At 60.9% G+C, this 115343-nt stretch carries 101 protein-coding genes, 2 pseudogenes and 2 riboswitches (1 of these 105 running past the window's edge); of the genes and pseudogenes, 54 read left to right on the top strand and 49 right to left on the bottom strand.

What is annotated here, in order from left to right; all coding sequences use genetic code 11:
* Positions 1-935, top strand: the 3' portion of a protein-coding gene (locus GGQ66_RS15200; protein WP_183793576.1) for a GGDEF domain-containing protein. 235 nt of this gene lie to the left of the window's left edge; only the last 935 of its 1170 coding nucleotides appear in the window; its start codon lies off the left edge, out of view; it ends in the stop codon at positions 933-935.
* 187 nt (positions 936-1122) lie between these two features.
* On the opposite strand, the gene GGQ66_RS15195 is transcribed toward GGQ66_RS15200, so the two are convergent.
* Positions 1123-2436, bottom strand: coding sequence for a cobyrinic acid a,c-diamide synthase CobB (locus GGQ66_RS15195; RefSeq protein WP_183793575.1), 1314 nt, complete (start codon positions 2434-2436; stop codon positions 1123-1125).
* Positions 2433-3224 (bottom strand): uroporphyrinogen-III C-methyltransferase, encoded by a 792-nt coding sequence (gene cobA / locus GGQ66_RS15190; RefSeq protein ID WP_183793574.1) that lies wholly within the window; start codon positions 3222-3224, stop codon positions 2433-2435. The genes GGQ66_RS15195 and cobA overlap by 4 nt, the downstream gene beginning before the upstream one ends.
* A 53-nt stretch (positions 3225-3277) precedes the next feature.
* Here cobA and GGQ66_RS15185 point away from each other — a divergent pair, with 53 nt between their 5' ends.
* The gene (locus GGQ66_RS15185; RefSeq protein ID WP_183793573.1) at positions 3278-4387 is read left to right on the top strand and encodes a cobalt-precorrin-5B (C(1))-methyltransferase; all 1110 of its coding nucleotides are present in this window, start codon (positions 3278-3280) and stop codon (positions 4385-4387) included.
* On the opposite strand, the gene cobM is transcribed toward GGQ66_RS15185, so the two are convergent.
* Genes cobM through cbiE form a run of 3 tightly spaced genes read right to left on the bottom strand, consistent with a single transcriptional unit; the run spans position 4360 to position 6754 of the window.
* Complete coding sequence (cobM, locus tag GGQ66_RS15180; RefSeq protein WP_183793572.1) at positions 4360-5133, bottom strand: precorrin-4 C(11)-methyltransferase; 774 nt, start codon at positions 5131-5133, stop codon at positions 4360-4362. The two genes, GGQ66_RS15185 and cobM, sit on opposite strands and share 28 nt — an antisense overlap.
* Positions 5130-5531 carry a cobalamin biosynthesis protein gene (locus GGQ66_RS15175; RefSeq protein ID WP_183793571.1) on the bottom strand — a complete coding sequence of 134 codons (402 nt, stop codon included), beginning with the start codon at positions 5529-5531 and terminating at the stop codon, positions 5130-5132. The genes cobM and GGQ66_RS15175 overlap by 4 nt, the downstream gene beginning before the upstream one ends.
* On the bottom strand, positions 5510-6754 hold the full coding sequence (gene cbiE / locus GGQ66_RS15170; RefSeq protein WP_183793570.1) for a precorrin-6y C5,15-methyltransferase (decarboxylating) subunit CbiE: 1245 nt from the start codon (positions 6752-6754) through the stop codon (positions 5510-5512). The genes GGQ66_RS15175 and cbiE overlap by 22 nt, the downstream gene beginning before the upstream one ends.
* Between cbiE and GGQ66_RS15165 the strand changes: the two genes are divergently transcribed.
* A complete protein-coding gene (locus GGQ66_RS15165; RefSeq protein ID WP_183793569.1) occupies positions 6753-7514 on the top strand; it encodes a cobalt-precorrin-6A reductase in 762 nt (253 codons plus the stop codon). The two genes, cbiE and GGQ66_RS15165, sit on opposite strands and share 2 nt — an antisense overlap.
* Here GGQ66_RS15165 and GGQ66_RS15160 read toward each other — a convergent pair.
* The 7 genes from GGQ66_RS15160 to GGQ66_RS15130 are packed head-to-tail and all read right to left on the bottom strand — an operon-like array spanning position 7484 to position 15713.
* Positions 7484-8242 carry a precorrin-3B C(17)-methyltransferase gene (locus GGQ66_RS15160; protein WP_183793568.1) on the bottom strand — a complete coding sequence of 253 codons (759 nt, stop codon included), beginning with the start codon at positions 8240-8242 and terminating at the stop codon, positions 7484-7486. The genes GGQ66_RS15165 and GGQ66_RS15160 overlap by 31 nt on opposite strands.
* On the bottom strand, positions 8239-8997 hold the full coding sequence (locus GGQ66_RS15155) for a precorrin-2 C(20)-methyltransferase (RefSeq protein ID WP_183793567.1): 759 nt from the start codon (positions 8995-8997) through the stop codon (positions 8239-8241). Before GGQ66_RS15155 ends, GGQ66_RS15160 begins: the two co-directional genes overlap by 4 nt.
* A complete protein-coding gene (locus GGQ66_RS15150) occupies positions 8994-9626 on the bottom strand; it encodes a precorrin-8X methylmutase (protein WP_183793566.1) in 633 nt (210 codons plus the stop codon). Before GGQ66_RS15150 ends, GGQ66_RS15155 begins: the two co-directional genes overlap by 4 nt.
* A gap of 2 nt (positions 9627-9628) precedes the next feature.
* On the bottom strand, positions 9629-10909 hold the full coding sequence (gene cobG, locus GGQ66_RS15145) for a precorrin-3B synthase (RefSeq protein ID WP_183793565.1): 1281 nt from the start codon (positions 10907-10909) through the stop codon (positions 9629-9631).
* A complete protein-coding gene (gene cobN / locus GGQ66_RS15140; protein ID WP_183793564.1) occupies positions 10906-14220 on the bottom strand; it encodes a cobaltochelatase subunit CobN in 3315 nt (1104 codons plus the stop codon). Before cobN ends, cobG begins: the two co-directional genes overlap by 4 nt.
* Positions 14221-14232: 12 nt before the next feature.
* Entirely contained in the window at positions 14233-15279 is a 1047-nt protein-coding gene (gene cobW / locus GGQ66_RS15135; RefSeq protein WP_370686357.1) for a cobalamin biosynthesis protein CobW, read from the bottom strand.
* Complete coding sequence (locus tag GGQ66_RS15130; RefSeq protein WP_183793563.1) at positions 15276-15713, bottom strand: DUF1636 family protein; 438 nt, start codon at positions 15711-15713, stop codon at positions 15276-15278. Before GGQ66_RS15130 ends, cobW begins: the two co-directional genes overlap by 4 nt.
* A gap of 60 nt (positions 15714-15773) precedes the next feature.
* Positions 15774-15979, bottom strand: a riboswitch (cobalamin riboswitch).
* Positions 15980-16039: 60 nt separating this feature from the next.
* Positions 16040-16230, top strand: a riboswitch (cobalamin riboswitch).
* Positions 16231-16330: 100 nt separating this feature from the next.
* Between GGQ66_RS15130 and cobO the strand changes: the two genes are divergently transcribed.
* The 9 genes from cobO to GGQ66_RS15085 all read left to right on the top strand — a co-directional run bounded on the left by cobO (position 16331) and on the right by GGQ66_RS15085 (position 25903).
* A complete protein-coding gene (gene cobO / locus GGQ66_RS15125) occupies positions 16331-16954 on the top strand; it encodes a cob(I)yrinic acid a,c-diamide adenosyltransferase (RefSeq protein ID WP_183793562.1) in 624 nt (207 codons plus the stop codon).
* Positions 16955-16956: 2 nt separating this feature from the next.
* Positions 16957-18414, top strand: a complete 1458-nt coding sequence (locus tag GGQ66_RS15120) for a cobyric acid synthase (protein WP_183793561.1) — start codon at positions 16957-16959, stop codon at positions 18412-18414.
* A 206-nt stretch (positions 18415-18620) separates the two neighbouring features.
* Complete coding sequence (locus tag GGQ66_RS15115; RefSeq protein WP_183793560.1) at positions 18621-19175, top strand: TRAP transporter small permease; 555 nt, start codon at positions 18621-18623, stop codon at positions 19173-19175.
* Between the two features lies 1 nt (position 19176).
* Positions 19177-20502, top strand: coding sequence for a TRAP transporter large permease (locus GGQ66_RS15110; protein WP_183793559.1), 1326 nt, complete (start codon positions 19177-19179; stop codon positions 20500-20502).
* Positions 20503-20521: 19 nt separating this feature from the next.
* Positions 20522-21526 (top strand): TRAP transporter substrate-binding protein, encoded by a 1005-nt coding sequence (locus GGQ66_RS15105; protein ID WP_183793558.1) that lies wholly within the window; start codon positions 20522-20524, stop codon positions 21524-21526.
* A 98-nt stretch (positions 21527-21624) separates the two neighbouring features.
* Positions 21625-22605, top strand: coding sequence for a VOC family protein (locus tag GGQ66_RS15100; RefSeq protein WP_183793557.1), 981 nt, complete (start codon positions 21625-21627; stop codon positions 22603-22605).
* Between the two features lie 46 nt (positions 22606-22651).
* Positions 22652-24178: a bifunctional 3-(3-hydroxy-phenyl)propionate/3-hydroxycinnamic acid hydroxylase MhpA gene (gene mhpA, locus GGQ66_RS15095; RefSeq protein WP_183793556.1), complete on the top strand. Its 1527-nt coding sequence runs from the start codon at positions 22652-22654 to the stop codon at positions 24176-24178.
* Positions 24175-25020, top strand: coding sequence for a fumarylacetoacetate hydrolase family protein (locus tag GGQ66_RS15090; RefSeq protein WP_183793555.1), 846 nt, complete (start codon positions 24175-24177; stop codon positions 25018-25020). Before mhpA ends, GGQ66_RS15090 begins: the two co-directional genes overlap by 4 nt.
* A 73-nt stretch (positions 25021-25093) precedes the next feature.
* Positions 25094-25903 carry a DNA-binding transcriptional regulator gene (locus GGQ66_RS15085; protein ID WP_183793554.1) on the top strand — a complete coding sequence of 270 codons (810 nt, stop codon included), beginning with the start codon at positions 25094-25096 and terminating at the stop codon, positions 25901-25903.
* On the opposite strand, the gene GGQ66_RS15080 is transcribed toward GGQ66_RS15085, so the two are convergent.
* The 6 genes from GGQ66_RS15080 to GGQ66_RS15055 form a co-directional block, all read right to left on the bottom strand.
* Positions 25900-26460, bottom strand: a complete 561-nt coding sequence (locus GGQ66_RS15080) for a carboxymuconolactone decarboxylase family protein (protein WP_183793553.1) — start codon at positions 26458-26460, stop codon at positions 25900-25902. The genes GGQ66_RS15085 and GGQ66_RS15080 overlap by 4 nt on opposite strands.
* 209 nt (positions 26461-26669) lie before the next feature.
* Positions 26670-27806: a tricarballylate utilization 4Fe-4S protein TcuB gene (gene tcuB, locus GGQ66_RS15075; RefSeq protein ID WP_183793622.1), complete on the bottom strand. Its 1137-nt coding sequence runs from the start codon at positions 27804-27806 to the stop codon at positions 26670-26672.
* Positions 27807-27810: 4 nt separating this feature from the next.
* On the bottom strand, positions 27811-29217 hold the full coding sequence (tcuA, locus tag GGQ66_RS15070) for an FAD-dependent tricarballylate dehydrogenase TcuA (RefSeq protein WP_272872537.1): 1407 nt from the start codon (positions 29215-29217) through the stop codon (positions 27811-27813).
* Between the two features lies 1 nt (position 29218).
* Entirely contained in the window at positions 29219-30274 is a 1056-nt protein-coding gene (locus GGQ66_RS15065; RefSeq protein WP_183793552.1) for an ABC transporter ATP-binding protein, read from the bottom strand.
* Positions 30267-31940, bottom strand: a complete 1674-nt coding sequence (locus tag GGQ66_RS15060) for an ABC transporter permease (protein ID WP_183793551.1) — start codon at positions 31938-31940, stop codon at positions 30267-30269. Before GGQ66_RS15060 ends, GGQ66_RS15065 begins: the two co-directional genes overlap by 8 nt.
* 4 nt (positions 31941-31944) lie before the next feature.
* Positions 31945-33057: an ABC transporter substrate-binding protein gene (locus tag GGQ66_RS15055; RefSeq protein ID WP_183793550.1), complete on the bottom strand. Its 1113-nt coding sequence runs from the start codon at positions 33055-33057 to the stop codon at positions 31945-31947.
* 163 nt (positions 33058-33220) lie between these two features.
* Here GGQ66_RS15055 and GGQ66_RS15050 point away from each other — a divergent pair, with 163 nt between their 5' ends.
* Complete coding sequence (locus GGQ66_RS15050) at positions 33221-33919, top strand: GntR family transcriptional regulator (RefSeq protein ID WP_183793549.1); 699 nt, start codon at positions 33221-33223, stop codon at positions 33917-33919.
* A gap of 303 nt (positions 33920-34222) precedes the next feature.
* Here the strand turns inward: GGQ66_RS15050 and GGQ66_RS15045 are convergent, their stop codons facing one another.
* The 9 genes from GGQ66_RS15045 to GGQ66_RS15005 all read right to left on the bottom strand — a co-directional run bounded on the left by GGQ66_RS15045 (position 34223) and on the right by GGQ66_RS15005 (position 44000).
* Complete coding sequence (locus GGQ66_RS15045; RefSeq protein WP_183793548.1) at positions 34223-34597, bottom strand: Rid family detoxifying hydrolase; 375 nt, start codon at positions 34595-34597, stop codon at positions 34223-34225.
* Between the two features lie 51 nt (positions 34598-34648).
* Positions 34649-35779, bottom strand: a complete 1131-nt coding sequence (locus GGQ66_RS15040) for a PLP-dependent cysteine synthase family protein (protein WP_183793547.1) — start codon at positions 35777-35779, stop codon at positions 34649-34651.
* 51 nt (positions 35780-35830) lie between these two features.
* Positions 35831-36997: a M20 aminoacylase family protein gene (locus tag GGQ66_RS15035; protein ID WP_183793546.1), complete on the bottom strand. Its 1167-nt coding sequence runs from the start codon at positions 36995-36997 to the stop codon at positions 35831-35833.
* Between the two features lie 14 nt (positions 36998-37011).
* Positions 37012-37500 carry an L-2-amino-thiazoline-4-carboxylic acid hydrolase gene (locus tag GGQ66_RS15030; protein ID WP_183793545.1) on the bottom strand — a complete coding sequence of 163 codons (489 nt, stop codon included), beginning with the start codon at positions 37498-37500 and terminating at the stop codon, positions 37012-37014.
* Positions 37501-37516: 16 nt separating this feature from the next.
* Positions 37517-38830 carry an NAD(P)/FAD-dependent oxidoreductase gene (locus tag GGQ66_RS15025; protein WP_183793544.1) on the bottom strand — a complete coding sequence of 438 codons (1314 nt, stop codon included), beginning with the start codon at positions 38828-38830 and terminating at the stop codon, positions 37517-37519.
* A gap of 20 nt (positions 38831-38850) precedes the next feature.
* On the bottom strand, positions 38851-40491 hold the full coding sequence (locus GGQ66_RS15020) for an ABC transporter ATP-binding protein (protein ID WP_183793543.1): 1641 nt from the start codon (positions 40489-40491) through the stop codon (positions 38851-38853).
* A complete protein-coding gene (locus tag GGQ66_RS15015) occupies positions 40488-41363 on the bottom strand; it encodes an ABC transporter permease (RefSeq protein WP_183793542.1) in 876 nt (291 codons plus the stop codon). The genes GGQ66_RS15020 and GGQ66_RS15015 overlap by 4 nt, the downstream gene beginning before the upstream one ends.
* The gene (locus tag GGQ66_RS15010; protein ID WP_183793620.1) at positions 41360-42343 is read right to left on the bottom strand and encodes an ABC transporter permease; all 984 of its coding nucleotides are present in this window, start codon (positions 42341-42343) and stop codon (positions 41360-41362) included. The genes GGQ66_RS15015 and GGQ66_RS15010 overlap by 4 nt, the downstream gene beginning before the upstream one ends.
* A gap of 64 nt (positions 42344-42407) precedes the next feature.
* Positions 42408-44000, bottom strand: coding sequence for an ABC transporter substrate-binding protein (locus GGQ66_RS15005; RefSeq protein WP_183793541.1), 1593 nt, complete (start codon positions 43998-44000; stop codon positions 42408-42410).
* Positions 44001-44220: 220 nt separating this feature from the next.
* Between GGQ66_RS15005 and GGQ66_RS15000 the strand changes: the two genes are divergently transcribed.
* Both GGQ66_RS15000 and GGQ66_RS14995 read left to right on the top strand, forming a co-directional pair.
* Entirely contained in the window at positions 44221-45108 is an 888-nt protein-coding gene (locus tag GGQ66_RS15000) for a VOC family protein (RefSeq protein WP_183793540.1), read from the top strand.
* Positions 45105-45572: an Lrp/AsnC family transcriptional regulator gene (locus tag GGQ66_RS14995; RefSeq protein WP_174004756.1), complete on the top strand. Its 468-nt coding sequence runs from the start codon at positions 45105-45107 to the stop codon at positions 45570-45572. The genes GGQ66_RS15000 and GGQ66_RS14995 overlap by 4 nt, the downstream gene beginning before the upstream one ends.
* Before the next feature lie 78 nt (positions 45573-45650).
* On the opposite strand, the gene GGQ66_RS14990 is transcribed toward GGQ66_RS14995, so the two are convergent.
* Together GGQ66_RS14990 and GGQ66_RS23275 are read right to left on the bottom strand one after the other, a co-directional pair.
* Positions 45651-47954, bottom strand: coding sequence for a methyl-accepting chemotaxis protein (locus tag GGQ66_RS14990; protein WP_183793539.1), 2304 nt, complete (start codon positions 47952-47954; stop codon positions 45651-45653).
* A gap of 305 nt (positions 47955-48259) precedes the next feature.
* A pseudogene (locus GGQ66_RS23275) lies at positions 48260-48603 on the bottom strand (ATP-binding cassette domain-containing protein); the annotation flags it as partial.
* A 267-nt stretch (positions 48604-48870) separates the two neighbouring features.
* Here GGQ66_RS23275 and GGQ66_RS14980 point away from each other — a divergent pair.
* From GGQ66_RS14980 to GGQ66_RS14965, 4 genes are all read left to right on the top strand, one after another.
* Positions 48871-50949, top strand: a complete 2079-nt coding sequence (locus GGQ66_RS14980) for a c-type cytochrome (protein ID WP_183793537.1) — start codon at positions 48871-48873, stop codon at positions 50947-50949.
* Positions 50950-51042: 93 nt separating this feature from the next.
* Positions 51043-52809 (top strand): sensor histidine kinase, encoded by a 1767-nt coding sequence (locus GGQ66_RS14975; RefSeq protein WP_210287278.1) that lies wholly within the window; start codon positions 51043-51045, stop codon positions 52807-52809.
* Positions 52806-53441: a response regulator transcription factor gene (locus GGQ66_RS14970; RefSeq protein ID WP_183793536.1), complete on the top strand. Its 636-nt coding sequence runs from the start codon at positions 52806-52808 to the stop codon at positions 53439-53441. The genes GGQ66_RS14975 and GGQ66_RS14970 overlap by 4 nt, the downstream gene beginning before the upstream one ends.
* 139 nt (positions 53442-53580) lie before the next feature.
* Positions 53581-55362 (top strand): chloride channel protein, encoded by a 1782-nt coding sequence (locus tag GGQ66_RS14965; protein ID WP_183793535.1) that lies wholly within the window; start codon positions 53581-53583, stop codon positions 55360-55362.
* A 41-nt stretch (positions 55363-55403) separates the two neighbouring features.
* Here the strand turns inward: GGQ66_RS14965 and GGQ66_RS14960 are convergent, their stop codons facing one another.
* The 4 genes from GGQ66_RS14960 to GGQ66_RS14945 all read right to left on the bottom strand — a co-directional run bounded on the left by GGQ66_RS14960 (position 55404) and on the right by GGQ66_RS14945 (position 58440).
* Positions 55404-55640, bottom strand: a complete 237-nt coding sequence (locus tag GGQ66_RS14960; protein WP_183793534.1) for a cysteine rich repeat-containing protein — start codon at positions 55638-55640, stop codon at positions 55404-55406.
* 116 nt (positions 55641-55756) lie between these two features.
* The gene (locus GGQ66_RS14955) at positions 55757-56287 is read right to left on the bottom strand and encodes a hypothetical protein (RefSeq protein ID WP_183793533.1); all 531 of its coding nucleotides are present in this window, start codon (positions 56285-56287) and stop codon (positions 55757-55759) included.
* A 95-nt stretch (positions 56288-56382) separates the two neighbouring features.
* Positions 56383-57723 (bottom strand): sensor histidine kinase, encoded by a 1341-nt coding sequence (locus GGQ66_RS14950; protein WP_183793532.1) that lies wholly within the window; start codon positions 57721-57723, stop codon positions 56383-56385.
* Positions 57724-58440, bottom strand: a complete 717-nt coding sequence (locus GGQ66_RS14945) for a response regulator (protein WP_183793531.1) — start codon at positions 58438-58440, stop codon at positions 57724-57726.
* A 190-nt stretch (positions 58441-58630) separates the two neighbouring features.
* On the opposite strand from GGQ66_RS14945, the gene GGQ66_RS14940 reads away from it, so the two are divergent.
* The 15 genes from GGQ66_RS14940 to GGQ66_RS14870 all read left to right on the top strand — a co-directional run bounded on the left by GGQ66_RS14940 (position 58631) and on the right by GGQ66_RS14870 (position 76219).
* Positions 58631-58936, top strand: coding sequence for a hypothetical protein (locus GGQ66_RS14940; RefSeq protein WP_183793530.1), 306 nt, complete (start codon positions 58631-58633; stop codon positions 58934-58936).
* Positions 58937-58998: 62 nt separating this feature from the next.
* Positions 58999-60288 (top strand): efflux RND transporter periplasmic adaptor subunit, encoded by a 1290-nt coding sequence (locus tag GGQ66_RS14935; RefSeq protein WP_183793529.1) that lies wholly within the window; start codon positions 58999-59001, stop codon positions 60286-60288.
* Positions 60285-61448 carry an ABC transporter permease gene (locus GGQ66_RS14930; RefSeq protein WP_183793528.1) on the top strand — a complete coding sequence of 388 codons (1164 nt, stop codon included), beginning with the start codon at positions 60285-60287 and terminating at the stop codon, positions 61446-61448. Before GGQ66_RS14935 ends, GGQ66_RS14930 begins: the two co-directional genes overlap by 4 nt.
* Positions 61445-62200 carry an ABC transporter ATP-binding protein gene (locus GGQ66_RS14925; protein WP_183793527.1) on the top strand — a complete coding sequence of 252 codons (756 nt, stop codon included), beginning with the start codon at positions 61445-61447 and terminating at the stop codon, positions 62198-62200. The genes GGQ66_RS14930 and GGQ66_RS14925 overlap by 4 nt, the downstream gene beginning before the upstream one ends.
* A gap of 62 nt (positions 62201-62262) precedes the next feature.
* Positions 62263-62982, top strand: coding sequence for an SH3 domain-containing protein (locus tag GGQ66_RS14920; protein ID WP_183793526.1), 720 nt, complete (start codon positions 62263-62265; stop codon positions 62980-62982).
* 17 nt (positions 62983-62999) lie between these two features.
* The gene (locus GGQ66_RS14915; RefSeq protein WP_183793525.1) at positions 63000-63326 is read left to right on the top strand and encodes a hypothetical protein; all 327 of its coding nucleotides are present in this window, start codon (positions 63000-63002) and stop codon (positions 63324-63326) included.
* 441 nt (positions 63327-63767) lie between these two features.
* A complete protein-coding gene (locus GGQ66_RS14910) occupies positions 63768-65381 on the top strand; it encodes an ABC transporter substrate-binding protein (RefSeq protein ID WP_183793524.1) in 1614 nt (537 codons plus the stop codon).
* Positions 65382-65481: 100 nt separating this feature from the next.
* Positions 65482-66462: an ABC transporter permease gene (locus GGQ66_RS14905; RefSeq protein WP_183793523.1), complete on the top strand. Its 981-nt coding sequence runs from the start codon at positions 65482-65484 to the stop codon at positions 66460-66462.
* Positions 66462-67385 (top strand): ABC transporter permease, encoded by a 924-nt coding sequence (locus GGQ66_RS14900; RefSeq protein WP_183793522.1) that lies wholly within the window; start codon positions 66462-66464, stop codon positions 67383-67385. Before GGQ66_RS14905 ends, GGQ66_RS14900 begins: the two co-directional genes overlap by 1 nt.
* A 68-nt stretch (positions 67386-67453) precedes the next feature.
* Positions 67454-69262: an ABC transporter ATP-binding protein gene (locus tag GGQ66_RS14895; RefSeq protein ID WP_183793618.1), complete on the top strand. Its 1809-nt coding sequence runs from the start codon at positions 67454-67456 to the stop codon at positions 69260-69262.
* Positions 69263-69432: 170 nt separating this feature from the next.
* Positions 69433-70689: a cystathionine beta-lyase gene (gene metC / locus GGQ66_RS14890; RefSeq protein ID WP_237358939.1), complete on the top strand. Its 1257-nt coding sequence runs from the start codon at positions 69433-69435 to the stop codon at positions 70687-70689.
* Positions 70686-70907 carry a hypothetical protein gene (locus GGQ66_RS14885; RefSeq protein ID WP_183793521.1) on the top strand — a complete coding sequence of 74 codons (222 nt, stop codon included), beginning with the start codon at positions 70686-70688 and terminating at the stop codon, positions 70905-70907. Before metC ends, GGQ66_RS14885 begins: the two co-directional genes overlap by 4 nt.
* Positions 70908-71024: 117 nt before the next feature.
* Positions 71025-73121, top strand: a complete 2097-nt coding sequence (locus tag GGQ66_RS14880) for a hydantoinase/oxoprolinase family protein (protein ID WP_183793520.1) — start codon at positions 71025-71027, stop codon at positions 73119-73121.
* Complete coding sequence (locus tag GGQ66_RS14875; RefSeq protein WP_183793519.1) at positions 73118-74815, top strand: hydantoinase B/oxoprolinase family protein; 1698 nt, start codon at positions 73118-73120, stop codon at positions 74813-74815. The genes GGQ66_RS14880 and GGQ66_RS14875 overlap by 4 nt, the downstream gene beginning before the upstream one ends.
* 63 nt (positions 74816-74878) lie before the next feature.
* Positions 74879-76219, top strand: a complete 1341-nt coding sequence (locus tag GGQ66_RS14870; protein ID WP_183793518.1) for an MmgE/PrpD family protein — start codon at positions 74879-74881, stop codon at positions 76217-76219.
* 23 nt (positions 76220-76242) lie between these two features.
* Here the strand turns inward: GGQ66_RS14870 and GGQ66_RS14865 are convergent, their stop codons facing one another.
* Together GGQ66_RS14865 and GGQ66_RS14860 are read right to left on the bottom strand one after the other, a co-directional pair.
* On the bottom strand, positions 76243-76932 hold the full coding sequence (locus tag GGQ66_RS14865) for a GntR family transcriptional regulator (RefSeq protein WP_183793517.1): 690 nt from the start codon (positions 76930-76932) through the stop codon (positions 76243-76245).
* Positions 76933-77062: 130 nt separating this feature from the next.
* Positions 77063-77665, bottom strand: a complete 603-nt coding sequence (locus GGQ66_RS14860; RefSeq protein WP_183793516.1) for a glutathione S-transferase family protein — start codon at positions 77663-77665, stop codon at positions 77063-77065.
* A gap of 158 nt (positions 77666-77823) precedes the next feature.
* Here GGQ66_RS14860 and GGQ66_RS14855 point away from each other — a divergent pair, with 158 nt between their 5' ends.
* From GGQ66_RS14855 to GGQ66_RS14840, 4 genes are all read left to right on the top strand, one after another.
* Complete coding sequence (locus tag GGQ66_RS14855; protein ID WP_183793515.1) at positions 77824-78864, top strand: AbrB family transcriptional regulator; 1041 nt, start codon at positions 77824-77826, stop codon at positions 78862-78864.
* 384 nt (positions 78865-79248) lie between these two features.
* Positions 79249-79866 (top strand): TetR family transcriptional regulator, encoded by a 618-nt coding sequence (locus GGQ66_RS14850; protein ID WP_183793514.1) that lies wholly within the window; start codon positions 79249-79251, stop codon positions 79864-79866.
* Positions 79867-79975: 109 nt separating this feature from the next.
* Positions 79976-81124: an efflux RND transporter periplasmic adaptor subunit gene (locus GGQ66_RS14845; RefSeq protein ID WP_183793513.1), complete on the top strand. Its 1149-nt coding sequence runs from the start codon at positions 79976-79978 to the stop codon at positions 81122-81124.
* Between the two features lie 3 nt (positions 81125-81127).
* Entirely contained in the window at positions 81128-84265 is a 3138-nt protein-coding gene (locus GGQ66_RS14840) for an efflux RND transporter permease subunit (protein ID WP_183793512.1), read from the top strand.
* 72 nt (positions 84266-84337) lie between these two features.
* On the opposite strand, the gene GGQ66_RS14835 is transcribed toward GGQ66_RS14840, so the two are convergent.
* On the bottom strand, positions 84338-84712 hold the full coding sequence (locus tag GGQ66_RS14835) for a hypothetical protein (protein ID WP_183793511.1): 375 nt from the start codon (positions 84710-84712) through the stop codon (positions 84338-84340).
* 338 nt (positions 84713-85050) lie between these two features.
* Between GGQ66_RS14835 and GGQ66_RS14830 the strand changes: the two genes are divergently transcribed.
* Entirely contained in the window at positions 85051-85260 is a 210-nt protein-coding gene (locus tag GGQ66_RS14830) for a cold-shock protein (protein ID WP_183793510.1), read from the top strand.
* 151 nt (positions 85261-85411) lie between these two features.
* Positions 85412-85791, top strand: a pseudogene (locus tag GGQ66_RS14825) (DUF6481 family protein).
* 108 nt (positions 85792-85899) lie between these two features.
* On the opposite strand, the gene GGQ66_RS14820 reads toward GGQ66_RS14825, so the two are convergent.
* Positions 85900-87939, bottom strand: coding sequence for a methyl-accepting chemotaxis protein (locus GGQ66_RS14820; RefSeq protein ID WP_183793509.1), 2040 nt, complete (start codon positions 87937-87939; stop codon positions 85900-85902).
* Positions 87940-88166: 227 nt separating this feature from the next.
* Positions 88167-88943, bottom strand: coding sequence for an ABC transporter permease (locus tag GGQ66_RS14815; RefSeq protein ID WP_183793508.1), 777 nt, complete (start codon positions 88941-88943; stop codon positions 88167-88169).
* 111 nt (positions 88944-89054) lie between these two features.
* Between GGQ66_RS14815 and GGQ66_RS14810 the strand changes: the two genes are divergently transcribed.
* Positions 89055-91139 carry a 4Fe-4S binding protein gene (locus tag GGQ66_RS14810; protein ID WP_183793507.1) on the top strand — a complete coding sequence of 695 codons (2085 nt, stop codon included), beginning with the start codon at positions 89055-89057 and terminating at the stop codon, positions 91137-91139.
* Positions 91136-92014: an FAD:protein FMN transferase gene (locus GGQ66_RS14805; RefSeq protein ID WP_183793506.1), complete on the top strand. Its 879-nt coding sequence runs from the start codon at positions 91136-91138 to the stop codon at positions 92012-92014. The genes GGQ66_RS14810 and GGQ66_RS14805 overlap by 4 nt, the downstream gene beginning before the upstream one ends.
* 6 nt (positions 92015-92020) lie before the next feature.
* On the opposite strand, the gene GGQ66_RS14800 is transcribed toward GGQ66_RS14805, so the two are convergent.
* Together GGQ66_RS14800 and pedF are read right to left on the bottom strand one after the other, a co-directional pair.
* Positions 92021-92920 (bottom strand): substrate-binding periplasmic protein, encoded by a 900-nt coding sequence (locus GGQ66_RS14800; RefSeq protein ID WP_183793505.1) that lies wholly within the window; start codon positions 92918-92920, stop codon positions 92021-92023.
* Positions 92921-92924: 4 nt separating this feature from the next.
* A complete protein-coding gene (gene pedF / locus GGQ66_RS14795) occupies positions 92925-93611 on the bottom strand; it encodes a cytochrome c-550 PedF (protein ID WP_183793504.1) in 687 nt (228 codons plus the stop codon).
* 155 nt (positions 93612-93766) lie between these two features.
* Here pedF and GGQ66_RS14790 point away from each other — a divergent pair, with 155 nt between their 5' ends.
* Genes GGQ66_RS14790 through GGQ66_RS14765 form a run of 6 tightly spaced genes read left to right on the top strand, consistent with a single transcriptional unit; the run spans position 93767 to position 98575 of the window.
* On the top strand, positions 93767-94954 hold the full coding sequence (locus GGQ66_RS14790; protein ID WP_183793503.1) for a lanthanide ABC transporter ABC transporter substrate-binding protein PedA1: 1188 nt from the start codon (positions 93767-93769) through the stop codon (positions 94952-94954).
* Between the two features lie 2 nt (positions 94955-94956).
* Complete coding sequence (locus GGQ66_RS14785) at positions 94957-95916, top strand: YVTN family beta-propeller repeat protein (protein ID WP_183793502.1); 960 nt, start codon at positions 94957-94959, stop codon at positions 95914-95916.
* 39 nt (positions 95917-95955) lie between these two features.
* Entirely contained in the window at positions 95956-96417 is a 462-nt protein-coding gene (locus GGQ66_RS14780) for a cupredoxin domain-containing protein (protein WP_183793501.1), read from the top strand.
* Between the two features lie 7 nt (positions 96418-96424).
* A complete protein-coding gene (locus tag GGQ66_RS14775; RefSeq protein WP_183793500.1) occupies positions 96425-97138 on the top strand; it encodes a lanthanide ABC transporter ATP-binding protein PedB/LutE in 714 nt (237 codons plus the stop codon).
* On the top strand, positions 97135-97977 hold the full coding sequence (locus GGQ66_RS14770; RefSeq protein WP_183793499.1) for a lanthanide ABC transporter permease protein PedC: 843 nt from the start codon (positions 97135-97137) through the stop codon (positions 97975-97977). The genes GGQ66_RS14775 and GGQ66_RS14770 overlap by 4 nt, the downstream gene beginning before the upstream one ends.
* Before the next feature lie 37 nt (positions 97978-98014).
* Positions 98015-98575: a tetratricopeptide repeat protein gene (locus GGQ66_RS14765; RefSeq protein WP_183793498.1), complete on the top strand. Its 561-nt coding sequence runs from the start codon at positions 98015-98017 to the stop codon at positions 98573-98575.
* Here GGQ66_RS14765 and GGQ66_RS14760 read toward each other — a convergent pair.
* Together GGQ66_RS14760 and GGQ66_RS14755 are read right to left on the bottom strand one after the other, a co-directional pair.
* Positions 98551-99186, bottom strand: coding sequence for an ATP-binding cassette domain-containing protein (locus GGQ66_RS14760; RefSeq protein ID WP_306414076.1), 636 nt, complete (start codon positions 99184-99186; stop codon positions 98551-98553). The two genes, GGQ66_RS14765 and GGQ66_RS14760, sit on opposite strands and share 25 nt — an antisense overlap.
* Complete coding sequence (locus tag GGQ66_RS14755; RefSeq protein ID WP_183793497.1) at positions 99170-100153, bottom strand: ABC transporter substrate-binding protein; 984 nt, start codon at positions 100151-100153, stop codon at positions 99170-99172. Before GGQ66_RS14755 ends, GGQ66_RS14760 begins: the two co-directional genes overlap by 17 nt.
* 177 nt (positions 100154-100330) lie before the next feature.
* Here GGQ66_RS14755 and GGQ66_RS14750 point away from each other — a divergent pair, with 177 nt between their 5' ends.
* From GGQ66_RS14750 to GGQ66_RS14730, 5 genes are all read left to right on the top strand, one after another.
* On the top strand, positions 100331-102094 hold the full coding sequence (locus GGQ66_RS14750) for a PQQ-dependent methanol/ethanol family dehydrogenase (RefSeq protein ID WP_183793496.1): 1764 nt from the start codon (positions 100331-100333) through the stop codon (positions 102092-102094).
* Between the two features lie 89 nt (positions 102095-102183).
* Positions 102184-102906 (top strand): response regulator, encoded by a 723-nt coding sequence (locus GGQ66_RS14745; RefSeq protein ID WP_183793495.1) that lies wholly within the window; start codon positions 102184-102186, stop codon positions 102904-102906.
* 46 nt (positions 102907-102952) lie between these two features.
* The gene (locus GGQ66_RS14740) at positions 102953-104101 is read left to right on the top strand and encodes an FIST N-terminal domain-containing protein (RefSeq protein WP_183793615.1); all 1149 of its coding nucleotides are present in this window, start codon (positions 102953-102955) and stop codon (positions 104099-104101) included.
* A complete protein-coding gene (locus tag GGQ66_RS14735; protein ID WP_183793494.1) occupies positions 104098-106290 on the top strand; it encodes a hybrid sensor histidine kinase/response regulator in 2193 nt (730 codons plus the stop codon). The genes GGQ66_RS14740 and GGQ66_RS14735 overlap by 4 nt, the downstream gene beginning before the upstream one ends.
* An 87-nt stretch (positions 106291-106377) precedes the next feature.
* A complete protein-coding gene (locus GGQ66_RS14730) occupies positions 106378-106815 on the top strand; it encodes a pseudoazurin (protein ID WP_183793493.1) in 438 nt (145 codons plus the stop codon).
* A 57-nt stretch (positions 106816-106872) separates the two neighbouring features.
* On the opposite strand, the gene GGQ66_RS14725 is transcribed toward GGQ66_RS14730, so the two are convergent.
* Genes GGQ66_RS14725 through cyoA form a run of 6 tightly spaced genes read right to left on the bottom strand, consistent with a single transcriptional unit; the run spans position 106873 to position 112748 of the window.
* Positions 106873-107820, bottom strand: coding sequence for a heme o synthase (locus tag GGQ66_RS14725; protein WP_183793492.1), 948 nt, complete (start codon positions 107818-107820; stop codon positions 106873-106875).
* A gap of 23 nt (positions 107821-107843) precedes the next feature.
* Positions 107844-108593 (bottom strand): SURF1 family protein, encoded by a 750-nt coding sequence (locus tag GGQ66_RS14720; protein WP_183793491.1) that lies wholly within the window; start codon positions 108591-108593, stop codon positions 107844-107846.
* A 17-nt stretch (positions 108594-108610) separates the two neighbouring features.
* A complete protein-coding gene (cyoD, locus tag GGQ66_RS14715) occupies positions 108611-109009 on the bottom strand; it encodes a cytochrome o ubiquinol oxidase subunit IV (RefSeq protein WP_183793490.1) in 399 nt (132 codons plus the stop codon).
* The gene (cyoC, locus tag GGQ66_RS14710) at positions 109006-109587 is read right to left on the bottom strand and encodes a cytochrome o ubiquinol oxidase subunit III (RefSeq protein WP_370686361.1); all 582 of its coding nucleotides are present in this window, start codon (positions 109585-109587) and stop codon (positions 109006-109008) included. Before cyoC ends, cyoD begins: the two co-directional genes overlap by 4 nt.
* A gap of 56 nt (positions 109588-109643) precedes the next feature.
* Positions 109644-111650: a cytochrome o ubiquinol oxidase subunit I gene (cyoB, locus tag GGQ66_RS14705; RefSeq protein WP_183793488.1), complete on the bottom strand. Its 2007-nt coding sequence runs from the start codon at positions 111648-111650 to the stop codon at positions 109644-109646.
* A gap of 48 nt (positions 111651-111698) precedes the next feature.
* Complete coding sequence (cyoA, locus tag GGQ66_RS14700; RefSeq protein WP_183793487.1) at positions 111699-112748, bottom strand: ubiquinol oxidase subunit II; 1050 nt, start codon at positions 112746-112748, stop codon at positions 111699-111701.
* 349 nt (positions 112749-113097) lie between these two features.
* On the opposite strand from cyoA, the gene GGQ66_RS14695 reads away from it, so the two are divergent.
* The gene (locus tag GGQ66_RS14695; protein WP_183793486.1) at positions 113098-113763 is read left to right on the top strand and encodes a DUF2161 domain-containing phosphodiesterase; all 666 of its coding nucleotides are present in this window, start codon (positions 113098-113100) and stop codon (positions 113761-113763) included.
* Between the two features lie 12 nt (positions 113764-113775).
* Here the strand turns inward: GGQ66_RS14695 and GGQ66_RS14690 are convergent, their stop codons facing one another.
* The gene (locus tag GGQ66_RS14690; protein ID WP_183793485.1) at positions 113776-115179 is read right to left on the bottom strand and encodes a helix-turn-helix domain-containing protein; all 1404 of its coding nucleotides are present in this window, start codon (positions 115177-115179) and stop codon (positions 113776-113778) included.
* Between the last annotated feature and the right edge of the window lie 164 nt (positions 115180-115343).

Below are 115343 nucleotides of genomic sequence, written 5' to 3'. Positions count from 1 at the left end.
AGATGACGTCGGCGCTCCGGGACTCGGAAGCGCGTTTCCGTGGCATGGTCAGTCAGTCGCTCGTCGGCATCACGATTTTCGAGAGCGGTGTCGTTACTTACGCAAACGACACCTTTGCCGGTATCTTCGGCGTAACGCAGGCAGACCTCATCGGGCACAATCCCGTCAAGCTGTTCCATCCGGATGATCAGGAGACGGTTATCCATAACATTCGCCGCCGCCAGACGGGAGAGGTTGCGAGTGTCGACTACACGGTCCGGGGCCTTCGGTCGGATGGAAGCGTCGTCTACGTCGAGATCCACGGCAGCACCATGGAGATCGATGGCCAGCGGGCTCTCATCAGCATGTTTCTGGATGTGACTGCGCGGGTCACCGCAGAGCGGGAACTGGCGCTTCTTCAAGAGCAACTGAAAGAAATGACCGTGCGGGACGCGCTCACCGGGCTGCATAACCGGCGCTATTTTGAGGAGCGGTTGCAATATCACCTCGCGCGCGCCGCTTCACATCGCACGGCGTTCTCGCTCGTCATTGCCGATATCGATCATTTCAAGGCGATCAACGATACGTTCGGGCATCCGACCGGCGATCAGGTGCTACGTGACGTTGCGCGATTGCTGTCCACGCCTGATTTTGGCGGTGAGGTGTGCCGCTTTGGCGGTGAGGAGTTCGTGATCCTGTTGCCTGAAGCCGATCTTCAGCGCGCTGTTGCCTGTGCCGAAGCCTGCCGCATGGCCATTTTCTCAGCCCGCATGCAAATGGGCGGCAAGACTCGGGGAATCACGGCCTCATTCGGTGTCGCGACATTGACCGCTCCCTCGGTCTCGGGTGCCGAACTTGTCGCCGCGGCAGACAGCGCGCTCTATCTGGCGAAAGATCTGGGGCGCAACCGTGTTCAGGCCGCCGGTGGCGAGAACGATATGACTTCCTCCAGGTGATGGCCAAGCGGATCATTGCCCTCTCGACGCTTTATGTGAACGTCAAGTACACGCAGGCACTGGCGCTCTCGACCGCTTATCAGGGCGGCATCGTTCTCTGGGCCGCTCTTCAACGTGCGCCTGCATCAGCCTGCCTGATCGTTCAGCGTTGGCGATCAAAGCCCTCCCCGTCCTGCGGGGAGGGTGCTCAGGTCCGGGCTATGGCATGGAAAAATGTACCTGTGACCCGCCCGCGTTGCCCGCCCGCCGGGCCAATCTCACGGCCTTCGCCATCGGCAATCAGTGCGAACGGCGCATCCCTGCCGGGATCGGTGATCCTCGCATAATGGAATTCGTGGCCGCGAATGACGGTGCCTTTCCCGCCAAGAATGCCATCTTCAAGAAGCCTTGCCTGCCGATAACCGAGGTTCATCTTGCGGGTCGCGAAACTGGTTGCATGGGACAGGAGGCCTGTCATGCGGTGGGTCACGCCCGCCGCATCCGTCAGGCTCGAGCCTAGTACCATGAAGCCACCGCATTCGCCGTGGACGGCTCGTGTCGAGGCAAATCGCGCCAGCCCTTCACGGAAGTGATTGGCTGCCGCGAGGGCCCCGGCATGGAGTTCCGGGTAGCCGCCCGGTAACCAGCAGACATCGCAATCGGTGTGTGGCGCTTCATCCGCTAACGGCGAGAAAGGAACCAGTTCCGCGCCCTGGTCACGCCAGCCCTGTCGCAGATGTGGGTAGAGAAAAGTAAAGGCGCGATCTTCGGCAATGGCGATCCTCTGGCCGGGTGGCGGCATGATCTTATCCGCCGATGCGGTTGGAAGCACCAGCGGGGCGGCGACGTTGAAGATCGCATCGAGATCAAGGCCGGTCTCCGCCGCATCGGCCAGTCGTTCGATATGGGCCTCCATCTCCGGGTGTTCGCTAGCCTGAACAAGGCCCAGATGCCGCTCCGGGAGTACGAGTGCTGCGTCCCGCCGCACGGCGCCGACGAGCGGCACGCCAAGCGCCAGGATTGCATCGCCGGCAAGGCGCACATGACGGTCGCTTCCAGCCTTGTTCAGCGCTACAGCCGCAATGCGGACGCCGCGATCGTAATGCATGAAGCCACAGGCTATCGCACCCGCCGTCTGGGACTGGCCGGAGACATCAAGCGCCAGCAGAACGGGAATATCCAGTGTCCGGGCCAGATCAGCCGCCGCACCGGACCGGTTCGGCTTGCCCGGAATGCCGTCGAAAAGTCCCATCGCACTTTCGATGAGGAGAAGATCCGTATCCTGCGCCGCCCTTTTGAGAAGGTGCGATGCCATAGCCGGGTCCATGGCCCAGGTGTCGATGTTCAGCCCCTCCCGCCCGGTCGCCACCGCATGGAAGCCGGGGTCGATATAATCCGGCCCGGTCTTGACGCCGCGTACCCGGACCCCGCGGCGGGAAAAAGCGCGCAGCAGGCCTATGGTGAGACTGGTCTTGCCCGAACCAGAACGGGGCGCACCGATGATCAGGGCTTTTGCCGTCATGCGGCGGTCCCTCCGGAAAGGCGGGCGCGCATGGTGACGATGCTGCCGATCACGATCAGGGCCGGGGCGGCGAAGCCCTGTCTTCGGGCTTCCGCGGCCAGTTCGTGGAGTGGGGCGGTCATGATCCGCTCCTGTGCGGTCGTCGCGGCCATGATGATGGCAGCGGGCGTTTCGCCGGAAAGACCCGCTTGCATCAGTTTCGCGATGATCTTTTCCAGGTTCTTCATGCCCATGTAGACGATGATCGGCTCGCCGGTGCGCGCCAGCGCCGCCCAATCCAGATCATCCGGTTCATCGGCGGCATGCCCGGTCGCAAAGGTCACGGCTCGGCTCAATCCCCGCATGGTGACCGGAATGTGAGCGGTCGCCAGTGCTGCGAAAGCGGAGGTGAGGCCCGGCAACACCCGGAAGGGGATATGTTCCGCCGTGAGCGCCAAAGCTTCCTCGCCACCCCGCCCGAAGAGAAAAGGATCGCCGCCCTTGAGCCGCAGCACGCGCTTGCCTTTTCTTGCTTCGAGAATGAGGGTGGCGCAGATGTCCGCCTGCGCGGCGGAAGGCTTGCCGCCGCGCTTGCCTGCATAAATGTGTTCGGCGCGCGGGCACAGCAACAGCACCGCCTCGTTCACCAGCGCATCGAAAACGACGACATCGGCCTGCGCGAGCGCGCTCAGCACTTCGAGAGTGAGATGGCGGGGATCGCCCGGTCCGGCTCCTGCCAGCCAGACATGGCCCGGCTGGAATTCCGGCCAGCCGGTTTCGAGGGTGGAAAGCGTGTCGAAGAGGGTCATGCCTGCGCCTTTTGCCCGTGACGGCGCGTCACCGGCCCTTTATAGGATGGTCCATGATGGAAAGTGGTCGCGAGCTGAGACGGGGTTGGACAACCGGAGCCTGCGCGGCTGCGGCTGCGAAAGCCGCGGCCATTGCGCTTGATGGCGGCGATTTCCCCGCGCTCGTGGATGTGCTTCTGCCGGGTGGCCAGCGTCCTGCCTTTGCCCTTGCCGGGCAGGAACGGGGCGATGGTTTTGCCCGTGCCACGATCATCAAGGATGCCGGCGACGATCCCGATGTCACCCACGGGGCCGCCATTTCCGCAACCGTGCGTCGCCGCCCGCCGGGAAGCGGCATTGCGTTTCGCGCCGGTTCCGGCGTTGGCACGATTACCAGGCCCGGTTTGCCCTTGCCGCCCGGTGAACCGGCCATCAATCCCGTACCGCGAGCCATGATTGCCGAAGCCGTGCAAGAGGCGACCGGATCGCAGGATTATGAGGTGGAGATTTCCGTTGCCGATGGCGAACGGCTGGCGGAAAAAACGCTCAATCCCCGCCTTGGAATTCTCGGAGGCATTTCCATCCTGGGCACAACGGGCATCGTCATTCCGTTTTCCTGCTCTGCCTGGATTCATTCGATCTGGCGCGGCATCGACGTAGCCCGGGCCGAAGGCCTCACCCACGTTCTGGGAGCCACCGGCAATGCATCCGAAAAGGCGGGGCAGGCCCTTCATGATCTGCCGGAAGTCGCTCTCATTGACATGGGCGATTTTGTCGGCGGAATGCTGAAATACCTGCGCAAGCATCCGGTGGCAAAGGTGACGATTGCCGGAGGCGTCGCCAAGATGACCAAGCTGGCGCAGGGCATGCTGGACGTTCACTCGAAGCGCGGGCTGGCCGATCTTGAGGCTCTGGCCGGACTTGCCGTCGCGGACGGTGCCGATGACGGTTTGTGCAGGGCTATCGCTGGGGCAAATACGGTTGCACATGCGTTCGATCTGGCCGGTGCGCAGGGCTTCGACCTCGGCAGGCTGGTGGCGGCGCGTGCCTGGGCGACGGCGGCCGCCGCACTCGACACGGATGCAATTGCGCTCGAAATCCTTGTTTTCGATCGCGAAGGACTGTTGAGGGGCCGTCGCGATTTCGCGCCTGCGGTTCATTCACCCGCCCCTTCGAAGCCCTGACGGAAGCGGCGAACGTAATCCGTGCTGTAAAGCGCGCTTTCCCGGAAATCATTGGCGCCGAGACCGGGGCCAACCAGAATGAGCGCCGTGCGTTCCACCGGTTCGGCGGCAAGTTGTTCCACAATATCGCCAAGAGTGCCGCGAATGATCCGCTCATCCGGCCATGTCGCCCTGACAACGATCGCGACCGGGCATTCTGCGCCGTAAAACGGGAGGATTTCCGCAACAACACGCTCAAGGGCATGGATCGCCAGATGGATGGCGAGTGTCGCCCCTGTCGCCCCGAAGGCCGTGAGCGTTTCACCCGGCGGCATTTTCGAGGCTCGGCCGGAAACCCGGGTCAGGACAAGGCTCTGCGCCACTTCCGGAATGGTCAGTTCCCGCTTCAGCGCGCTGGCTGCGGCGGCAAAGGCGGGAACGCCCGGCGTCATCGTGTAGCCGATGCCGTGGCGCTCAAGACGGCGGATCTGCTCGGCGACGGCGCTCCAAACCGAAAGATCGCCGGAGTGGAGCCGCGCGACATCCTGTCCCGCCTTGTGAGCCGCCAGATATTCCGCCTCGATCTCATCCAGAGACAGGGCAGCCGTATCGACAATGCGGGCGTCGGGCGGGCAATAGGCCAGTAGTTCTTTCGGCACGATAGAGCCGGCGTAGAGGCAGACCGGCGATGCCGCGATGAGGCGCATGCCCCGCAGTGTGATGAGATCGGCGGCGCCCGGTCCGGCACCAATGAAATGAACGGTCATGGATGATCTCCGATGGCGAGGGCGATGGTGACGCCCGCGAGAATGAAACGGGGAAAGAGCAATCGGCTGTCGGCACCAGCGGCCACCAGTGCGGCCGCCTCGCAGAGCGAGCCGCTGCCGGTGACGGCAAGGCTCATGGGGGAGGTCGTGAGAAGACGGTCGTTCACGCTGGCCAGTTCCTGTTCGGTCATGTGAAAAAGTGGCATGCCAAGCCTTTCTGCGGCCTCGTTAAGGCCCGCTTCCTGCACCTTCAGGGCGCCTGTAGCCAGTTTGCCGATCTCTTGCCGTGTGAGGTCCGCCCGCAGCAGGGCTGTATCGAGTGCTGCGACGACCTCGTCAGCGCTGACGCCGCTTCGGCATCCGATGCCCGCGACGATCACGGCTTCACCCAGGCCCATTGTGTAACCGGCATGGCGGGTCGCCAGCCTGTCATCGCGCCGACCGGCGCTGCCCGCGCGACCTCGATCCGCGTCAGCGTCCCGCCATGTCTGGCCTGTGCCGCCAGAAGCACAGCGTCCATTTCAAGCGTCACAGCATTGGCCACCAGCCGTCCGCCGGACCGCAGGGCAGCCATCGTGGCTTCGACGACACCATCGCCCGACCCGCCGCCGCCGATGAATATGGCGTCCGGCTTGGGCAGAGCCGCCAGAGAGGCGGGGGCTTCCCCTTCGACGATGCGCAAGCCCGGCACACCGAAAGCCTCGGCGTTTCTCTTTATTCGCGCGATGCGTTCGGAGTTCTTTTCGATGGAGATCGCGGCGAGGGATCGGTGCGCCAGCATCCACTCTATGCCGATCGAGCCGGCCCCCGCGCCGATGTCCCACAGAAGTTCGCCATGGCGTGGTGAAAGAGCACTCAGTGTCAGGGCCCGGATCTCGCGTTTCGTGATCTGCCCGTCATGCTCGAACAGATCGTCGGCAAGGCCGAAGCCGAAGGGCAGGATGCGTGCCGCTTCGTCTGCCGCCACCTCCATGGCCACCACGTTGAGCGGATGGACCGGCAACAGGTTGCAAGCGGATGCAACACAGGACTGAATGCGTTCATCCGGTCCGCCAAGCGCTTCCAGGACGGTCAGCCGGGACGCCCCGAAACCACAGGACTGAAGCAGGGCAGCGATGGCTTCCGGACCATGCGCATCGGATGTGAGCGCGATGATCTTCGCGCCGGGGTGAAGATACGGACGCAGAAGATGGAGCGGGCGGCCATGCACCGAAAGGCATTGCGCATCCTGCAGCGGCCAGCCGAGGCGGCCGGCGGCCAGCGAGAAAGCCGAAGGAGCGGGGAAACTCACGAACTCATGCGGGCCCAGCTTGCGGGCCAGCGTTGCGCCGACGCCATGGAAAAAGGGATCGCCGGATGCCAGAATGGCGACGGCCTTGCCCTTCAACGCCAGTACGTCGCCCATCCCGGCGTCAAACGGCACAGGCCACGGATGAGAGGCGCCCTCAATAAGGGGTGCGGCGAGAGCGAGGTGCCGCTGACCGCCGAAGACATGGGAGGCCTTTGAAAGCGCGTTGCGGGCCGCTTCGCCAAGGCCTGGTACGCCATCTTCGCCAAGGCCGATGATGGACAGCCACGGCTCTTGCGTTAAAACGTCCCTGTTCGATTCAGGAGACAGCATGAAAGCCCCCATTCTTATTCTCGGTGGCACCACGGAAGCGCGACAGCTTGCCAGCAGGCTGGTTGCCGATGGCTTTGTCTGCCTGCTTTCGCTCGCAGGACGTACGAAGGAACCGGTGGCGCAGCCCGTGCCGACAAGGGTTGGGGGCTTCGGCGGGGCCGATGGTCTGGCCGCCTATCTGCGCAATGAAGGCTTCGGCCTGTTGATCGATGCGACGCATCCCTATGCGGCCCGCATTTCGGACAATGCCGCGCGTGCCGCTACTCTTTCGGGCGTTCCACTGATCGCGTTGCGCCGCCCCGCCTGGCAGCATCAGGGCGGTGACATCTGGCAGGCCGTGCGAAGCGTGACCGAAGCGGTCGAGGCGCTCGGAACAGCGCCACGCAGGGTTTTCGTGGCGCTGGGGCGAAACGAACTCGGCCCGCTGGAGGCTGCCCCGCAGCATCGTTATCTCATCCGCAGTGTCGATCCGGTCGAGCCGCCGCTTGGCGTTCCACATGCCGACTACATCACGGCGCGTGGTCCCTTCGCCGAGGCTGACGAGCGTCGACTGCTTGAGGAACACGCCATCGGGGTCATCATTTCCAAGAACTCCGGTGGTTCCGCTGCCTATGGCAAGATCGCCGCTGCCCGCGCTCTTGGAGTCCCGGTGGTCATGATCGGGCGCCCCGCTCTGCCTCAGGCGGAAAGCGGCGAAAGCGTCGAGGCGGTGGCAACGCTCGTCCGTCATCATGTCTCTTTCCAGAACCGCGGCGAATAGACGAGGGCAGCCTTGCCGGCTCGTTCGATCTGCCGCGTCTGCGCCGAGCCGACGATGATGCAGGTTGCCATATCGGCCATGGAGGCCGCGGCATCGCGCAGGGGAACAGTCCGGATGGCCTCGTCGCGACGTCCTGCGGCGCGGCCGAAGATCACCGGCACCGTTTCGGGAAGATGCGCGCGCAACAGATCGAAGGCCCGGTCCAGTTGGTGGGGGCGGGCGCGGCTGACGGGATTATAAAAGGCCATGACGAAACCGGCGCTCGCTGCGGCAACAAGTCGGGCCTCAATGACGGCCCAGGGCTTGAGGTTGTCGGAGAGCGAGATCGTACAGAAATCATGCCCGAGCGGTGCGCCGACCCGTGCCGCAACGGCCAGCATGGCGGTGACGCCCGGTACGACGCTGAATTCGATGGCGCGCCACTCTGGCGGCCCGGCTTCCATGGCCTCGCAAATGGCGGCGGCCATGGCAAAGACGCCGGGGTCACCGCCTGAAACGACGCAGACCTTTCCGCCACCGGCGGCTAGAGCGAGGGCGGCTTCGGCCCGTGACAGTTCCTCCCGGTTATCGGAGGCATGGCGGCGCTGGTTCGGCGCTAGTTGCAACCGATCCAGATAGGGAACGTAGCCGAAGAAATCCTCCGAGGCGGCGATGGCTGCGCCTGCCTGCGGTGTCAGGAAGCCCTCATCGCCGGGACCAAGCCCGACCACCGTGAGAAAACCGGTCATGCGGCAGTCTCCGTCTGTGCGGCTGCACCGGGGCGCGATTGCCATCCCGGCACGAGAATGATGGAGAAGTAGGGGGCCGGGTCATCGCCGCGTTCGTCTAGCGCCTGCACATAGCTGTTTTCCATCGTGCCGCGTTCGACATAGACCGAGCCGTCAAGCTTTCCGGCCCGCTCCAGGGCCCGGCGGATTTTCGGCAGGTTGCGCCCGACCTTCATGATGACCGCGGCGTCGGTTTCACCCAAACGTTTTACGAGTTCCGCCTCATCCAGCGTGCCCGGCAGGATGGTCAGAATGTCGTCACCCTGCACCAGCGGCAGCCCTGCCTGCGACCAGCAGCCGGACATGGCAGTCACGCCCGCCACCACCTCGGTGTCATAACGATTGGCAAGGCGCAGATGCAGGTGCATGTAGGAGCCGTAGAGCAGTGGATCGCCTTCGGACAGCACTGCGACGGTGCGTCCTGCATCGAGATGGACGGCTATTTCCTGAGCGGAGCGTTCGAAAAACGTGCCGATTTCCGCACCGTAGGCTTCGCTCTTGCGGTGTTTCTCAATGGTCACGGGGTAGACGAGCGGCAGTTCCACGCTTTCAGGGCGGATATGGGCCACGGCGATGCCGCGACCGTTTCCGGTTGCGCCTTTCTTGCAGAAATAGGCGACGACATCGGCTTCCTGCAGGGCGCGCACGGCCTTCAGGGTCATCAGTTCGGGGTCACCGGGGCCGGTGCCGACGCCATAGAGCTTTCCCTTTTTCATAGGCCCGACCTCGCCAGTGCGTTGACAGCAGCAGCGGTCATGGCCGAACCACCCATGCGACCCGTTACCACCGCATGCGCAATGCCGAGCCCGCTTTCGCGCAATGCCTCCTTGGATTCCGCCGCGCCGACGAAGCCCACCGGCATGCCGATAATGGCCGCCGGGCGTGGACCGCCCTTTTCCAGCTTTTCCAGAAGGTAGAAGAGAGCCGTCGGCGCATTGCCGATTGCCACGACAGCCCCTTCGAGGTGCTCGTCCCAGAGATCGAGCGCCGCCGCCGAGCGTGTATTGCCGATCCTTGCGGCAAGCGATGCCGTGCGCGGATCGCGCAACGTGCATATCACCGGATTGCCGGCCGGCAGACGCGCGCGGGTTACACCGTGGGCAACCATTTCGGCGTCGCAGAGAATGGGCTTTCCCGCGACAAGAGCCGCGCGCGCTGCGGAGACGAAACCAGGTGAAAAATGGAAATGGGCCGCGGCGTCCACCTGCCCGCAGGCATGGATCATGCGGATGGCGACATCGGCTTCCTCCTCGGAAAAGCGGGAAAGATCCGCCTCGGCGCGGATGATCGCAAAGGATTTTTCGTAGATGGCGTTGCCATCGCGAATGTAGTCGTAATCGGTCATGGTCATTCCTGACGGTTGGCCGCTTTTGCCCCGGCGGGGGCAGGCGTTGAGATTGCCAGCGCTGAAATTCGGCTCAGCATGTCCGGCATGGATAGGTTGCTCGAAATCGTGTTCGAGAGGTCGCTGGCCTTGCCATCGACAATCAGTTGAAGGCCGTCCGGCGTACCGGACAGCGTAACGGGCGCCGGTTCGGGATGGGCGCACCCCTTGGCGCAGCCGGAGATGTGGAGCCGCAGCGCGCCACCTTGCCAGCCGGGCAGGGCGGCAACCGCCCGGGCCAGTGCATGCGTATCGAAATGGGCGGATGCGCAGCCGGGCTGTCCGGGGCAGGCGGCAATGGAGGCGCGCGGGTCGTCACCTGACTGCATGAGGTTCGCGCCGGCCACGATGTTGCGGAGCTTGGGCAGGGCCAGTTCCTCCGCCATCAGCATCAGCGCGTGGCCGGGGGCGGGGCGGACCGCCTCGCATCCCGCTTCGATCACCGCCACCATCAGCGCGGCAAGGTCATCGGCACGCATCTGACCGAACGCCGGGCCACACCCCAGTGCTGCCTTGCCGTTGTTCAGCGCAAACCTGCCGAACGGCGATGTTTCAAGCACCACGCCACCCTGGTGGGGCGCGGCCTTGATGCCGGTGAGTTCGCGAACCTCGGAGGCGGTGAAATCCCGCCCCCGGAAGCGTGGTCCCTGTTTGGCCATGGCCGACAGCAGGGCGAGGGCAGCGTCAGGCGCTTCATCCCATGGCAGAAGGCCATGTGCCTTTTCCGGGGTCTCGGTCCCGCCGGTGGAAAGCAGCCATCCGCCCTGCGTGGCCTTGAGCCGGATATCGGCCAGAAGCCTGGCAAGCGACAGAGACCCGCCGCCATCGACGATCACGGCGGTCTTCGGCGCGAGGCGATCCAAAAGTCGCAGGCGGTCAGCCCTCATGCGAATGGCCTCTGCCAGCGGGCGTGGGTCGGTTACTTCCTGCAGATCAAGCCCGGCCAGAGGTCCGGTATCGACCGCGAGGCCTGAACGCAACGGCAAGTCGAGCGTCCGAACCTCGGCCTCGAAGAGACGCGCCGTTTCGGCGCTCAGGCCCCGCGCCTGAAGATTGCCGCGTGCGGAAATGTCGATGAGCCCGTTTCCGAGGCGCAGGGCGGCATTGCAAAGCGAGATGATCGCCTCCGGCGCAACCGGTCCCGTCAGGGCGATACGTGACAGATAGCCATCGCCGGTTTGCATCGGTGCGGAAAGCGAGGGACAGGCCCCGCGCCGCATGGTTTCCAGAAGAGGGGCCGTCATCGCGAATGCGCCTCCGAGGCGTTGCACAGAAGGGATTCCAGCAGGCTGTCCACGCTGTTGCGGCGCGGTTGCCAGAGATTGCGGCGGCGGGCGGAGAGAAAGCGTTCGGCCATGGCGCGCGCGCCTTCGGGGTTTTGCTCCAGCAGAAACCGACGCACAGTGTCGTCTGCGAGATAAGCATCGAAGACCGCTTCGATGAGCGACGGAGGGACCGCTTCGGTGGTTTCGGCGAAGCCGACAAGCCGATCGACGGTTTCCACGAGTTCGGCAGCGCCACGCGGGCCATGGCGCATCTGGCCAGCAATGAAGCGCGGGTTGATGGCACGGGCCCGCACGATGCGGGTCACGGCTTCGCGCACGGAGCGGGCGCGGGGCCGGGCGGGATCCGTGGTGTCGAGTGCAATCACATCGGCCTTGCCACCAAGCCTTGCGACCGCTGCCGCAAAACCGCCAATGAAAGCCACATCCGCCGACCCGTCGAGAAGGTCGCGACCGGGGTCATCACCGGTGTGGACCAGAAGATCGGCGGCGCGCACGGCTTCGGCAAAAGCGCCGGGAACGGCCTCCGCTTCGGCAGTTTCTCCGAAAATGCGATGGCTCGCCATGGCCAGATAGGCGTCTGCCAGTTCGGTCCTGTCATGCCATGCGCCAGATGCGAGTTGCTCCTCGATACCCGCCCCGAAGGTGCCTGGCGCGGAACCGAAAAGGCGCGGTGGAATGCGCCCATCCCTGTGGGTGAGATCGGCCAGCGGATTGTCGCCCCCTGCATCCTCGCGCAGGGCCACGGTCCGGATCGTCGTGTCGAGAAGCGCGATCAACGGCGCGAACATGTCTCGAAAGAGGCCGGACATGCGAATGGTGACATCGACACGGGGCCGCCCCAACTGCGCCGGCGCGAGGACCTCGATACCGGAAACGCGGCCTGTTGCGGTATCCCACACCGGCTTCGCGCCCATCAGCGCCAGAGCATGGCCCACATCCTCGCCGCCATTGCGCAGCGAGGCGCTGCCCCAAAGATCCATGACCATAGCGCGAGGCCAGTCGCCGTGATCCTGAAGATGACGGCGCAGAACTTCATCGGCGGCAATCCTGCCCAGTTCGAAGGCGGTTGGCGTCGGCATGGTGCGCGGGTCGGCGGCATAGAGGTTACGCCCGGTGGGCAGGACATCCCGACGCCCGCGCGCAGGAGCGCCCGAAGGGCCGGGACGGACGCGCCGGCCATCAAGCGCTGCCATCAGCGCTTCGCCCTCGCTGCGGGCGCTTTCCAGACGATCAGGATCAGTTTCGTCGTGAGCCGCTTCGGCAAAGACATGCTGACCGTCCTTGAGCGAAAAATCCTTGAGGTCGCAGAGGTAGGCATCGATCCGCACAAGGGCCGCTTCGGGGTCATCAGCGTTGGAAACGCCGGCTTCGGCGGCCACACCGGTCTCGCACGCCGTTTCGACGATCAGTTTTGCCAGCCGGTCGCGGCGGTTGCGGTCAAGGCCCTCCGCCTGCGCATATTCATCCGCAAGATGTTCCAGACGTTGGTGTTCGGGGGAAAGCCCGGCTTCGATGAGAGGCGGCGGCAGATGACCGATGGTGACCGCGCCGATGCGTCGCTTGGCGACAGCGGCTTCTCCGGGATTTGAGACGATGAATGGATACACAACGGGCAGGCCACCCAGAACCGTTTCGGGAAAACAGGTGCCGGAAAGGGCCACCACCTTGCCGGGTAGCCATTCGATGGCTCCGTGCGCGCCGACATGGACAACGGCGTGGGCGGCCAGCGATTGCCTTATCCACTGGCCGAAGGCAATGAGGGCATGACGGGGAACGAGCACCGGATCATGATAGTCGGCGCGACGATCGGCCCGGCGACCCCGGTCGGGTGCAAGCGCCACCGTGATGCGGCCGAACCGGGCGGCGCGAAACCGGAAGTGACCGTTCTCGACCGCCTCATCCTGTTCCGGTGCCCCCCAGGCGGCCATAAGGGCTTCACCCGTTCCCGGGGGCAATGCATAGGCGGCGAGGGCAAGGGTTTCGCCCGTCTCCAGCCGGTCCAGCAGGGCCCGGGCGGTCGCGGGAATGTCGTCCACCACATACCCTCCGGCCTTGAGGCGCAGGAGCATGAGGCGCACGCTTTCCGGTACATCGAGGCCGACGGCATAGCCGCTGCGCCCCGGCGCTGAGGGGTAATCCGGGATGAGAATGACGATGTTGCGTTCATTGCGGGCGGTTGCGGCCAGACGTAGATGCGCCGCGATCCGCTCGGCCGTGGCCTCCACCCGGTCCGGTTCCGACCGGTTGCGAGCAAGACCGGCGGCGTCGGCCTCCTTGAAGGATAGGGTGCCGGCCAGAAGACGCCCGTCCAGCTCCGGCAAAACCACATGCATGGCAAGGTCGGCGGGGTTGAGACCGCGGCGGTTTTCCTGCCAGCCGCTGCGCGGCGTCGTTGCGATGATGACCTGAAAGACCGGGGCCTCGAAGTGATCGAAAAGCGTCATGCCCGCCTGGTCGGTACTGCTGGCAAAGGCGGTGGCGGTGACGATGGCCGCCGGTCGGATCACCTCGAAGGCCGAACGGGCGAAGGCGAGCGCCTCGGCATCCTTCAATCCGGAGACGAAAAGCGGCAGGGGCGCCAGACCACGCGCCGCGAGCGCGGCAAACAGGGCGTCGATGGGGGCCGCATCCTGCGCCAGAAGCATGGAGCGATAGAAGAGAAGCGGTATGCGCGGGCACGCTTCGCCGAAAGCGGCCAGCAGGGTTTCGAGCGCAACAGGCCCCACGCCCGGCTTATAGAACCCGGCCTTGGGAACGGGGCGGGCCACCTCCTCCGGCAGCGCGCCGCCGCAGGCCAGTGCCTTCAGAAACGAGGCCGCGTGTCGGAGATTGTCGGGCCCACCTTGGCGCAGGAAGGCGAGAAGAGCAGAGAGGGTCTCCGGTGCAACCGTCGAGGCGGCCTCAAGTCGCTCGTCGCGCTGGCTGCATTCACCGGGAAGAAAGGCCAGAAGAATGCCATTTTCCCGGGAGACGCGCGAAAGTTCGCCAACCCCATAGGACCATCGGTCGTGACCGCCAAGAATGCGGACAAGGATCACCTTTGCCCGCTGCGCCGTCTTGTCGATCCACATGTCGATCGAGAAAGGATGGCGCAAGTCCGCCAGTTGCGTCAGGCCGAGGTTCGGATTGCCATCGCCCCAGGCGGCGGCCATGCCTGAAAGATCGCTGGGAGAAAAGGACGCCACCAGCACATCCGCCACCGGCTGACGCAGGTCGAGCGGTTCGGCAAGATCATCGAGCGATGAGGATGTGCTGGCGAGAATATGCATGGGTGGCAGGCCTTACGCCGCGAGAAGTGCTGTGATCCTTTCGCGGTCGATGCCCTTTTCACCGATCACCACCAGACGGCTGGCGCGGGGTTCGCCATCGTTCCAAGGGCGGTCGAAATAATGGGTGACGCGAGTGCCGACAGCCTGAACCTGAAGCCGCATGGGTTTGCCTGCAACGGAGGCGAAGCCTTTGATGCGCAGCACATTTTCAGCGCCTGCGGTTTGTGCGATGCGGTTTGCCAGCGCTTCCGGATCGGCAATCTCGGCGATTTCGACAACGAAGCTGTCGAAATCATCATGGTCATGCTCTTCCTCATGGTCGTGATGGGTTCGCCGTTCATCGATCACATCCTCGACAGCAAGGCCGAGGCCGGTCAGAACCGCCGGATCGAGCCGACCGTTTTCCGCCGTGACGATCTTGACGGCGCGTGGCAGGTGTTCGCTGACCCGTGCCCGGGCGGCGTCGAGGGTGCGTGCGTCCAGCAGGTCTGCCTTGGTAAGGACGATGAGGTCGGCGCAGGCCACCTGATCCTCGAAGACTTCTTCGACCGGATCGTCGTGATCGAGCGCTTCCATGCCGGCGCGCTGTTCTTCCAGAGCTTCGTGGTCATGGGCAACGCGGCCTTCGGCGAGCGCGAGGCCATCCACCACGGCCACGACGCCATCCACGGTAACGCGCGCCTTCACGGTTGGCCACTGGAATGCCTTGACCAGCGGCTTGGGCAGGGCAAGGCCCGATGTCTCGATAAGGATATGATCGACCGGCGGCTGAAGGGCCAAAATCCGGTCGAGCGCGGGCAGGAAATCGTCCGCGACCGTGCAGCAGATGCAGCCGTTTGCCAGCTCTATTATGTTTTCGTCCGGGCAATTGGCCACGCCACAGGCCTTCAGCATTTCGCCGTCGATGCCGACATCGCCGAATTCATTGACCACGATGGCAATGCGCCGGTTACTCATGCTTTCAATGAGGTGGCGCAAGAGCGTCGTCTTCCCTGCGCCCAGAAAGCCGGTGATGACAGTAGCAGGCACGCGCTCGGCGTTGTGGATGGGCTGGTTCACGGAATATCCTCCTGATGGGAAAAGGGGGGGATGCGCGCCACAAGCGTGCGCTTCAGGGCTGCCGGGCGGTCGCGAAAAGGCAGAAGGCCGCGTTCGTCTTCCGCCAGCATGCGCGCCCCGCTGAGGAGATCACCCAGATCACCCGCGCCAAGGCCGCTGAAAACATAGGAAAAGCCATCCGGCCGCGACAGGGCGGCGGCGCAAGGGTTGGCGCATTGGGAAAGGCATGTCACGGCGCGGATCGCGGTTGTGCCATTACCCGCATAGTTCTCGCGCAGACGTGCGATCATTGACACGCCCAGACGTTCCGTGCCGTCGGCTGAACGGCAGGTCTTGCAGATGAAGAGAGTGGCCTTGTCGGCGTCCCAGCCCGTCTTCTCGCCCATGCGACCGTCCATCCTTTCGCCTTCCGGCTTGATACAGATGGGGTGCATGCGTCTGGCCAACGAAAGGCAAGACTGGATAAATCCTCCGGGGCACCCCGCCCGGTGGACATGGACTTTGGTTCGACGGCAGGTCTCCTGGCTTGCGGATCGAACGCCCCTTGACCGCCTTCCCGGTTTCCCAGTGGCTTGTGGTCGGGGCTTTCCGCCTACAGTTGCGGGGGCAGCCGCGGAATTGCCTCGAAAACAAGGCGCACCGCATTCCCTTTTTCGCCTCTGTTCCTTTCGGAACGAGGACCGTCATACCCTCAACTAGAAGCCTTGAACTCGTCTGTCAATCGGTGCGATATCGACATTGCGCGGCGCGGCAAACCTTATATAGTCGCGCCATCACCGGTGTCCGAAAGGACTGAAATGGGAACGCGGAAGGGTTTTATACCCTCAACCGCGGCTGCCCCCGCAACTGTGAACGGAGAGCGAAAGGCCTTGTTGCCACTGGGAAACCGGGAAGGCGGCCTTTCGTGCCTGATCCGCAAGCCAGGAGACCTGCCGGTGCAGGATGAACCACAAAAGCCCTCGGGTGGAGGGCAAGGGGCAAGAGCCATGACCCAATTTCGTGCCGCGATTGCGGCCTGCTTTCGACATCTCGATTCGGCCGGGTGGCAGCCATGAGCGTGCCTGATCTCGATGAGGCTCGTGCGGTCAGCCACCGCAGGAAGATGATTGCCCGTAAGGCCGTGCAGGACGCGGAAGTTGCTCAAAAGACCATCGAGAAGGGGCTTCTCATGGTCCATACCGGGCCGGGCAAGGGCAAATCCACCGCCGCTTTCGGGCTGGCCCTGCGCATGCTGGGCCATGGCAGGCGTGTCGGCGTCGTGCAATTCATCAAGGGCGCCTGGTCAACGGGCGAACAGGCCGCCCTGATGCAGGCGTTTCCAGATCGGGTAACGTGGAAAACCATGGGCGAAGGGTTCACCTGGGATGTTCAGGACTTGGCCCGCGATATCGCCGCAGCGCAGGCCGCGTGGAACGCCGCCGTCGAAATGATGGCCGATCCGACCATCTCCCTCGTCATTCTGGATGAACTGAACATCGCCCTTCGCTATGACTATCTGCCGCTCGATAGGGTGGTCGAAACGCTTGAGAACCGGCGGGAAGACCTCCATGTTGTCGTTACCGGTCGCAATGCCAAGCCGCGCCTGATCGAGGCTGCCGATCTGGTCACGGAAATGGGTCTTGAAAAGCATCACTTCAAGGCGGGCGTCAAGGCGCAGGCCGGCGTCGAGTTCTGATCATGACGGCGAAAAGCCTGATGTTTCAGGGGACCGGTTCGGATGTCGGCAAGTCGCTTCTGGTGGCTGGGCTGGCGCGGGCCTTTACGCTAAGGGGCCTGAAAGTTCTGCCCTTCAAGCCGCAGAACATGTCGAACAACGCTGCCGTAACTATCGAAGGCGGCGAGATCGGCCGGGCGCAGGCGCTTCAGGCGCGAGCTGCCCGCGCGCCCCTTTCGGTGCACATGAACCCGGTGCTTCTGAAACCGCAAAGCGATGTCGGTGCGCAGGTGGTGGTGCAGGGCAAGGTTGAGGGACGGGCTGAGGCCGCCGCATACCAGCGCTATCGGGCCCGGCTTCTGCCGCGTGTGCTGGAAAGCTTTTCCATCCTGAAAGAACAGGCCGATCTGGTGCTGGTCGAGGGAGCCGGCAGCGCCTCGGAAATCAACCTGCGTCACAATGACATTGCCAATATGGGCTTTGCCCGCGCCGCCGATGTGCCGGTGGTGGTGATCGGCGACATTGAGCGCGGCGGCGTTATTGCAAGCCTCGTCGGCACGAAGACGGTGGTCGATCCCGAAGACGCGGCGCTGATCAAAGCCTTCATCGTCAACCGTTTCCGGGGCGATCCGAGCCTCTTCGACAACGGCATGAAGATGATCGCGGAGGCGACCGGATGGCGGGCCATTGGCCTCCTGCCGCATTTTGCGGATGCGGTTCGCCTGCCTGCGGAGGATGCGCTGGGGCTTGCCGGCCCCGCCGAGGCAAGGCCCGGCGCGCGATTGCGCATTGCGGTTCCTGTTTTGCCGCATATTTCCAATTTCGACGATCTCGATCCGCTGGCTGCCGAACCGGATGTGGAACTTATCCGTGTGCGTCCGGGCGAAGTCATCCCGGGCGATTGCGGGCTTGTGCTTCTGGTGGGCTCCAAGGCGACGATCAGCGATCTTTCCGTGCTCAAGGCGGCTGGTTTTGATGTGGATATTCGAGCGCATCTGCGGCGAGGCGGGCACGTTCTGGGGCTTTGCGGCGGCTACCAGATGCTTGGTAAAAGCCTTGCCGACCCCGCGGGGATAGAAGGGGCGGCGGGTGCGGTGGAGGGGCTCGGTCTCCTCGATGTTTCCACAGTGCTATCAGGCGAAAAGCGGCTGGAAGAGGTGTTTGGCGAAAGCTTCGATGGCGTTTCGCTCAAGGGCTATGAAATGCATATGGGCGTCACTGATGGGGTCGATTGTGATCGCCCCTTTGCGACGATCAACGGCGTCCCGGAGGGAGCCCGTTCAGTCGACGGCCGCGTGACCGGCACCTATCTGCACGGGCTTTTTGCCGATGACGCCCAGCGCGCCGCATGGCTTTCCCGTCTGGGTGGAACCGCTTCCGGTTTCGATTACGAAGCCGGTGTCGAACACGTTCTCGACCGGCTGGCCGCCCATATGGAAACGCATCTCGATCTCGATGCCTTGCTCAGACTGGCGCGATAACAGCTTCGTTTTCCGCTCTCGCTCAGCCTGCGTCTTTTCACATCACGCCGGATTGGCAGTTGCGTGAATTGATCGGACATCACACAGCCGGGAGGCTGTGGTGCAATTTCCTGTCCACCAGGTGGACATTCCCCCGATCGCGCCTTCCAGACTTGGATAATCGTGTATGACATTTGCCAAGCGGCAAACGTACTCGGGGAGGAGTTATGGGAGCGAGCCAAGGGGTCAAGGAACTGGAGGAACTGGTGCATTCCGGCGATGTACCAGACATAAATGCAACGGGAATCGGTGCGCGTGTCGGCAACGGCGTTCTGTTGATTGCGACATTCTGCTTTCTCGCCGGAACGGGTGTCACGGTGATGGATGTGGCGCTTCGGGCATTGCTTGGCCGCAATCTTCCCGGTGCCATAGAAACGACGGCGCTGACCGTCGGGCTTGGAGCACTTTTGTCAATCCCGGCCTGCTATCTTTATCGTGGGCACGTAACGGCAAAACTGCTCTCGGAGATTGCACCGGGTCTGTTTGCCAAGCCGCTCGGACTGTTCGGAGCATTTTGCTCTTTGATGTTTGCGGTCCTGATGTTCGCGATTCTCGTCGTCAATCTGCGAGAAAAGATCGGTAGTCCCGAAACAACGTCCGATCTGCAACTGACCATGTGGATGCTTCTGGGCGTCATTACCGCCGTCAGTGGCGTGGGAGTCGTTGCGGCTCTTCGTGCGCTCTTTTCCTCAGGCGACACCTCAAAGGTTCTGGATAACTGAAATGACTGATCTTTCCTGGCTGACAGGAAACGCACTGCTGTTCGGCGGTGTCGGGTTCCTTTTGACTATCGCTCTGATTTTCCTTGAAGTACCGGTTGCAGTGGCGATGGGATTGGTCGCGCTTGCAGGTTGCTGGGCCGTGCTTGGGGTCGATGGCACGATTTCAATCGGCGCGACCACAACGTGGGATTCACTGACCAACTACACGATGTCGGTCCTGCCACTTTTCGTGCTAATGGGTAATCTCGCCTCGCATTCAGGTCTCTCGTCCCGCCTTTATGGCGCTATGCGCACCATGCTCGGCCATCGAAAGGGCGGCCTCGCTCTGGCGACGATCGGTGCTTCTGCGGGCTTCGGGATGATTTCCGGATCGTCGTTAGCGACGACAGCGACGATGGGGCGCATCGCTCTGCCGGAAATGGAAAACGCCGGCTACTCACGGAGCCTGGCAGCCGGTACCGTGGCCTCGGGCGGTACGCTTGGCATCCTCATTCCGCCTTCCACTATTCTTGTGATCTATGCCTTCCTATCCGGAGAGTCGATCAAGAACCTCTTGCTGGCGACGCTCGGGCCTATTGTTCTGGCGATCAGTCTTTACTGCCTTGCAGTCTACATTCCACTGGCGCTTGGCATTACCAAGGCACCTCACCAGGCAAGGTCCACCCGGGCGCAATACCGCCGCGCGCTTGCCGATCTGTTGCCACCGGTTGTCGTTTTCGCGGTCATCATGGGCGGCCTTTATCTTGGCGTCTTCACGGCCAACGAAACAGCTGCAATCGGTGTTGCGCTTGTGCTGGTCTACGGAATCGCTTCGCGGCGGTTGAGCATGAAGGGCTTCTTGTCCGCAGCCATCGAAACCTCGCTGACCTGCGGCGCCATCTACCTCGTGCTGATTGCCGCCAATCTTTTCAATTACTTCCTGACACTTTCCGGCCTGCCCTTCACCTTCACAGCGATGTTCGGGCCGATGTTGGAAAACCCGTTGCTCGTGATCCTGACGATGACGGCGATCTATCTGGTGCTCGGTACGCTGATGGATTCGCTTGCGATGCTGCTTCTGACCGTACCATTGTTTCTGCCTGTGGTGCAGGCTGCCGGCATCGATCCGATCTGGTTCGGCATCTATGCGGTGATGGTCGTGGAAATTGGTCTTATCACGCCTCCGGTCGGCATGAACCTCTTCGTGCTCAAGGCAACCCATCCCAGCATCCGGATGATTGAGTTGTGGCGCGGCGTCCTGCCTTTCGTACTCGCCGACCTCATCCGCATTTTCATCATCATCGCCCTGCCAGCCATCGTGGTCTGGCTACCCCACAACACGTTTTGAGTTTTCAAGGGAGGAAAACATGAAACTGATCCGCCAGCTTACCATTTCACTTGTCCTTTCCGGGATGGCCGTAGCCGTGGCCGAAGCCCGCGAAATGCGCGTCTCATCCTTCGAGCCACCGGTTGGCTTCTATTCGTCGAAGGTCCTGCAGCCGTGGATCGAAAAGATGAATGGGCAGCTTTCTGAAGCCAGCCGTTTCAAGCTTTATCCCGGCTCCATTCTCGGTGGTGCACCTGCCCAGGCTGAACTGGTCGCCAAGGGTGTGGCGGATGTGGCCCTCGTGGTGCCGAACTACACGCCGGGCATCTTCCCGCTTTCTTCGATCGTCGAACTGCCGGGCATCGCTCCGAATGCCAAGACGGGTGCGAATGTGATGACGACACTTTACGAGGAGGGAGCGCTCGCCACGGAATACAAGGATTACAAGGTGATCGCGCTATTCTCCACCGCGCCTTACCGTATCTTCACGAAGGATGAGGGTGCTCGTTCACCGGATGTTTTGAACGGTATGAAGGTGCGCACGCCGTCGCCTTTTATCTCGACCATGACTTCAATGCTGGGTGGAACGGGTGTCTCTATCCCCGCGCCGCAGGTTTATGAAAACCTCGAGCGTGGTGTTGTTGGCGGCGCAGTCTGGGCATCTGACGCCTACAAGACCTTCCGGCTCTACGAAGTCGCGCCGAAACTCACCTTGACCCGTATCACGGCGAGCCCGATGGCGATCCTCATGAACCGTAAGACCTATGAGGCTCTGCCGGAATCCGATCGCAAGGCGATCGACGAATTTTCGGGTCGTCCGGCTGCCGAGTGGATCGCTGGCGTGATCGAGGAATACGACGCGGCCGTTCAGGCCGAAATGCGCGCGAACCCGAAGGTTGAGGTCATCGATCTGACACCTGCCGAACAGCAGGCCTGGGAAGCTGCTCTCGCCAAGGCGCCTGACACCTGGGTTTCGGGCCTTGGCGATAAGGCCGATGCCGCCCGCAAGGCGATTGAACGTGCCAAGGCGCTCAACATCAACTGACCGGATGGTTCCGGGTCATTCGGTGGTCCGGAACCTTGTTCATCAGGCGGACAAGTGCCTTTCGGCACGGCTTCCTCCAACGCGAAAGAGGTTACACAATGGCGATTATCGCGCTCGGCTATCTTGGTATCCGTTCTGACCGTCTGGATGAATGGGCGGACTTTGCCGGTGGTCTTCTTGGGATGCAGAAGATCGATCGGGGCAGCACCGCGCTTGCCTTCCGCATGGACGATCAGGCGCAGCGACTTCTGGTTTCCAACGAGCCGGGCGACACGCTTGCTTTTATGGGCTGGCAGGTGGAGAGGCGCGCGGACCTTGAAGTATTTGCCGCTCGCCTGGAAAGGGCAGGCGTGCCGGTTCGCGCCGGGAGCCGGGAACTGTGCGATCGCCGTTTTGTCGGCTCGCTGATCTGGTTCGAGGACCCGGCAGGCAACCGCATCGAACTCTTTGCGGAGCCAATGCTGGCGACAGACCCGTTCGTGCCTGGACGACCCATCGACGGGTTCAAGACCGGACCCTATGGAATGGGGCACGCGGTGCTGCATGTCACGGCGATCGAGCGAATGTTGCCCTTCTACCGCGACGTTCTGGGTTTTCATGTCACGGATTATGGGCTCACGCCCTACCCACTCTATTTCTTCCACGTCAACGACCGACATCATTCCTTCGCGATGGTCGGCTCGGGCAAGGCGGGTTTCCATCATTTCATGGTCGAGTTCCAGAACCTCGACGATGTGGGGCAGGGGTTCGATCTCGCCCAGCAGCGCGACAACGGCGTCGCTTACACATTGGGGCGGCATACCAACGACTTCATGACCTCCTACTATGCCAACTCACCCTCCGGCTTCTTCGTGGAAAACGGCTGGGGCGGACGCATCATCGAGCAGGCGACCTGGGAACCGCACGAAACCTTCGATGGACCGAGTTTTTGGGGGCATGAGCGCCTTTATCTCACAGAAGAGGGCGGCCGTCGTCGCCTCCGCGAGATGCGGCTGGAGGCCGCCCGCAACGGGCGCCGAGCGCCACCGGTGGCAGATTGCCCGTGGCTCTATGGCGAATTGGCGCGTCAGGCATCCTGACACGCAACAAAAGACAAATGCGATGAGTGAAGACAGGGGAAGTAACATGACGACCCGAAACCACGACACCTGGGATGTCGCCATTATCGGCTACGGACCGACCGGTGCGACGCTTGCCAATCTGCTCGGCCAAAGCGGTCTGCGCGTGCTGGTGCTCGAGCGAGAGGCGGCGGCCTATCACCTGCCGCGCGCCGTGCATTTCGATGCCGAGGTCATGCGCGTATTCCAGACCATCGGCCTTGCCGATGAGGTCGAACCGACCACGATGTACCATCCTGGCATGCGGTTCGTGGACGCCGGAGGCAACCTGTTGCTCGATTGGCCGCGCCCGCTGGAGGCCGGGCCACAGGGCTGGAAAGCTGGCTATCGCTTTCACCAGCCGGATCTGGAGCGCATTCTGAGGGACGGGGTCGGTCGTTTCCCGAATGTCGATGTGCGCACCCGCTGCGAGGTTTTCGCCATCGAGGATCAGGGCTCGCATGTCGAACTGCGTTACGAGAACATGGCGCGGGGCAAGGTCGAGCGCGTTCAAGCTACCTATGTCGTCGGCTGTGATGGCGCTCGCTCGCTTGTCCGGCGCTACATCGAAACCGGCATGGAGGACTGCGGCTTCCATGAGCGTTGGCTGGTGATCGATCTCATCCTCAAGCAGCCTAAGCCTGAACTCGGCGATTTTTCCATCCAGTACTGCAATCCAGCACGGCCCGCCACTTATGTGCCGGTGCCCGGCATGCGTCGCCGTTGGGAAATCACCGTATTGCCGCACGAGGATTCCATTTCGATTGCCACGCCCGAGCGGGTCTGGGAACTGCTGGCCGACTGGATCACGCCCGACGAGGCGTTTCTGGAGCGAACTGCCGTCTACACCTTCCATTCCCTCATCGCCGACAAATGGCGTTCGGGGCGCTTGTTGCTCGCGGGCGATTCATGCCACCAGACGCCACCCTTCATGGGGCAGGGCATGTGCGCCGGCATTCGCGATGCCGTCAATCTTGGCTGGAAGCTGGCGTTCGCCGTCAAGGATGGCGATAGCGAAGCGCTGCTGGAGAGCTATGCCAGCGAGCGCCGTCCGAATGTGACAGAATATATCCGCACGGCCGTTCGCCTCGGCGGCCTCATCAATACCTGTGGCACCCAGGAAGCGCTCGCAACCGCCATGCGCTCTGAAGCGGGCGGGCCTGCCCTGATGAAGTCACTGACGGTTGGTCTGGGCGAGGGGCTCGGTTCCGGTCCACACGCCGGAATGCTGTTCCCGCAGCCGCGCCTCGGCAACGGCGCCCTGATGGACGACGTCATCGGTTATGCGCCTGTACTCATCATCGATGCCGACCAGAAAGCCACATTCGACGCGCCAGCCGGGCTCACAGTGCTGACGACTGACGACCTGGCGGACGGCAAGGCGCTTCTTAATACTTACGATGCCGTTGCCATTCTTGTCCGGCCCGACCGCTACATTCTCACAACTGCTCGCGATGCGGTCGATTTACCGAACATCATTCAGGCCGCGACCACCCTTTTCGGCCCACGCGGCCTAGCCCCGACCATGCCCAAACAGGAGAAGATCTCAGCATGAAACTTGCATCCTTCATCATCGGTGGAAAGCCCGGATACGGTCTCGTCAAGGATGACGGGATTGTCGATCTCACGCGTCGCTTTCCCGAGTGCGCCACGCTGCGTGACTTTCTTGCTGTCGGCCTTCAATCGAAGGCAGCCGCGCTGGCCGGGGAAGCCTCCGACTTCGGTCTCGATGCGATCACATTTGCGCCGACCATTCCGAATCCTGACAAGATTATCTGTGTTGGCCTCAACTATCATGCGCACGTCGAGGAAACCGGTCGCACGGTAACACCGAACCCGGTTCTGTTCGCCCGCTATGCCGGCAGCCAGATTGGACATGCCGAGCCACTCGTCAAGCCGCTTGAATCCGACGAGTTCGATTACGAAGGCGAACTGGCTGTCATCATCGGCAAGGAGGGGCGCCGGATTTCGGAGGACAAAGCACTGGACTACGTGGCTGGATATGCCTGCTACAACGACGGTTCGGTGCGCGACTGGCAGAAGCATACCGCCCAGTTCATGCCCGGCAAGACCTTCGCTGGAACCGGTGCCTTTGGCCCGTGGATGGTGACGTCGGACGAAATCGCTGATCCAACGAAACTTCGCCTTGTAACGCGCCTCAACGGTCACGTCATGCAGGATACCACAACGGATCTGCTGATCACCTCCATCCCGCGTCTGATAGCTTACTGCTCGACGATCCTGCCGCTGCTGCCGGGCGATGTGATCGTGTCCGGCACGCCGGGCGGTGTTGGTGCGCGCCGCACGCCGCCGGTCTGGATGAAGGATGGTGATGTCTGCGAGGTGGAAATCTCCGGTATCGGCATCCTGCGCAATCCTGTTGTTGCCGAACGCTGAGCTTGGGAAGCCCGGTCTCTCGGCCGGGCCTATCCCCTTTGCCATGCCGCGGGGTTATGGCATGACTTTCGCCATGAAACAGATATCCAGTTCACCGCCATCCGGGACAGGCGAAAGCGGTGTCCGCGCTCTTGTCCGCGGGCTTGCCGTTCTTCGTCATGTCAACATGGCTGGTGAGGCGCGCCCTGCCGAAATCGCCAAGGCCCTCGATATTCCGCGCCCGACTGTCTATCGTCTTCTCCAGACGCTGGAAGAGGAGGGCTATGTCGTCTTCTCTGCCTCCAACAACCGTGTTCGTGTAACGCGTTTGGCTGCCAGTCTGGGGGATGGCACGGCAACGACCTCGCTATTGTGCCAGGCAGCCGGTCCACTGTTTTCACAGTATGCACGGAAGGTCATCTGGCCGCTCGATCTCAGCGTCTATGACAATGCTGCGATGGTCATTCAGGAAACGACACATGGGCGCAGCCCGCTCTCCATAGATCGCGGGATGACCGGGTACCGCCTGCCGGTCCTGCGCACCTCATCCGGCAGGGCCTACCTTGCCTTCGTGGCAGATGAGGAGCGCGAACTGATCCTGCGTCATATCGAGAATCTCGGATTGCCCGAAGATAAGCCTTTCCTTGATCGCGCCTATCTCGCCAGCCTTCTGGTCGAGGCGCGCGCCAAGGGCTATGCTACCCGCGAGGCGGGTGAGTTCAGGCCGCATACATCATCGATTGCCGTGCCGGTTCGGATTGAGGAAACAACTGTTGCCTGCCTTTCCATGATCTGGATCCGCTCGGCCATGTCGATCCGTGAAGCCGCCCGATATGTCGAGATCCTGCAGGAGATTGCGACACGGATCGCAGGCAATGCCAAGCCCGGAGCCGGGGAAGGTTAAGTTCGATCAAGCGGCCTTTCCGCCAGTTCCCGCTGAATTGCTTCATCGACTGGTGTCTCGAAGCTGTTTACGATGAAGCCGAGCGTCGTGTAGAAGCCAACCGTCGCGATCACATCGAACAGGCCTTCCCTGCCAACAAGGCCGGTAACGGTTGCTATCGTTTCCGGTGCCAGGCTCTTGTTGAGCATCAGTTCATCGACGGCGCGTGAGAGCGTTGCGTCGTCCCGCTCCATCTGCTCGGGCGGGCCGGCAATGGATGCAATCCGGGCATCATCCATACCGCAGGCACGCGCTCGGCTGACATGATGCGCCCACTCATAGGGCGCGTTCATCTGATGCCCAGTCCGCAGGATGACGACTTCGCTGAATTGAGCACCCAGAGCATTTTTCACGACGATGTGGTCACGCAGGGGTGCCCAGGCATTCAGGAGGCGTGGGTGATGTGCCATCGTTCTGTAAACATTGAGGCGGCCGGCGAACCCGTCCTTCAGTTGCTCTGCTTCCTGTGGCCATGCGGCATCGGTTATCGGGGGAAAGGTGACGGGATTTGCTGTCATCAGGCGTTTCCTCAATGGGGAGCGTCAGCTCCGCCGCGCTGTGTGGCGGGAGTGTTCTGGTTTCAGCAGATCATGGCAAAAGGGCACTGTCGAGAATATCAATAAATGGATTTGTCGTTATCGGTCTTCGGAAACGGCAAACCAAAACCAGAGACGATTTCAGCGCTGGCGTGATCGCGGCCCCTCAAGGGGCCGCACCAACGCATTGTTCAACCAAGGTGACGTCGCTTCTCCGCAGCGTATCTGACTAGGGCAAGACCGCGGAAAATGCCGTGCATGAACTTGCCATAGGGCATTGTGACGAAGAAGCCGAGCACGAAGCCGAGGTGAAGGGCAAGCATGGTTCCCATCAGCGGCGTTGCCCGCAGGACAAGAAGGGCGAGCCCTGTCAGCCCGGTCAGGAACAGCATCAGGATGAACGCTACATCCATGCCCTTACGGCCTTCATCCATGAGTTGCGGGTCGCGCCGAAACTTTGCGGCCAACAAGCCGAGCGGCCCTATGGTGATGCCGATGCCGCCCAGCGTGCCGAGCACAACGGGAAGATCCCACCAGGGGTAGGGCGCATCGCGTCCGAGAGCGTAATGCCACACCGTGCCCACAGCGGTCGCCGCAAAGCAGAGCATGAAGCCGTAAAACGTCAGGTGATGGAAAAGCCGGCGATTATCGTCGGGCTTGTCACTCTCGTTCATGCAGCCAACGCCGCCGCCATCCAGATACTTCAACGTTGCAGCGTCATGCGCGCCGCCGGCAAGAGCTCTGGGATCGCGCAATGTTTCGGAGGGTTCCCCGATATCCCGCCAGAATTTGACACAGGATATGATGACGGCCAGAACCGACCAGAGGAAGGCGACCCCGAATATGGCCACCATCGTATTATGCGGCATGATCCGGTAGAAAGCGCCGGGACCGGAATGGGTCCCGAACAGGACGTCCGGGTCGTGCCAGACGGCAAAGCCGAAAAAGAACGCGGCAACGGAGAGCGAAGCAATCAGCGCCACCATCAGTCCGTTGCGGTGGAACATCGGCGCGAGAAAGCCGGGCCAGACATAGCGCGCATAACTATCGTTGCGAACCTCGGCTAGAACCTTTGGCACATTCACATTGAACTCGTGCGGCGGCGCGAACTGGCAATCGGAGTTGCACGCTCCGCAGTTATGGCAAAGGTTCGCGAGGTAGGTCAGGTCACCCGTTCCGAAAGCGCGACGCATTTCCATGGCGGGAAAGACGGCGCAAAGCCCCTCACAATAGCGGCATGAGTTGCAGACGGTCATAAGCCGTTCTGCTTCATCGAGGTGCGCCTGTTGGGTTTCGGTCACGGACCGGACATGGCTTGCGGCCGGCATGGCATTACCTGTTTGCATAATGGCTCGCTCCTTCTCCGGCGAGGCGACCGAAGACGCTGCCGATGGTCATTCCGATTCCCGCGGCATAGCCGCGCCCCAATACATTTCCGGCCATGATTTCGCCTGCGGCCCAGATGTTCTCGGCAGCGCCGCCGGTTGCCAGTTGCACGCGGGCCTCCTCATCCACCTCGACACCGAGATAGGTGAAGGTAATGCCGGGACGGACGGGATAGGCGTAGAACGGGCCGGTCCTGATCTGCCTTGCCCAATTGGTCTTGGGCGGCGTCAGTCCTTCCGTATGGCAACCATCCAGAATCTTGTCGTTGAACTCGCCCGGCTGAACCGCGGCGTTGAACGTTTCAACCGTTGTGCGCAGCGCGGCGGGATCAAGCTGGAGCTTAGCCGCCAGTTCCTCGATGGTGCCGCCGGTGACCGGTGGAAACAGCGATGGCATGAACAGTTCAAGCGACGGCGCATCGAAGATGATGTAGGCGATCTGATCGGGCTGGCTGGCAACCAGCCGCCCCCAGATGGCATAGCGCTTGGGCCAGATGTCTTCACCCTCATCGTAGAAGCGTTCGCAACGGTTGTTGACGACGATACCGAAGACGACGCAATCCAGCCGGGTGATAATGCCGCCATCGAACTTTGGCGCACGGGCATCAATGGCGACGGCATGGCACTGCGTCGGGTCGCCGATCTGTTTCATGCCTTTCGCAATCAACGTTCTTAACAGCGTCCCGCGATTGTAGGGGGTGCCGCGGATCAGGAAGTTGTCGGCGATGTCACCCCACCCTTCCTTGAGCCATTCGATATTCGCTTCGAAGCCACCGGCGGCGGCCACCAGGCTCCTGGCGGCCAGCCGGCGGGTTACGTCGGGCGTCTTCACCTGCGCTGCCACGAACCGGGAGCCATCCATCTCGATGTCCGTGACCTCGGCCTCATAGGTGATATGTACGCCCAGCTTCTCTGCCGTGCGATAGAGGGCATTCAGCATCGAACGCCCTCCGCCCAGGAAGAACGAGTTCGTCCGCCCGAGGCTCAGCGTGCCACCCAGCGAAGGCTGAAACCGCACGCCCTGTTCCGTGATCCAGTTCAGCATATCCTTGGACTTGCGGATCATCATGCGTGCGAGGGGCTGGTTTGTCTGCCCTTGCGTCACACGCATCAGATCATCGAAGAATTCTTCCTCGGTATAGGGACCGGACAGCGTTTCGGTCGCCGTATCATGGGCGCAGCGCATGTTGCGGGTGTGCCGCGTATTGCCACCGCGATAAAAGCGCGGTGCCTTTTCGAGGATAGCGACGCGCGCGCCGGCGCGACGTGCGGCGATGGCGGCACACAGCGCCGCATTGCCACCGCCTACGACAAGCACGTCGTAGGGATGGTCGAAGTTCACAGGCATTTCCATCTTAGAACACCCAGACACTTTCACGGGGGATTCGTATCGGCGCGGTCGCCAGATCGACCGGCCCTTCGGTCAGGACACGCAGCGAGTGTTCGCCGAGCCGGAAGACGTGCTCCCACTTCTCTCCCAGGAACATCGATGTCGACCGATGCATTTCAACTGTGTCCTCACCGGTTGAGGACGCAAGGCCCAACCGGTCCATGCGACAGACCGCCGTGCCGTCTTCGCCCGGTGATTTCGGCTGTCCCATGCGTCCGGTGACGCGCAAACCGTTACAGTCGATCGTCGCAAACCCTTCGCCCGCCTGGACGACCTTGCCGGACAGACGCACGTTGTTGCCGATGAAGTCGGCCGTGAACAGCGTTCTTGGGCGATTGTAGAGGTCTTCCGGACTGCCCTCCTGCGCAATGACGCCGCCGTTCAACAGCACGATACTGTCTGCAATCGCCAATGCTTCGATCTGGTCATGGGTCACGATAACGGCGGCACGTTCTTCCCGCGTGATGAGCTCCTTGAGGAAGGCACGGGCTTCATCGCGGAGTTTTGCGTCCAGATTGGACAGAGGTTCATCGAGGAGAAGCACTGCCGGCTCGTAGGCCAGCGACCGGGCGATGGCGACACGCTGCTGTTGCCCCCCCGAAAGCTGTGAGGGAAAGCGCTCCTGCAAATGGCCAAGCCCCAGAACCTCGCAAACCGTATTCACCTTGCGCTTGATTTCTGCATCGGCAACCTTGCGCAGCCGAAGGCCGTAGGCCACGTTCTCGAAGACCGTGCGATTGGGCCAGAGCGCGTAGGACTGGAACACGAAGCCCAGGCCACGCTTTTCCGCCGGCAGGTCCAGCTTGTTTTCACCGTCGAGAACGCGCTTTCCGGATACCGTGATCTGGCCCTTGTAGGCGCGTTCAAGGCCGGCGACCGTGCGCAGGAGCGTCGTCTTCCCCGAACCCGAGGGCCCCAGAAGGGCCGCGATCCGGCCTTTGTCGACGCTGAAGGATGCGCCCTTGAGGACCTCCACGGCACCATATTTCAAATGAATGTTTTCAACTACGAGTTCAGGCATCGAGACGCACTCCAAGGCGCAGGGCAAGCGCAATGCCGCCCGCGATGACAATGGTGTTGACGACGGCCAGCGATGAGGCCACGTCGATGTTTCCGCCGTTCCAGAGGCTGACGAGCATGGTGCCCATCACCTCGTTACCCTGACCCATCAGGAAAATGCCGGTCGAGTATTCACGGGCGTAAAGAAGGAAGGAGAGAAGCCACGCAGCCAGAAGGCCGTGCTTCGCCAATGGCAGGATCACGTCCTTTGCGACGCGGGCCTGTCCGGCACCGGTAACGTGGGCGGCTTCCTCCAGTTCGCGACCAACCTGACCGAACGAATTCGAAACAAGCCGGAGGCCGAATGGTAGCCAGACCAGCGTGTAGGCCACCCACATGGCGCCAAGGGATGCGACCCAGGGCTTTAGAACCGGTACGAAGAGGAAGATCCAGAACACGACCAGACCTGCGACAATTCCCGGCATGGCGCGCGGCAACAGAACGAGAAAGTCGAGCACCTTTGTGCTTTCGGAGCGGGAGCGATGGCTCGCCAATCCGATCAGGGCATAGACACACAGCGATGCAAAGCCGCCGACAAACGCCAGAATGAGCGTGTTGACGATCGATCTGCGGATGAGCGGCAGATCCGCCAGTTTGTGGTAATTGTCCAGTGTTAGGACATCGCGGATGGCGACGAGCGGTCCCCATGTGGTGACGACAGAGCGAAGCGCGACGCCCGAAAGCGGCAGAAGAACAACAGCATAAAGCCAGATCAGGACACCGGCGAAAGCCACCCACTTCCATTTGCCCAGGGGCACGAGATGTGAGCGTGTCGCCTTGCCGCCAATTGTGGAGTAGCGCTGCGCTGACTTCAGCATGCGTCGCTGCATGATGACGAGCGGCAGCGTGACCAGCATGATGAAGATCACCACGACGGCCATCATCTGATAGGCCGGACGACCGAGCAGGGTGTTGAACTTGTAAAGGTAGGTCGCCAGAACGAGACGGCCATCCTGATCGCCCAGAACATAGGGAAGTCCGAACAGTTCGAAGCCGAGAAAAGCGACCAGCACCGCACTGACCGCGATCGATGGCCACACAAGCGGAAGCGTGACTTTCGTTGCGACAGTCAAGGGAGAGCCGCCAGCAACGCGTGCCGCCTCCTCGAGATCCGACGGCACGGTGCGAAGGGCCGTGGAAACATAGATGTAGACATGCGGAACGTGGGTCAGGGCGACCACCAGAACCAGCATGGGCATGGAATAGACATTCCAGAAGGGGACGGCTCCGAAGAGCCGCTCCCACCACACAGACCAGAAGCCGGACGGCCCGATCGACACGATATAGCCGAAGGCCAGAACCATGGGCGACATGAACAGCGGCAGAAAGATTGCCGGTTCAATCCACTTTCGGCCGGGCATGTCCGTACGAACCATAAGGAACGCGAGCAATGACCCGAGAGGCACGGCAAACACAACCATGCCGATCGACAGGATCACCGTGTTTCGCAAGGCGCTCCAGAAGCCGGAGTCAGACAAGACAAAGCCATAGGTGTCCACGGTCGACTTGGCACGGACGCTGAAGAACGCGTCCGTCAGGAAACTTTGCCAGACAATCAGGCCGACTGGAGCCAGGATGAAAAGCGCCGCAGCCAGGACGACGCCGGTTCGCCAGAAATCGTTCCGCATCGGCTCACTTGCCCGCTTTCAACGCATCTGCCCACTTGCGGAAGAAGTTCATCCGCGGCATCGGCTGAATTGCATCCATGAGGTCGGGGCCAATGGCGACCGGCTTCAGAACGTTGCCATATTCGGCGGTCAGGCCGGCGATGGTGGCCTTGCCGGTCACATCAGGACGAATGGCGAAAAGGTGGGCCTCATTGCCGACGACGGTCTGGCCACGCTTCGACAGAAGATAATCGAGAAAGACTCTCGCGGCATTCGGGTGCTGGGCCTGCTGAGTTACAATCGCCAGGCGCGACAGGACGACCGTGTAGTCCTTGGGCACGACCACCTTGACGTTCGGATCGCGTTCCGCACGCAGATAGGCATAGGGGCCTATGATGTTGTACCCGATGGCGTGTTCGCCAGCGCTGATTTTCTCCAGCATCGTGCCGGTCGAGGTGTAGAACTTGGTATCAACAGCGCCGAAAGCCGTCACGAGTGGCCAGAGGTCGTCGCTGTTTTGGGCATCGGCGCTGACAGCAAAATAGCCAAGACCGGACCGTTCCGGGTCATAGGTGGCTACCTTGCCTTTCATGCGTTCCTTGTTCTCCTGCAGCCATTTGGCAAGAGACGCACGGGTATCGGGCATTTCACCGTAGGGAATGACCTTGCTGTTATAGACCATGACGACCGGCTCGTAAGTGATGCCGTAGATCTTGTCGCCCCAGTTTGACCATTCGGGCACGGCCGCCTTTTCCACCGACTGGTATTCCGCTGCGATGCCATCCTCAACCATCTGGAATTGCAGATCCATGGCCGACGACCACACCATGTCGGCCTTGAGCGCGCCGGCCGCAGCCTCGCTGCTGATCCGGCTGAAAAGGTCCGCCGCCTTGATCTCGATGTAATCGACACGGATCTTCGGGAACGCCTTCTGGAAATCCGCCAGGATCGGCTCAACCGCGGCATGTTCCGTGTTGGCATAAACCACAACCGAGCCCTCCGCTTCAGCTTTGGCAATGGTCTCAGCATAACCTGCCGGATAGCCGGCAGGTGTTTCTGCCAAGGCGAGACACGGGATCGTGGTGGCTATCAATGCCAGCAACGGCCGGCGCAGAGCCGGATGCTTCAAAAAACTCATCATTTCCTCCCTTGCGAAAGCGGGTCGAGACTGATCGTAGCTTTCGTATTTATTGAATATTATTGTGTACAATAAAATGCAATAAGATTCTGTTGGGCGCATTGGTGGTTTTTCGCGGTGAAGGGCATTATCTTGGCGCGTGTACGCAACAAGAGTTCCATTCATGAGCATTCACCCCGATTCGCCGGCCTCACGGCTGGCGCGCATTCTTCCGGTTGACGGCACGCAGGGTGCCGGTCTGGGAGATGTAATTTTTTCCGCATTGCGACAGGCGCTCCGCGACGGAACCTTCCAGCCGGGCGATCGATTGCGCGAAGAAGAGATTGCCGAGCATTTTTCTGTCAGTCGCACACCGGTTCGGGATGCGCTCCGCCGCATGTCCGAGCGCCGTCTGCTTGAAATATCCGGGGGACGGGGGATGATGATCCGCCGCCTGACCCGCGCCGAGGTGTTTGAGCTTTACGAAATGCGCGAAATCATGGAGGGCACAGCCGCCCGTTTTGCTGCAAAAAATGCATCGAGCACGGAGATCACGCTCCTGACCGATCTACAGGCCGCCTTCGAGACTGCCGACACCCCTCAGGAATGGGCGCGGATCAATAAACAGTTTCACGGTACGATCGCGGGGGCCGTGCGAAATCGCTTCTTTCACAGCCCGCTCGAAGAACTGCAGGATTTTCTTGCACTCTTGGGCTCAACGACATTTTCCGTCGCTGGACGCGCGGAACCGGCCGCGGATGAACACCGTCGGATTCTGGAGGCAATTGCCGCCCGAGATCCGGACGCGGCCGAGGCCGCCGCGCGTGACCATATCCGTAGCGCGCTGGTAAGCCGTTTGAAGATGCTTAACGATGCCGGCTAAAGCCGCGAGTGGCGCCTGAATAGATTTGGCGGCCAATCATTGGCCGCCTGGCAAGTTTTCGCCTTACGTTGTTCCGCGCCATTGAAGCGGGCCTGGCGCGGGCTCCTAATAGATGGCGCGCATAAGCGCTTCGTTCGGTGTCGCTACATTGGACGTGTCGATAATTTTGGACACCGAACGTTTTGCCCGGCAGAAGCGCATTCTGCCCGGCGCATAATTGAGGGCAATCCCGTTCAGGCAGCCGGTAAAGAGTGAGGCAAGCCGACCATGTGACGGGATGCGCCCGATACTATCTCCGGATCGTCAGAGGCTAACGATCGCGTCGATCTCGACAAGCGCGCCCTTCGGGAGTGCTGCAGCCTCGAAAGTCGTGCGGGCCGGGGCCACGTTCGGGAAGAACTCGGCATAGGCGGCGTTGACGGCGGCGAAACTGCCGAGATCCTTCAGAAGAACGGTCGTCTTCACCACTTTGGACAGGTCAGCGCCGGCGGCCTTGGCAATGGCCTCGATGTTGCGCAGCGACTGGCGGCATTGATCGACCGGATCATTGGAGATGAACGCGCCTGTCGCCGGATCGATCGGCAACTGTCCCGAAATGAAGAGAAGACCATTGGCAATGATCCCCTGCGAATAGGGGCCGATGGCGGCCGGAGCGTCTGTCGTGGTAATGGGCTGCATGTCTTGTCCTTTCAGGGCATTTTGAAACGGGTACGCGATGGCGGGCTGTTACTAAGGCAGTGTGAACTCGCCGTTGTCGAGGAAATGGTCGAGCATACGCCGGTAGGGGGTGATGTCGATGCGGTTTTGCTTCAGCCAGTTCGCGTTGTAGAACGTGTCGGCATAGCGTTGGCCGCTGTCGCAGATCAGTGACACGATGGAGCCGGAGCGGCCCTCTCGCATCATGGTCGCGGCAATCCAGCACAGGCCGAAGAAATTGGTGCCGGTGGAGCCACCGATCTGGCGGAACAGGCGCTCGGACAGCACATGCGCAGCCGCAATCGAGGCGGCATCCGGCACGCGGATCATGTGATCGATGACGCCTGGCACGAAGGAGGGCTCGACGCGCGGACGGCCGATGCCCTCGATGCGTGATCCCGACGCGGTTATCTGCATGTCGCCGGTGCGCCAAGCCTCGTAGAAGGCTGAGTTTTCGACGTCGACGACACAAAGCCGCGTTTCAAGGTTCTTGTAGCGGATGAAGCGGCCGAGCGTGGCGGAGGTGCCGCCGGTGCCCGCACTCATCACCAGCCAGTCCGGAACGGGGAACTCCTCGCCTTCCATCTGCCGGAAGATGCTGTCGGCCACGTTGTTATTGCCACGCCAGTCGGTCGCCCGCTCGGCATTGGTGAACTGGTCTAGGTAATAGCCACCCGTCTGCTCGGCAATGCGGATTGCCTCGTCATAGACATCCCCTGCGCGCTCGACGAAGTGGCACACACCGCCGAAACTCTGGATTGCCTCGATCTTCTGCCGGCTGGTGGAATGCGGCATCACGGCAATGAAGCGCAGGCCAAGCAGCTTGGCGAAATAGGCTTCACTGACGGCCGTCGAACCGGAAGATGCCTCGACCAGTGTCGTGGTCTGGCGGATCTTGCCATTGCAGATGCCGTAGAGGAAAAGCGAGCGCGCCAGCCGGTGCTTGAGGCTGCCGGTCGGGTGGGTGCTCTCGTCCTTCAGATAGATCGAAATACCTTTCAAGCCGGGAAACAGCGGCTTGAGCAGGTGTGTATCCGCCGAGCGGCGACCATCGCCCTGCAGCAGGGCGATAGCGGAGCGGGACCAGGCCCTTTCGGCGCAATCCGGCAATAGGGAGAGCGGCGGGCAGGCGGTTGCCTGGCCCGTTGAATTCGAATTTTGCATGTGTCCTTCTCCGGCCTTGCTATGACGGCCTTCGGTTTCGGCTTCAGCTCTTCAGAGCGGCAGCCTTTGGCGCACGAGTTCGCACCAGTAGGAGCATCCCCATGCAATGGCCTCGTCATTGAAGTCATAGGCCGGGTGATGGAGATTGGCGCTTTCGCCGTTGCCGATGTTGATCATGGCACCGGGAACCTCGTTCAGCATGAAGGCGAAGTCCTCGCCGCCCAGCGTCGGCGGCATGTCGCGACCCACCCGGCCAACACCTGCCACCGCCTCGGCCGCAACGGCAGCAAACTCGGTTTCCTGCCCGTGATTGACGGTCACGGGGTAGTGGCGGGAATAATCGAGCTTGCCCTTGGCGCCGAAGGCGGCGGCAATGCCCGCGACCGCCTGCTGAAGTCGGGCTTCGACGTGGTCGCGCACGCTGTCGCGCAGGGTGCGGACAGTGCCGGTCAGCCGCAGCGACTGCGGAATAACGTTGAACGCATCGCCGCCATGGATGGTTGTGATGGAGATCACCGCAGAATCCATCGGGTCGATGGTGCGGGCCGTGATGGTCTGGATGGCCTGGATGAGGGCCGCGGCCACCGGAACCGGATCAATGGTCTGGTGCGGCGAGGCGGCATGACCGCCGACGCCCTCGATTTCGATGTCGATCATGTCGACCGAGCCCATGATCGGGCCGGGCGCGATAATGAACTCGCCGACCGGCAGGTTTGGGCGGTTGTGCATGCCGTAGACTTCATGGACCGGCCAGCGCTTGAAGAGGCCGTCCTCGATCATGGCGCGGGCACCCGCACCCCCTTCCTCAGCCGGCTGGAAAATCAGTACGACCTTGCCGTCGAAGGCGCGGCTCTGGGCAAGGCCAATGGCGGCGCCAAGCAGCATGGCGGTGTGGCCGTCATGGCCGCAGGCATGCATCTTGCCCGGTGTCTTCGAGGCCCAGGGCTTGCCCGTCGCTTCCAGAATGGGCAGCGCGTCCATATCCGAGCGCAGGCCAATCACGCGGCCCGACGTATTGGACTTGCCGTTAATGACGGCGACGACGCCCGTCTTGCCGATGCCTTCCACCACCTCGTCGCAGCCGGCCGCGCGCAGCGCCTTTGCGACTTCCGCCGCAGTACGCGGCAGATCGTAAAGCAGCTCCGGGTTACTGTGGAGGTCGCGGCGGAAAGCGACCAACTGGTCCAGGTGTCCGGACACCCAATTATCGACGGCCATTTCGAGTTTCCTTTTTACTTGGTGGCGTGCGAGCCGGCTTCCGGCTCCATGCGATAGCGGAAGTCACAATGGCTGGCCCCGCCCATGATGGTCTGGGTGCGGGTCATCTTCATGTCGGAGTTATAGCCGATGCAGAAGTCGCCATCGCGGTTGCACGAGAGCAGGTGGCCGATCCGGCCAAGCCCCATCTCGCGGTACATTTCGGCGTACCGACAGCGCAGCACGTTGAATTCCAGCTTCTCCGCTGAGGTTTCGATGGTTTCGATTTTCAGCGCGTCATCCTTGGTCCAGAGCGGCAGAATGTCGGCGAAGTCCTTGAAATCCGGCTTGTGGCCCAGCGCCTCGGCAAAGCCCCGGCCCTGATCGATGGCGGAGCGGCTGACGGCGGTCCCGATCACCGCATCGGCCTCTTCGGCGCCCGAACGCGCTTCAATAACCTCGTGAACGTGCTTCAGAATCTGTGCCTCGATGCGGCGGCGCTCGAGAATGGGCATGTCTTTCATGGTTCGTGCCTTCCGTTCAGGGTTTCAGTTCCATTTTGTCCTGACGGCGAAGCCAGGCGAGATAGGTCGGTGCAATGCGCCGGGCGATGCTGTGGAAGGGCAGCGGTGCGGGCTCCGAAACCGGCAGGGCAAGCGTGGAGATCGCGGCACCCGAAACGGCGCGCGCCATTTCCCGGCCGAGCGAAACCGCCAGCGCCACACCGCGCCCGTTGCAGCCGATCCATGCCCAGCCATCGGGACCGAGATTGTGGACGCGCGGAAACCGGTCCCAGGTCATGCCGATGTAACCGCTCCAAACATGTGTCATCTCCGGCTTGCCAAGTGCGGGGAAGGCTTCGGCCAGATTGGCGGCGGCCTTCTGTGCCACGCGGCGGCTCACATCGTGCGAACCGAGCACGACCCCGCCGGTGATCAGCCGGTTACGCGCGTCATAGCGGAAGAAGCGCAGGTCGCCGCGCGTATCCGATACGGCCTGACGGCCCGGCAGGATGGTGGCGCGCAGATTATCGGACACCGGCGGCGTCGACATCTGCCAGGAAAGCACAGGCACGATGCTGCGGGCCAACCGGCTGGCGAGGGAAGGCACGATTTCGCCGGTATAGGCATTGGTGCACAGAAGGAAATTCTTCGCAGTGACGGACCCCTTGGCGGTCGTCACCACCCAGCCGGTGCCCGTGCGCTGCCAACCTGTTGCGGGACTTGCCTCGTAAATCGTTGCGCCGTGCTTTTCGGCGGCTTTGGCAAAGCCCCTCGCCAGCGCCAGCGGATTGACGTGCCCACCGGTGGGGTTGAACATGCCTCCATACCAGAAATCCGAGCCGAGCAGCGCCTGCGTCTCGTCACGATCGAGCAGGCTGGCGGGAAAGCCAAAGCGGTTCCAGGCATCGACCCGGCGCTTGGAAAGTTTGACGCGCCCCGGCGAGTGGGCCGGCTGGAACCAGCCGGTCTGTTCCGCCTCGGCCTGCATCTCCTCCTCTCGCACCAGATCGAACAGCACGCTGGCGCTGTTGCCTATGAGCCGGGCGAAGCGTTCGCCGGGTTCGCCGTAGCGCTTGGCGATCGCGTCCGGTTCGGCGGCGGTCATGGTGGGAATAACCTGGCCGTTATTGCGGCCCGAAGCACCCCAGCCGACGGCCATGGCCTCAAGCAGCACGACCTTCTGACCGGAACGGGCCAGATGCAGGGCGGCTGACAGGCCTGTCAGGCCGCCACCGACGATGACGGTATCGGCACTGACTGTACCGGTGAGCGGCGGCATCTGCGTGCGGGGCGGGGCGGTTTCGGCCCATAGGGATTTCGGGAAAACCGCAGGTGTGATGGTTTCTATCATGGCAATCGGTCCTTGGCCGGTCAGGCAACGCTCAGAACGGGCGGTTCCCAACCCCTTCCGGGAATGGAATCGAGCAGCGAGCGCGTGTAGGGATGTTGCGGATCGGCGAAGACGCGTGCGGTCGGACCGGCCTCGACGATTTCGCCTTTCGACATGACGATCACCTTGTCGCAAAGCTGTGCGGCGACACGAAGGTCATGGGTTACGAACAGAAGCGAGAGATGCAGCCGGTCGCGCAGGTCGGCCAGAAGCCGCAGCACCTGTGCCTGAACCGAGACGTCGAGCGCCGAAACCGGCTCGTCGGCCACGATCACGCGCGGCTCCATTGCCAGTGCCCGGGCAATGCCGATGCGTTGGCGCTGACCGCCGGAAAACTCGTGCGGATAGCGGTTTGCCGCGGCCGCCGGCAGTTCCACCAGCGACAGAAGCTCACGCGCCCGGGCATAGGCGGTTTCACGGGGCACCCCCTGAATGATCGGCCCCTGCGCGATCAGCTCCACCACCCGGCGGCGCGGGTTGAGCGATGCCATGGGGTCCTGGAACACCATCTGGATGTCCTTGCGCAGTGCGCGCAATTCGGCCTTGGAGGCGGAGATGATGTCACGGCCATCGATGCTGACTTCACCGGAATCGGCTTCGAGAAGCCGGGTCACGATACGGGACACGGTGGTCTTACCGGAACCGCTTTCCCCGACGACGCCGAGCGTTTCGCCGCGGCGAAGCTCAAAGGTCAGATCCTTGACCGCGATCACCGGGTTGCGTTTGCCGGAGAGGAAACCGCCGCGCGCGGCGAAGGTCTTGCGCAACGCCTTTGCCTCCAGAACGACCGGTTCCTTTGACATCGCCTTTTCCGGCGGCGGTGTGAGTGCCGGCACGGCGGCGATCAGCTTGCGGGTGTAGGGGTGCTGCGGATTGTTGAGGATCTGGTCGGCCGGGCCCTGTTCGACCAGTTCGCCGAGGCTCAGCACCGCAATGCGGTCGGCGATCTCGGCCACCACGCCGAAATCGTGGGTGATGAACAGGATGCCAGTACCGTGAAGCTGCTGCAACTCCTTGATGAGTTTCAGGATCTGCTTTTGCGTCGTCACGTCGAGCGCTGTCGTCGGCTCATCGGCGATGATGAGACGTGGCTTGAGCACAAGGGCCATGGCAATCATTACGCGCTGACGCTGGCCACCGGAAATCTGGTGCGGATAAGCGTTGTAGGCCGAGGCGGGGTCCGGAATGTGGACGTCGGTCAGGATTTCGATGGCGCGGGCCTTGCGTTCGGCCTTGTTCAGTCTGGTGTGGAGCCGCAGCACCTCATCGATCTGCCAGCCCACTGTCTTTTGCGGGTTAAGCGCCGTCATCGGCTCCTGGAAGATCATGGCGATGCGGTCGCCGCGCACGTCGCGCATCTGTCGCTCCGAAAGGGAGAGGAGATCCGTACCGTCGAGGCTGATCGAACCCTTGGAGACATGCACATGCGGTTCGGGCAGAAGGCGCATGGCGGCGCTGGCCGCCAGCGACTTTCCAGAGCCGCTTTCGCCTACGAGGCAGACGATTTCGCCTTCGCCGACGGTGAGGTTGAAATCCCAAAGTGCGTGAGGGCGGTCGCCCCCGGCCGGAAGGCTGATCTGCAGATCGCGAATGTCGAGAATGGTCTTGCGTTCGCCGGTCATTTCTTCTGCCTCGGATTGAGCGCGTCGTTGAGACCTTCGCCCATGAGGCTGAAGGAAAGCACGGTGAGAAGGATGGCCATGCCGGGAATGACGGAACAGAACCAGGCGGTGCGCAGCACCGCGCGACCCTGACCGATCATATTGCCCCAGCTTGCGTAGTTGGGGTCGCCAAGCCCGAGGAAGGCAAGCGCGCTTTCCATGAGGATCGCGGTGGCCATGACGACGGAGGCGAAGACAATGACGGGCGGCAGCGCATTGGGCAGGATCTCACGAAAAATGATGGAGATATCGCTGACCCCGAGATTGCGTGCCGCATCCACGAATTCCCGTTTGCGCAGAGACATGAACTCGGCACGCACCATGCGGGCCGGCGCTGTCCACGACACGACGCCAATGGCAATCACGATATTCTCGATGCTGGAGCCGAAGATGGCGACCAGCGTCAGCAGCAATACGAAGCTCGGAATGGTCTGAAAGGCTTCGGTCACGCGCATCAGAGCTCCATCCACGCGGCCGCCGAAGTAGCCGGCGACAGCGCCGATGACGATGCCGATAGCAATCGAAATGATGGTGGCGACCACACCGATGGCGAGCGAGATACGGGCCCCGTGAAAGATGCCCGACATGATGTCACGGCCGAGCTGGTCCGTACCCCAGGGATTTTCGGCAACGGAGAGCGGCGCGGTCAGCGGCGTTCCGGCAAGGCGCAACGGATCACCGGGGGTAACGACATCGGCCAGCGCCGCCATCAGCACGACGATGATGAAGAGGGCAAGGCCGAGCACGGCGGCGCGGTTGCGGCGAAAGCGGCGCCACAGAACGAGGCTGCGCGGAGGGGCAGGCGGGGTGAGAATGGTGTCGGGAATGCTCATTTGAGTTCGATCCTCGGGTCGAGCCAGGCATAGACGAGGTCGGTCAGGACGTTGACGATGACGACGATGACGGAGCTGAGCGCAACGATGCCCATGAGCATGTTGAGATCGCGCTTGATCACCGACGTGTAGGCAAGTTGTCCAAGACCCGGCAGCGAGAAAATCGTTTCGATGACGACCGAGCCCCCGAGAACCGTTGAGAATTGCAGGCCAAGAAGCGTCACCACCGGAAGCAATGCATTGCGCATCACATGGTGAACCATCAGTCGGAAATCGCCCGCGCCCTTGGCGCGCGCCGTCCGGACGAAATCGAGATCCATGACCTCAAGAACACTGGTGCGCATCAGGCGCATGTAGAAGGCGAGGTAGATGAGTGACAGCGCGGCGGTGGGCATGACGAGGTGGCGCGCCACGTCTATGACATCGGCCCAACCGGTCTTGAACGCGCCGATGGTACGGATGCCACCGACCGGCAGCCAGCCGAGCTTGACCGAGAAAACGAGGATCATCAGCAGGCTGAGAAAGAAGGACGGCATGGCATAGAAGACGAGGCCAAGCGTCGAGATCACATTGTCGGTCAACGAATAGGCGCGCCGCGCGGCAAAGGCACCAAGCGTGATGCCGAAGACGAAGGCCACAGTCAACGAGGCGACCATCAGCAGCATGGTATTGCCGAGGCGGGCCATGAGCACGGTCAGCACCGGCTGTTCGTAGACATAGGACCAGCCGAAATCCAGTTGCGCGAGCTTCATGAGATAGCGCCAAAGCTGAACGAAGACGGATTCATCCAGGCCGTACTCGGCGCGCAGGCGGGCGACAAAGGCAGGATCTGCGCCGCCCATGTCTCCGACAAGAGCGTCGACGGTATCGCCGGGCGCCATCTTGATCAGCAGGAAGCTGCCGACCATGATCAGAAGCATGATCGGGATCGCCTGTAAAATGCGGCGCAGCGCATAGGTCAGAAGAGGAGGGATGTGAATGCTCATGTCACCATGCTTCCGTTAGGGGGGTGCCGGGGCGTGGGAAGCGCCCCGGCCGGGCGCCTTACTCTTCAAGCCACAGGTCATACCAGCTGGAGCTATCCCAGCGCGGCGTGTTGTGGTGGTTCTTGAGCTTCTTGCTGGTGATACCGAGGAACGGATGCTCGATGGCGAAGATGACCGGAAGATCCGTCATTTCGAGTTTCTGAACCTGATGGTAGAGATCCGCACGCTTGGCCGGGTCGAGTTCGCCGGCGGCGGCGTCGATCAGTGCATCCATCTTGTCGGACTTGTAATCGAACTGGTTCGACCATGCCGTGCCCACCGGAGCGCCCGAGCGTAGCCACACAGTGGTGGAGACGGCGGGGTCGGCGCGGAACTGGTGCCAGCCGTTCGCCGTATCGAAATCGTGGTCGCGATAGACGCCGTTCAGGAAGCCCGGTGCGTCGTTGGTGACGATTTCGACGCTGATACCGATCTGCTTCATGGCCTGGGCGAAATATTCGGCCCAAAGCTGCGTGTACTCGCCCCACGGCGCCGGACGATGCTTCAGCTTGAAGCGAATGCCGTTGGCGTCGGGCTTGTAGCCGGCTTCGTCGAGGAGGGCCTTGGCCTTTTCGACGTCATAGGGATAGGTCTGCACGTCGTCCGTGTAATTGATGCCGCCTGCGCTCGGGATCGGGCCGCGACCGGGCTTGCCATAACCGCGCATGATGGTCTTCAGGGCGAAGTCGATATTGAGGCCGTGATAGATGGCCTGACGGACACGCAGGTCCGCCAGGATCGGGTTGCGCAGGTTGAACTCGACGGTGGAGTGGGCGACGTTGTTCTCGAAGCCCTTCGGGCCCATGTCGAAGCGGTCGTCCTTACCAAGACGTTCCATGTCTTCCATGGAAATGCCGTTAAAACCGGATTCGTGGATTTCACCTGCCTCGATCGCTGCCGCTGCTGCGGCCTTGTCCGGGATGAAGCGCCAGATCACACGATCGAGGTAGGGATACTGCTTGCCGCGCCAGTAGTCCTCGTTGCGCTCGCCGATAATGTACTGGCCGCGCTCGTATTCCACGAACTTGAACGGGCCGGTGCCAACGGGCTTCTGGTTATAGGGGTTCTTCAGAATGTCCGTGCCTTCGTAAAGGTGCTTCGGCACGGGATGGCCGAGGTCCGGCATGGCGGCAACGAGCAGTTCCAGCGGCATCGGTTTGGAGTAGCGGAACACGGCCGTGTAGGGATCTGTGCAATCCACTGCATCGAGATTGGCCTGAAGCGTCGTGGAATAGTTGAGAAGCTTCTTCCACAGGTTCATGGCCGTGAAGGAAACGTCGTCGCAGGTGAACGGCTTGCCGTCATGCCACTTGACGCCTTCGCGCAGCTTGAAAGTGATGGCTTTGCCGTCTTCCGAGGAAGACCAACTGGTGGCCAGCACGCCGACATAACCATCATAGGTCTTGTCGATCAGCGGCTCCATGAACTTGCCGGTGATCTGGTAGACACCGGTGGAGGCGCGCAGCGCCGGGTTGAGCACACCCTGCTCGGAAGCCATATGGATGATGGCTGTGCCGCCACGCCTGGGCTCTTCCGCCTGCACTGCGGTGGTGGCGATGATTACAGATACAGCTCCGCCGAGCAGCGAAAGCTGCTTTTTCGAGACTATCATTTCGTACCCCTCTGGTTAGGAAATCCGCACTCGATCTCTTGCCGGGTTGCGAACGAGGTAAATTGTTCGCCGAGACGGACTTTCATGTCAATACCATTCTAAAAAAAGCAAGATTTCTGCACTATGTATCTCTTCTTGACGGGATTTCGTAGATATATATGTTCATATTTATTGCCGTTCGTAGATAATTTAACTAGGAGCGGACCTCGGAGGGAAAGATATGAAAACTGAACAAAACGCAAAACCGCATCCCGTCACTGGCATCGACCACATCATGTATCTCGTCGGCGATCTGGAGGCCGCCGCCAAACGCTTTGAAGCGCTTGGTTTCACACTGTCGCCGCGCGGCGTTCACAGCCCGCATATGGGCAGCGCCAACTACACCATGGTGTTTCCGGAAGACTATCTCGAGCTTTTGGGGATATTGGCCGAAACGCCGCAAAATGTCGACAAGCGCGCGAAGCTTTCAAAGCGCGGCGACAGCATGACCGCGATAGCCTGCCGTATAGGCGATGCGCACGCCGCCCGCGCAGCGCTCACCGAACGCGGTATTGCCACTACCGATGTTCTGGAATTCTCGCGCCCATTGCCGCTGCCCGATGGTGGTTCGGGCATGGCGGCTTTTGCCGTCACTGTCTTTGACGCAAAAGAGGTTCCTCGTGGCGAGATGTTCATGTGCAACCACAAGACGCGCGACATGGTCTGGCGTCCCGAACTGATGAAGCATCCGAACACCGCCAGGGCCATGGCCGGCATCATCGTCGCGTCCGCAACGCCGACCGAAACGGCAACAGAATATGCTCGGCTTTTTGCCGGCGCCAGTGTCGCGGAAACCCCGAACGGCGCCACCGTCGTAACCGGCAAAAACTCTGCTGCCATCATCTGCATGACGCCCGATGCGGTTGTCGCCCGGTATGCACCACTCTCCTCCGAGGCCATCCTCCACGGCGATTTCGCCGCGTTGCAGATCGAGGTCGCCGACCTCACAGCGACCCGTTCTCTTTTGAACGAAAAAGGTGTGAAGTTTCATGAAACTGCTGACAAGAACGGCATTTTCGTGTCGCCGTCCGATGCTGCCGGCAATGTGCTGGAGTTTGTCGCAAGATGACAACAGGCTTCGACGCGATCGACCGCAAGATCCTGGATCTTTTGCAACGTCGCGACCGGCCTGTCAGCGAAATCGCCGACGAGGTCGGCTTGTCGCAGACACCCTGTTGGCGGCGTATCCGGCGCATGGAAGAGGCGGGCGTCATCCGCGAAAGAGTGACGCTTGTCGACCCGAAGAAGGCCGGCGTACCCATGATCGTGTTTATCGCGATCACCGCGCCGCGTCATGAAATGGCATGGCTGATGCGTTTCCGCGAGCTGATCGAAGACATACCACAGATTGTGGAAGCTTACCGCCTGACGGGGACTGTCGATTACATTCTGAAAGTCATGGTCCCTGACGTGGGGGCGTTCGACCAGGTCTACAAGAGCATGATCGAACGGCTCGAATTCTCGCAGATCAATTCCTCAATCTCGATGGAGGAATTGAAGTTCACGACGGCGGTTCCGACCAACTATCTCTAGGCGATCGCGTCCCTCGTGCTTTATCTCGCAATAGAGCCGGAGCCCGCCACCATGCGGGCTCCGGATTTGCAACGCAGATCAGGATCGGCCGGCAACTTTGCCGCCAAAGGCCTGCACCACCCTCTGGCCGAGCGACCGTGCCGGTGACGCTGGCTCCGACGGCGCGCGCCGAGAATCGGAGGCGCTTTCGTCAATCCTGAACTGTGCGATCAGCGCGTTCAGGGCCGCCGCTTCCCTCGCCAGACTGTGGCTGGCTGCCGTGCTCTGTTCGACCATAGCTGCATTCTGTTGCGTGCTCTGGTCCATAAGGTTCACTGCGCTGTTGATTTCCTGGATGCCATGCGCCTGTTCGCGCGACGAAACGACGATGGCAGCTACCAGACTGTTGATCTGTGTGACCTCCTCGACAATCGTCTCCAGCGAGCGGCCGGTATCATCCACGAGCGCGACCCCGCGCCGAACCTGATCGCCCGAGGCGACAATGAGCGCTTTGATCTCCTTTGCGGCCGTTGCGGAGCGTTGTGCAAGTTCGCGCACCTCCGACGCCACCACCGCAAAGCCCTTACCGGCCTCACCAGCACGCGCGGCCTCAACACCGGCATTGAGCGCCAGAAGGTTGGTCTGGAACGCGATTTCGTCGATTACACCGATAATGTTCGAAATCTCCACCGAAGACCGCTCGATGTGCTTCATGGCGGCCACGGCATTGCGCACCACTTCGCCGGCATTTTCGGCACCATGGCGCGTCCGGTCGACAAGCGTGCCAGCCTCCTCGGCCCGGCGGGCAGAATCCTGGACGGTGGTGGTGATTTCCTCAATGGCTGCCGCCGTCTCTTCAAGGGAAGCGGCCTGCTGTTCCGTGCGCCGGGAAAGATCGTCGGCTGCGGAGCGGATCTCGTTGGCGCCACTATCGATGGCGCGGGCATTCTTTGCCACGTCCCCCAGCGCAACCTGCAGCTTGGACACGGAATTGTTGAAATCCATCCGCAAGCTGTCGAGATGTGAAACGAACGGTGTCGTCAGCCGGTAGGCGACATCGCCGTCTGCAAGCCTGGTGAGGCCGTTCGCCAACTGGTCGACAACGAACTGGTTGTCGGCTGCTTCTTTGGCCTTTTCTGCCTCACGCCGGAGCCGTTCTTCCTCCATCACGGAACGGTTGGCTTCCGCGCCCGCTTCCATCTCTATTTTTGCAATGGCATTGCTGCGGAAGACCGATACCGTCTTCGCCATCGTGCCGATTTCATCGGCGCGGTTCTGGTCCGGCACCTCTAGAGATACATCGCCATCAGCAAGTCGCTGCATGGCACCAGTCATGCGATTGATGGGGTTGGAAATACTGCGAGCCACCAGCCACATGATCGCCACGCCCGCAAGAGCAACCACCGCCGAGACGAGGAGCTGCATGTAGGTGTTGGTCGTATCGCGTGCGGCGAGTTCCTGATCAAGCTCCATGGCTTCGGCCATGGCTACCGGTTTGGAAACAGAAATCACGACCGACCACGGGGTCTTCGTACGCCCGATCTGGATCGGTGCCGTCGCAGTAAATGCCTGGGGGCTCAGCTCGACCTGTCCGCCGGCTGCATTGGTGGCGTCAATGATGCCCACAAGCTCGGGGCGTCCTTTGTCGAACCGCTCTCCAATGGCTTCCGGCCGCTCGCTGGAGGCGACGACCAGACCCATGTGGCTGATGATTTCCACGGAGGCCTTGCCTCCATACATGGAGTCCCGTACCCGGGTGGCCAGCTTCTGCACGAAGGACAGATCGAAATCGGCCCCCACGACGCCCTGAAATTTACCGTCGACGGTGACTGGCACCGACATGGTGGCCAGATAGACGTTCTTGCCCTGGACGATATAGGGAAGGGGATCGAGAATGCTCTCTCCGCGGCCTTCCTGGGGGCCTATGTACCAGCCTCCCTTCATCACGCCATTCGGATGGAGATCCCTGCTCGAGTATTCGACAAGGGGCTGGAGTGCGATATTGCCGGCTGTGTCACGCGTCCAGTAAGGCAGGAAGCGCCCCGTCGCGTCCGAGCCCATTGCCCGGTTATCGCGAAACTCGTTGTCACGGCCGTCAAGCGCGTTCGGCTCCCACGCCGAATAGGTGCCGTTGAAGCCGGGATTGTCCTTTAGGACATTCAAAAGCACCGCGTTCAATTGTTCGCGCCGCAAGGTGGCCGGAGCACCCTTGCCTGTGTCGCTTTCGGCGACGATCTCGAACGTGCGGGCCATGGTGCGCGCCGTGTCAAAGGCGCCGTTCAGCGTCGCCTCGATCACGCCGGCCTGTGCCGAGGCCAGTGTCAGAAGCTTGTCCTTCGTAAGGTCTTCCGTCAGTTGCCTGACGTTATCCGCAACGAATACTTGGCTCCTTGATGAAGCCACGACGCTGTATACAACCAGAGCGCCAGTAACTGCGACCATACTGAGGCCAGACAGTATCGCAATCTTTTGTCGTATCGATCTGAATTCCATAATGTCCCCACTCTTATTCACTTCGACAGAGGTCGAAACGATTGAAACCGAGTTCATTACGGAGGCTGTTTCTTTCGCGAAGGATAATCGGTTAACAGCGGCCCTGTTAACTGTAACAACTTTGCTACAAAAATGGAAATGGCTGTTTCAACGGACCCGCGTTACACGGGGCCGTCGACGATAATGATGGAGCGCTCCAGCGAACATTCCCCGATCTATGCGTCAATCCGATAGGCATCGCGCAACATGGCGGCGGTGATGAAGGAACGGGTGTCGCCGCTGATCACAATCTCCCCGCCCGCTGTCACCATCTATGGATGCGGGAGAGAAGGGCGTGATTGAGATCATCGAGTGCAATCAGGACGATCATGCCGGCTTTCGCGGCAAGCGCGGAAACGACGCCCAGCACCTCGATCTGGCAGTGCAGGTCAAATGCAGAGGTCTGTTCATCCGTCAACAACACTTTGGGCTTGCGCGCAAGCGCCTGTGCCAGCGCCACTAGCTGTCGCTGGCCTCCGGAAAGTTCTCCAAGCCCTCGGAAGGCGAGATGATCGATCTTTCGATAATTATATTCTCTGTCTCCTTGAACTACCAAGGATCACGTCGGCTTTCGGCCTAATTCTCCCTTGCAGGGCATTCTGCCGCTAGCCGAATGGCGTAAGTTGACAAGACAATCAACCACTTACCCGGGAGGAAAAAGAGAAAACTATCAAAACGCAAGACCTTGTGGGGAAAACCCTTGTCGTTTGCGGGCTATTCCCAAATCGAAAATAGCGCCGTTCAGCCCTACCATCGGATGTGAGAAATCAGGATAAGGCATCGTGTCATGGAAGAAAAAACAAGCAAGGGTATGAAGCGGCTTGGAACCGTTGCAGCGATGGCCGCCGTTCTCGCCGCCGGCGTTGCCATCTGGATGGCCGTCCCCCCGAAGATCACGGCAAAGGAACCGGATTTCGGTGCAAGTATCGATCCGGCATTGATCCGGCGCGGAAAATACGTCGCGCAGCTTGGCGATTGCGTGGCCTGTCATACCGAAAAGGGCGGGGCGGAAATGGCTGGCGGCCTAGCGCTCGAAACGCCGATGGGCACGATCTGGTCCACCAATATCACGCCCGACCCCAAGACCGGTATCGGCGGTTGGACCTTTGGCGAATTCGACCGTGCCATGCGCAAGGGCGTGGCGGCGGATGGTCATAATCTCTACCCCGCAATGCCCTATCCGTCCTATGCCAAGATCAGCGAAGAGGACATGACAGCCCTTTGGGCCTATCTCACCAAGGGCCTGCAACCCGTGGAGAAGGCAAACCGGATGGCGGCGATGAACTTCCCGTTCAACCTGCGCTTCGGCCTGTCCTACTGGAACGCCGTATTCGTCGATGGCACGCCCTTCGTTCCCAACCGGAGTAAGGACGAAGTGTGGAACCGAGGTGCCTATCTGGTTCAGAGCCTCGGCCATTGCGGCGCCTGCCACACCCCGCGGGGCGTCGGCTTCAACGAAGTAGCCATGACGGAAAAGGGTAAGAGCGGCGAGCAGTTCCTGGCAGGGGCTAAGGTGGAGAATTGGCACGCCGTCGAACTGCGGGATCTCTGGACTGTGGAAGATACTGTCCAGCTTCTAAAGACAGGCCAGAATCGGTTTGCCACCGCGTCCGGTTCGATGACAGATGTCATCCTTCACTCAACGCAGAACTTCACGGATGACGATCTGGTCGCCATGGCAACCTATCTGAAGTCGCTGCCTTCGAAGAATGTGAAGCCGGTTCCGCCCAAACCGGTCTATACCAGTGCGCCGGAAACCGCATTCAATACTACGGGTGGCCTTGGCTATACGCAGTTCTGCAATGATTGTCACAGGCAGGATGGCACTGGCGTGAAGGGCATTTTCCCGCCACTTGCAGGCAATCCGACGGTGGCTTCGAAAGATCCCGCCACCCTTATCCACATCACGCTGACGGGTTGGGAGACGGCCGCTACCGATGCTCATCCGCGCACCTACACCATGCCTGCCTTCGCGCGGTTGCATGACAAGGAGATCGCCGACATCCTCAGCTACGTCCGCGAAAACTGGGGCGGCGGTGCACCCGCTATCAACGAAGCACAAGTTGCCGAAGCGCGCAGGTATCTCGACCCGAAGATCGATGCCTCCACTTTCGAAACGCCGCGTTTGGCCGGCCTGCTCGACGAACCGAACAAGGACCAACTCGTCCTCGGTATGAGACTCAACTCGGAAACGAACAAGCTTCTGCCCGATCATGTGGGTAACGACCTCAATTGTACCTCCTGCCACCTCAATGCCGGCACAGTTGCAGATGGCTCGCCCTATGTTGGCGTTTCGGCCTTTTTCCCGAGCTACGCGTCCCGAGCGGGCAAGGAAATCACCATGATCGACCGCATCAATGGTTGCTTCCGCCGCTCTATGAACGGCCAGCCGTTGAAGCCGGAATCGAAGGAGATGGTCGCCATGCTCGCCTATTTCGACTGGATGAAGGGCGAGACGAAGCCGGAAGACAAAGTAGAAGGCCGTGGTGTCGGCAAGATCGATCCCGGACTGAAGCCCGACCCGGCCAATGGTGAAAAAATCTATGCTGCCCAATGTGCCGTCTGCCATGGGGCCGATGGCGAGGGCCTCAAGGATGCTGTCGGCCGTGTCGTTTATCCCGCACTCTGGGGCGACCGTTCGTTCAATATAGGTGCCGGCATGGCCCGCACCTATACGGCGGCGGCTTTCGTCAAGCGTAATATGCCGATTGGCTTCCACGAGCAATTTCCGCTTGGACAGGGTGGCCTGTCGGATCAGGAAGCGCTTGATGTCGCGGAGTATTTCAGCCACAAGCCGCGACCCGACTTCCCGGACAAAGTCAAGGACTGGCCGAACGGCGGTAAGCCCAAGGATGCCCGTTACTGATCCCCCATTCGGGTATTCCTGTGAAGACCGGCCGCATCCCCCGGCCGGCCTTTCGTTTTGCCAGCCGCTACCGACTCTGCCATTTTCGCCGTCATGATCCGCTTTCTGTTCGTATTCGCCCTCGGCCTGACCTCCGCTCTGCCTTCCGCGCAGGCGCGCGCTGTACGGATTGCCGTGCTTGCCTTTCAGGGATCCGAGCGGGCGGCCAAGGATTTCGAACCGACGATCGCCCATCTCGGACGCACCCTGCCTGATCATGATTTTACCATGGTGCCGCTGGATCTCGCCGGCATCGTCAGCGCGGTTGAGGAACGGACGGTCGATTTTGTCATCACCAATCCCGGCGAATATGTCGATCTCGAATCCCGCTTTGGTGTGACCCGCCTTGCCACGCTGGAAAGCCGCGATCATACCGTGCCAACCGACACGGTCGGCTCCACTGTTATCGTGCCCAATCGCCCCAGTCACGCGAAGACGTTCTTCGATCTTCACGGCATGCGCCTTGCCGTCGTCGCGGCGGATGCCTTCGGTGGCTGGCAGGTCATCTGGCGGGAGATGGACGAGGATGGCATGCCGGCCTCACGGCTCGCCGCGATGGTGGAGACCGGTTTTCCCATGGAAAGCGTCATCGAGGCGGTGCGGACCGGGCGGGCTGACGCTGGAGTGCTGCGTACCTGCCTTCTGGAAGACGACATCGCCGCCGGACGCGTGAAGCCGGATGAATTTGCCGTGGTAGCAGAACGGATGGCACCCGGATTTCCCTGTCGTCTGTCCTCGCGGCTTTATCCGGACTGGCCCTTCGCGCGGCTGGCCGGTGCATCGCCCGATCTCGCCAAGGCCGTTACGGCAAGCCTTCTGACCATGGCGCCGGTCGATGGCCGCGCCTGGACCGCACCGCAGGACTACACCTCCGTCCACACCCTGTTCCGCCACCTAAAGATCGGCCCTTACGAGTATCTCTCCCATTCCACGCTGACAGGTTTCGTGCGGGCCAACTGGCACTGGTTTCTCGCGGCCGGGCTCGGTGTCGTATGGTGGCTCATTCACGTTGCGCGAGTGGAAACGCTGGTCAGGCGTCGCACAGCGGAACTGACCAGCGAAATTCAGGAACGCGAAAAGGCAGAACGGACAGCCCGCACCCACCGCGAAGAGCGTGATCAGTTCTCCCGTCTCGGCATTCTGGGTGAAATGGCCTCCAATATTGCTCACGAACTCAATCAGCCGCTTGCCGCCATCACCAATTATGCCGAGGGCATGACCCGGCTGATCGATGCCGGGCGCGCCGACCCCGCCCTCTTGCGTGATGGCGCGCGCGGCATTGCGGGCCAAGCCGAACGAGCGGGTATCATCATTCACCGCATTCGCTCCTTCGTGCGTCGTCGCAAGATCTGTCGCGAATGTCTTGACATAAACGAGGTTATTCGCGAAACGCTTGTCCTGTTTGAGGGGCCGGCGACCCGCAGCGGCGTACCGCTGCACGTCCATTTCGCAGCGCACCTGCCCCATTTCGTTGGCGACCGGACAGAGATCGAGCAGGTGCTTCTCAACCTGTTGCAGAACGGGCTCGACGCCATGAGAGAGGCTCGTCAGCGTGCCCTTGGCATCGGCGTTGCCACGTCACTGTGCTGCGACATGATCGAGGTTACCGTGCGCGATCACGGAACGGGTCTCACTCCGGAAGTGGAGAACCATTTGTTTGAAACCTTTTTTACCACCAAGCCACAGGGGCTGGGGCTTGGTCTTTCCATCTGCCGCACCATCATCGAGAACCATGGCGGACGGCTGTGGGCAACGAACGAAGCTGAAGGCGGCTTGACCATGCACTTTGCTTTGCCCGCTTCCGAAGGGGAAGCCCAATGAGCGAGACCGATCCGCCGCTGGTATTAATTGTGGATGATGACGAGGCAATGCGCCGTTCCATGGCTTTTCTCTTTGCGTCAGTCGGGTTGGAAGCAAAGATTTTCGCTTCCGCAGCCGAATTGCTGGCGGCGCTTCCGGCCGAGGATGCGCTGCGTCCCGGTGCAATGGTGCTGGATGTGCGTATGCCTGGCATGAGTGGGTTGGAGCTTCAGCGCCATCTGGCTGATCGCGCCTTTCCGCTGCCGGCGTTGATTGTCACCGGCCATGGCGACGTGCCGATGGCGGTGGAAGCGCTGAAAGCCGGCGCCTTCGATTTCATCGAGAAGCCGTTCAAGGAACAGCGCCTGCTGGATACTGTTACCGCCGCAATCCGCGTTTCGGAGGAAAGCCTGTCGCGCAATACCCGCCGCCGCGCCATTGAAGAGCGGCTCGGGCGGCTTGGGCGCCGCGAACAGGAAGTGCTGGTGGGAATACTAGCCGGCAAGGCCAACAAGGTCATCGCCTATGAATTGGATCTCTCAATCAAGACGATCGAGGCGTATCGGGCTTCGGTCATGGCTAAGATGAAAGCTGGCTCAGTGGCGGAGCTTGCGTTGATGGTTAGTTCCCTTGACGGTCATGATCTGCGGTAGTTGATTGCGCACCCATGATCGGCCCGCCAATTCCTTTATAGGGCAGGGGCAACATCGGCACCGCGCTAAACGTGGTTGGAATGGCGACCGGGACAGGGTAGAGAGCGGCAGTGCCCTGACGCATTCGAGAGACGAGGACATGACACGTATTCTACCGTTTCGCGACCTCCTGACCTATGTAAAGCTGGCACGTCGGGCGATTTTCAGACGCGGGAGTGAAATCGGCCTGATGGTCTGTGCCTGCGCGGTTGGCGTGGCGGCCGGGTTTACCGTCAGCGCGATGAGTTGGCTTTCGAAAACCCTGCACAGCGTGGTTTTCGGAATCGCGCATGGTGATTGGTTGAGTTCTTCCACGCTCGTCAACAAACCCGCCCTTTTGCTTGGGCCGATGGCGGGTGGTGCCCTGCTTGGGTTCGTCCTGTTCGTTCTCTCACGGTTGAGAACCCGGTCAATCGTTGACCCCATCGAGGCCAACGCACTTTATGGCGGCAAACTGTCGATGACGGACAGTGTAATCGTTGCCGTCCAGAACCTGATTTCCAACGGGTTCGGGGCATCCGTCGGATTGGAGGCGGGTTATACCCAGATGTCCTCGGGTATCGCCTCCAAACTGGGCACGAAGCTTTCGCTCCGCCGGGAGGACATGCGCATTCTCGTCGGATGCGGCGCATCCGGTGCGATAGCAGCGGCCTTCAACGCGCCCCTTGCCGGCGCATTCTACGCATTCGAACTGATCATCGGCACCTATAGTGTCGTTGCCCTTGCGCCAGTCGTGATTGCGGCAATCGTTGCGACGTTTGTCGCCCGCAGTTTTACCGGCGAGACCTTTCTTATCGAGGTGGGCGCAATCGGTCCGGTCGGGCCGTGGGATTTTCTGCCGGCAATCCTGCTTGGGATCGGCTGCGCATTGATCGGTATCGTCATCATGAAAGGCGTTTCGGCAACAGAGCAATTCGCCCATCGCAGTTCGGTCGCCGTGCCACTTCGACCGGTATTGGGCGGCCTCGTGGTCGGCCTTTTCGCGATGATAACGCCTCAGATCATGTCCGCCGGCCACGGCTCGCTTCATCTCAACCTGTCCAGCGATACCGCATTGTTTCCACTGATCATCCTCTTTCTGCTGAAATCGGGTGCTTCCGCCATTTCCATCGGCTCGGGTTTCAGGGGCGGTCTTTTCTTTGCGTCACTGTTCATGGGATCGCTGCTTGGGAAAATTTTTGCGCATCTGCTTGGTTTTGCGATTGAAACCGGGGTCACACCAAATGTCTTTGCGGTGATCGGCATGAGTTCGCTCGCCGTCGCGATCATTGGTGGTCCACTGACGATGACGTTTCTCGCGCTTGAGATTACCGGAGATTACCCGATCACGACGCTGGTTCTGGCGGCCGTCATAACCTCCTCCGTCGTTGTCCGGCATCGCTTCGGCTATTCGTTCGCCACCTGGCGCTTTCATTTACGCGGGGAGGGCATTCGCAGCGCCCATGATGTCGGCTGGATCAACACGCTCACTGTCGGCCGTATGATGCGTGCCGATATCAGGACCGCCGACGACAGCCGGACAGTTACGCAGTTGCGAGAAGCCTTTCCGCTCGGCTCAACCCAGCGTATTATTCTGATCGACAAGGACGGACGCTATCAAGGGATCGTCTTGGTCGCGGAACTTCACGCCGACGAGCGCCTCGATGCCGTTGACCGACTGCCGGCCGAACTGGTGCACCATCGTGATGATTTCCTGACACCATCGATGAACGCGCATCAGGCAATGAAGGTTTTCGAAACGGCCCAGAGCGAAGCGCTTGCTGTGCTCGACAATCCCACCAGCCGTCAGGTCAAGGGACAGCTCTCCGAAAGCCACACCTTGCGTCGTTACAGCGAGGAGGTTGAGCGGCATCGCCGGGCAACGCTCGGCGATGTCTTCTAGATGTTTACTGTCTTGGCCGGCATCGCTCCCGGCGGCTGCGCTCAGGAGCGCGCGGCCCGAACTGCCGCCAGCTTTTCCTTGCAAGGTTGAGAGATGCTGGAAGCATTCTGTTGCAGGCATTGTGCCAACCGACCGCCGCCGGGCTGCACGCCCGCGCAAAGCTTGCGCAAGTCGGCCTCGCAGACTGTACGGATTTCCATAAGCTGCTGACGGCTGAGTTGCTGGGCATGGGCCATGGTTGCAAGCAATGTGAAGGTTGTAACGATCAAAAGGCGCATGAGGATCTCCGGTTTCGGGAAGGGGGCGCGGACGAGCCATGTCGCAGGGGTAGAAGCTCGTCCGCTTTCGGCGCGGCGGGCGCCGAAATGGGATGGTGGGATAGCGGCAGATGACCTCAGCCGTGCGACAGGCGTGGTATGCGTGCAGCTTCAAGCTGGGCGGGTGTCAGCGCAGCGCGCAATGCCGTGATTGCCTGTTTCAACGCGGTGGCCTTTGTCGCATAGTCCGCCAGTGCGTCGGCCACCGCCTCCGCGCGGGCGAAGGCTTCCGGTCCCCTGGGGTCTTCATCCGCGTCGCCGATGAGATCGAGCATGGCCTCGCGCTCGGGCACCAGCGCCAGCAGCGCGGTGGTGTAGGCCCGCCAGGCGTCCTTTTGATCGGACCGGATGCCGATGGCGGTTTCCTGCGTGGCCAACATGCCCGCCAACCGGAAGCGGATAAGCTTGCCGCTATAGTGACGGCGAACGGCGTCCAGCCGGGCGCCAAAGTCATCGCCGCCACTTGTGCCTCGCGCTCGCCAATCGCCGCTGGCGACATCCGTCTGGGCCGGAGCGGTGGCTGCGGCATCCTGCGCGCGTGCGACGAGCGGCAGGCTCGCGATTGAGATCATGCCGGCGGCAATGGAAACGATGATCCGCTTTTTCACGGCTTCCTCCTGTGTTCTTGATGACAACAGGATGGAGGTCGCACTTTTCGCCGGAATGTACCGGCTGTTTGAAAATGTAGCATTTTGTTGCCGTTTCACACGGGTGTGAAACGCGGCAGCACCAGTTCCACCAGCCCGCCGTGCCGGGCATTTCCAAGCCTGATCGAGCCGCCATGCGCCTCGATCAGCGTGCGGGCAACGGCAAGCCCCAGCCCTGCTCCACCGGTCGCGCGGGCGCGGGAGGGCTCTGCCCGCACGAACGGTTCCAGCAGCATTTCGGCGTCCTGCGCCGAAAAGCCCGGCCCCTCATCGGCAATCAGCACATGCAGCGTGTGGCTATCGACAGTCAGGGAAACGCGTGCGCTGCGCCCGTATTTCACGGCATTGTCGACGATATTGCCGATGACGCGCCGAAGCGCCAGCCGGTCGCCGATCATCCACGCCTCCGCATCGAAGAGGAAGGGTTCCAGCACCACCGGCTGTCCGGCCCGGCGATAGTCCGCCATTTCGCCGCGCAGGAATTCCGCCAGATCCAGCATTTCTTCCTCCAGAGCGCCCACTCCCGCGCGGGAAGTAAGAAGCGCGTTGTCGAGCAGGTCGATCATGTCGGTGATGTCGGCGGTGGCGCGCTCTCGCTCGGCCGCATCGGGTAAGCGCTCGAGACGGAGCCGCAGGCGGGTGGCGAAACTGCGCACATCGTGCTGAATGCCGCCGATCAATGCCATGCGCGAGCGTGTCATAACGCGAAGACGGCTTTGCAGATGTTCGAACGCACGCATCAACGCCCGAATTTCCGGTGTGCTGGCGCGGATCGCGGGCAGGGGAACGGGTTCCCCGGAAGGGTCCATAGCATCCACGGCAGCGGCAAGCCGCGTCAACGGCCGGATTTCCCGATGCAGGAGAAAGAAGGCTATCGCGCCGAACAGCGTGCCGACGAGGCCGGCCCCCATGCCGGCGGGCAAGCCGTAAAATGTAACGATGAACGGGGTGCGTGCCTCGACGAGAAGGACCTGCCCATCAGTAAGCGTAACCTGAAAGGACAGTGGACGGGCGGCGCGCTGGAGAAGGCGGGGCCGGGCGACGGTTTCGGGCTCGTCCAAAAAACGGATCGACAGCAATCGGGCGCCGAGCAAAGCACGGTAGGACGCAAAGTCACTTTCGTCGCGCATCTCGGTTGCGCCGTTCGATGAGGCCGCGGATGGCAGAAGCGACACGGCGAGCATGGAGGACTGAAGCGCCTCCAGCACCAGCGGGCGCTGCGTCGGCGGCGTCGTATCGATCAGTGTGGCGATGGCCTTCAACTGTTCGGCAGGCAGGCGGGTCGCGGTGTGAGAAAGATCGTTTGTCCAGTAGAACAACGCAATCATCGTTACCCAAAGCGCCAGAAGAACACTCGCGCCGATGGCGATGAAGCGCGCGGCAAGCCCGAACCCCATCTAGGGCACCTGCTTTACGGGCACGGTGAGAAGATAGCCGCCATTGCGGATGGTGTTGATGAGATTGGCGCCGGAGCCCAGCCCATCGAGCTTTTTGCGCAAACGCGAGACCAGAATGTCCACTGTGCGATCAAAGGGATCGGCGTTGCGGCCGTGGGTCCAGTCGAGGATCTGGTCACGGGACAGAACCCGCCGCGGGCGCAGGACAAAACAGGCGAGCAGCTCGAATTCGGCGCTGGTCAGCGGCACCAGTTCGCCGTCTTCACTCGTCAATTGGCGGGCGTCGAGATCGGCGACGAAGCGGTCGAAAGCGAAGCGACGGGTCACGGCCTGGGCCGGGCGGGTGGAGGCGCGGCGTAAAAGTGCGCGGATGCGGGCCAGCAGTTCCCGCGGCCCGAAGGGTTTGACGACATAGTCGTCGGCGCCGATTTCAAGGCCGACAACCCGGTCCGTCTCATCGCCCTTGGCCGTCAGCATCAGGATCGGCACGTCGCCTCCGGCGCGCAGTCGCCTGCAGATCGACAGGCCATCTTCGCCGGGCAGCATCAGATCGAGCACGATCAGATCGGGCTGGAGGCGCGATAGGACGTCATCCATCCCGCGCCCGTCCTCGGCCAATTCCACGGCAAAGCCCTCGCGCCCGAGGAAATCACCCACCAACCGGCGGATTTCCGCGTCGTCGTCTACAACCAGAATTGTTTTCACATGCTGTTCCATGGCCTCAGGACGCCATTTCACGCGCGGAAAATCAACCGAAAACGGAGGCTTTTACAAAACGATACAAAGCGGAAATCACCCTCAACATCATGACATTACCGGTTCAAGTGGCAGCAAACATCGCGCTGCACTTTGATGATGCTGGCGATCAGGAAAGCGCCGGCGGGACATTCGATCGAGGATCATGATCATGACCAGAACATTCACCTTCGCCCTGATAGCCGGCGTTCTCGCTCTGGCATCCGTGGCCGATGCCAACGCCTTTTCTCGGAGCGGTTCCGTCACCGGACCCTATGGCGGCACGGGCAGTGTCTCCGCCAGCGGTGGCTGTAGTGGCGGCACTTGCTCCCGAACCGTCAAGCGCACAGGGCCCTATGGCGGAAGCATTTCCCGTTCGGGATCGGTCAGTTGCAGTTCGGGCGCCTGCTCGGGCACGCGCACCACAACAGGTCCAAACGGCCGCAGCATCGTGCGAAGCGGCAGCATCTCGCGATGATGCCTTGGCGCCCGGCGGGACACACCCATCGGGCGTCTCTCCCTCATTCAGGAAAAGAAGCCGTGTCCGTATTGCCGTTGCATGACAGGCCAGACGCCATTACCGAAGCGCAGGCAGCCCCGCGTATTGATGCGAGAGCGGATACGCAACCGGTGGAAGAGAAACCGGAACGCGTTTTCAAACGCCCTCCATCGCGCCCGAAACGGTTGGACAGGACCCTTCTGGTGGGGGCCGTTTTGGCCGTCGCGGCCTGCGTCAGCGTTCTTGCCCTGCGTTACGCCGTGCCTCACACGGTGGATCTTCTCACGGTTACGTCATCCCGTTTCCAGCCGGAACTGTCCGGCCCCGGTGTTCTGGATGCGACGGTACGGGCCAATGTCGGTTCAAGCCTGCAGGGTATTGTCACCGCACTTCCCTTTGATCGCAATGATGTTGTGACTACGGGCGATGTGATCGCCGAAATCGGCGCACACGACCTGAGCGCCGGGCGCGATGCCGCCCTTGCATCTCGTGAAGCCGCCCGCAAGGCGGTGGAGGCGACCGCCGCCGATGTCACACGGATGCAGGCAACGCTTGAAAACGCCCGCCGGACCCTTGCCCGGCAAAGTGAACTGCTCCGCTCCGGGGTCGGCACCCAATCCGCCTATGAAGGCGCGCAGACGACGGTGCGTCAGGCAGAGGCCGATCTGGCCAAGGCCGGCTCAGCGCTCTTACAGGCCGAAGCGCAGGATGCGGCGGCGGCGGCGAATGTCGTGGCAAGCCAGGCCTTGCTCGACAAGTCGGTGATCCGCGCGCCCATTGACGGCGTCGTTGTATCCCGCACACTCAATCCCGGCGATGTCGCTTCACCGTCCAGCGTCATCATGACCATTGTCGATCCAGCCAGCATCGTTTTGTCGGCTCGCTTCGATGAAAGTGTGATCGCCCGGCTTGAACCGGGGCAGATGGCAACGATCCGTTTTGGCGGTAATGGCGAAGCGCTCTATCGCGGCACGGTGCGACGCATTGCCCGTGAAGTCGATCAGGAAACGCGGGAATTTACGGTCGATATAGCCCCGGTACGCCTGCCGCCAAACTGGGCGCTTGGCCAGCGCGGCACAGCCGTCATCGATCTTGGCGAAGTGCCTGGTGTTCTGGCCGTACCGGTTGCCAGTATCGCCCGGCGCGATGGCCATGCCGGTGTCTGGGTGGAAAGCGAAGGGCGTGCTGTCTGGCGCTTCGTTGATCTCGGCCGCATCGGCGGCACCAATGTCGAGGTGCTGCGCGGCCTCGCAACCGGCGATACGATTCTGCTGTCGCCAGAGGACGCGTTTACCTGGATGCGGATCGCAAGCAGGGAGCGCACACCGTGAACCTTGGCCTCAAGGATGTTCATCACAATCTCGGGCGCTTTATCATGACAGCGGCGGGCGTGGCCTTTCTGGTCACGGCCTCCATCGGCATGATCGGTCTTTATCGCGGCATCGTGGCCGATGCATTGCTGGTGATCGAAAGCATAGGCGCTGATCTCTGGGTGGTGCAGGGCGGTCGTTCCGGACCGTTTTCGGAAAGTTCGGCCATAGCCTCCGATATGGACCGGCGGGTGGAGGGCGTGGCGGGTGTGGCCACCGTGCGACGTTTCGTGCAGATCAGCCAGCAATTCGAGCATGAGGGGCGAAGCCACCGCGCTTCGTTGACGGGGCTCGATTACCCGCTCGACAACGGCGCGTGGGTGCCGCTGGTGGCTGGCCGCCATCTCAAGAGCGGCCATTTCGAGGCAATTGCCGACAGGAGTATCGGCCTCGTGCTTGGCGAACGGGTGCGTCTCGGTCTGGATGAGTTCACCATCGTCGGTCTGACGCGCGGCATGGTCGACATGGGTGGTGACGGGCTTTTATTCGTTACCGTCAATGATGCCGCCAGCATTGCGCAGCGGCGCACCAGCGAGGAAGTCCTGCTGGCCCGCAGCACCGCCGGCCGGTCTGGTCAGGGCAGCCTGTCCGGCAGTTCGGTGGCGCAGGATAGCAAGATCGCCGCCGTCCTCGTCACGCTGAACCCTGCCGCCGATGTTGCATCTGTGCGCCGCGCAATCATGGCCTGGGGCGATGCCAATGTGCTGAGCCGGGCGGAACAGCAAAGTCTGTTGCTCGATCAGCGCCTCTGGCGGCTGCGCGTCCAGATCCTTGCCTTCACGTCTGTTCTTCTGGTCGTCATGGCCATCGTCATCTCGCTTATCATCTACATGCTGACAATGGAAAAGCGTCACCAGATCGCCATGCTGAAACTCATCGGCGCGCGTAACCGCGTCATCGTCGCCATGATTGTGGAACAGGCTTATCTCATCGGTGCGGGTGGTCTGGCGCTGGGGCTTGTTCTTGCAAACATCATCTTTCCCTATTTTCCGCGGCGTGTGGTGATCGATCCCGGCGATATCGCCCAGCTCGGGGCGGCGATGGCGGTGATCTGCGGCTTTGCGAGTTTTCTCGGCATTTCGCGGGCACTCAAGGTGCGCGCGCAGGAGGTGCTGTCGTGAAAGGGGAACCGGTTCTCCGCGTGCGCGATGCCCGCCGACACTATGTCAGCGGCGACAGCGTGGTGCGGGCGCTTGATGGCGTTTCCTTCGAAATAAACCCCGGAGAGGTGGTGGGCATCCTTGGGCCAAGCGGTTCGGGCAAGAGCACACTTCTGCTGATCGCAGGCCTTCTGGAGCCGCCAACGGCTGGCGAGGTCTTCATTCGTGACCGCTGTGTGTCGTCCGTCGGGGCCGATCTCGATAGCCTGCGCGATTTTCGCCGCGACAATATCGGCTTCGTCTTCCAGAAGGCCAATCTCATTCCCTTTCTCAGTGCGGTTGAGAATGTGGCACTCGCACTGGAAATCGACGATGTGCCTTCCCGCCCGGCCCGCGCCTATGCCGAGCATCTGCTGGAAAGTGTCGATCTGGCCCACCGGATCGATAATCTGCCAACGCGCCTTTCGGGTGGTGAACAGCAACGTGTGGCAGTGGCGCGCGCCCTTGCCAACGATCCCGCGCTGATCCTCGCCGATGAGCCGACGGCTGCGCTCGACAGCGTTCGGGGCCGGCAGGTGATCGGACTGTTCCGTCAGATTGCCGATACGCGACAGGCGGCGGTTGCGGTTGTTACGCATGACCCGCGTGTTCTCGATCTTTTCGACCGTACAATCGAGCTGCGGGATGGGCGTATCGTTGCCGAAAAGCCACTTTCGGCGGACGGAAACAATTCGCTACAAAATGCAACGGCTGCGCAAGATCGCAGCCAATGAACCCCTCCATCTTCATTTGCATGTTCACCGCCGCAAGGGGCGGCAAGCTGATGGAGATTTCAATGTTCAGGAAGATTTTGGCACTATCGCGCTTGAAGCAATTAGTGTGTTCGGCGCTGGCCGTATTTGTACTCCTTGCTGCCGGCGCATCGGTTGCATCGGCGGCCACCGTTGCGGTTGCGACCGGAAACGTCAACCTTCGGGCTGGGCCTTCAACTACCTATCCCGTGGTTACGGTGGTGCCTGCGGGTGCACGCATCACCACGCATGGCTGCCTTTCCGGCTATAGCTGGTGCGACATCGCTTTCGGCGGCACGCGCGGCTGGGTGTCTGCCACTTATATCCAGGTCGTCTACAAAGGTGGACCAGTGGTGTTGACGCCAGCGGTCGCACCGTCGGTGGGCGTTGTAATCATCCCCTATAACCGTACCTACTGGGACACCCACTATCCCGCCTATCCGTGGTATGGTGCTTGGGGACGCTATTACCGGCACCATGCCGTCGCACCGCCGCCGCGCATCGCCTCGCATGAGCGGTCCGTGACCTGCGCTGACGGCAGTTGCACGGCGACACGATCCACGACCGGGATCTATGGTGGCTCGACCGGCCAGACGCGCACATGCACTGGCGGGATGTGCACAGCAACCCGTCAGACGGTCGGCCCGAACGGTAACTCGGCCTCACGGGTACGCACCTGTAGCGCCACCGACCGCTCATGCAGCGTTACACGCACCGGGCCACGTGGCGCCACCGCCACCGGCACGCGCTTCTTCAACCGCTGACTGCCTTGGAGGCGAACATGCGCCTGAACCTGACGATCAGCTTCGCGCTCGTTCTCGCCGCGTTCGTTCTCCTCTTCGGCCCGTCTCTTCCCGCCAAACATGAGGGAAGAATGACGGGCTCGGCGGCTGTCTTGAGGGCCGACCGGCCCGTCGCCGAAATCTGCCTGCCAGATACCGCCAGCAAGACCTGTGCGGCGCTGTTCCTTGATGAGGACGGCTACGAACTGTGCCTGCGCGATGGAGCAAAGGGCCGGGTGCGATGCTTGAACGAGTTTGGCGATGCCGACCGCGACCCCGAGCATCAAACCGACAGTCTGCGCACCCCGTGGTCCATTGCCCTTTGAACCCCTAGCGGTCAAAGGGCATTCTTCCTTCTCTCACATCATTACCTCGCTATGCGCCCTGCCCACCGGCTGTTGTGCGCGGGCTCTGTGCAGGCGGAAATGTCAAGATTTCCGCCGCATCGTCGCTCGCTCTACGAAGCGAAGATGCGGCAAAAACACGGGCCGGAAACATTGGTCGCCGAAGGTGATCAAGGACATACGCGCCGCCGCGCACAAGCTCCACTTCGCCGATGACAAAATCCCAATCCTGCTTGAAGCGCCGCGCTGCGGAAACAGCATCGCCGCGATCTGCCGCCGGAAGCTTCACGAAGCCCAGCCGTCAAATCCGTCCTGTGGATCCGACAAAATAAAAACACTTGCATACAAATATATACTGTGGTTCTTTTTGTGTCGCCGGATGCCAAAGGTACCGGGAAAATTCCTCGTAGAAAGGATAGAACTATGAACGTTCAGAGGAGAACTTTTCTTGGTGGCGCCGGGGCACTTCTGGCCGCGGCATCACTGTTTCAGGGCGCACGGGTGCTTGCGGCGGAACGGGATGGCACGCTGACAATCGCTTTTGCCAGCGAGACGTCTTCTGTCGATCCTCACTGGCATATTGTCACCGCCAACAGTTCCGTATCCCAGCATATTTTCGACCGCCTGGTTCATCTCGATGCCACACAGACACCGGTTCCGGGACTGGCGACGGCATGGAAATCCGTTGATGACAATACCTGGGAGTTCGTCCTCCGCGAAGGCGTGACCTTTCATGACGGTGCGCCGCTGACGGTCGAGGATGTAATTTTCAGCTACGAGCGCGCTCAGAACGTGCCGGGGGCGATTTTCAATCTCCGGGCCTATCTCGGGGACAAGACCTTTGAAAAGGTCGATGAAAAGACGCTACGCGTTCGCACTCAGCAGTCAAACCCGCTGGTTCCGATTGAACTCTCAACGACCGCGATCATTTCACGCCGGATTGGTGAAGGCGCCACGAGTGCCGACTACAACAGCGGCAAGGCAGCGATCGGAACCGGACCCTTCAAGTTTGTTGAATATGTCCCCGGTGCGCGGATTGTCATGGAGCGCCATGATGCCTACTGGGGCGCAAAGCCCGAGTGGCGCAAGGTCGTCATCCAGCCTATCGCCGTCGGCGGATCACGCGTTGCGGCGTTGCAGGCGGGCGATGTCGACATGATCGATAGCGTTCCTCCCGCCGATATCGCGCATTTGGAAAGCGCGGCTGGCGTCGCACTGGAACGCGGTGTCGCCAACAGGATGATTTTCCTGAGTTTCGATCAGGGACGCAAGGTCTCGCCGTTCGTGCGGGGCAAGGATGGCAGCGAAATCCCGAATCCGTTCCTCGATCTGCGTGTCCGCCAGGCCATCAATCTTGCGATTGACAAGAAAGCGATCGCGGCCCGAATTCTGGAAGGTAACGGTCAAGCGGCCGAGCAGCTCGTTCCCCCCGGTATTTTCGGGCACAATGCCGGGATCAAGCTGGTGGAGCCGGATATCGCCAAGGCGAAGGCACTGCTGGCGGAAGCTGGCCTTCCTGATGGCTTCAGGGTCACGCTCCATGGGCCGAATGACCGGTTCATTCGCGATACGGCCGTTGTCCAGGCTGTGGCACAGATGCTCACCCGCATAGGCATCGCGACGGAAGTGGAGACGATGCCGGGGACTGTTTTCTACAAGCGCGCATCCGGTGGCGGTCCGGAAGATGGCTCGGAATTCAGCTTCTTCCTGATTGGCTACGGAGCAGCGACCGGCGAGGTTTCCGCCGCGCTCAGAAATCTGGTTCACAGTTTCGACAAGTCCAAGGGCTTTGGCTCAAACAATCGGTTGCGTTACAGCAACCGCGAACTGGACGCGATGATCGAAAAGGGGCTGGGCACTCTGGACGACGATGCGCGGCGAGCACTCTTCGAGGAGGTCTGCGCCCGGGCGATGAACGATGTGGCGGTTTTGCCGCTTTACTATCCGATCAGCGTTTGGGGCATGAAGAATTCGCTGACCTATGCCGGCCGCACCGACGAGCGCACTCTCGCCTTCGATGTGACGATGAAAGCCTGACGACGTTAACGGACCACTGCAACGCAGCCGGTTCCGTGTCTGACGTGCATCCCGCGTCGCGGGATGCACTCTGTAGTCATTGCGAAATGGAAGAGAGTCCATGCTCGTTTCACTATTGCGCCGCTTGATCCAGGCCACATTCGTGCTGGTCGCGATGACGGTGATCGTCTTTCTAGGTGTCAACGTGATCGGAAATCCGGTCGATATCCTGATCTCGCCGCAGGCCGACCAGGCCGAGCGCACCCGGCTGATTGCCGAATTCGGATTGGACCAGCCGGTCTGGATCCAGTATTTCGAGTTCGTCAAGGGCGCTCTTCAAGGTGACCTTGGCACCAGCTACGTTTTCAACGAGCCGGCGCTCAAGATCATCCTCCAGCATCTGCCGGCCACCCTTGAACTTGCCGTCGCGGCCACGCTTATGTCGGTCGCCATCGGTATCCCGCTGGGACTGTATGCCGGTCTCCGGCCAAAATCACTGCCGACAAGGATCATCATGGCGGGAAGCATTCTGGGCTTCTCGTTGCCGACATTCTGGGTCGGCATGTTGCTCATTCTCTGTTTCGCAGTTTATCTCGGGTGGTTCCCAAGCAGCGGGCGCGGCGACACGGTCACCGTGTTCGGCATTCCGTGGTCGTTCCTGACGCTCGATGGTCTGCAGCATATGCTTCTGCCCGCCTTCAATCTCGCTCTTTTCAAGACATCTCTCATTCTAAGGCTTACCCGCGCAGGTGTGCAGGAGGTTATGCCGCAGGATTATATCCGTTTGGCTCGCGCCAAGGGATTGAGCAACCGGCGGATCGTCGCGGTCCATGTGCTGAAGAACGTGCTGATACCGGTAGTGACCGTGGTGGGTCTCGAATTCGGATCGATCATCGCATTCTCAGTGGTGACCGAGAAGATCTTCGCCTGGCCGGGTATGGGCAAGCTGATCATCGACAGCATAAACGTCCTCGATCGTCCGGTCATGGTCGCCTATCTGATGATTATCGTCGTCCTGTTCATTCTCATCAACCTCGTGGTCGACGTGCTCTATACGATCCTCGATCCGCGAATCCGTCTCAATGCAGGGCGAGGACGCTGATGTCTGGTACTCAATCACATAATCCGCTTGTGACGTCTGCTGCAAAGGTGGAGGCTTCCCCTCTCGCTCACGCGTTCCACCAGTTCGCACGCTCCAGGCTGGCGCTCTTCGGGCTGGCGCTGTTGTTGCTCATTGTGTGTGCCGCGATCTTCGCGCCGTGGCTCACGCCCCAGAACCCCTATGACCTGATGCAGCTCGATATTCTCGACGGGATGTTACCGCCCGGTGAGGCGTCGATGTCGCAGGGTTTCATCTTCCGGCTCGGCTCCGACGAGCAGGGAAGGGATATCTATTCCGCCATCCTTTATGGCTTGAGGATCTCATTGATCGTCGGAGTCATATCCGCGTTGACAGCCGCAATCGTCGGTTCGGTACTGGGACTGCTTGCGGCCTATGTCGGCGGCCGGACGGAAAGCACGATAATGCGGCTCGTTGATCTGCAATTGTCGTTCCCGACGATCCTCGTTGCGCTGATGATCCTCGCTACACTTGGCAAGGGTATTACGAACGTGGTGCTTGCCCTCGTTATCGTTGAATGGGCGACGTTCGCCAGGGCGGCACGCGGCACGGCGCTGGTTGAGACGCGCAGGGAATATGTGGAGGCGGCCGATTGTATGGGGCTGCCGATGCGCAGCATCCTCTTTCGTCATCTTCTTCCCAACTGCATTCCGCCGCTCATCGTCATCGTGACAGTGCAGATCGCCAAGGCAATATCGCTGGAAGCCACCCTGTCATTTCTGGGGGTTGGGGTTCCCGTCACCGAGCCGAGCCTCGGCCTGCTGATTGCCAATGGCTATCAGTTCATGTTCGCGGGCAAGTACTGGCTGAGCGTCTTTCCAGGCATCGCGCTGCTGGCGACCATCGCTTCGATCAATCTCGTTGGCGATCGTTTGCGTGATGTTTTCAATCCAAGGGGAGCGTGATGATCGAGAACAGGAATATCGCGATGCAAGGCGATGATGTAGCGGAAAACGTCCGCAAGGCGTTCGAGATGAACAGGCCCCCCATTCTTTCGATCCGCGATCTCACGGTATCGTTTTTGAACAACGAAACCTGGACACCGGTGGTGCGGGATATATCGTTCGATGTCGGACGCAAGGAGACCGTTGCGGTCGTCGGTGAATCCGGTTCGGGCAAGAGCGTGACGGCGATGTCGGTGATGCGGCTTCTGCCGGCTGAAACGAGCCGCGTCCAAGGCTCCATTATGCTCGACGGGCGTTCTCTGACGCAGATGTCCGACGAGGAAATCCGCGACATTCGCGGCAATGAGGTGGCCATGATCTTTCAGGAGGCCAGCCTTAACCCGGTTTATACGATCGGTTTCCAGTTGGTCGAGACCCTTGTCCGTCACCGTCGGATGATGCGAAACGCTGCTTTGGCCGAGAGCGTACGTCTTCTGGAGAAGGTCCGTATCCCAGCGGCGCGAACCCGCCTCAATGACTATCCGCATCAGCTTTCCGGAGGCATGCGTCAACGGGTTGCGATTGCTATGGCGCTTGCCTGTCAGCCCAAACTGCTGATTGCGGATGAGCCTACCACCGCGCTCGACGTGACCATTCAGGCCCAGATCATCGAACTGATCAAACACATCCAGCAGGAAGACGATATGTCTGTCCTGTTCATCACACATGACATGGGTGTTGTTGCCGAGGTTTCTGACCGGACCGTGGTCATGTACAAGGGCGACATGATCGAGGCGGGGCCAACCGAGCAGATCTTCCATCACTCCAGTCGCCCCTATACGCGTGCGCTGTTGACCTCCATTCCGCAGCTTGGTTCCATGACCGGCAAGTCCGAGCCGGAACCGTTTCCGGTCGTCGACCACACGACCGGTGAAGTCACTCCTCCTGATCCTGCCGACCGGTCTGTTGTACCCGCACCCGACCCGATGCTGCGTGTTTCAGATCTGACGGTTCGTTTCGACATAAGGGGAGGACTCTTTGGCGGCGTCACCGGACGGGTCCACGCGGTGGAGGACGTTTCCTTTGATCTTTTCCGCGGCGAAACGCTCTCTATCGTCGGAGAAAGCGGCTGCGGGAAATCAACAACCGCCCGCGCCATCATGGGGCTGGTCAAGCCGAAGAGCGGGCAAATCCGGCTTGACGGCGGTGAGCTTGGCGAACTGTCTGCCGAAATGAAGGTCGCCATGCGGCGCAAGATGCAGATGGTATTTCAGGACCCGTTTGCAAGCCTCAACCCGCGCATGGTGGTTGGCGACGCCATTGCCGAACCCATTGCGCGGTTTACGGATCTTTCAGCGCGAGGTGTGGCGGACAGGGTGGCCGAACTGCTTGAGCTTGTCGGGCTTGCGCCAGACATGGCGCGACGGTTTCCCCATCAGTTTTCCGGCGGGCAGCGTCAGCGAATTTGCATCGCCCGCGCTCTTGCGCTTAATCCGCAATTGATTGTGGCCGACGAGGCGGTTTCGGCGCTCGATGCTTCCGTCAAGGCCCAGGTTGTCAATCTGCTTCTCGATCTACAACAGCGATTGGGCTTGGCCTATCTCTTCATTTCGCACGATATGGCGGTTGTTGAACGGATCAGCCACCGCGTTGCAGTAATGTATCTCGGCGAAATCGTTGAGATCGGCCCGCGAGAGGCCATTTTTGAAAATCCGCAACATCCCTATACGCGAACGCTCCTGTCGGCGGTCCCTGTCGCTGACCCGTCCCGGCGGCACATGAACCGGGGGCTGGACGAGACGGAAATCAAAAGCCCGTTGCGTTCTGTCGATTACGTGCCGCCGCGCTTGCCCATAAGGGAGGTCGCCCCCGGCCATTTCGTTCGCCAGGTATCATAGATCTGAGATCATGCCGCGACGCTTGTCGCGCGTAGGCTAAAAAATCGCGAGCGGCCGGCAAGGACGCTTGCATTTCAAAAACAAAAGTATACATTTGAATACAACAGAGCACAAGAAAAATCAGGCGGGCCGTTGCGGCTACTGACAAAGACGGGAGGAAGAGAGCGGAAATGCAGGATAGATCGGATGACAGTGTCGTGGAAAAGATGAACGCAGACGGCAACGCTGTTGCAAAAGCGAATGATCAGACCATTTTGTGCCATGTGGGGCGGGAGACGGATGCACACTACGGAGCGGTCAATACCCCCGTCTATCATGCGTCTACCATTCTGTTTCCGACGCTGGCGGCGCATGATGCAAAGCAGGACGCAAGGGTTCGCTATGGCCGGCGCGGCACGCCCACCCAGTTTTCACTGGAGGATGCCGTCAGTGCGCTTGAAGGCGCTGCCGGAACGGTCCTTACGCCCTCTGGTGCCATGGCGATATCGACGGCCCTTCTCGCCTTTGCCCGGGCAGGAGCGCACTATCTCATTCCCGACAATGTTTACGGGCCGTGCCGTCATTGCTGCACGGAGATACTCAAGCCGCTGGGTGTAGACGTCACCTACTATGACCCGGCAATCGGCGCAGGGATTGCCGATCTGATGACGCCCGCCACGCGGCTGATCTGGATGGAAGCGCCGGGCTCGCAGACATTCGAGATGTGCGATATCGGCGCCATTGCCCGGGTCGCTCGCGAGCGTGACGTCATTACGGTTATAGACAACACATGGGCCGCCGGCTTCTATCTGAAGCCGCTAGCGCTCGGCATCGACATCTCGCTCCAGGCGGGAACGAAATATCTGTCCGGTCACTCGGATGTCATGATGGGTACGCTTGCCTGTGCGTCGAACATTTTCCCGAGAATAAAGGACTTTGCCCAGCGTCTTGGCGTGTGTGTCGGTCCGGACGATGCGTATCTCGTAAACCGTGGCATGAGAACGCTTGCCGTGCGCATGCGCCAGCATAACGAGAGTGCCTTTCAGATTGCCTTGTGGCTGCAATCACGTCCCGAAGTGCTCAAGGTTCTGCACCCCGCACTTCCGGACGATCCCGGCCATTTTATCTGGAAAGAATATTTTACGGGTGCGTCTGGCCTTTTCGGCTTCATTCTCAAGCCCGTCGAGCGTTCCTGCCTCGCCAAGATGCTCGATGACATGAAGTATTTCGGCATGGGGGCAAGTTGGGGTGGTTATGAAAGCCTGCTGATCCCGACCAACCCGGCACCGCTGCGGACGGCGACCGCGTGGCGCCCGGAAGGACAGTCAATGCGCATTCACGTCGGACTTGAAGATACGGCTGATCTTATTGCCGATCTGGAAGCCGGTTTCGAGCGTCTTGCCGCCGCGGAGCGCAAATTGGCGAACTCCATGAGGAGGACGTTGTGAAGTATTCCGACAACGGGCGTATCGGCGTTGTCCTGCCAAGCGGGATCATGGCGCTGGAAAGGGAATTCGCCCGCCACATGCTCTTCGGATTCACTGCAAACTACAGCCGGATTACACTCCCCGTCAGCAGTTCCAACTCTGCCTCCCTTTGGGGAGCGCTGGCAAGAATGGATGCACCGCTGGCTTCGGCTGGAGCCGGTTCGTTGTTTTCCGGGTGACAAGTTCAGGAATTCCGAACGCCGGGAAGCCGCCCGAAAGTGGCGGCAACCGATACCAGCGCCGCTGGTCCAATTCATCGTGAACAGCAGCGCACTTCATTTCCAGAGGGTATATATATGAACAAAGGTAACGCACGTTTGGCCGTCGATATCGGCGGTACGTTTACGGACATCGTCCTCGATACTGGCACAGGTACATTCGTTTCCGGCAAATATCTTACCACCCATGCTGCGCCCGAAAAGGCGGTGCTGGCCGGCATAGGTGATCTCATCGGCAAAAGCGGCGTAAAGCCGGAAGACATCCGGCTCGTCGTACACGGGACTACGCTCGCCACGAATGCGCTGATCGAACGCAAGGGGGCAAAAGTCGCCCTGATCACGACGGAAGGTTTTCGGGATTCGCTCGAAATCGCCTATGAGCATCGGTTCGAGGTGTCGGATCTTCACATGGTCCGTCCTGCCCCGCTCGTTCCGCGCAATCTGCGTCTGGAAGTCAAGGAACGCTTGGCGGCCGATGGCTCGGTTCTTATTGCTTTAGATGAACAATCCGTGCGCGATCTCGTGCCCCTGCTTGTCGCGGAGGAAATCGAGGCTGTCGCGGTCTGCTTCCTGCACAGCTATGCGAATGGCGATCATGAAAGGCGGGCCGGCGAGATCCTGCGGGAAGCGCTTCCGGACATGCGCATCACCCTGTCGCACGATATCTGCCCCGAGATCCGCGAGTTTGAGCGTGGCTCGACTGCCTGCGCTAACGCCTATGTGCAGCCCATCATGGAAAGCTATCTGCAACGCCTCGCTCAAGGTGTCGCAGCCATCGGCATTCCGGGCCATGTCATGCTGATGATGTCGAGCGGTGGCCTCACCAGCCTTGAAGTTGCTTGCCGTCAGCCCATAAAGCTCGTGGAATCGGGGCCTGCCGGTGGTGCTGTTCTGGCGGCCCACATCGCCACGACGCTCGGCATTGATGATGCCATCGCGTTCGATATGGGCGGGACAACCGCGAAGCTGGTGCTTATCGACCACGGTATGCCGCATCACAGCCGACATCTGGAGGTCGCGCGAGCCTATCGCTTTCTCAAGGGCAGCGGCATGCCATTGCGGGTGCCAGTCATAGATCTGGTCGAGATCGGCGCCGGCGGTGGCTCTCTCGGACATGTGGATGCGTTGGGGCGTGTGGCCGTAGGGCCTGAAAGCGCCGGATCGGAACCGGGGCCGGCATCCTATGGGCGTGGCGGTACCAAACCAGCGGTGACAGATGCCGACCTGATCCTTGGCCGTATCGACACCGCCAGTTTTGCCGGCGGCAGTATTCGTCTCGATATGCCGGCGGCCGAAAAGGCGCTTCTCGATGGTGTTGGTTCGGCGACCGGTATGGATGTACGCACCAGCGCTATCGCGATCGCAGAGGTTGTTGACGAGAACATGGCCAACGCCGCCCGGGTTCACGCGACCGACAACGGCGCAGAACTGGAAGGGCGGACGATGATTGCATTCGGCGGCGCCGCGCCGATGCATGCTGCGCGCATTGCTCAGAAGCTCGGCATCGACAAGGTTATCATCCCGAAGGGTGCCGGTGTTGGCTCCGCTCATGGCTTCCTGTTGGCGCCGGTGGCATATGAGGCTGTCCGCACACGGCTGGTGCCGCTGGCTGGTCTGGATGCCATTACGGCCGGCTCCATCCTTGCGGAAATGCGTACCGAGGCGGAAAATTTCGTTCGACTAGGAGCGGGGAAGGATGCGCCGCTTCGGCAGGACGTTTCCGTCTACATGCGTTATCGGGGGCAGGGGCACGAAGTCGCTGTATCTCTTCCCGAAGGACTTCTCGAAACCGAGGGCCAATCCGGCATCAGGCGTCTTTTCGAGGCGGAGTATCATCGTCATTTCGGCCGGATCATCCCGCGGATGGAAATCGAATGCCTGACCTGGACGCTGACCGTTTCGGCCGTCGCCGAAATACCGGTCATTGCCGAGAGCACGAACGCCGTTGCGCAGCCCGCATCGCCATCGGGAACGCAGACGATGGTCGATCTCGCCGCCATGAAAGATTTCGAAGGGGCGATCTTCCAGCGTTCCGGGCTTTCCACCGGTGCGACGTTGGCCGGACCCGCGGTCATCGCCGAAGCTGAGACAAATACCGCCGTTCCGCTGGGGTTCAGCGCCACGGTCGATCGTTGGGGTAATATCGTGATGCAGAACCAGAGGGATGGACAATGACCACTGCAACCAGAGACATACAGCTGCAAGTCATCTGGAGCCGGCTTATTGCTGCCGTCGAGGAGCAGGCCCGAAGCCTGATCAGGGCTGGCTTCAGCACCTCCACCCGTGAGGCGGGGGACGTGTCGGCCGGTGTTTTCAACGTCCGAGGTGAAATGCTGGCACAGGCTGTAACCGGCACGCCCGGTCACATCAACTCGATGGCACGCTCGGTACGGCATTTCCTCACCGAGTATCCAATCGAAACCATGGCCGAGGGTGACGTCTTCATCACCAACGATCCATGGAAGGCCACCGGCCACCTTTCCGACCTTTCGGTTGTGACGCCGATTTACCGGGCGGGCAAACCTGTCGCGCTTTTCGCTTGCACGACCCATGTCGTCGATATCGGTGGCAACGGTCCATCGCCGGAATCACGCGACGTCTATGGTGAGGGGTTGTTTATCCCCATCATGAAGATCGCCGAGCGTGGCGAAATGAATGAGCATCTCCTCAAGATTGTCCGGGCCAACGTCAAGGAACCAGTGCAGGTCGAAGGCGACATATTCGCACTCGTATCGTGCAACGAGATCGGCGGACGTCGTCTTCAAAAAATCATGGATGAGTACGGTCTCGAGGATCTCGAGGAAACCGGAAAGGCCATTCTGACACGTAGCCACAAGGCGATGATGGATGCGATCGCCAAGCTGCCGCGCGGAACCTGGCGGAACCATATGCGCATTGACGGCTATGAAGCGCCTATCGATCTTCACGCCGCCGTGACGGTGGATGAGATCGGTGTTCATATCGATCTCGATGGAACGTCGCCGGCGTCACGTTTCGGCATCAATTGCCCGATGTGCTATACGGAAGCTTATGCTGCGTTCGGCGTCAAATGCCTGGTTGCGCCATCCTTGCCGAACAATGCGGCGACCCTTGGGTGCATTACCGTCACGGCACCCGAGGACTGCATTGCCAACGCGTCCTTCCCGCGTCCTGTCGTCGCCCGTTCCACCATCGGCATGTTCCTGCCAGATCTCGTGTTCGGATGCTTCGAGCAGGCATTGGATGATTTCGTGCCCGCTGAAAGCACGGGAACCCTGTGGAACGTGCGCCTTGGCGCGGCGGCCCACGGCCAACAGCGCGGTTTCATGGTCACGACTTTTCACAGCGGCGGGGCCGGCGCCCGACCCCGGATCGATGGCCTTTCTGCCACGCCATTTCCGTCGGGCATTCGCAACGTTCCGGTAGAAGTCACGGAAGCGATCACATCGCTCGTGATCTGGAAGAAAGAACTTCGGCAGGATTCAGGTGGCGCTGGCCGGCAGCGGGGAGGGCTTGGTCAGACGATGGTTATCGGCAACCGCGCCGAGGCCCCGTTGACCCTTTACGCGCGCTATGAACGTGTCGAAAACCCTGCGAAGGGTCGTAAGGGCGGGCTTCCTGGCGGGCTTGGCCGGTTGACCCTGGGCTCCGGGGCAAAGGTCAAGGCGAAGGGCATTCAAATCATTCCCGAACACGATCGGCTTGTGATCGACATGCCCGGTGGTGGTGGCTATGGCCGTGCGGAAGAGCGGGATCCGGCAAGCGTGGTTGAAGACGTTCGTCTCGGTTATGTGACGGCGGACAATGCTCTGAACCTCTACAAAGTCGTTGTCGACGGTTCCGGAGCACTTGATGGAGAGGCGACCGCGTTGCTGCGTGCCACTGGCTGAAGAACCTGCCGACGGGCCTTATGCCCGTCGGCTCTCCCTGTCACCTTGAGAGCGAATCCTTCGATGTCCTTAGCTGTGACTGCGGCCTTGGCCGATGATATTGCTCATATTCGGGAAAATCCGCCATCCAGATCGGGATTGGAGCGCGCGCAGGCAGCGTTTCTGGATACGATCGGGGTCATGATCGCTGGCGGCAGTGAACCAGCCGTCGCTCTATTGGCGGATACGCTTATGAAACTGGGGGAGAACCCACACGGTCAGTCGGCGGGATTACTGCTTGATGCGACTGCGGCGCATGTCCTCGATTTTGATGACGTTGCGTTCGGTGGACACGTCTCCGCCATTCTGGTTCCCTCTATTCTAAGGGCGGCGACGGACAGGGGGGTGTCGGGTATCGATATGTTGCTCGCCTATGCCGCCGGTTATGAAGCCTGGTCAGAGATCGCATCACGCGAGAAGGTCATGTATCATGCGAGAGGATTGCACCCGACCGGCTTGCTCGGGCCGATCGCGTCAGCCGCTGCCTGTTCCGTACTCTTTCGGCTCGATACGTGCCAGACATCGATGGCGCTGGCTATTGCCGCGTCACAAGGCGCTGGGCTGACTGCAAATTTCGGTACGATGACAAAGCCGTTTCATGCCGGGCGGGCGGCCCAGGCCGGTTTTCTCGCCGCATGCCTCGCACAAAACGGCTTCACTGCGGCTCCTGACGGACTTGAGAGTTTTCTCTCCAGCTATTCGCCAGGAGGTGACATCGATCGCGAACGCCCGCTCAACCGGGCAAGCGGCGCATGGATGCTCGAGCGTATTCCGCCAAGTGTAAAGCAGTATCCAGTCTGTTACGCCGGTCACCGCGCCATTGATGCGTCGATCGAGTTGGCGCAAGTTCATCCGCTATCGCTTGCGGACATCGTGTCCATTGACGTTCTGATCAGCGACAGGCATTCGAAGACACTCCGCTACAGTAAACCGAAGACCGCGTCCGAAGCCCGTTTTTCTCTGGAATTCTTTGTTGCGTCGGCTTTGTCGCATAATTGGGTTGGACTGTCCGATGTCGATGACGCCAATTTGACGGATGAGACGCTTCAGCAATTAATGGCCAAGATCACGCGGCGCATTTCCGACGACATCGATCCTGTCCTTGATGGTTTTGCCCGTTACGATCAGGTTGCCGTATGCCTCAGCGACGGTCAACGGCTGATCAGCGCCCCTGTTTCAAGGGCTCTCGGGCATGCGGAACGTCCTCTGGATCTTGCCCACATACGTACAAAATTCGAGGATTGCCTCGCCTATGCCGGCCGGTCGAGCGACGCCGAAGCCCTTTTTTCAGTCGTAGCAACGCTTGCCGACAGCACGGAGGGGACACTCTTGTCTGCTCCGTGGGTCACGGGGAGGGGGTTATGAGTAGATTGCCTGTCGCCACGCGGTCAATCGGTGTCGGGCCCGGAATGGGTGCCGAGCATGATCAACATACGATGTCGCTGGGAATCACGCACATGTTGCCGGACGATACGCTCCGCCGTTTCACCGTCCCGCTTCGATAAGGCGGCCATGATCGATGCGTGTTGCTCATGGGCGATGACCGCCCGATCCCCCTCGTGAAGAAGGCTCGGCAGAAGCGACATGGTTATGGACAACTGGTTGAGGCTGCGCAGAAGATAGCGATTATGTGCAGCCAGCGTCAGAAGATGATGGAAGTTGCGGTTGATGTCCGAAAGCTTGGACGGATTGTCAAGAAAACGTCCTTCCGCTTCCACGAGATTGGCGAGTGTCGCCAATTCGGTGTCGCTGGCGCTCTGGGCCGTCAGACGCGCCGCCGCGCCTTCAAGGATCTCCCGCATCGTGTAGAGCTCGACAATCTGTTGGTGGCTCAGATCCGTCACGATGAGCCCTCGCCGAGGTTCGTTCGTCAAAAGACCATCAGCCTCCAGACGGGCGATCGCTTCGCGGATGGGCGTACGCGACACGCCAAAGCGTGCGGCGAGTTCCGCTTCTGTCACTCGTTCGCCAATTGAAAGCTGACCATCCTGAATAGCCGAACGAACTCGCTCGTATGCGTCCCGTGCAAGGTCGCGAACACTGGACGTGTCCTTCTTCTCCGCCTTTTTTCCCACCATCTCGACGTTGTGTTCCCTGTTGCGTAGTTTTACATGCCCGCGCGCGAGTCAGCTTTCGGCTAAAGCCTATTAGGCGAGTATTGTATAATATACAATCTTACCCGGTTTGGGATCTTGTGCCTATGTCTGCTCAGGAAATGTGCGGGGCAATCGTTCTTTTGAAACTCGGACGCTCCGCCAGACGGCCGAGGTAGTCACCGAGATTCCGTAGCTCCGGTTTAGGGAAGGGAATAAGGAACCACCGCGCTACAGCCGGGCCGGAGGCAATATCAGCCAGCGTGAAATTGTCCCCTGCCATAAACTGTGAAGTTGATAGCTGGGCGTCAAAGGCTGTAAAGGCCGCTATCGCTGCGGGCATCAGTGCTTCGGCCGCCGATCTGTTGTCCTTCAGGCTTTTCCTCACCCTGCCCAGGGCAGGGACGAGTGCAGTGGCGCTCCAGTCCATCCATTGATCGATATGCGCACGTTCCCCGGCCGCTTGCGGCCAAAGAGCGGTTGCCCCGTATCGCTCGGCAAGATAGCGGAGAATTGCATTCGATTCCCAAACGATCGTACCGTCGTCGTCGATCGTCGGAACCTTCCCGTGGGGATTGATCGCCAGATATTCCGGCCGGTCGTTGCCGCCATGACGGCCACCGCAAAGGATATGTTCGAAATCCGCTCCTATTTCGTCAAGAAGCCAGAACACCTTGGCGGAGTTGGATGAATCAGGTCTGCCATAAATTTTCAACATGCCGTCTCTCCCAAAGAGGAAAACTGTGTCCGCACATTTGCAATAATGAATGCAGATGTATACTATTGTTTCCAAATTGCAAGGATGCGTTTGCGGAAGATAGCGAACCGGCCGACAGCGCAGAGCCATCGCATTGACCGCACGGAATGGAGACGGAAGTGAACCTCGCGAAAATCTGGACTTTTGGGCTAACGGCAGTGGTATCCACTCTGGGCGGTTATCTGTTTTCCCTTGCTCACATTCCGCTGGCCTGGATGATCGGTGCGATGGTCGCGAGTGCGATGCTCTCATGGGTACGCCCGGCGGCCTTACCCTTGCGCACGCGGCCTGTGGCGTTGATGGTGTTGGGTGCCAGCTTCGGTCTTGGGTTCACGCAACCGGTTCTGATGGCGGTTCTGGCGGCACTTCCGGCCGTTATTCTGGCCGGCGTACTGATCATTGTTTCCGGTCTCCTGATGGCTCGGGTTTTCGCGACCTTCGCCGGCATTGATAGCAAAACGGGATACTTCTGCGCGGTTCCCGGCGGCGTCACGGTCATGCCGGTACTGGCGGAGCGCAGCGGTCTGCCGGTCGCGCCTGTCACGCTTGCCCAGACAATTCGTATGGTGGTTGTGGTTCTGACTTTCCCGCCCTTGATGGTTCTGTTCGGGCAGCCGGGAAATCAAACCATTTTTCACGCGGAGAAGCTCGCGGTCCACGTTCCGCAGTTACTTATGCTCCTTGCAGCAAGCCTCGCCGCCGCCCTTGCGCTGCATCGATTGCGCATCGCCAATCCCTGGATGCTGGGCCCTTTGTTTTTCTCGATGGCAATCACTGCCTTTTGGCACGCACCCTCCGGTGTGCCACACTGGATGATCAATGTTGCACAGGTCGGGATGGGGTCAACTTTGGGGGTCAAGCTCACACGACCGTTCCTGATGAGTTCGACCCGGCTGGTCTATGCTTCCCTTGCATCAACCCTTCTTCTGAGCGCATTGCTGAGTACGCTCGCCATCGCTCTGGCATTTTTGTGGGCGTTGCCGCCGGAAGCCGTAATACTGGGCATGGCTCCGGGCGGTACACCGGAAATGGTCGTCACAGCCGCCACCCTTGATGTCGCCGTGCCGTTAGTGCTTGGCTTTCATCTTATCAGGATGCTCATCAGCAATCTGTTGATCGAGCCGCTTTGGACGATTTCAGAACGGCTCCGCGTGAACTGAAATGAATTGGAAGGGCATTGCTGAAACGACCGCGGCTACAACTTCCATCACGAGGTTGTTCCATAACATAGATTACGCGATTATTCTGTGTCGCTGCAAAGTTGAAGTGTCCTGTTTCTGCAAGGTTGGAATGGCACACTCCCCGGCTCTGAAAGATGCCTGGGAGATCGCAGGTGGGATTGATAGCGATGAGCGAGCGCGATGTGCAAGGGATCGCGGCTTTGTCGAAAGTCACGGCTGAGCATTGACGATATTGGCCGGAACACCTGGTCGCTGGCGAAGGGCAGGCCAAAGCGGACGATAGAATGTGGTCGATCGTTCGTTATGCCCATTTACAAACATACATGAATGTTTATAGATGGCGCATTCGTTCAGGAGGCTGAAATGCGCCGAAGCAAGCAGGACGCGGAACAAACCCGTATCGACATTCTCGATGCGGCCGAGCAGATGTTTTGCACGCAAGGCGTTGCTTCCGCCACGCTGGAGAAGATTTCGCGGGCCGCCGGGGTCACGCGGGGCGCCCTCTACTGGCACTTCAAGGACAAGCTGGATCTGCTTCGGGCGCTGCACGAGCGCAGCCTGACGCCGGAGGAAGTCCTCATTCGCAATGCAGCCACCCAGGGACATGACGACCCGCTCGGACTTCTGGAACAAGCTGCGGTCGATATGCTCCTGAATTTCGAACAGGACGAACGCCAGCAGCGCATGTTCGTGATCATGAACTCCCACGCGATCGATGACGAGGCTGCGGCCTGGCAGCGGGAAGTGAACGCCGATCTGTTTCGAACTCTGGCGATGCTGGCCACGCAGGCTCAGGCCCTCGGCAGGCTTGCGCCGGATCTCACGCCCGATGAAGCGGCCATCATGATGATCGCGAGCATGGGAGGCCTTCTCAATGAATGGCTGCGCACAGGCAAGACCTTTGGCCTTTCGGCTGTCGGCATCAAGCTTCTTGCGCAGCAAATGGCGTTCATCCGCGCCGCACCAGCCACAAGCGCTTAATCGGTGAACATCAATCGCGCAAAAATGATAAAGTTCTGAAACAGCATTTCTTACTGTCTGCCGTACACCGTTTCTCCCGCCCCTATCCAGACTATGAACAGGTCAAGCCATGACACATTATCCGCGACATGCCACACTGCGCGCCTCCCTTGCGGCCCTTGCATTGGGTCTTTCCCCGTTCGCGGTGATGGCACAGCAAATGCCCACACCAAGCGTGACCGTCATGAAGGCGCAGATGGGTGAGCACACGTTGACCACCCGCCTGCCCGGCCGCATCAAGGCTTCGACCGTTGCCGAAGTGCGCCCGCAGGTTTCGGGGATTATCAAGCAGCGCCTGTTCGAGGAAGGCAGCCGGGTGGAAGCCGGTCAGCCTCTTTATAAAATAGAGGACGAAAGCTACTCGGCGGCGGTGGCGGCGGCGAAGGCTTCCGTGTTGCAGGCCCAGGCCAATTACGATCTGGCTATCATCGAGGCCGACCGCTCGGTTGAACTGTTCTCCACGAAAGCCGTTTCGGCTGCCAACCGTGACAAGGCAGTTGCCACGCGCGATGCGGCGGCGGCGGCCTTGCAGGCAGCGCGCGCGCAGCTTACCACTGCCGAAATTGATCTGGACCGCACCACCATCCGCGCCCCGGTCTCCGGCGTGATCGGCCTTTCCACCACCAATACAGGTTCTCTGGTCGGCGCGCAGCAGACTGCGGCGCTGACGACGATCCGGGTGCTGAACCCGGTCTATGTCGACGTGACGCAATCGGCGAACGATCTAATGCGCTGGAACGGCGGCGGCCAGATGCAGGATTATATCCGCTCGGCCGAGGCGACCATGATCCTTCCGGACGGCAAGTCCTTCGGCCCCAAGGGCCAGCTCAAGGCCGCCGAGCCGCAGGTTGAACCGACGACCGGCATGGTGACGTTGCGCATCAGCTTCGCCAACCCGGATTTCACGCTTCTTCCCGGTCTTTATGTCGAGGTTGAAATGCCTCAGGCCGCCGAAAAGAACGCTATCCTTGTGCCGCAGAGCGTCGTGATGCGCGATGTACGCGGCGGCGCCAGCGTCTGGGTCGTGGATGGCGGCAAGATCGCCGTGCGTGCGGTGACGATTCTGGGTGCATCCGGCAACAATTGGATCGTGACTTCGGGTCTGAACGCCGGTGATCAGGTCGTCACCTCAGGCTTCCAGAAGGCCCAGCCGGGCGCAGAAGTCCAGATCGCGCCCGCTGAACCGGCACCGGCGGCTGGCCCGAAGGAAGGAAACTGATCCATGGCGCGTTATTTCATCAACCGCCCCATCTTCGCGTGGGTGCTGGCCATCATCGTGATGGCGGTCGGGGTGCTGTCGATCCTTCGGCTGCCGATTTCGCAATATCCGTCGATTGCCGGTCCGTCGATCGTGATCGGCGCGACCTATCCCGGCGCTTCAGCGGAGACCGTTGCCGATACGGTCGTGCAGATCATCGAGAAGGAAATGACCGGGCTGGATGGCCTGCGCTATATCAACTCGTCAACGACCTCCACGGGTCGCGCCACGATCACCCTCACCTTCCGTCTGGGTACGGACCCTGACATTGCCCAGGTGCAGGTGCAAAACAAGCTGGCGCAGGCCGAAGCTGGGTTGCCCGAAACCGTGACACGCCAAGGTGTGACAGTCGAAAAGTCGGCCACCGGCTTTTTGATGGTCGTCGGCCTTGTTTCGGATGACGGGGCGCGTAGCAATATCGATCTCGCCGATTACCTCAGCTCAAGCATGGTGGAGCCGATCTCGCGCCTTACCGGCGTCGGCAAGGTCGAGGTTTTCGGTTCGGAATACGCCATGCGGATCTGGCTCGATCCGCAGAAACTGAAATATTACAATCTTTCGCCATCGACGGTCGTCGCGGCCGTGCAGGCGCAGAATGCGCAGATCTCCGCCGGTTCCTTCGGCGCGATGCCGGCGCCCGCCGGTCAGATGCTGAACGCCACCATCACGGCGCAATCGCTGCTGAAGACGCCGGAGGACTTCGAGCGTATCGTTCTGAGAGCCGATACCGATGGCGGCCTCGTTCTGTTGCGTGATGTGGCACGCGCCGAACTTGGCACCGAGAACTACGAAATCGCAAGTTACTACAACACCAAACCCGCATCGGGCATGGCGGTGCAGCTCGCCTCCGGCGCCAATGCGCTGGAGACGGCCAAGATCGTCAAGGCAAAGGTGGAAGAGCTCGCAAAGACGCTACCTGCCGGCGTGAGCTACGTTATTCCCTATGACACGACGCCTTTCGTGCTGATCTCCATCGAAGCCGTGGTGCAGACGCTTATCGAAGCGATGATCCTCGTCTTTGTGGTTATGCTGGTGTTCCTGCATAACTTCCGGGCGACCCTCATTCCCACCATGGCGGTGCCGGTCGTGCTTCTCGGCACGTTTGGCATCATGGCCGGGCTCGGTTACTCCATCAATACGCTGACCATGCTGGCCATGGTGCTGGCCATCGGTCTTCTCGTCGATGATGCCATCGTCGTGGTGGAGAATGTCGAGCGCATCATGCACGACGAACATCTAGGCGCAAAGGAAGCGACCGAAAAGTCGATGGACGAAATTTCCGGCGCACTCATCGGCATTGCCATGGTCGTTTCCGCCGTATTCGTGCCGATGGCTTTCTTCGGCGGGTCGACGGGTGAAATGTACAAGCAGTTCGCTGTCACCATCGTTTCGGCGATGGGGCTTTCGGTGATGGTTGCGCTCGTCTTCACGCCGGCGCTTTGTGCCACCATGCTGAAGCCGCATGCCCATCGCGAAAAGCGTCAGGGCATGTTGTCGAAGCTCGGTTCCGGCTTCTCGAACCTCTTTGAACGCAATTTCGGCCACCTCACCTCGGGATATTCGGCGCTGGTGCGACGGGTTACCGCCGGACCGTTGCGCATGTTGATCGTCTATGCGCTGATCGTGGGTGGCATGGCTTTCCTTTATCAGCGCACACCGACCTCCTTCCTTCCCGACGAAGACCAGGGGGCGATTTTCACCATCGTCCAGCTTCCTTCCGGAGCGACGGCCGAGGCGACTGAAGAGGTGTTGCGCAAGGTGGAAAACTACTGGCAGACGGCTGAGGCGGCCAATGTCGAGTCCGTCTTCTCCGTTCGGGGCTTTTCCTTCTCCGGTCAGGGCCAGAACATGGGCATGATGTTCGTGAAGCTGAAGGACTGGAGCCAGCGGAAATCACCGGATGCGACGACGCAGGCTGTCGCCGGGCGCGCCTTCGGGCCGCTCATGGGCGGTATTCGCGAAGCAATCGTCGTGCCCTTCGCTCCGCCGGCAGTGATGGAACTCGGCAACTCCAACGGCTTCACCGCTTATCTTCAGGCGACGGGCGGCAAGACGCATGAAGAACTGCTTCAGGCGCGCAACATGCTGCTTGGCATGGCGGCACAGAGCCCGCTTTTGACGGCTGTGCGTCCCAACGGTGTGGAGGATGCACCGCAGTTTCGTCTGAACATCGACTGGGCCAAGGCCGGTGCTGTCGGCCTCACGGCAGCGGATGTCGGTACTTTCCTCAACACGATCTGGTCCAGTGCCTACGTCAATGACTTCCTCTATGAAGGCCGCGTGAAGCGCGTTTTCGTGCAGGGCGAGCCTGCGGCACGCTCGACACCGGAGGATATGGCGCTGTGGCGCGTCCAGAATGCCAACGGTGATTTTGTTGACTTCTCCACCTTTGCCACCCAGGAATGGGTCTATGGCCCGCAGCAGGTAACGCGTTACGACGCCCTGCCCGCCATGGGTATCGACGGTTCGGCTGCTGCTGGTTACACGTCGGGCGAGGCAATTGCCGCGATGGAAGAACTGGCCCAAAAGCTGCCACCCGGCTTCCAGTTGCAATGGACCGGCATGTCGTTGGAAGAAAAGGAAGCTGGCGCCGGTGCCATGGCGCTTTACGGCCTGGCTCTGGCCGCCGTTTTCCTCTGCCTTGCAGCGCTTTATGAAAGCTGGACCATCCCGATGGCCGTGCTGATGGCCATGCCGGTCGGTATCCTCGGCGCACTGATCGGCGCATGGGTCGGCGGCCAGTCCAACGGGGTCTACTTCCAGGTGGGCTTGCTGACGGTCGTCGGTCTTACCGGCAAGAACGGCATCATGATCGTGGAATTTGCCCGTGAACGCATGACAATGCTCGGCGAAACGGCGGTGGAAGCGGTGCGCGAAGCGGCACGGCTGCGCTTCCGTCCCATCCTGATGACATCGCTTGCCTTCGGCCTCGGGGTCGTGCCGCTCGTGCTGTCTTCGGGTGCTGGCGCCGGAGCGCGTGAGGCGATCGGTTACGCCACGCTCTTCGGCACCATCACGGGAACGCTGCTCGCGATCTTCTTCGTGCCGGTGTTCTTTGTGCTGATCAACCGCCTGTTCTCACGCCGCAACGCTTCGACCTGATTACAAACAAGACAGCCGCCGAAGGGGTTAATACCCCTTCGGCGGCTGAATGCGTTTTGAACGATGAAGCCGTCAGGCGACGACGGTTTCTTCCTGTACGTCATCGAGCAGGAAATGCACGATGACGTATTTCAGCGCGGGGTTGATCTCTGCGCCCGGAGCGGCTTCCGCGACGCCGCCATCGGCTGGGTGCCAGCGATGATAATGCGGATTGTTGGTCACGAGCGTGATCGCCTTGCCAGCGAACTTGCCGCCGAGACGATAACGGGTTTCGGCGAGCGGCCAGACCCGTTCGAAATCGGCCTGTGACAGGCGAACCCTCAACGCCTTGCGGTGGGTGGCCTTTCCATGCGTGCCCTCGTCGCGAATGGCGGCTGGAATTTCCAGTTCCACCACTTCGGCCCCATCCAGAAGACCGGCGAATTCTTCAGGCCAATACCGTTTCATGAATCACTCCTCCCAGGCTTTTCGTTGACTTACAAGAACAATCTAGCGCGTTTGTTGCGGGAAGCAACGCGCCAGAACGCCGCTGACGCTTTTCAACTCTTTGGCCTGCTTTCGTCGCTGCGATCGCTTTTCTTCGAAATGCTGATGTGGTGGAAACTAAAATTTGACAACTGCAGTCAAATTCTCTATAGGTCACCTATCGATATTTTCTTGCTGAGCTTTGGTTATTGCGCGATTAGCACCGCGTCCTGAACGAACCCTCCCTTTAAAGCATCGTTTTCGTCATCCGCTGCGCTCTCGCGTTGCGGTCCTCTCTATTGCTATAAAAGGAGTTCATCATGAACACTGGCACAGTTAAGTGGTTCAACGCCACCAAGGGCTTCGGCTTCATTCAACCTGACAACGGCGGCGCTGATGCGTTCGTTCACATTTCTGCCGTCGAGCGCTCTGGAATGCGCGAAATCGTCGAAGGCCAGAAGCTGAGCTACGAACTGGAGCGCGACCAGAAGTCGGGCAAGATGTCGGCCTGCAAGCTTCAGGCTGCCTGATATGGTATCTGCTCTTCTTTGACCACGGATGTACTGGCACTGTTAAGAGCATGAGACCAAGCGAGGTCAGGCAATCTGCCTGGCCTTTTTTTTGTTCCCGGACGACAGAACGCCGATCACGGTGACTGTGATCCCCAACCGGACCAGAGATTTGAGAAACATCATAAATAAAGAACTTTCCGACCGTCGCGGCACTTCTGCCGAGGCGAAGGCCGCGCTATTGCAGGCCTATCGCGCTGCCAAGGAAGCGGCGGAACCAGGCAGAGAAGCCCGTCAGCCGAACGTGTTGCAATTGCCGAGGCTCGCGAACTACGACGCAGCGAACGCGCGCAGGTGAAACTCGAAGAACAGAACCGCGCCGCTGTTGAAGAGGCCGCACGGATTGCTGCCATTGCCGCAGCGGCCCACGCCGAAGCGGAGGCTCGAGACGTTGCCGACAGGAGCCGCATCGCCCGCGTTCTTGAAGACGAAGCGGCACGCAAGGCGGAACGTGACCGCCGCTATGCCAACCGCAAGGCACGCCAGGCCTGAAGACGGGTCTTTACGGGGGAACCCTTCGTCCGGCGTTGAATGCGCCAGGCCGATATGTCGCACATCAAGTCGGAGACGGCGCTGTTCATGCGCCATCTCCAATAGGCATCAGGCCTCGATACGCTTGAGTTGCGCCACGTCCTGATCGATTTTCTGCATCATGCCGCGCTGCGAGTTGACCATCATCTCGACATCGGCCATCGCGCCATTGATTTTCTCGAAACCTGCGAAGACGTCACCGAGTTGGTGCGCGATCTCGTCATAACCATCCTTCGCGGCCACGAGCCGGCTTTCCGATTGACGAATGTTCTGGCCGAGAAAGCCCAGCCCGGCCTCGATCTGCGCCAACGCCTCGCGGCTGCGGTCGAGTGTGGATTTCGTCGTACCGGCCAGCGTGCGGACTTCATTCGCCACCACGGCGAAGGATCGGCCAGCCTCGCCCGCCCGCGCCGCCTCGATGGTGGCGTTGAGTGAAAGCAGGTTGGTCTGCATGGTGATCTTGTCGATCACCTCGACGATCTCGTTCAGTTGGCGCGTTGTTCCCGCCACCTTCTGGAATTCGTCATCGAGAAGCCCGGCCTGAGCGGATGACGAAACCGCCGTGATGCGAGCTTCCATGTCCTTTCGAATGCCCTGAACGCTGCCGCGGGCTTCATTGGTCCGCCCGACGACCTGGTCGAGCTGCGAAGCAAGCTGTGAAGACTGTCCGAGGAAGCCAATCAGACGATTGATGAGCTTGTTGCGCAGGCCATTGATGATCTGCTGCTGTCGCAGACGGGACTGCGAGAAGAAGCCGGCGAACCGCGCGTAGTGAATCGGAAAATCATCGATGTAATGATCGTGGAACTCGACGCCGTCCGGCACGCGAAAGAACACAAGTGCGGTCAGCGTCTGGTTCACGTTAATGCCGAACAGCTCACCGAATGTGGAGAAGCCTGCTGCGGGCATCTGCCACATGCCATCGAGACCGTTCAATTCGCGATCGTTGCCAAGCCGGCGCAGGATGCAGTCATTGATGATCGCACCGATTGGCTCCGGCTTGCCGCGCATGAATGAGGCGAAATCCTGCCGCGTCTGTTGCGCAAAATCCGTCGCCTTCACGAGATGAAGTTCGTCGCCGGGGTTTACGTCACAATAGAAGCTGATCGTACCGCTTTCGAGATCGATACCGCTGACGGAACGCACGAAAAGCTCGTTATCCATGCGCACTGCGAAGGTGTAACCGGTCAGACGGGCCGAAAGCTCAGCGGGGTGACAGCGCAGCAATCTGCACAGCGCCGTGGTGACGGGAACCACCTCAAGCGTTTCGGCATCGACGGCGGCTGTCACCTTGCGGGTTTCCGGGCAGGCCTCGACAACAACAAGCGTGTTGCCGGTCGCCACGAAGTTCTGGCTCTTGAGAACGCCGAAGCGCACGTCATTGCGAACTTTCGCGAAGACGACCAGCGCGTGGTTCTGCAGGACGCGGCTACCATCGAAAATACCGGTGAACTTGAAATCAAGCTTGCCGCCTGCAGAGCCGCCAATGAACAGGCACGGGAAACTCCGTGATTCATAGACGGCTTCCATGAAGTAGTTTTCCGAGGCCGACAGGCCGTCGACGAGCGTGATCGCAACCGTGTTCTCCGCCTTGAGCGGGAAAGGCAAGCGGATGCGGCGAAGATGGCCGACAATTTCAGCAATACGGGTTTCATGCGTCTTGGACGGCCGCCCCGAGCGAATGTCTTCATTAGCCAGCGGCACCGCCTGAATGGAGAGCTGTTCGAAGATATCGGCGCCGAATACCTGCACCACCACATTGTCCCAGGTGCCGGAGGCCGGGCAATAGACATGATCCTTGCCGCCCTGACCGGTGTCGCACAACTCGCCCGAGGTTGTCGTGGCAACGAAAGGCGCACCGCCGCACAACCGCCGCAGCTTGTCGCAGGTCGCCGCGAAATCGATATGGGGTGAAATATAAGCGAGAACCAGCGACGCCGGTCGCCCATTCACGAACGCAAACCCGTCAGGCAAATCCGCAAGCCGGGAATTTGTACGGAACACCTTGATGTCGGCTTCCCGATAAATCGCTTCCGGCTCAGGGCCGGTGGGTTCAGCGCGCCAGGCCGTTTCCGGCTCGGCATAGGGAGACCCGGCGGTCGTGCTCATGGCATGGACTTCCGCAATTTCGGCTTGCGCATTTCTTTTTCTAAACTTGAACAAAGGAGTTCCTCCCTCCGCTTTCCCAAGCTTTATTCGCAAGATGCTAATGTTTGTTTAAATCATTACCCCAAATTAACATCCGGAACACAGAATTGGGACTTGCCAATTATCAAGAAAGACATCGTTTTCGACGTTATCACTCCCGATCGTTCGCTTGATCCGGAAATACCTGACTAAACGGCATCGCGTCGCCAGCGATTACTGTGCCGCTCCCAGGGTTGAATGATCATGTGTTCAACAAGAAGCATCACCCCGACAAAGGCCAGCGAATAGACGAGAACATGCGCCGTCTGGAACTGCTGAAAATAGAGATGGATGCGAAAGCCCACCCCGTTAGAGCGACCGAGAAACTCGACAACCAGCACGATCTTCCAGATGACCGAAATGCCGTTTCGCGCGGAGATCGCAAGCCAGGGCGCCAGTTGCGGCAGCACGATATGACGGAGCCGCGTTCTTCTTGAAAGACGTGAAACAGTGGTGAGATCGTCCAGCGCCGGATCGAAGGCGCGCACGCCCTGCCGGATGGTGACGAGAACCATGGCCGTCTTGTTCAAGGTTACGGCCGTAATGGCCGCGACCTCGTTCAGCCCGATCCACAGGTAACACAGCACAATCAGCACCAGCGCCGGCAGATTCAGGAACACCGTGACCCAGGGATCGAACCAGCGATCCAGCGCGTGCCAGCGCCCAAGCACGATGCCGAGAACGCTTCCAGCCACCATGGCCAGTGCGAAGGCGACAACCACACGCAGCAGCGTCGCCGCAAGCTCGTGCGGCAACCGCCCGGAAAGCGTTTCCGTAACCGCCACCCGCCACACTTCCAGCGGGCCGGGCAGAACCATGGCATCCGCCTTGAACGCGGCCAGTGCCGCCCAGCACGCCACCAGCGCCACAAGCGACAGGGTGAACACGACAGGGGATGGCCGGTCCTTGCGGTGGCGTTCGATCATAAGCTCCTCCACCTGCATGATAACGACGCTTTCAGTCTTCGCGCTTCGCGACCTTGGTCGTATTGGCGCTCTTGCCTGGCTGGCGCAGGTTTCGAGGCGGGAGGAACTGCGATGGGGAGGAGATTGGCGCGCTGGATCGCTCTGGTCTTGGCCGTGCTTGCGCTTGCATCAGGCGTGGCGGCCGAGCCTCTGTCTCGCGCCAAGCTGCAGGAAATGATCGTGCCGCCCTATGCGCTGGGCGAACCGGTGAACGACAAGGGTGTCTGGACCCTGCTTAATTCCGGCGGCGCTGAGGCCGGCTATGTTTTCGAAACCGGGCCGCTGGCCCCCCTGCCCGGCTTTTCCGGTGCGCCGATCAACATGCTGGTGACGATCGACCGCGATGCCCGGTTCATCGATGTCAGGCTCGTTTCCCACAACGAGCCCATCTTCGTATCCGGTCTCGGCGAAGCACCCTTTCGCGCCTTCCTCGAACAATATCGCGGCCATTCGATCCGTGAGCCCATGGTGGTGGGAACGCCCTATGGCAATGCCGGCGGCGGCTCCGATCTCGTCTATCTCGATGGGGTGACGAAGGCGACTGCCTCAGTCCGGATCGCGCACGAATCCATTCTCGCGGCGACGCTTGCCGTGGCAAGAGAGAAGATGCAAGGCGTTTCCGCTGGCCCGCCGGTGAAGCCGGACCCTGCCGTGGATATTGCACTCGATTGGCCGGCTTTGGTTGAACGCGGGCTGGCCCGGCATCTGCGGGTCACCAATAGCGAGCTCGACAAGGCCTTTGCGGGCACGCTCTGGGCCCACGACGATCCCGATGCGAAGGCCGAACCGGATGGTCTCTATCTCGATCTGTGGGCAGTCGATATTGGCCCGCCATCGGCGGCGCGGGCTGTTCTGTCCGCCGAGAGCTTTGCCGACCTCCAGCGTTTCCTGCAGGTATCGCCGAATGACGAGCCGGTTCTGGTGATCGATGCGGGGCGTCATGGTCTGGTATCGGAGAGTTTCGTGCGCAACACCGCGCCTGACCGGCTTTCGGCGATGCAGGATGGTCTTCCGGTGGCACTGAGAGACTCCGATCTTCTCTTCCAGCGTCGTCCCGATGTGCCGGAAGGTACGGCGATGATCCTCAGGATTGACCGTCGGCTGGGCTTCGACCCGACCCGGGAATGGACGCTCTCCGCGCAGGCGGTGCGCCTGCATGGGATGCTGCAGCCGGAAGCGGGGTCCGCCCATTTCACGCTCGCTCTTTCCGCCGACGCCAGCTTCTTTACCCGTCCGGCCCAACCAGTGGCGCGGCCGGCCTGGCTCGATGCGCTTGCCGCCCGCAAGCTGGACCTTGCCGCCCTCGCCGTTTTCCTTCCACTGTTGATGCTGGCTCTTGGGCCGGGCATGCACCGCCTTTCGCAACCGCAGACGATCCGCTGGGTGCGACCCGCCATCCTCGCCATCGTGATCGTTTTTGTCGGCTGGTGGGGACAGGGCCAGCTTTCGATCGTCACCGCGCTTGCCGTTCTGCGCAGCGCCACCGGCGGCGGCGGCCTTGCAGTCCTGCTCTACGACCCCTTTTCACTTGCGATATGGGCCGCGGCTCTCATCGGTTTCGTTTTCTGGGGACGCGGGCTGTTCTGTGGCTGGCTCTGTCCCTTCGGTGCCATGCAGGAGTTTGCCCACAAACTCGGGCGGTTACTGCACTTGCCGGAGTGGAACCCCTCCCCGCGCTGGGATCGACGCCTGAAGCTGGGCGCCTACCTTGCCCTGGGCGGACTCTTCGTCGTTGCCTTCTTCCTCCCCGAACAGGCAGAGAAAGCGGCGGAAATCGAACCCTTCAAGACCGCAGTCACAACGATCTTCCGGCGCGAATGGTATTTCGTGGCCTATGCGCTGTTCTGGCTTGGTCTCGGCATGGTCACGTTCAAGGGCTTTTGTCGCTATCTCTGCCCGTTGGGCGCATTGATGGCGATTGGCGGCGTGTTGCGTCTGCGCAAGTGGATACCCCGGCGGGCACAGTGCGGTTCACCCTGCCAACTCTGCAAGGTGCGTTGTCGCTATGCCGCCATTCGCCCGACCGGTGAGGTCGCCTATTCCGAATGTTTCCAGTGCCTCGATTGCGTGACGATTCATGACGACAAGCGCCAGTGCGTACCGCTGGTTCTGGCCGCCAGGAAGCAGAGGGCTACCGAAAGTGGAGTGAGGGCATGAAACGCAGACGGTTTCTCATGATTGCCGCCTCGCTTGCCATGGCAGGGCATGCGCGGGCGGAACGAACGGTCTGGCAGGCCGATGCGCTGGGCGACAAGGTCAGCGTCGACCTGCGCGGGCCCCGCTCTCTCGCCGCAGACGCCATCCGTGCAATTGCTGCGATCATCGAGGAGGTGGAAGCCGCGGCAAGCCTGTTCCGGCACGATTCCGCAACGACGAGACTGAACGCGACCGGTAAATTGGACGCACCGCCGCCTGCATTGCTGGATCTCGTTGCGCTGTCGGACCGGCTTCACCGGGAGACTGCCGGCGTCTTCGATCCCACCGTTCAGGCTCTGTGGAAAGCACTGGCCGAACGGCGGGATACTGTTGCACCCCGCGCGTCCATCGGCTGGAACAGGATTGTTTGTCGCGATACGATCACACTTGCGCACGGCCAGATGTTGACCTTCAACGGTATCGCGCAGGGCTATGCCGCAGACCGCGTGCGCAACCTGCTGCGTGAAGCCGGTTACCGTCAGGTCCTTGTCGATATGGGTGAGTTTGCCGCCATCGGCGGGCCGTTCCGGCTGGGTGTGGAAGATCCGACACTCGGACTTGTCAGCACTCTGCCGCTTGAAAACGCGGCCGTGGCGACGTCCAGTCCTGGTGCAATGCGGCTCGGGAATGAGGCCTTCCACATTCTGGGGTCCCATGGCGAACAGCCGCTCTGGTCGACGGTTTCGGTGGTGGCAGACAGTGCGGCCATCGCGGATGGTCTTTCGACCGCATTCTGCCTGATGCCAGGGGAAGCGATCCGCGCGACGCTTGCGCGGATGCCGGAGGTCGCTGGGGTGACCGCTGTCAGCACAGCCGGTGAGGTCGAAACCTTTTGATTTGGCTCACCGCTGCGGCGGCGCGAACGTCAGGCCGTAATCGGCGAAAATCTTCGCGATGCGCCCATCTGCCAGCGCCTTTTCGATGGCCATGTCCACGGTGTAGCCAAGATCCTTATGCTGAAAGTTGACGCCGACGCCGACCGTCCATTTGCCGCGCGCAAAGCCCACAAGCGGGGGCTCATGTACTTTCAAACCGGCCTCGGGGTGGCGGACAAGCCCGTCCTCGAGCTGCGCGCGAGGCCCCATCGCGGCGAGCGTTTCCCCGGATGCCAGCGCATCCATGGCAGCACCGGCAGATTTGTAGCGATGGATTTTCGGCACTGAGCCGATCAGCGAGGTCAGATAGAAATCAGCGATGGAATCGTTTTCGACGGCGACCGGATCGACCCTGAAATAGGGCGGCGTCGGCCCCTTTTCCGGATATTCCTCACCTTTGTAGGCAATAGCGACGCTTTCGATCGCATACTGGCCCGTGAACGTAACCTGCTCGATGCGACAGACGAGTTCGCTGTCATAGGGAACATGCAGCATGACATCGCTGACATGACCGCCGATCACCGCACCTTTCCAGACGTAGTTCAGGAGGTCTGCTTCCAGGTTTTCACCGGCCGCAACCAATCGGAAACGCGGCTCGACACCGAGGTCGGCGGCGATCAGCCTGGCGATTTCGACGTCGACGCCCTTTGCCTTGCCCTTCTCTTCGTAGGACCATGGCCGGTAATCCTCGTAAAGCGCGAATTCGATCCAGCCGTCCTCAATGATGCGGTCGAGTTTTCGTCCGACATCCTGTGCAAAGGTATTCTGCGGTTTGGGCTGGGGAACATGCCCCTCGCAACGCGCGTAGGCGCCCGCTGGAAACAGCAGGGCGCCCATCGCGACCAAGGAAAGAAAGCGGTTGACCATGCGCTTACTGCGTTGCCGAGAGGCCGACGGTCAGAACTTCGCCCGCCTTTTTCCAGGTTTCCGGTTGATCGGACAGCAGGCGGGCGGCCTCGTAGGCGACGCTATCGGCCACAGGGGCACCGGAGGCGGTCTTCACTTCCGCGGCGATCGTTTCAAGCTCTTTTTTCAGCGCGGCGGTATCGGCGACCTTGCCGCTGGCAAGTTCATCGCGAATTTCGTGCAGGCGCTTGGCGTGGGCATCAAGCGCGCCGTCTTCCGGGCGTGTCTCGATGTAGGTTCGGATAGCCCACGCAGCCTTCTGGCCGAGAATGTCGCCGAACGCCGGCATCTTGGTCGTGCCGTCCTGCGTATAGCCGTGGCGGAAACGCTCGACGAACCATTCGTCACCGTATTCCGCCGCTTCGAGAAGGCGGAGATCAGGGGCGAGACCGCCCGAGACGGCGCCGAGCCCGTGACAGCGGGCACAGTTCTGGTTGAAGCCCGACGAACCGATTTCCACGGCCTTCAGCCATACTTCATGGCCGGCCTTGTCCTCGCGGTATGGGTTTGAGGTGAGCCATTCCTCGCCAACCGCTGGCAGGGCGTCGGTGTTGACTGGCTGGGGGGCGACATCGCCATGGGCGACCACCACAGTTGCCGTCGCGAGAACGGCAAAAATGGACAGGCCGACGCGGATCATCTTGGCGGACATGATGCTGTTTCCTCCCTGCATTTCCATCCCGCTGTCATTTAGATTTTTTGACATGTGCAAAGATATTCGACCTACGTCCTGCCGGTGTATGGCACCAAGGTCGTATTTTCGGCCTGGTGCACCCAAGCCTATCTTCACAACCGGGAGGAGATAAAATGCCGGAAGCCTTTGCAAAAAGGCGTTTTTCCGCGTGCCTTGCGGTCTGCACGATGCTCGTTGCGGGACCGGCGGCGGCGGAAATCGCCATTCCCATGACCTATCTGCGGCAGGAGGTGGAAGCGCCGCCGGTGCTCTCCAATCTCGATCCCATTCCGGAAGATCGCGGCGTGGCGGGAGCGAAGGTCGCGTTGAAAGACACGAAGACCACCGGCAAGTTTCTGGGCCATGAGTACAGTCTGGATGTCGTCTCCATCGAACCGGGCGGCGATCTGGCGAATGCAGCACGCAAGGCGCTTGCCAAATCCCGCATCCTGTTTCTCGACGCCCCGGCGGATGCGCTGCTGTCGATCGCCGATCTGCCCGAGGCAAAGGAGGCGCTTCTTTTCAACGTCAGCACCGGCGAGAGGCGGTTACGGGATGCGGACTGCCGCGCCAACCTGCTCCACACCATGCCGGAAGACGCGATGCGGACCGATGCGCTGATGCAGGTTCTGAAGGCCCGGCGCTGGACGAAAACGGCGCTTGTCATCGGCCCCAAGCCGCAGGACGTCGCTTTCGCGGAAACGCTGAAGGCTTCCGCCGCCAAGTTCGGCGTCAATATCCTGGCCGAGAAGAACTGGACCTTCAACACGGATCTCAGGCGGGCGGCGGGGCAGGAAATCCCGCTCTTTACACAGGATCTGCCCGATCACGATGTGCTTCTCATCGCCGATGAAGCGGATGATTTCGCCCGCTATGTCCAGGACAACACATGGCTGCCGCGCCCTGTCGCCGGTTCCGACGGGCTGCGCGGCGAAGGCTGGGCACCGGTTCTGGAGCAATGGGCGGCCGTGCAGCTTCAGCAACGCTTTGAGAAAGATACCAAACGAGAAATGGGCACCCGCGACTATGCTGCATGGACGGCGCTGCGCACCATCGGCGAGGCGGTGACCCGGACAAACTCCGCCGATCCCAAGGTGTTGCGTAGTTATATCTTTTCGGATGCCTTCGCGCTTGATGGCTTCAAGGGGCGCAGCCTGAGCTATCGGAGCTGGAACGGCCAGTTGCGACAGCCCATGCCGGTAGTCAACGCACGAGCGCTCGTCGAACTGACGCCGCTCGACGGCTATCTGCACCAGACCAATGAAATGGACACGCTCGGCCTCGACCGGCCGGAGTCCCGATGCAAGGCTTTCGGAGGATGAGCATGAAACGGACCGCGCTGCTGCTGGCCACCCTTTCACTGCCGGCATTTGCCCATGCAGGCGAAATCTGGGTGACGAACGAGAAGGATGACACGATCTCGGTGATCGATACCGACAAGCTGGAGGTGGTGCGCACCATCGAAACCGGCGAACGCCCGCGCGGCATTACCTTCAATTCCGATTACACCCGTGTCTATATCTGCGCGTCCGACAGCGACACCGTTCAGGTCATGGACCCGAAAACGGGCGAGATTCTGCACGATCTTCCTTCCGGCGAAGACCCGGAGCAGTTCGTGCTGGCGCCCGATGACAAGCATTTGTGGATCGCCAACGAAAACGACGCCGTAACAACGGTCGTGGATGTGGATACCCGTGCGGTCGTCGGCCAGATCGATGTGGGTATCGAACCCGAAGGCATGGCGATCTCGCCGGACGGCAAGATCGTCATCACCACCTCCGAGACCACCAACATGGCCCACTGGATCGACGCGGATACCAAGAAGATATTTGCCAACACGCTGGTGGATTCCCGCCCGCGTCACGCCGAATTCGCCAAGAGCGGCACGGAATTGTGGGTGTCTGCGGAAATCGGCGGTACGGTCACCGTCTTCGACGTCGCCACCCAGAAGGAAAAGAAGAAGATCCGTTTCGAGATCAAGGGCGTGAATTCCGACCTCATCCAGCCGGTCGGATTCGAGTTCACGCCGGATAACAAGACGGTCTTCATCGCGCTCGGTCCCGCCAACCATGTGGCTGTGGTGAATGCCGATACGTTCGAGGTGGAAGGCTACGTGCTGGTCGGGCGGCGCGTATGGCACATGGCGTTTTCGCCGGACCACAAGAAGCTTTTCACAACCAATGGCGTCTCGGGTGACGTCACGGTCATCGATGTCGCCACACGCGAACCGGTGAAATCCATCAAGGTCGGCCGCTTCCCGTGGGGCGCGGCCATGCGGCCCTGATCATTCTGGAGACCATGAATACTCTTGGAGGGAGGAAACATGAAGAAAGCAATTCTGATCGGCTTGATGGCCCTGGCTTTGCCGATGTCGGCCATGGCCGACAATGACGATGACGACGCCAAGGCGGGGAGCAAGGCAGGTCTTGCCGGGCTGCTTTCCAAGGGCAATCGCGAAAAGCTGCCGAAGCTGACGCTTTCGGCCGGCCAGCCGGTTTCAAAGGAAGCTCTGAAGCTCAAGTCGGGCAAATATTATACGATGGAGATCAAGGCCGATGGCAGTCAGGAACTGGCGCTTGAAGGTGCCGGCTTTTTCCGGGCGATCTGGGTAAACGAGATCGTCATCGAAGGTATCGAAATCCGGCCGCTGGGTGTCGATTCCCTTGAGTTCGATGAGGCGGGCGAAGCCGAAATCAGTTTCATCGCCATCAAACCCGGCAGCTATTACCTGAAGGTGCCGGGCAGCAAGGGTGACAGCCAGCAAGTATCCATCACCATCGAATGAGCAGATCATGGCCGGGTTGAAGATCGAGGGCATCACGCATGACTGGGGCGCACGCCGCGCGCTGGATACGGTGACGCTTGCGGTCGAGCCCGGCCGGTTCTGCGCCCTTCTGGGGCCGAACGGCGCTGGCAAGTCTACGCTGTTCGGCCTCCTCACGCGCTTGTTCGTGCCGCAGTCAGGCCGCATAGAGGTGGCAGGCCATGATCTCGCCCGCGAACCCCGCGCCGCACTGACGCAAATGGGTGTGGTCTTTCAGTCCTCGACGCTCGATCTCGACCTGACGGTCCGACGCAATCTTCTCTATTTCGCCGCCTTGCACGGTCTTTCCGGCAAGGACGCGGAACATCGCGCCATGGCGGCGCTGGAACGGCTCGGTATGGCCGAACGTGCCGGCGAACGCGCCGGCGCACTGAACGGCGGTCATCGTCGGCGTATGGAAATCGCTCGCGCGCTGATCCACCGGCCCAAAGTGCTGCTGCTCGATGAGCCAACCGTCGGCCTCGACGCCGCCTCGCGCGCTGCCATCGTCAGCCACGTTCATGATCTTGCGACGGATGGATTGACCGTCCTTTGGGCTACGCATCTGGTGGATGAGGTGCATGCCGACGACCGGCTCGCCATCCTGCACCGGGGCAGGATTCTGGCAGATGGGGAGGCCGGAGTGATCGGTGGGGACAATCTGTCCACCCGCTTCCTGAGCATGACGAAGGAGGCCGCATGAGCGTCGACGCCGTAAGCATAGCGCCGCCAGAAACGGAGCGTCTTCCCCGCGCCCGCCCTTTCGTGGCGCTCGTCGCCATTCTCCAGCGGGAAGCATTGCGCTTTCTCGGCCAGAAAGGCCGGCTTGTAGCCGCTCTCGTGCGGCCGCTGGTCTGGCTCTTCGTTTTCGCCGCGGGTTTTCGCGCCGCCCTTGGCCTGTCGATTACACCGCCCTACCAGACCTATGTGACCTACGAGATCTACATCGTGCCCGGCCTCACCGGCATGATCCTGCTGTTCAACGGCATGCAATCCTCACTCAGCCTCGTCTACGACCGGGAAATGGGTTCGATGCGCTTGCTGTTGACGGCACCCCTGCCCCGCTGGTGGCTGTTGTTCTGCCGTCTTCTGGCCGGTAGTCTGATCTCCATCCTGCAGGCCTATGCCTTTCTCGCCATTGCCTGGCTTTACGGCATCCGCTTTCCCTGGATCGGTTACGTTACGGCCTTGCCCGCGCTTGCGCTTGCCGCACTCATGCTTGGTGCCCTCGGCCTGTTGCTTTCGTCGCTCATCCGCCAGCTTGAAAATTTCGCCGGTGTTATGAACTTCGTGATCTTTCCGATGTTCTTCCTGTCGTCGGCGCTTTATCCGCTGTGGAAGATGGCGGAAGCCTCTCCCTTTCTGCGGGATCTTTGCGCCGCGAACCCCTTCACCCATGCGGTGGAGCTGATCCGCTTTGCGCTTTACGCCAAGGGCAATCTTCTGGCGTTCGGCGTAACCACCGGCGCTTTCGTTCTGTTCGCGGCGGCGGCGGTCTGGGGATATGATCCGGCGCGCGGATTCACGGCGCGCAAAGCCTGACGTTCATGTGTTGTTTCAATGATCGGGAGACCTGCCCATGCGTGCTTTCGCCGTGATCCTTTGCCTTGCGGCTTTACCGGCAACATTTGCGCTTGCCGAATCCGTGCCCGATACCGCCGATGCCGAAAACGGCACGCTGAACCCGGAGGAACTGACGATCAACCGGGTCATGAAGGACATTGCCGAAGGACGCACCTCGATGACGATTTGCGCCACCGGCTATTACATTACCAAAGCCGGCCGGCACGAAATGGCGCGGCGGCTGTTCGAACAATGCGCCGCCGATGGCTGGACGGGGGCGATGACCTGGATGTCGCAACTGGATGACAATGGCCTCGGCGGGCCTGAAAACCCGGATGCTGCTGCCGAATGGGATCGCCGCGCAGCGGCCGCCGGCGATCCGGTCGGCCAATTCAACTATGGGCTTGACCTCATGCGGGGGCGCGGGGTGGTGGAAAACCGCACATTGGGCCGCTTCTACGTGGATGAAGCCGCAAAGGCAGGCCTACCCACCGCGCAACGTCTTCAGGGCGCCGGTTATGATCTCGATGAGGTGACGCCGGATGCGGACAATCACAAATATGCGCCGTCCTTCTGACAGGCTGGTTCCATCAACCGGGCTGGCCGGCCATCAAGCCTGAGAATGCGGCGCGTCAGCCGTTCGGCCTCGGCCTGAACATGGGTGACGATGATCGTTGCGCAGGGGCGATCACGGCGCAGGGTTTCGAACAAGATCATCATTTCGTCCACAAGCACGGGGTCGAGACTGACAAAGGGTTCGTCCATCAATAACAACTCAGGCCGCGCGGCAAAGGCGCGCGCAAGCGCCAGCCGCCTCTGCTGGCCAAGCGATAGCTCGCTAGGGAAGCGGTGACCCAGGCCCGCAAGCCCGACCCTGCCCAGCCATTCCTGCGCTTCGCCTGCGCTTATATTGGCGATGATGCTGATGTTCTGAATGGCGCTTCGCCAGGGGAGAAGAACCGGTTCCTGAAAAACGACGGCCAGCCGTTCGGGAACACGACGCGTGCCTTCGAAACTCTTCTCCAGCCCCGCAATGATCCTGAGCAGCGTTGTCTTGCCCACGCCGGAAGGGCCGGTCAGCGCCACCGTTTCCCCCGGCGCAATCGAAAGACTCAAGGGACCGAGCACGTCGCCCGGTCCCCCGCGTTGCAGATCGATACGCAGCAGCGGCTCAGCTTCCGGGAACATAGAAGACGCCACTCGGCAGGGTCTTGAGATCGCCGACCAGTTCCTCGCCGCCAAGCTCGGCCATCAGGGCCAGCATGCGGCTGGCGGCGGCCTCGTCAACAGGGCCGGGCGTCGGGGTTCCGGCAATAAAGCCAGCCTTCAGCGCTTCGAAATCCTTGTCGGTTGCGGCATTCATCATAGGCCTTATACGGTCCCAGGCGGCGGGGTCTGCGGCAAGCTTCTCCTTGGCCATGCGCGAAGCGGTTGCAATTTTCCCAGCAAGGTCCGGAGCCGCCTTCAGTACTTCGCCACGCACCACGTAGCCGAGAAGCGGTGTCTGCGGATCGAGACCAAGGGCGGTCGCCGCTTCGCCGATCGGCAGAAGCGTCTTCATGCCAGCCGCTTCCATGCGCGCGCCGAAATTCCAGAAGTTGACGGCGCCCTGCACTTCACCGCCAAGGGCGGCCTTGTAGATCAGCGGCGGCGCTCCGAAGACCTGTTCGGTTTCCTTGGCGAGATCGAAGTGCTCGACCTTCTGGGCATAGGCGCGCAGAATGAGCCAGCTCTTGTCGATCGGGCCACCGGCAACGCCGATCTTCTGACCCTTGAAGTCGGCAAGCGACTTCGCCGGGCTCTTGTCCGAAACCATCAACCCGCCAACGGACTTCGAATAGGGGATGAAGACGAGGTCGCGGCCCTTGGCGCGTTCACGGGCGACCCAGAGCCAGTCTGAAACGATCATATCCACCTCACCCGCCATCAGCGCGATTTGGGCGGCGGGCGTACCGGCTACATCGGAGACCGACAGCGAGAAGCCGTTTTTCTCATCGAAGCCGTAATGGCGGATCGTATCCGCCTCCCAATTGACGGTCCCGGAAAGCTGGAGTGCGGCTCGCACGATCGGTTTCGCGGCGCTGTCGGCCAGTGCCGGCAGGGTCATGGCCAGCGCGGCCAATGCCGCACCCGCAAGTGTTCTGATCAGTTTCATGGGTTTCTCCTCCCCTTTTCACGGCATCGTATGAGCAGTTCTCGCGGGTCGGAATACGACCTAAGGACAGGGGCAAATCCTACGACCATGGTCCAATTCTTTAGACGCGAAACTGTGTCTTTGATGGTGGGGCGGAACTTGCGCTTCGGCGCGGGACGTCAGGAGTGGGAGGAGAGAATGAAACGTTTGGTGCTGGCCGCCGTGGCGGCCATCGCTTGCGCAGGTGTTGCGCAGGCTGGAGTGACCGAAGAACAACTCGCCAAGGATGCGGAATCCGTTGGCGACGTATTGACGAACGGTATGGGGCGCAGTCTTCAGCGGTTTTCGCCGCTTGAAACGCTGAATGCCAAGAACGTGAAGAGCCTCGTTCCCGCCTGGGCGTTCAGCCTTGGTGGTGAAAAGCAGCGCGGCCAGGAAAGCCAGCCGATCATCTATGACGGCACGATGTATATCACAGGCTCCTACAGCCGCCTTTACGCAATCGATATCGCCACCGGCAAGGAGCTCTGGCAATACGACGCCCGCCTTCCCGAAGGCATTCTGCCGTGTTGCGACGTCGTGAACCGCGGCGCTGCGATCTTTGGTGACAACATCTATTTCGGCACGCTGGACGCCCGTCTCGTGGCCCTGAACCGCAAGACCGGCGCAGTCGTGTGGAACAAGAAGATTGCCGAATACAAGGAAGGCTACAGCTACACCGCCGCACCGCTCATCGTGAACGGCCTGATCGTCACCGGCAATTCCGGCGGCGAATTTGGCGTGGTCGGCGAAGTGCAGGCCCGCAAGGCCGATACCGGTGAACTGGTGTGGACGCGTCCCGTGATCGAAGGTCACATGGGCACGTTCGAGGGCAAGCCGAGCACCATGACCGGCACGCTGAACGCCACCTGGCCGGGCGATCTGTGGAAGACCGGCGGCGGGGCAACCTGGCTCGGTGGCTCCTATGACCAGGATACGAATACGCTGGTCTTCGGCGCCGGTAACCCTTCGCCGTGGAACAGCCATCTGCGCAACGCCGGCAAGCCGGTGGAAGGCAACAAGGGCGATAACCTTTACGCCGCAAGCCGCCTCGGCATCGACCCGAAGAATGGCGAAATCAAGTGGCACTTCCAGTCCACGCCGCGCGAAGGCTGGGACTTCGATGGTGTGAACGAAGTCGTTCCCTTTGTCGACAAGGCCGGCAACAAGCGCTTTGCCACCGCCGACCGCAACGGCTTCTTCTACGTGCTGAATCGCGAAGACGGCAAGTTCGTCTCTGCCCATCCTTTCGTGAAGAACATCTCCTGGGCCAAGGGCATCGATGCCAACGGCCGGCCGATCTACAACGAGGATAACCGTCCTGGCGATCCCGCAGCCGCAGCCGATGGCGGCAAGGGCCAGCAGGTCTTCGCGGTGCCTTCGTTCCTCGGCGGCAAAAACTGGATGCCGATGGCCTACAGCAAGAAGACCGGCTTTTTCTACGTGCCATCCAACGAATGGGGCATGGACATCTGGAACGAGCCGATCTCCTATAAGAAGGGCGCGGCCTATCTCGGCGCCGGCTTCACCATCAAGCCGCTGTTCGAGGACTATATCGGCAGCCTGAAGGCGATCGACCCGAATACGGGGGAGATCAAGTGGGAATACAAGAACGGTGCGCCGCTGTGGGGTGGCGTGATGACGACCGCCGGCAACCTCGTCTTCTTCGGTAATCCCGAAGGCGAGTTCAAGGCCCTGAATGCCGAGACCGGCGAACAACTCTGGTCGTTCCAGACCGGATCCGGCATCGTCGGGCAACCGGTAACGTGGGAGCAGAATGGCGAGCAATATGTGTCCGTCATTTCCGGCTGGGGTGGTGCAGTTCCTCTTTGGGGCGGTGAGGTGGCCAAGAAGGTCAACTACCTCAACCAGGGTGGTATGGTCTGGACTTTCAGACTGCCCAAGGAGCTGGCTTCGAAGTAAGATGACTGAGCCGGGCGCCCTGCGCCCGGCTTTCGACTACGCATAGGGAGCCTCGGGGGGAGGCGACCGCATCGTCTGGGAGGGGATGCATGATCAACTACCGCCAGCCATTCCGAGGCCTGAGCGCGCCACCACCGCCGCCGCCGAGGCCACTGCTCGAACTGAAATCCGCCCTGATCGTCGATGACCATCCTTTGTTCTGCGAAGCGCTCGCCATGACGCTTTCAGGTCCGGTCGGCATCGAGCATGTGGATGCCGTCGGCTCGCTTGAGGGCGCCATTGTTCGCCTCGCGACCGGTCCGCTTCCCGATGTCATCGTGCTGGATCTCAACCTGCCCGACGTCAACGGATTGGATGGCGTGGTTCGTCTTCGGCAATTCGTGCCGGACACGCCTATCGTCGTCGTTTCTTCACTTGACGAATTGAAGGTGGTGCGCGCCGCTCTCAAGGCCGGGGTCAACGCCTTCGTCCCGAAACATGCCGGCCGCGACGATATCCGTGAAGCATTCGCCGTCATTGCCCGCGGTGAAATTCACGCCAGCCGCATGGCGCTGGAGCCCGCCGCCGCAAGCGCTTCCGAGGAAGCGGTCAAGCGACTGACACTCCTGACCCGCCAGCAGGCCCGTATCCTGCAACTCGTTTGCGCCGGGCTGATGAACAAGCAGATCGCTTACGAGCTGTCCATCGCCGAAACCACCGTGAAGGCGCATGTCACTGCCATCATGCGCAAGCTGCGGGTACAGACCCGCATGCAAGCCGTTCTTCTGGCGCAGGAAGCGAGTTTCGCCACGATGGTTCCGGAGGGCGGTTGAAGCGGTTTAATGGTAATAGGCAGATGGAGGGGCGGTCTTGGGCGGAATGAACCGGTTCGTGGCGCGCGCCTTTGCGCAGGCGAGTGACGACAAGGCGCTCGAACGTCTGACCGATGGGCTGGGTCCGGGTCCCTTTGCGCTGGTGATGCTTTTCATGTCGCCTGATGCCGATCTGCCCCGCATTGCCCGTACCGCCGAACATATCCTGCCTGCACACCGCGTTGTGGGCTGCACGACGGCGGGCGAGATTTCCGGCATTGGCTACGACGAGGGCAGCATTGTCGCAATCGGCTTTCCCTCGACGCATTTCGCCGCCGATACGCTTCTTATGGAAGACCTCACGCGGCTCGATGCCCGCAATCTCGCCGAAGCCTTTCTTCAGATGCGCCAGCGTCTTGCGCTCCAGCGCCACGATTTGCCTGAGGAACTGGCGATCCTGCTGGTCGATGGCCTTTCGGTGAAGGAAGATGAACTGGCCTCGGCGCTTGCCACCGGCCTTGGCTCCATTCCGCTCGTGGGTGGTTCCGCCGGCGATGGCACCCGCTTTCGGGAAACCTTCGTGCTGCACGGTTCGCGGCTTTTGCGCAATGCCGCCGTCCTCTCGGCCATTCGCAGCACCTGCCCGGTACGGGTGTTCAATATCGACAACCTGACACCCACCGAGCGCTGCATGGTGGTGACGGAAGCCGAGCCGGACAAGCGGATCGTGAGACGTCTCAACGCTGAACCGGCTGGCATGGAATATGCCCGGTTGCTCGGCAAGGATCCGGCCCGTCTGGATACCTTCACATTCGCGGCCCACCCGTTGGCAGTGCGGGTCGGTGCCCGTCACCATGTCCGTGCGATCCAGCGAATGCTGCCAACTGGGGAACTGGTGTTTTTTTCCGCTATCGATGAAGGCGTTATCCTGACCATCACCGAACCGCGTGATCTCGCCAGCCATCTGGCAAGTGAACTGACACGCCTGCGCGAACCGGCTGAGCCGGCCGCCGTTCTGGCCTTCGATTGCATCCTGCGACGTATCGAAAGCCAGGAAAAGCAGATGACCGCGCAGGTTTCCGCTCTGCTGCGGCAGAACGGTGTGATCGGTTTTTCCACCTATGGCGAACAGATCGGCCCCATGCATGTGAACCAGACCATGACCGGTATTGCCTTTTATCCGCCCGGCACGACGACGGATGGGATCGGCGCATGACAGACCGGGTTTCCGATAGCCTGATTGACCCCTGTGATGGTGCGGAACGCAATGTCGAGAAGCTTCTCATCATCACCGATGCGCTGATGCGTCATGCCGACCAGAACTCCAGCCGACAGGGTGTTGCCTTTGAACAGTTCCGCCGCGCCGCGCTGCTGGAAGATGGCGTGAGGCAGCGTACCCGCGATCTGGAAGCCGCTATGGCGATGCTGAACGAGGCCAACAGCGCGGCTGAGCGGGCACGCCGCGATCTCGCGCAGGCGATCGAGGCGATTGAGGAAGGGTTTGCGCTGTTCGATTCTAGCGAAGCCATGGTGTTGTGCAATTCCCGTTTCTGCCGCCATCTGGTCGATGTGCGCAGGCACCTGCACCCGGGTATCTCGTTTTCCGCGTATGTCGAGGCGGTAAGCCGCTCGCCGGTGCTTGATTTGCCATCAGGTACCAAGCCCGAGGATTGGGTGGCGGACCGCATGCGCCGGCATCGTGAACGGCAGGTGTTCAACGTAAGCCTTGTGGGTGACCGCTGGCTACAGGTGAGCGAGCAACGCACCGCCGATGGTGGCACTGTCGTTCTCCAGACCGACGTGACCGACATCATCCGCATGGAACGCAGCGAGCGCGGAAAGCTCCTGGACGATCAGGCGCGCATGATCCGAGCCACGCTCGATCATATCAACCAGGGCATTGGCATCTTCGACGCCCAGCTCCGTCTCATCGGCTGGAACCAGCGCCTTGGTCAACTTCTCGATTTGCCCGCCACTGCACTTCGGACCGGGGCGAGTTTCGATATGCTTGCAACTCGCATTTCAAGCCAGATGGGACTTGGCGAAGGCATTACGCCCTCGATGCTCTGGTCCTGGGCGCATCGGGGCACACAACGCGAGCCGCTTTCCTTCGAACTGCGCCACGTTTCCGGTGTCGTGCTCGACGTGTTCGCCCAGGAAATGCCGGGGCGTGGCTTTGTGATTTCGCTGACGGATGTGACGCGTGAGCGGCTGGCCGTGCACGCCATGCTGCGGGCCAACGCCTCGCTGGAGGCTCGCGTGGCCGCGCGTACGGAGGATCTGGCCGCCGCGCTGGCCGAGGCCGAACGCGCCAATTCGGCGCGCGTCCGCTTCGTTGCCGCGGCAAGTCACGATCTGTTGCAGCCGCTCTCCGCCGCCAAGTTGTTTGTAGCCGCCGCCCGTGACGATGGCGACGCGGCAAAGACCCGCGAGACACTGGAAAAGGCCCATAATGCGCTGGTCAGCGTTGAAGGCATTCTTGGGGCTTTGCTCGACATCTCCAAGCTGGAAACCGGCGGCACGGCGGTGGAGATCGTACCGGTTTCGCTCTACGTACTTCTGTCCCAGTTAACAGACGAGTTTGCTCCACTTGCGGCCCGCAAAGGCCTCAGGCTCGATATCCTGCCCTGTTATCTCACGGTGATGAGCGATCCGACCTATCTGCGGCGCATCCTCCAGAACCTCATCGGCAATGCCATCCGCTATACGAACCAGGGCCGTGTTCTCGTGGGGCCACGTCGCGCAGGCAAATCCGTTCGTATTGAAGTGCGCGACACCGGGCCGGGGATTGCGCCAGAGGAACAACAGGCCATTTTCCGCGAGTTTCACCGTATTGGCGGCTCGGCCTCGGCGTCCGAAGGGCTTGGGCTGGGGCTGGCCATCGTCGACCGTGCCTGCGCCTTGCTCGACCACCGGCTCGATCTGCAATCGACGCCCAACCGCGGGACCTGCTTTGCAGTGACGCTACCATTGGCGAGCGGGCACGCCGCCCCCGCCTATCGTGACTATACACCCGTCATCCCGGAGGAGCCCGGCGAGAACAGCGACCGGATTGCACTTCTCGTCGAAAACGACGCAGATCTGCGGCGCGCCATCGCACTCTTGCTGGAGCGGCGGGGAGTCAACGTGCTGGAGGCGGCCAACGGCGAGGAAGCGCTCGGGTTGCTCGATGAAATCGGCATCGTGCCAGACCTCTATCTGGTCGATCAACAGCTTGGCGACGGCATGTCCGGTGTGGAAACGCTTCTTGCGCTCAAGGAGCTTCATGGTGAGCGCCCTGCCCGCATCATCACCGCCAACCGCACTGCCCAGACCCGCGCGGCTGCGAAGGCAGCAGGCTTCGAGATCATGTTCAAGCCCATCGATCCCGACGCATTGGAAGCCTTCGTGCTTCAGGCAGGTTGAAAACGGCACCAAGGTCGCATTGTGCAGAACCGGCCTCCGGCACAAACTCCGTGCATATCCTACCACGGAAGAGGAGGCTTGGACGGAATGCTGAAAGGACTTGGGATTGCGGTTGTTCTGGCACTCGCCAGCGGTACGGCCTTCGCGGCCGAACATGAAGTGCACATGCGCAATCAGGGTGAAGCCGGGCCGATGGTCTTTGAACCGGCGGTCATCAAGGCGGCGCCGGGCGATACCGTGCGCTTTATTCCCTCCGACAAGACTCACAATGTCGAGGGGGTCAAGGGCATGTTGCCCGAGGGTGTGGAGCCCTTCAAGGGCAAGACGAACGAGGAATATACGCTGACGCTGACGCAGCCAGGCATTTACGGCATCCGATGCTCGCCACACTTTGCCATGGGCATGGTGGCCCTTATTCAGGCAGGCGATAATCCCGGCAACCTGGAAGCGGCGCAGGCGGTGAAAATGCCAGGCAAGGCGGGAGAGCGGATGAAGGCTTACTTTGCCGAACTCACCAAACCCTGACCGGCGTGGGTGCGGCAACACGATAAACGCGGCCCGGAACTCCGGTGCCGCGTTTTCTTATGAAAGAAGACCGGGTAGACGGTCGGCCAGCTTATCAGCCATCAGTGCCGAGAAGATCGTAAAGAGATAGAAGATCGAATAGGCGAAATTCTTTTTGGCTGCCATCATCTTCGGATCGCCCTCGGGCATACGGAAGACACCAAGGGAATAGACGACAAAGATGGCGCCGAGAACAGCGGCGAACAGGCCGTAAGTGATGCCCGCCATGCCGATCAGCGCTGGTGCGATGCCGATGAGGGCAGTCGGAACGGCATAAGCGACGATCTGGATCTTGGTGGCACGCTCGCCGGCCACGACCGGCAACATGGGCACGCCGGCATCGCCGTAATCACCGCACTTGAAGAGCGCAAGTGACCAGAAATGCGGAGGCGTCCAAAGAAAGATGATCAGGAAGAGAAGGACGCTTTCGACAGAGACCGTTCCCGTCACCGCGGCCCAGCCAATCATCGGCGGCAGAGCACCGGACGCACCGCCAATCACGATGTTCTGCGGTGTCCGACGCTTCAGGATCATCGTATAGATGACGGCATAGAAGAAGATGGTGAAGGCCAGAAGACCGGCCGAGAGCCAGTTGACGCCGAGACCAAGCGTCAACACCGAGATAATCGACAGCGTTATGCCAACGACCAGCGCCTCCACCGGCGACACGCGACCGGCCGGAACCGGGCGCTCGCGGGTGCGGCTCATGATCCGGTCAATATCGGCGTCATACCACATGTTCAATGCACCGGAGGCCCCTGCCCCCACCGCAATGCACAGGATGGTCAGAACGCCGCTGGCCGGCGCGATACCGCCCGGCGCCAGAAAAAGCCCGGCGAAAGCCGTGAAGACCACCAGCGACATGACACGCGGCTTCATCAGCGCGAAGTAGTCGCGCAACCGCGGTGCCAGCATGCGCAGGCTGGCTGTTGCGGCAGTCGTTTCGTGATGACCAGTGACCGACATCGCTTGGTTCCGTTCTATCCGGTTCAATTGCCGCTGGTGGCTGCCTGACGGCGGCGGTGGCGGATCAGAAGGACCGCACCGCCTGCCGAAACCAGCGCCAGAGCCAGGAACTGGATTGCGTAGAGCAAGTGGTTATTGGGAAAGCTGACCCGCGTCATTCCGCCCACGGGCAGAGCATCACGGTCAGCATCGGCACGGCGATCAATGAAGAACGGTGCCGGGGCAGCAAGGCCGGCGGCGCTTGCCATTGCGGTTACGTCGCGGGAATACCACCGGCCCTTCGCGGGATCGTTGGGGCGCAGCATCAGCCCACCCGGCTCGCTCACACGCATCAGGCCGGTGATCGTCACGGTGTCCGGCCGCACCTCAAATCCGTCCCTCATCTCCTGTGGTACGAAACCGCGATTGATGTAGACGATCTCGCCGGTTGCGAGCTTGAGTGGCGTCATAACCCAGAAGCCGGTTCCACGGTCCGTCAACGCCAACGCCTTGGCGTCAGTCTGCGGCACCCATGTGCCGGACACTGTGACGTTGCGATATTCATAGTCCGAAGGCTGGAGTGACGCCCATTCGGAAGCCGGTGGCAGGGGCACTGGGGCCGCGCTGATCCGTGCTTCGATGCGGGCAATCAGCTCAGTCTTCCAAGACAGTCTCTGAATTTGCCAGACAGTCAACGCAAGGCCGAGCAGCGTGGCGAAAACGGCAAGGCCGAGCGCGAACGCAAAGGCCTTGCCGCCCTTGCGCACTTCGCTTTCGGTTGCTGCCGTCGTCATCGCCACGCTCATTGTTGTCAGGGCAGGTTCTTGATCTGATCGACCGTCATCGGCATCAGATTCGTGTTCAGGTGAAAAAGCACCCACAGCGAACCGATGAGCGTGATCATGACAAGCACGACGGTGAAAAGCATGGCCATAAGGGTCCAGCCGCCTTCGGACTTCCCGTTCATATGCAGGAAGTAGATCATGTGCACGAAGATCTGCACGACGCCGAGGCCCATGATGGCGAGCACCAGAACTGTCTTGTCGGCAATCACGTCACCCATGACCAGCCAGAAGGGAATGGCCGTGAGGATGACCGACAGGATGAAGCCCGTCAGATAGCTCTTGAAGGAACCGTGATCGTGTCCGCCATCATCGTGGTGGTCGTGATCATGGCCGTGGGAAGCGTGGTTTTCAGCGGTCGCGCTCATCCGATGACCCCCATGAGATAGACGAAGGAGAAGACGCCGATCCAGATGACGTCGAGGAAGTGCCAGAACATCGAAAGGCAGCTCAGACGGCGCATGTTGGCAGGGCCAACGCCGTTCTTGCCAACCTGCACCATCAGAGTCACCAGCCAGATCAGGCCGACGGTGACGTGCAGACCGTGGGTGCCGACCAGAGCGAAGAAGGCCGACAGGAAGGCCGAACGCTGCGGGCCCGCACCTTCGGCTATGAGGTGATGGAACTCATAGAGTTCAATGCCGATGAAGGACGCGCCGAACAGACCGGTAATGCCCAGCCAGATGATCGTCCGGCCGACATTCTTCTTGTAGGCTTCGAGCATGGCAAAGCCGTAGGTGATCGACGAGAAGAGCAGCATGGCGGTGTTGACCGCGACAAGCTCCAGATCGAACAGGTCCTTCGGCGCAGGGCCGGCCGCATAGCTCTTGCCGAGCACGGCATAGGTGGCGAAGAGCGATGCAAAGATCAGGCAGTCGCTCATCAGGTAGATCCAGAAACCCAGCGAGGTGCCGTTTTCCGGATGATGATCCTTGTCGGTCATCATGAAGACCGGCTCACCGCCGGGCGTGGTGAAGGAGGGTGCGTGGTTTGCCATCTCGATCAAGCCTGCTTTGCCAGCGCTTCCGTGCGGGCTTCCTCTGTGGAAGCGACGGTCTCGGCCGGGATGTAGTAATCACGGTTGTAGTTGAAGGTGTGAACGATCGCCGCTGCAATGGTTGCCGCAAGGCCACCGATGGCCAGCCACCACATGTGCCAGATCAGACCGAAGGCGCAGGCCGTGGAAAGACCGGCCAGGATGATCCCGGCGCCGGTGTTCTTCGGCATGTGGATCGGGCGGAAACCTGCGAGCGGGCGCTTGTAGCCACGGGTCTTCATATCCCACCAGGCATCGAGATCATGCACGACCGGCGTGAAGGCGAAGTTGTAATCCGGCGGCGGCGAAGACGTCGACCATTCCAGCGTGCGGCCGTTCCACGGGTCGCCCGTCTCGTCGCGCAGCTGGTCCCGCTTGAGGTAGCTGACGATGAGCTGGAGAACGAAGCAGCCGATGCCGATGGCGATCAGCACCACGCCGAAGGCAGCGACGCCGAAGAGAACCGTCAATGTGGAATCCGCCTCGAACTGGCTCAGGCGGCGGGTTACGCCCATCAGGCCGAGCACGTAGAGCGGCATGAAGGCGAAGTAGAAGCCGATGAACCAGAACCAGAACGACATCTTGCCCCAGAACGGATCGAGACGGTAGCCGAATGCCTTCGGGAACCAGTAGACGATACCGGCGAGCATACCGAACACCACGCCGCCGATGATCACGTTATGGAAGTGTGCGATCAGGAAAAGCGAGTTGTGCAGCACGAAGTCCGCCGGGGGAACAGACATCAGAACGCCCGTCATGCCACCGATGGTGAAGGTGATGAGGAAGCCCATCGTCCAGAGCATCGGGACGTCGAACTTGATGCGGCCCTTGTACATGGTGAAGAGCCAGTTGAAGATCTTCACGCCCGTCGGCACCGAGATGATCATCGTCGTGATGCCGAAGAAGGTGTTGACCGAGGCACCCGAGCCCATCGTGAAGAAGTGGTGCAGCCACACGAGGTAGGACAGCAGGGTGATGACCGCCGTCGCCCAGACCATCGTCACGTAACCGAACAGACGCTTGCGCGAGAAGGTGGCGACGATTTCGGAAAACACACCGAAAGCCGGCAGAATGAGGATGTAGACTTCCGGGTGGCCCCAGATCCAGATGAGGTTGACATACATCATCGGGTTGCCGCCGAGGTCGCTCGTGAAGAAGTTCGTACCGGCATAGCGGTCAAGAGCGAGCAGGGCGAGCGTTGCCGTCAGGACAGGGAACACGGCGACGATCAGGATGTTGGTGCAAAGCGCAGTCCAGGTAAAGACCGGCATCTTCATCAGCGTCATGCCCGGTGCACGCATCTTGACGATGGTGACGAGCAGGTTGACACCCGATAGCAATGTACCGACACCGGCGACCTGCAGGCCCCAGATGTAATAATCCACCCCGACACCCGGCGAATACTCGATCCCCGAAAGCGGCGGATAGGCAAGCCAGCCCGTGCGCGCAAACTCACCCACGAAGAGCGAGATCATCGTCAGCACCACGCCACCAGCCGTCATCCAGAACGAGAAGTTGTTCAGGAAGGGGAAAGCCACGTCGCGGGCGCCGATCTGAAGCGGCACGACGAAGTTCATCAGGCCGGTCACCAGCGGCATCGCCACGAAGAAGATCATGATCACGCCATGGGCGGTGTAAACCTGATCATAGTGGTGCGAGTTCAGGTAACCTTCGGCCCCTGTCGAGGCCCAGACCTGCTGGATACGCATCATCACAGCATCCGCAAAGCCACGGAACAACATGATGATCGCGAGAATGATATACATGATCCCGATCTTCTTGTGGTCGATCGAGGTGAACCATTCGTTCCAGAGATAACCCCAGAGGCGGAAATAGGTGAGTGCTGCGACAAGGACGATGCCGCCGAGCGCGACGCCGCAGAACGTGGCGACGACGACCGGCTCGTGCAACGGCAGCGAATCGAGCGAAAGACGTCCGAACAGGAACGTCGTTGTTTCGGGAATAGAGGACATTGGTCTGTCTCTTTGTGCGTCGGAAACTGCTGGTGGTGAAGAAGGCGGTCAACCCGCCTGCTTCTCCTCGTTCTTGGTAACGTCTTCGCGGATGGGCGAGTAGAACGCGGAACCATAGGGCGCGCTCGGGGTGCAAAGACCCATGCGCAGCGCCTGTTCCTTGTCGATTCCGGCCTTGCCGCCGCCGCCGAGCATGTCGATGTGCATGATGTCGCGCATGCAGATCTTGTCTTCCTCGACGCAACGGTTGACCACGGCATCGAAGAGCGCCGGATCAGCGGATGCGAAGGTGCGCACCGGTTCCTTCTCGGTCGGCTTGGCAAGCTCAAGGAACTTAGCGCGGTCGAGCGTGTCGGTGCCGGCCTTGGCCTTTGCGACCCATTCCTCGAAACCCTGCTGGCTCAGACCATGGAACTTGAAGTTCATGTGCGAGAAACCGGCGCCCGAGACGTTCGCGGACATGCCCTTGAAAACGCCTTCGCGGTTGACGATGGCGTTCAATTCCGACTGCATCCCCGGCATGGCATAGATCTGGCCAGCCAGCGCAGGCACGAAGAACGAGTTCATCGCCGTGGTGCCCGTGATCTTGAAGCGGATCGGCACGTTGACCGGTGCAGCCACTTCGTTGACCGTCGCAAAGCCCTGTTGCGGATAGAGGAACAGCCACTTCCAGTCGAGCGCAACGACTTCGATCTCAAGCGGCTTCACATCAGCCGGAAGCGGTGTGGCGGCGTCGATGCGGGTCAGCGGCTGCTTGGGATCGAGCTTGTGCGTGGCAATCCACGTCACCGTGCCGAGCGCCAGAATAATGGCGATAGGCGCCCCCCAGACCACGATTTCGATCTTCGTGGAATGATGGAAGTCCGGGTCGTATTCGGCCTTGGAATTACCCTCGCGGTATTTCCAGGCAATGACCAGCGTCATGATCAGGACCGGCACGACGATGAGGAGCATCAGGCCGACGGCAGTGTAGATGAGATTGCGTTGCTGCAACGCAATGTCACCCGCGGGATTCAGCAGAACGATGTCGCACCCGCCGAGCATGGCGAGGAGTGGCAGAATGCTGAGGCGGGTCAGAATGCGGGAGGAGATAAGCATCGGGATCACGCTTCACGTTGATTTCCATGCCCGAATATAATTGACCTCCATCAAATACAATGGAATTTATCGTTGCATTCCAAAGTGCTATCGGTTGTGCTGAGGTGAAAAATACGCGCCGCTACGTTTGAAATGCACGGCAAGTGGTGCAAATTACACAGGAAATCGGTTGCATTCACCCGGGTTCCGCAATGATCTGGATCAATGCGCACTGCGACGTTTCGCCGCTTTCATTTCTGTGACTTCTGTCACCGAACGATGCTGCGGCGCAGCCTGACGACGGGTGTGCCATGAATTTCTTAACCGGTCACGGGCACGCTTTTGGAAAACGAATCGGCAGGGCCGCCCTTTGGAAACCGACCTTTACCTTCCCATCAAACATTATCTCGAGAGCCTAGGCCTCGAGGTCAAGGGCGAAGTCTGCCATTGCGATCTTGTCGGCCTGTCAAAAGGCCAAGAGGAACTGGTGGTTATCGGAGAGCTGAAACGCAGCTTTACGCTGGAACTCGTGTTGCAGGCCGTGGAACGCACGGCGGCCTGCGACGAGGTCTGGCTGGCGGTTGGCGCCTCCAAGAAAGGCAAGGGGCGCGAGAACGATAGCCGGGTGAAGAAACTCTGCCGCCTTCTCGGTTTTGGCCTGCTGGCCGTGACGGCCAACGATCTGATCGAGGTGATTGTCGAGCCCGAGCCGTGGAAGCCGCGCCGCGATCTGAAGCGCCGCTCACGTATCGTCATGGAGTTCCGGAAGAGGCAGGGCGATCCGGTCGCCGGCGGCTCGACCCGGCGTCCACAACTCACGGCCTACCGGCAGCAGGCACTCGCTGTCGCTCAGGCGCTCGCCGGCGGGCCCTTGCGCCCGCGCGACCTGAAGGCCGCCTCGCCCGATGCCGCCAAGATCTTGCAAGGCAATGTCTATGGCTGGTTCGAGCGCGTGGAGCGCGGCATCTATGCTCTGACCGATGCGGGACGTGCAGCGCTCACCACTTGGGCGATGCATCTGCCCAACGCCGCCTGAACGGCGCTTGCCTCACGAATCCGAGAAGCCGAAGGGTACGTCCGTGCGGCGATAGTCGTCAGGCAGGATCTGCCGGCCGAGCGGCGGCTCCGACCGCGCCGTGCAGGTCATGCGATGACAGAGCCGACAGGTGATGCCGATCGGTGTCGGCACCACCGGCTTCGGATGCACCTTGCTGTAGACGAGGCGCTCGGCATAATTTGCTTCACAGACCAGTGCAACGGCCCGCTCCACCTTGGCGACGCCAAATGCACCGCCGCCGGAACTCACCGTGCGGGCAATCGAGAAAAAACGCTGGCCATCCGGCAGTTCCAGCCATTGCGTGACGATGCGGCGCGGTGTCTGGAAAACCGTGTGCACCGTCCAGAGCGGACAGCCACCGCCATGCCGGGCAAAGGGGAAGCCGCCGCCGTTCAGGCGCTTGGAGACATTGCCAGCCTGATCGACGCGGATGAAGAAGAACGGAATACGTTCCTGCCCCGGCTTCTGAAGGGTCGTCAGCCGGTGGGCTGTCTGCTCGAAACTCGCGCCGAACTGCCGCGCCAGAGCCTCGATGTCATAATGGCGCGTTTCGGCCGCCTTTGCGAAGGTGGCATAAGGCATGAGGATCGCCGCCGCACAATAGGCGGCCAGCGAACGCTGCGCCAGGCGGCGGGCATTTTCCGTTTCAAAATTGCCTTCCTGAACCGCGGCCTGGATGTCTTGATAGAATTCCAGATAGGCAAGTTGCTGGGCGAGTTGAAAATTCTGGCTAGCGCCATCCAGCGTGTCGTCGATCAGGAGTTCCTTGCGGTGCCAGTCAAGCCGGCGCAGCGAGCCGGTCATGACCTCCGGCGGCAGGCGGCGTACCCGCAACTGGTGCTTCTGCTGAAAGAAGCTGATCAGGCCGCCCGCTTCCGTCACGCGCGCCGAAAGCTTTTCGGAGGCGGCATCCAGTACGGGAAAGAAATTGCGCCGCGCGCCAAGGAAGTTGCGCACGGCGGCAACAGGATCGCCATGCACCTCGTCGCCACCGCCCGTGGCGCCCTGTCGCCGGTCGGCCAGTGCGAGCTGCTCTTCCTTGTAGGAGGTGTGAAGCCTGAGCATCGCCTCGGCGAAGGCCGGAAAGGAATGCACCACGTCCGCCACTTCCAGCGGCAGCACGTCAATGTCCTGAAACATCGGATCGCGCATCACGCTTTCCAGCCGGGCGGTGATGTTGGTGCCGGTTTCCTCGGTAAAGTCCGAGAAGTCCACCTTGTAGGCCTTGGCCAGCCGCAACAAGGTTTCCGCTGTTACCGGACGCTGGTTGCGCTCCATCAGCGCGATGTAGGACGGTGAGATTTCGAGGTCGGCCGCCATGTGTGCCTGGGTCAGCCCCAGATCACGCCGCAGTCGTCTCAATCGTGGTCCGAGGTATACGCCTTGCTTCTCCATAAACACATTACAACATTACAAAGAAGATTTGTAAAGTTATACAACTGCACACTGAAGGCCCTCCACAAGGATGTTGGGATCGGATTAATAGGCTCCAACGCAACGATAAACGACACATGAGGAGGAAATCATGTCGTACCAGTCGCTCATCCAGGAAGCCGGAA

The sequence above is a fragment of the Allorhizobium borbori genome (assembly GCF_014196535.1).
GTDB lineage: Bacteria > Pseudomonadota > Alphaproteobacteria > Rhizobiales > Rhizobiaceae > Ectorhizobium > Ectorhizobium borbori.
Note: the sequence above shows the minus strand (reverse complement) of the source record. Positions and strands in the feature narration are given on the sequence as shown.

What these genes read in the sequence shown, in the direction of transcription:
- GGQ66_RS15195 (WP_183793575.1), bottom strand. Translation starts at nt 2,436, where the DNA reads ATGACGGCAAAAGCCCTGATCATCGGTGCGCCCCGTTCTGGTTCGGGC.
- cobA (WP_183793574.1), bottom strand. Translation starts at nt 3,224, where the DNA reads ATGACCCTCTTCGACACGCTTTCCACCCTCGAAACCGGCTGGCCGGAA.
- GGQ66_RS15185 (WP_183793573.1), top strand. Translation starts at nt 3,278, where the DNA reads ATGATGGAAAGTGGTCGCGAGCTGAGACGGGGTTGGACAACCGGAGCC.
- cobM (WP_183793572.1), bottom strand. Translation starts at nt 5,133, where the DNA reads ATGACCGTTCATTTCATTGGTGCCGGACCGGGCGCCGCCGATCTCATC.
- GGQ66_RS15175 (WP_183793571.1), bottom strand. Translation starts at nt 5,531, where the DNA reads ATGGGCCTGGGTGAAGCCGTGATCGTCGCGGGCATCGGATGCCGAAGC.
- GGQ66_RS15165 (WP_183793569.1), top strand. Translation starts at nt 6,753, where the DNA reads ATGAAAGCCCCCATTCTTATTCTCGGTGGCACCACGGAAGCGCGACAG.
- cbiE (WP_183793570.1), bottom strand. Translation starts at nt 6,754, where the DNA reads ATGCTGTCTCCTGAATCGAACAGGGACGTTTTAACGCAAGAGCCGTGG.
- GGQ66_RS15160 (WP_183793568.1), bottom strand. Translation starts at nt 8,242, where the DNA reads ATGACCGGTTTTCTCACGGTGGTCGGGCTTGGTCCCGGCGATGAGGGC.
- GGQ66_RS15155 (WP_183793567.1), bottom strand. Translation starts at nt 8,997, where the DNA reads ATGAAAAAGGGAAAGCTCTATGGCGTCGGCACCGGCCCCGGTGACCCC.
- GGQ66_RS15150 (WP_183793566.1), bottom strand. Translation starts at nt 9,626, where the DNA reads ATGACCGATTACGACTACATTCGCGATGGCAACGCCATCTACGAAAAA.
- cobG (WP_183793565.1), bottom strand. Translation starts at nt 10,909, where the DNA reads ATGACGGCCCCTCTTCTGGAAACCATGCGGCGCGGGGCCTGTCCCTCG.
- cobN (WP_183793564.1), bottom strand. Translation starts at nt 14,220, where the DNA reads ATGCATATTCTCGCCAGCACATCCTCATCGCTCGATGATCTTGCCGAA.
- GGQ66_RS15130 (WP_183793563.1), bottom strand. Translation starts at nt 15,713, where the DNA reads ATGCACCCCATCTGTATCAAGCCGGAAGGCGAAAGGATGGACGGTCGC.
- cobO (WP_183793562.1), top strand. Translation starts at nt 16,331, where the DNA reads ATGAGCGTGCCTGATCTCGATGAGGCTCGTGCGGTCAGCCACCGCAGG.
- GGQ66_RS15120 (WP_183793561.1), top strand. Translation starts at nt 16,957, where the DNA reads ATGACGGCGAAAAGCCTGATGTTTCAGGGGACCGGTTCGGATGTCGGC.
- GGQ66_RS15115 (WP_183793560.1), top strand. Translation starts at nt 18,621, where the DNA reads ATGGGAGCGAGCCAAGGGGTCAAGGAACTGGAGGAACTGGTGCATTCC.
- GGQ66_RS15110 (WP_183793559.1), top strand. Translation starts at nt 19,177, where the DNA reads ATGACTGATCTTTCCTGGCTGACAGGAAACGCACTGCTGTTCGGCGGT.
- GGQ66_RS15105 (WP_183793558.1), top strand. Translation starts at nt 20,522, where the DNA reads ATGAAACTGATCCGCCAGCTTACCATTTCACTTGTCCTTTCCGGGATG.
- GGQ66_RS15100 (WP_183793557.1), top strand. Translation starts at nt 21,625, where the DNA reads ATGGCGATTATCGCGCTCGGCTATCTTGGTATCCGTTCTGACCGTCTG.
- mhpA (WP_183793556.1), top strand. Translation starts at nt 22,652, where the DNA reads ATGACGACCCGAAACCACGACACCTGGGATGTCGCCATTATCGGCTAC.
- GGQ66_RS15090 (WP_183793555.1), top strand. Translation starts at nt 24,175, where the DNA reads ATGAAACTTGCATCCTTCATCATCGGTGGAAAGCCCGGATACGGTCTC.
- GGQ66_RS15085 (WP_183793554.1), top strand. Translation starts at nt 25,094, where the DNA reads ATGAAACAGATATCCAGTTCACCGCCATCCGGGACAGGCGAAAGCGGT.
- GGQ66_RS15080 (WP_183793553.1), bottom strand. Translation starts at nt 26,460, where the DNA reads ATGACAGCAAATCCCGTCACCTTTCCCCCGATAACCGATGCCGCATGG.
- tcuB (WP_183793622.1), bottom strand. Translation starts at nt 27,806, where the DNA reads ATGCCGGCCGCAAGCCATGTCCGGTCCGTGACCGAAACCCAACAGGCG.
- tcuA (WP_272872537.1), bottom strand. Translation starts at nt 29,217, where the DNA reads ATGGAAATGCCTGTGAACTTCGACCATCCCTACGACGTGCTTGTCGTA.
- GGQ66_RS15065 (WP_183793552.1), bottom strand. Translation starts at nt 30,274, where the DNA reads ATGCCTGAACTCGTAGTTGAAAACATTCATTTGAAATATGGTGCCGTG.
- GGQ66_RS15060 (WP_183793551.1), bottom strand. Translation starts at nt 31,940, where the DNA reads ATGCGGAACGATTTCTGGCGAACCGGCGTCGTCCTGGCTGCGGCGCTT.
- GGQ66_RS15055 (WP_183793550.1), bottom strand. Translation starts at nt 33,057, where the DNA reads ATGAGTTTTTTGAAGCATCCGGCTCTGCGCCGGCCGTTGCTGGCATTG.
- GGQ66_RS15050 (WP_183793549.1), top strand. Translation starts at nt 33,221, where the DNA reads ATGAGCATTCACCCCGATTCGCCGGCCTCACGGCTGGCGCGCATTCTT.
- GGQ66_RS15045 (WP_183793548.1), bottom strand. Translation starts at nt 34,597, where the DNA reads ATGCAGCCCATTACCACGACAGACGCTCCGGCCGCCATCGGCCCCTAT.
- GGQ66_RS15040 (WP_183793547.1), bottom strand. Translation starts at nt 35,779, where the DNA reads ATGCAAAATTCGAATTCAACGGGCCAGGCAACCGCCTGCCCGCCGCTC.
- GGQ66_RS15035 (WP_183793546.1), bottom strand. Translation starts at nt 36,997, where the DNA reads ATGGCCGTCGATAATTGGGTGTCCGGACACCTGGACCAGTTGGTCGCT.
- GGQ66_RS15030 (WP_183793545.1), bottom strand. Translation starts at nt 37,500, where the DNA reads ATGAAAGACATGCCCATTCTCGAGCGCCGCCGCATCGAGGCACAGATT.
- GGQ66_RS15025 (WP_183793544.1), bottom strand. Translation starts at nt 38,830, where the DNA reads ATGATAGAAACCATCACACCTGCGGTTTTCCCGAAATCCCTATGGGCC.
- GGQ66_RS15020 (WP_183793543.1), bottom strand. Translation starts at nt 40,491, where the DNA reads ATGACCGGCGAACGCAAGACCATTCTCGACATTCGCGATCTGCAGATC.
- GGQ66_RS15015 (WP_183793542.1), bottom strand. Translation starts at nt 41,363, where the DNA reads ATGAGCATTCCCGACACCATTCTCACCCCGCCTGCCCCTCCGCGCAGC.
- GGQ66_RS15005 (WP_183793541.1), bottom strand. Translation starts at nt 44,000, where the DNA reads ATGATAGTCTCGAAAAAGCAGCTTTCGCTGCTCGGCGGAGCTGTATCT.
- GGQ66_RS15000 (WP_183793540.1), top strand. Translation starts at nt 44,221, where the DNA reads ATGAAAACTGAACAAAACGCAAAACCGCATCCCGTCACTGGCATCGAC.
- GGQ66_RS14995 (WP_174004756.1), top strand. Translation starts at nt 45,105, where the DNA reads ATGACAACAGGCTTCGACGCGATCGACCGCAAGATCCTGGATCTTTTG.
- GGQ66_RS14980 (WP_183793537.1), top strand. Translation starts at nt 48,871, where the DNA reads ATGGAAGAAAAAACAAGCAAGGGTATGAAGCGGCTTGGAACCGTTGCA.
- GGQ66_RS14975 (WP_210287278.1), top strand. Translation starts at nt 51,043, where the DNA reads ATGATCCGCTTTCTGTTCGTATTCGCCCTCGGCCTGACCTCCGCTCTG.
- GGQ66_RS14970 (WP_183793536.1), top strand. Translation starts at nt 52,806, where the DNA reads ATGAGCGAGACCGATCCGCCGCTGGTATTAATTGTGGATGATGACGAG.
- GGQ66_RS14965 (WP_183793535.1), top strand. Translation starts at nt 53,581, where the DNA reads ATGACACGTATTCTACCGTTTCGCGACCTCCTGACCTATGTAAAGCTG.
- GGQ66_RS14960 (WP_183793534.1), bottom strand. Translation starts at nt 55,640, where the DNA reads ATGCGCCTTTTGATCGTTACAACCTTCACATTGCTTGCAACCATGGCC.
- GGQ66_RS14950 (WP_183793532.1), bottom strand. Translation starts at nt 57,723, where the DNA reads ATGGGGTTCGGGCTTGCCGCGCGCTTCATCGCCATCGGCGCGAGTGTT.
- GGQ66_RS14945 (WP_183793531.1), bottom strand. Translation starts at nt 58,440, where the DNA reads ATGGAACAGCATGTGAAAACAATTCTGGTTGTAGACGACGACGCGGAA.
- GGQ66_RS14940 (WP_183793530.1), top strand. Translation starts at nt 58,631, where the DNA reads ATGACCAGAACATTCACCTTCGCCCTGATAGCCGGCGTTCTCGCTCTG.
- GGQ66_RS14920 (WP_183793526.1), top strand. Translation starts at nt 62,263, where the DNA reads ATGTTCAGGAAGATTTTGGCACTATCGCGCTTGAAGCAATTAGTGTGT.
- GGQ66_RS14915 (WP_183793525.1), top strand. Translation starts at nt 63,000, where the DNA reads ATGCGCCTGAACCTGACGATCAGCTTCGCGCTCGTTCTCGCCGCGTTC.
- GGQ66_RS14910 (WP_183793524.1), top strand. Translation starts at nt 63,768, where the DNA reads ATGAACGTTCAGAGGAGAACTTTTCTTGGTGGCGCCGGGGCACTTCTG.
- GGQ66_RS14905 (WP_183793523.1), top strand. Translation starts at nt 65,482, where the DNA reads ATGCTCGTTTCACTATTGCGCCGCTTGATCCAGGCCACATTCGTGCTG.
- GGQ66_RS14900 (WP_183793522.1), top strand. Translation starts at nt 66,462, where the DNA reads ATGTCTGGTACTCAATCACATAATCCGCTTGTGACGTCTGCTGCAAAG.
- GGQ66_RS14895 (WP_183793618.1), top strand. Translation starts at nt 67,454, where the DNA reads ATGAACAGGCCCCCCATTCTTTCGATCCGCGATCTCACGGTATCGTTT.
- metC (WP_237358939.1), top strand. Translation starts at nt 69,433, where the DNA reads ATGCAGGATAGATCGGATGACAGTGTCGTGGAAAAGATGAACGCAGAC.
- GGQ66_RS14880 (WP_183793520.1), top strand. Translation starts at nt 71,025, where the DNA reads ATGAACAAAGGTAACGCACGTTTGGCCGTCGATATCGGCGGTACGTTT.
- GGQ66_RS14875 (WP_183793519.1), top strand. Translation starts at nt 73,118, where the DNA reads ATGACCACTGCAACCAGAGACATACAGCTGCAAGTCATCTGGAGCCGG.
- GGQ66_RS14870 (WP_183793518.1), top strand. Translation starts at nt 74,879, where the DNA reads ATGTCCTTAGCTGTGACTGCGGCCTTGGCCGATGATATTGCTCATATT.
- GGQ66_RS14865 (WP_183793517.1), bottom strand. Translation starts at nt 76,932, where the DNA reads ATGGTGGGAAAAAAGGCGGAGAAGAAGGACACGTCCAGTGTTCGCGAC.
- GGQ66_RS14860 (WP_183793516.1), bottom strand. Translation starts at nt 77,665, where the DNA reads ATGTTGAAAATTTATGGCAGACCTGATTCATCCAACTCCGCCAAGGTG.
- GGQ66_RS14850 (WP_183793514.1), top strand. Translation starts at nt 79,249, where the DNA reads ATGCGCCGAAGCAAGCAGGACGCGGAACAAACCCGTATCGACATTCTC.
- GGQ66_RS14845 (WP_183793513.1), top strand. Translation starts at nt 79,976, where the DNA reads ATGACACATTATCCGCGACATGCCACACTGCGCGCCTCCCTTGCGGCC.
- GGQ66_RS14840 (WP_183793512.1), top strand. Translation starts at nt 81,128, where the DNA reads ATGGCGCGTTATTTCATCAACCGCCCCATCTTCGCGTGGGTGCTGGCC.
- GGQ66_RS14835 (WP_183793511.1), bottom strand. Translation starts at nt 84,712, where the DNA reads ATGAAACGGTATTGGCCTGAAGAATTCGCCGGTCTTCTGGATGGGGCC.
- GGQ66_RS14830 (WP_183793510.1), top strand. Translation starts at nt 85,051, where the DNA reads ATGAACACTGGCACAGTTAAGTGGTTCAACGCCACCAAGGGCTTCGGC.
- GGQ66_RS14820 (WP_183793509.1), bottom strand. Translation starts at nt 87,939, where the DNA reads ATGAGCACGACCGCCGGGTCTCCCTATGCCGAGCCGGAAACGGCCTGG.
- GGQ66_RS14815 (WP_183793508.1), bottom strand. Translation starts at nt 88,943, where the DNA reads ATGATCGAACGCCACCGCAAGGACCGGCCATCCCCTGTCGTGTTCACC.
- GGQ66_RS14810 (WP_183793507.1), top strand. Translation starts at nt 89,055, where the DNA reads ATGGGGAGGAGATTGGCGCGCTGGATCGCTCTGGTCTTGGCCGTGCTT.
- GGQ66_RS14805 (WP_183793506.1), top strand. Translation starts at nt 91,136, where the DNA reads ATGAAACGCAGACGGTTTCTCATGATTGCCGCCTCGCTTGCCATGGCA.
- GGQ66_RS14800 (WP_183793505.1), bottom strand. Translation starts at nt 92,920, where the DNA reads ATGGTCAACCGCTTTCTTTCCTTGGTCGCGATGGGCGCCCTGCTGTTT.
- pedF (WP_183793504.1), bottom strand. Translation starts at nt 93,611, where the DNA reads ATGTCCGCCAAGATGATCCGCGTCGGCCTGTCCATTTTTGCCGTTCTC.
- GGQ66_RS14790 (WP_183793503.1), top strand. Translation starts at nt 93,767, where the DNA reads ATGCCGGAAGCCTTTGCAAAAAGGCGTTTTTCCGCGTGCCTTGCGGTC.
- GGQ66_RS14785 (WP_183793502.1), top strand. Translation starts at nt 94,957, where the DNA reads ATGAAACGGACCGCGCTGCTGCTGGCCACCCTTTCACTGCCGGCATTT.
- GGQ66_RS14780 (WP_183793501.1), top strand. Translation starts at nt 95,956, where the DNA reads ATGAAGAAAGCAATTCTGATCGGCTTGATGGCCCTGGCTTTGCCGATG.
- GGQ66_RS14775 (WP_183793500.1), top strand. Translation starts at nt 96,425, where the DNA reads ATGGCCGGGTTGAAGATCGAGGGCATCACGCATGACTGGGGCGCACGC.
- GGQ66_RS14770 (WP_183793499.1), top strand. Translation starts at nt 97,135, where the DNA reads ATGAGCGTCGACGCCGTAAGCATAGCGCCGCCAGAAACGGAGCGTCTT.
- GGQ66_RS14765 (WP_183793498.1), top strand. Translation starts at nt 98,015, where the DNA reads ATGCGTGCTTTCGCCGTGATCCTTTGCCTTGCGGCTTTACCGGCAACA.
- GGQ66_RS14760 (WP_306414076.1), bottom strand. Translation starts at nt 99,186, where the DNA reads ATGTTCCCGGAAGCTGAGCCGCTGCTGCGTATCGATCTGCAACGCGGG.
- GGQ66_RS14755 (WP_183793497.1), bottom strand. Translation starts at nt 100,153, where the DNA reads ATGAAACTGATCAGAACACTTGCGGGTGCGGCATTGGCCGCGCTGGCC.
- GGQ66_RS14750 (WP_183793496.1), top strand. Translation starts at nt 100,331, where the DNA reads ATGAAACGTTTGGTGCTGGCCGCCGTGGCGGCCATCGCTTGCGCAGGT.
- GGQ66_RS14745 (WP_183793495.1), top strand. Translation starts at nt 102,184, where the DNA reads ATGATCAACTACCGCCAGCCATTCCGAGGCCTGAGCGCGCCACCACCG.
- GGQ66_RS14740 (WP_183793615.1), top strand. Translation starts at nt 102,953, where the DNA reads ATGAACCGGTTCGTGGCGCGCGCCTTTGCGCAGGCGAGTGACGACAAG.
- GGQ66_RS14735 (WP_183793494.1), top strand. Translation starts at nt 104,098, where the DNA reads ATGACAGACCGGGTTTCCGATAGCCTGATTGACCCCTGTGATGGTGCG.
- GGQ66_RS14730 (WP_183793493.1), top strand. Translation starts at nt 106,378, where the DNA reads ATGCTGAAAGGACTTGGGATTGCGGTTGTTCTGGCACTCGCCAGCGGT.
- GGQ66_RS14725 (WP_183793492.1), bottom strand. Translation starts at nt 107,820, where the DNA reads ATGTCGGTCACTGGTCATCACGAAACGACTGCCGCAACAGCCAGCCTG.
- GGQ66_RS14720 (WP_183793491.1), bottom strand. Translation starts at nt 108,593, where the DNA reads ATGACGACGGCAGCAACCGAAAGCGAAGTGCGCAAGGGCGGCAAGGCC.
- cyoD (WP_183793490.1), bottom strand. Translation starts at nt 109,009, where the DNA reads ATGAGCGCGACCGCTGAAAACCACGCTTCCCACGGCCATGATCACGAC.
- cyoC (WP_370686361.1), bottom strand. Translation starts at nt 109,587, where the DNA reads ATGATGACCGACAAGGATCATCATCCGGAAAACGGCACCTCGCTGGGT.
- cyoB (WP_183793488.1), bottom strand. Translation starts at nt 111,650, where the DNA reads ATGTCCTCTATTCCCGAAACAACGACGTTCCTGTTCGGACGTCTTTCG.
- cyoA (WP_183793487.1), bottom strand. Translation starts at nt 112,748, where the DNA reads ATGCTTATCTCCTCCCGCATTCTGACCCGCCTCAGCATTCTGCCACTC.
- GGQ66_RS14690 (WP_183793485.1), bottom strand. Translation starts at nt 115,179, where the DNA reads ATGGAGAAGCAAGGCGTATACCTCGGACCACGATTGAGACGACTGCGG.